The organism is Brevundimonas sp. FV2ps16, assembly GCF_058681075.1.
On the sequence record NZ_CM178728.1, the window covers coordinates 904,465 to 1,015,460 of the forward strand.

The following is a 110,996-nucleotide window of genomic DNA, read 5'->3' on the forward strand; positions in this document are numbered from 1 at the left end:
CAGGGCCAGGCCGGGCCGCAGGGTCCAGTCGCCGCCGACCGCATAGAAGCTTGTCCGCGACGGCAGGGCGAAGTCCGATCCGCCCGGCAGGAAGGCGCCGAGCGGCCCCAGACGCTCGTCCAGGGCGCCCAGGCTGAGCGACAGACCGCCGTCGGCGCCGCGCCAGGCCAGGGTGGCGCGGCTATAGGTCGAGGCCTCTTCCTCGACCCGGCGCAGGGGCATGCGGCGGTCGCCGCCGCCGCTCTCGGCCGCCAGGGTGAGGGCGCCGAACCGCACGGCGCCGCGCACGGCGTGATCGACCTGGGCCAGGGCGGCGAAGCCGTCGCCGGCCGCGCCGTCGAACGGCGAGGACGCGCCGCCGCGGCCCTGCCAGGTGGCGAAGCTCAGCCGGCCCATCTCCAGGCCCAGCATGGCCTCCTGCCGGGGCTCGTCGCCCAGCCAGGGGGCGTCGGTCAGGTCATAGCGCGGGGCGATGGGCTCGGGCGTCGCGATCGGCTGGGAGGCGGTCAGGTTCAGCCGGCCGCCGTTGGGCAGGGCCAACTGCGTGGTCGCCGTGCGGCTGGGTTCGAACGGGGCGGCCTGGTACGAGCGGCTGGGCGCCGTCGGATAGGCTGCACCCAGCTGGACCGCGAACATCCGGTCATAGCCGTCGAACAGGACGGTCCCCAGGGCGGTCTGGCGCGAGAAGGCGTCGCCGAAGGCGGGGCCGACGAAACTGCCCGGCTCGGTCTCGGCGACGATGGAGGCGCCGTTCGCCATCGGCACAGAGGTTGCGCCGGCCGGTCGGAAGGCGTTGGCCAGGTCCAGCAGGCCCCGACCATAGACGATGTCGGTCCCTGGGTCCCCGGCGTCGCGCGCCGTGTCGATCAGAATAGCCAGGGCCTGGCGCGCCGACAGATTGGGGAAGGCGTCCATCAGCAGGGCCAGGGCGCCCGAGACATGGGGCGCCGAGAAGGAGGTGCCGGAGATGTTCCAGCAACTCGTCCCATCGCAGCCGGTGATGATTTCCTCGCCCGGCGCCGAGATATAGGCGGCGGCCGTCACCCCTGCGCGGTTCGAGAAGCTCGACATAAGATTCTTATCGCCGTGCGAACCCACGGCGATGACGCCGCCGGCGAAGCGGGGATCCACCGCATATTGGGCCGGCCAGCCGGGGTTGGCCTCGCCGTCATTGCCCGACGAGGCGACGATGACGGCGCCGGAATCGACCGCGCGCAGCAGGGCCGCCTCGAAGGCGGAACCGAACCGTCCGTCGCCGCCCAGGGACATGTTTATGATCTTGACCCCGTTGGCCACGGCGAAGTCGAGAGCCCGAACCAGATCCGAGCTGTTGAAACAGACGTCGTCGTCCTCATCCTCGCACTCCGAAATGTCGGCGCGGATCGACAGTATGGTCGATTCATAGGCGACCCCGACCGAGCCCAGGCCGTTGAAATTCGAGGCGATCACGCCGGACACTAGAGTCCCGTGGCTGTCGTCGGCGACATAGGGGGTATTGCGGCCCACGACGACGTCGGTCGAGGCGCTGGAAATACGGCCGACCAGATCCGCTTGGCTGTTGCTGACGCCGGAATCGACCACGGCGACGGTGACGCCGCTCCCGGTGGCGCCGGCCTGCCAGCCGACCTCGGCCTTCATATTGGCCACGCCATAGTTCCGCAGATATTCGCTCGACGTCACCGAGGGCGGCGGCGGCGGGGGTGGCGGGGGAGGTGGAGGCGGCGGAGGCGGTGGAGGAGGCGGCACGACCGGCGTCACGGATCCGCCCCCGCCGCCGCCTCCCCCGCCGCCACAGGCCGCAAGGGGAAGGAACAACAGGCCTGCACCCAGCAGAATCGCCCTACGCCACCGAGAATTCGCCACCTTCAACCCTCCACGACACACAGCCCGCCGCAGTGTGTCACATCAGTAGCAGTTCAACTTCTTAAAGATTTGTCGAAGACCGCGAGCAGTTTGGCCCAGCCGTCCTTGGCGTCGGCCTCGGCGTAGCTGGCGCGATAGTCGGCGTGGAAGCCGTGGGGCGCGTCGGGATAGACGATGATCTGGCTGCCGGTCTGGCCCGCGCGGGCCAGGGCCTCGCGCATACGCTCGACGCTGACCAGGGGAATGCCCTGGTCCTGGCCGCCGTACAGGCCCAGCACCGGCGCCTTCAGGTCGTCGGCCAGATCGACCGGCCAGGGCTGGCCGGACGAGACCTGGACAGGGGTCGCGTCGGGGGCGGGCGCCAGTCGACCGTACCAGGCCACGCCGGCGCCGATGACGGCGAACCGCGCCGCCGCCTGCCACACCACCTTGCCGCCCCAGCAGAAGCCGGTGATCCCGACCTTGCCGTCGCGCGCCCACAGCTGCTGGCTGGCCCATTCCAGGGTGGCCGACAGATCGCCCATCACCTGTTCGTAGTTCGCCGCCCCGACGATCTGCATGATCCGGCCCATGTCGGACAGGGGCGCCGGATCCTCGACCCGGTTGAAGAAGGCGGGGGCGATCGCGGCATAGCCCTGTTTGGCCAGGCGACGGCAGATGTCCTTGATATAGGCGTGAACGCCGAAGATTTCGGACACCACCACCACGACCGGGAAAGGCCCCTCGCCCGCCGGCCGCGCCACATAGGCGGGCAGTTCGAACCCGTCGGGGGCCGGATAGGTCACCTCGGCCGTCTCCAGCCCGGCCGCGTCGGTGGTGATCGGCTGGGCCTCCTTGGCCAGGGCCGCGACCGCATAGCCGGAGAAGAGCAGGCCCCCCAGGGCGCCCACCGCCCGGCGGCTGAGCTTTAGATCTTCGGCGGTCTGGCCTTCGGGGCGGATCAGGGTGGTCATGGGACGGCTCCAGAAACGGGGGAGCCGCAGACCATCACGCCCTTGTTTCAGCGTCCAGTCACGAACGCGAGGACGTCAACACAGGGAAGAAGGGCGCTCAAGCAGCGAGACGCCGCGCGTCGAGCGGTAGCGCCCTTCTTCTCCAAGCATCAGTGCCGGAAGACCCGCACCCCGGTGAAGGCCATGGCGATGCCCTTCTCGTCCGCGGCGGCGATGACCTCGGCGTCGCGCATCGAGCCGCCAGGCTGGATCACCGCCGTGGCGCCGGCCGCGACCGCTTCCAGCAGGCCGTCGGCGAAGGGGAAGAAGGCTTCCGAGGCGCAGGCCGACCCCTCAGCCAGGGACTGGGTCAGACCCTTGGCTTCTCCGGCTTCCTTGGCGCGGATGGCGGCGATCCGGGCGCTGTCGCGGCGGTTCATCTGGCCGGCGCCGATGCCGGCGGTCTGGCCGTCCTTGGCGTAGACGATGGCGTTGGACTTGACGTGTTTGGCCACGGTGAAGGCGAACAGCATGTCCTGGATTTCGGTCGGGGTCGGCTGGCGCTTGGTGACGATCTTCAGGTCCGACGGCTTGATCAGCGACCGGTCGCGGCTCTGGACCAGGAAGCCGCCGGCGACCGAGCGGAACACTTCGCCCGGCCCGTGCGGGTCCGGCAGGCCGTCCGTGATCAGCAGACGCAGGTTCTTCTTGGCGGCGAAGACTTCCTTGGCTTCATCATCGGCGCCCGGCGCGATGACCACTTCGGTGAAGATGCCGGTGATGGCGCGGGCGTCGTCGCCGTTCAGCGGCCGGTTGACCGCGATCACGCCGCCAAAAGCGGAGACGGCGTCGCATTCCAGCGCGCGGGCGTAGGCTTCCGACAGGTCCTTGCCCACGGCCACGCCGCAGGGGTTGGCGTGTTTGACGATGACCACGGCGGGCTGTTCGAACTCGGCCACCAGCTCATAGGCGGCGTCGGCGTCGGCGATATTGTTGTAGCCCAGCTCCTTGCCCTGGACCTGGGTCGCATGGGCCACGCCGGGACGGGCCTCGCCGGTGCGGTAGAAGGCGCCGGTCTGATGCGGGTTTTCGCCGTAGCGCAGGGTCTGGGCCAGGGAACCGGCGATCGACTTGCGGGCCGGGGCGACGTCCTCGACCTGCTGGGCGAACCAGCCGGAGACGGCGGCGTCATAGGCGGCGGTGCGGGCGAAGGCGCGGGCGGCCAGCCGCTTGCGCAGGGCCAGGTCGGTCGAGCCTTCCGCCTTCAGCGCCTCAAGGATCAGGCCGATGCTCTCGCCGTCGACGGCGACGGCGACATAGCCGTGGTTCTTGGAGCCCGAGCGGATCATGGCCGGACCGCCGATGTCGATATTCTCGACCGCCGCCTCGAACGATCCGCCCGCAGCAACAGTGGATTCGAACGGATAGAGATCGATCCAGACGATATCGATGGCGCCGATGCCGTGGTCGGTCATGGCCTGGGCGTGGTCGGCCGCGTCACGCACGCCCAGCAGGCCGCCGTGGACGACGGGGTGCAGGGTCTTGACCCGGCCGTCCATCATCTCTGGGAAGCCGGTCAGATCGGCCACGTCCTTGACCGGCAGGCCCAGTTTGCCGATCGCCGCCTTTGTGCCCCCGGTCGAGACCAGTTCGACGCCCAGATCGTTCAGAGTGCGGGCGACGTCTTCCAGCCCGGCCTTGTCGGACAGGGAGATCAGGGCGCGTTGCGGCTTGACCCGGTCGGGGGCGGGCGGGAAGTCGGGAGCGGCGGGCATGAAGCGGCGTCCGTAAAGGCTGGGGGAGGATGGCGCGGCGTCTAGCACCGGGGCGCTTGTGCGTCACCCCGTATGCGGACGGATCAGAGCAGGCCGAACCAGCGAAGCGCGTTGAGGACCAGTCCGAGCGTGATCAGGGGACCGAAGACCCGAAAAGTGTGACGGGTGCATCGCTCGGGAAAGAAGGTGTCATAGGGACCGTCCGGCCGGGCGCCGTAGCGGACGGCGACGGCGGTCAGGGGACACTTCAGGCCGCAGCCGACGAAGATCACGACCTCAATGGCCACCAGGGCGAGGGCGACGTGAAGCCAGGCGCCGCTTTGGCCTGAGATCCCCGCATAGAGGACGGCGAAACAGGCCGCCGACATGACGATATAGATGGCCGTATGCAGACCGCGCACGATCCACAGGCGGCCGGCGTCGGTCACGTCGGATCGCCGCTCGCGCCCGCCGGGCTCAGCTTCCAGCGGATCCGGCTCTCGCTGTCGGTGCGGGCCGAGCCGCGCACCACGATCTGCAGCGAGCGGCGGGTCAGGCCGGCGTCGATATGGACGCTGGGCTCGATGGCCACATCGGGACCGTCGGTGCGGAACCACCAGCCCCGGCCAGAGGCGCCGCGCAGCAGGATCGAGCGGCGGTCGCGCGCCAGCGAGGCCTGGACCCCCGGCTCCAGATGGAAGCGGATGGCGTAGGGGGCCGCGATCTGGCGGATCATCTCCTTGCGGCCCGGCGTCGGGAACAGTTTTTCCTCGGCGCGCAGTTCGTCCATCCGCTGGTCCAGATAGAGGCGGCGCTGGTGGTTCAGGCCGAAGGCCTCGTTCCAGCCATCATGTTCCATGTCCAGCCAGACCGCGCCGTCGCCGTCGCGTTGATCGGTGGTGACATGGATCGGCGGGCCGACCAGGCGCGGGCCCAGCAGTTCGCCCTTCCAGCCGCCCAGGGGCTCGTTCAGCGACCGCTCGCCCAGGGTCAGGGTCGAATGGCCGGGCGTCAGCCGCAAGGCCTGACGATCCGTCGAAGCCGGGGTCCAGCCCGAGCCGGTGATCAGACGATCCTTGCCGCAGACGATCTCCAGCGCCATCGGCTGGGCGCAGGCCGACGCCCCCCAGGCGCCCGCCGCGGGCGCAGCGGCGTCGGCGAGGATGGTCAGCAGCGGACTGGCGATCCGGGTCAGGCCGGCGACGGCGCCGAAGGGCGGATGCTCGGGCTCAGCCTTGGTGCGGGCGGTGGCGGCCTCGTCATGGGCGCGGGCGGCGGCGACGCGGGCGACGGTGGACGGGCCTCCGCCCTGGAAGCTGGCCAGACGGCCGTCCGGCAGGGTCAGCAGGCGCAGACCCTCGGTCAGGCGGGCGATGGCGCCGGTCACGGCCTCGGGCGTCGGCTCGGACAACTGGGCCAGGGCGTCGTCGAGGGTCAGAAGGTCGAGCAGCAGCTCCAGCCCGGCTTCCGGACTGCGCGAGGCGTGGCCGCCGTCGGGCTGGACGGTGGTTTTCAGCGCGCCCGCCAAGCCGGCGAGGGCGCGACGGCGCAGGCCTTGGCCCGGCGCGCCGGCCAGGACGCAGCCGCCGATGGCCGCCGCCGTCAGCCGTTCGGCGCGGGAGGCCAGGCCGCCGGGCGGGCGCAGCAGCTGTCGGGTCTGGCGCGCCAGACTGTCGGCCAGCCTCAGCCGCTCGGCCTCGGTCGCCACCGCGCCCATCTTGCGGGCGGCGCAGGCCAGGTTGATCACCCGACGCGGCAGGATTTCGGGACCCCAGGCGAAAGGCGACCAGCGGGCGAAGGTGTCGGTCCAGGCCAGGGTCAGACGCAGGGCTTCGCGCGCGCCCCGCTCGCCCTGGGCCATCAGGGCCGGGAGCCAGCTGAAGGCGTGCAGTTCGACGGCGAAGGGCCGCGACGGGCTGGGGCGGTTCCAGGGATCGGCCGGGGGCTCGACCTCCATCGAGGCGCCCGCCAGGATGAAACGGCCGACCAGCAGATTCTTGCCCGGCGCCGGATCGTGCGGCCGGAAGTCGCGCGGCGTGGCCGCAAAGGCCGTGACCTTGCCCCCGCCCAGCACCGGGCTGAGCGTCAGGCCATAGCCCGGCAGGCCGTACAGTTCGATCCACAGCTGGCGGGTCAGGATCCGCCCGGCGATGGCCGGCCACAGGCCGGGGCCGGTCTCGGTCGCCCCTGAACGGACAGGCGTACGGACCGGGGCGCCGGCCAGGCCGGGGATCTGGCCGGAGGCGACGTCGGGCGTCGCGTCCTGGCTACGCGGACTGAAGGGACCGATCGGGCTCACGCGGCGGCCGGCACGGCCTTCAGGGCGGCGATATTGGTCGCATAATCACCCTTGAACACGAAGGAGCCGGCCACAAGGGCGTCGGCCCCGGCGGCGACGCAGGCCGCCGCATTAGCCGAGGTCACGCCGCCGTCTACCTGAAGATGGGCCGCCGATCCGGCGCGGTCCAGAATGGCGCGGGCGCCGGCGATCTTGCGCAACGAACTGTCGATGAATTTCTGTCCGCCGAAGCCGGGATTGACCGACATGATCAGCACCAGGTCCACCAGATCCACGACCTCTTCCAGGATCGACAGAGGCGTGGCCGGATTGAACACCACCCCGGCCTTAGCGCCCAGTTGGCGGATGCGGCCCAGGGTGCGGTGCAGGTGCGGCCCGCTTTCGGGATGGACGGTCAGCAGGTCGGCCCCGGCGTCGCGATAGGCCTCCAGCCACGGATCGACCGGCGCGACCATCAGGTGGACGTCGAACGGCAGGCTGGTGTGCGGCCGGATCGCCTTCACGATGTCCGGACCCAGGGTGATGTTCGGCACGAAATGGCCGTCCATGACATCGACATGGATCCAGTCGGCGCCCGCCGCTTCCAGCGCGCGGACCTCTTCACCCAGCCGCGCGAAATCGCTGGCGAGGATGGACGGGCAGATCAGGGGGGTAGAAGCCATGGCCCCTCGGATAGGACGGCTTGCCCGCTGGGGCAAGGCGCTGGACGTCAGGAAACCCGTTCCAGCTTGGCGGCGAAGAAGCCGTCGAGGCCGCCGTGTTCGGCCCACATGGAGGGCAGGATGCGCAGCCAGCCTTCGGGCGTCAGGGCTTCTGGCGGAGCGCCCAGGGCGGCGGGATCGGCCGCGACGGTGCGGAAGCCCGGGTTGCGGCGCAGGAAGGCGATCACCTGGGTCTCGCCCTCCTCGCGCTCCAAGGAACAGGTGCAATAGACCATCCGGCCGCCCGGCTTGACCCGTTCGGCGGCGACGTCGAGCAGCCGGTGCTGGACGTCGGCCAGTTTGGCGACCTCCGCGGGCTTGGTGGCGCGCAGGACTTCCGGATTGCGGCGGAAGGTGCCGGTGGCGGTGCAGGGCGCGTCCAGCAGGACGGCGTCGAAGCTGCGGTCGTCGTCCCAGTCCTCGGCCGGGACGGCGATCACCTCGGCGGTCAGGCCGGTGCGCTCCAGGTTCTGGCTCAGGCGTTTCAAGCGCGGGGCCGAGCGGTCGAGCGCGACCACCGAGGCGCCGGCGGCGGCCAGTTGCAGGGTCTTGCCGCCGGGGGCGGCGCACATGTCCAGGGCGGTCTCGCCGGGCTTGACGCCCAGCAGACGGCCGGGGACGGCGGCGGCGGCGTCCTGCACCCACCAGTCGCCGTCGTCGAAACCGGGCCAGGTCGCGACGTCGCCGCGGCGGCCGGTGCGGACGGTGCCGCCCTCAAGCGCCTCGCCCTCGACGGCGGCGGCCACGGCGGCGGGATCGACGCCAGGCTTCAGGCTGAGGTCGGTGGCCGGCTCTTCGCGCGCGGCCAGGGCCAGGCCGGTCAGGGCGGCCTCGCCATAGGTCGCCTTCCAGCGGGCGGCGATCCAGTCGGGCAGGTTGCTCTCGGCCGTGGTCAGGCCGGGGCCCTCGCGGCCCACGCCGCGCAGCACGGCGTTGACCAGGTTCTTGTACGGACGGGTCTTGGGATCGCGCTCGGCCAGTTTCACGGCGGTGGAGACGGCGGCGAAGGCGGGCGTCTCCAGCACCAGGGTCTGGGCCAGGGCGATGCGCATCAGGGTGCGGACGGCCTCGGGCGGCGACTTCTGCAAACGTCGGTTCAGGATCTGGTCGATCTCGCCCAGGCGACGCAGGGCCGCCATGGCCACGGCGCGGGCGAAGGCGCGGTCGACGGGCTCAAGCGCGCGGGCGGCAGGCTGGGACAGGGCCTCGTCCAGACCGTTGCGCTTCTCGAGCGCCGCGTTCAGCAGAATGCCGGCGACCACGCGGGCCTCGACGCCAATGTCGTCCTGCGACGGAGCTTGCGCCACCTCGACCGAAGCCGGGCGCGGCCGGCCCTTGGTGGCCATGCGGCGACCGCGCGCCTGTGAGCTGTGACCGCCGCCCCGACCTTCAGAACCGCGCCCGTCGGAACTCATACGGCCACCTGCGCGCCCAGCTCGACCACACGGCCGGGCGGGATATGGAAGAAGTCGGTCGGGTTGGCGGCGTTGCGCATCAGGAAGATGAACAGCCGGTCCTGCCACAGGGGCATGCCCTGGCGCGCCGACGGGATCAGCGAGCGACGGCCCAGGAAGAAGCTGGTCGACATGATGTCGAACTTCAGCCCCTGTTTGCGGCACAGGCCCAGGGCCCGGGGCACATTCGGCGTCTCCATGAAGCCATAGGTGATGGTCAGCTTCTTGAAGTCGTCGTTGATCGGTTCCATCCGCACCCGGTCGGCTTCCTTGACGCGCGGCCGCTCGGAGGTGCGCACGGTCAGGATGACGTTCTTCTCGTGCAACACCTTGTTATGCTTGAGATTGTGCATCAGGGCGACCGGCGCCACGTCAGGATCGCTGGTCAGGAAGATGGCCGTGCCGGGCGCACGGTGCGGCGGCCGGGCCTGAAGCATCTCGATCAGGTCGTTCAGCGGCAGACTGTCCTTGCGCGTCTTGGTCGTCAGGATCTGTGTGCCGCGCACCCAGGTCCACATGACCAGCACCAGACAGGCGCCAAGCACCAGCGGCATCCAGGCGCCGTCCGGGATCTTCAGCAGGTTGGAGGTCAGGAAGACGCTGTCGATGAAGGCGAACGGAATAAGGGTTCCCGCCACCGCCCACATCGGCCATTTCCAGCCCTTGGTGATGACCGAATAGCTCATCAGCGTATTGACCAGCATGGTCCCCGTCACCGCCACCCCATAGGCCGCGGTCAGGTTATGCGAGCTCTGGAACACGACCAGCAGCACCAGGACCCCGACCATCAGGAAGGTATTGACCGCCGGCACGAAGATCTGGCCGGCCTGGGTCTCGGAGGTGTTTCGAATGTCGATACGCGGCAGCAGGCCCAGCTGGACCGCCTGTTGCGTGACCGAGAAGGCGCCGGTGATCACGGCCTGCGAGGCGATGACGGTGGCGGCCGTGGCCAGGATCAGCATGGGCCAATAGGCGAACTCCGGCACCATGTTCCAGAACGGGTTCTCGGCGGAGCCGGGATTGTCGAGGATCAGGGCGCCCTGGCCCAGATAGTTCAGCGTCAGGCAGGGCAGGACGAAGGCCAGCCAGCCCATGCGGATCGGCGCCTTTCCGAAATGGCCCATGTCCGCATACAGGGCCTCGGCCCCCGTCACGGCCAGAAAGACGCTGCCCAGGATGACGAAACCGAGAAAGCCGTCGTTGATCAGCAGCATGACGCCATAATGAGGCGACAGGGCGCGCATGATGCTGATGTCGTCGAAGATATGGTAGAGGCCCAGCGCCCCCAGGCACAGGAACCAGACCGCGGTGATCGGGCCGAAATATTTGGCCAGGCTGGCCGTGCCGCGCGACTGAACCATGAACAGGGCGATCAGGATGCCCGCCGAGATCGGCACGATGAAGGGGTCCAGCCGACCGCTGAGGCCGGGCGCGTCCTGCAGGCCTTCGACGGCCGACAGAACCGAAATCGCGGGCGTAATAATGCCGTCGCCGTAGAAGAGGGCCGCGCCGCAGACGCCCAGGATGAAGATCCAGGCGCTGCGGCGACCGACCGCGAACTGGGCCAGGGCCATCAGCGACAGGGTGCCGCCCTCGCCCTTGTTGTCGGCGCGCATCAGGAAGAAGACATATTTGAAGGTCACGACGACCATCAGGGCCCAGAAGGCCAGGGAGACGACGCCGATCACGGCCAGGTCCCCGCCGACGCCGGACTGGGCGTGGGCGATGGCTTCACGCAGGGCGTAAAGCGGGCTGGTGCCGATGTCGCCGAACACCACGCCGATCGCGCCCAGGGTCAGGGCCCAGAAGCCGCCGTGCTTGGCGATCTGGCCCCCAGGGGCGTGGGACTCGGGTCCCTTGGCGTGGGGGGGCTGGTTCGGCGTATTCGACGCGGCGGGGAGAGCGCCCGCGTCGTGGGGAGTATCCCCGGCCATGCGTATCCTCCGGGTCTCCGACGACAGGTCGAGCCCTTCAAAGCGGCGAGCCTTTAGGCCCATTCCGCGCCCGCTTCAATCGTGAGGCGCGGGATTCGCTTCCACAGCGGGGGCGGGATTTGTGATTCGGCGTCGGAACGCCTATTTTACGTGCAGGAACACGAACATGTCAGACAGCCAGCGCTTCCCCGTCGCCGCCCACGCCTTGGCCTATATGGCCCACAAGGGCGCGTTTTCGCCTGCCCAGGCGGCGCCCAGCGGGGTGCTGGCCTCTTCGATCCCGACCAATCCCGTCGTCGTGCGTCGGGTTACGGCCCTGCTGGCCAAGGCCGGACTGATCGCCACCCGGCCCGGCGCCACCGGCGGATCCTGGCTGCTGCGACAGCCGCAGGACATTCGCCTGGACGAGGTGCTGAAGGCCGTCAACGGTTGCGCCCATATCGGCTCGCCCCCCGCCGGGGCCAAGGGCTGCCCTATCAGCGAACATATCCCGCGCCAGGTGGCCAAGGCCCTGACCGCCGCCGACGAGGCCGCGACCGAGGCCCTGTCCAAGATCACCATCGCCGACCTGCTGGCCGAAAATCCCGTTTCGCTGGCGGCCTTCACGCCGCACAAGTCCTGCCCCGTCGCGGCCTGACGGTCGGATGAGCCGGACGGTTCTCGTCACCGGCGCCTCGGCCGGCATAGGCGCGGCCCTGGCTCGCACCTATGCGGCGAAAGGCTGGAACCTGATCCTGACCGCGCGACGCGAGGGGCCGCTGCAGGCTCTGGCCGATGAACTGATCGCCGCCCATAGCGTGACCGCGACCGTGATCCCCGAGGATCTGTCCGATCCGGCGGCCCCTGAACGATTGATCGTCTCCGTCGCGGCGCGGGGCCTGACGGTTGACGGCCTGATCAACAATGCGGGCTTCAGCCGGGTGACCGGCTTTCTCGACACCGATCTGAGCGCACACCGGGCCATGATCCAGGTCATGTTGACGGCGCCGGTCGAACTGTCGCGCCTGGTCCTGCCCGGCATGGTCGAGCGGGGCTTTGGCCGGGTGTTGAACGTCGCCTCTCTGGCGGGGCAGATGCCGGCGACCGGCGGCGACACCCTGTATGGGCCGATCAAGAGCTTCCTGATCAAGGCGTCCCAGGGCCTGTATCTGGAGACCCTGGGGACCGGGGTCCATGTCACGGTGCTGAACCCCGGCTACACCCTGACCGAATTCCACGACGTCAATGGGTCTCGCGATCAGGTGTCGCGCGCCTATCCGGCCTGGATGTGGATGGACGCCGCCCGCGTCGCCCGCATCGGCTACGAGGCCTGCGAGGCGAACAGGGCCAGCGTGACTCCGGGGGTGATGAACAACATCATGGCCGGTCTGGCGCGCTTTCTGCCCGACGGGCTGGCGCTGCGGATGGTGGCGAACCACGCCAAACGGCTGGACCGGCTTTAAGACGCCGGATTGGGCGTCCGGGCGGTCTGCAGGGCCTCTGTCACCACACCCTCGGTCAACAGTTGCGGCAGGATGCGAGGCGCGCCGCCGGTCGCCGGATACAGTAGATACAGGGGCACGCCCGATCGGCCGTGACGTTCCAGTTCGCGGGTGATGGCGTCGTCGCGGCGGGTCCAGTCCCCGACCAGATAGACGGTGTTCGACTTCTGCAAGGCCTCGGCGACGCGCGGCGAGGACAGGGCGGCGCGCTCATTGATCTTGCAGGTGACGCACCAGTCGGCGGTGAAATTGACCAGGACCGGGCGGCCCTGGGCCTGGGCGGCGCGAACGGCCTCTGCCGACCAGGGCGCGGCGGCCAAGGGACCGGCTTCAGTAGCCGTCGATGGCGGCGCGTCTGCATGGCTGGCGGCGAGGCCGGCGAAGCACAGGGCGAAGAAGAAGGCGAGGAAGGCGGCCACGGTGCTGACGACAGCGGTCCCCCCTTCAGCCCGACGCGACTGGTTTATTCCCACCAGCCAGAGGCCGAAAGCCAGCATCAGGCCCGCGACGAAGAACTGCGCCAGGGACTCAGCCCCGGCCTGACGCGCAAAGACCCAGACCAGCCAAAGCGCCGCGCCGTACATGGGGAAGGCCAGCAGCCCCTTCAGCCGCTCCATCCAGGGGCCGGGGCGGGGGAAGCGGCGCAGCAGGCCGGGCGAAAGACTGATCGCCAGATAGGGCAGGCCCAGACCGACGCCCAGCATCAGGAAGACCAGCAGGGCGGCGGGCCAGGGCATCAGCAGGGCCGCGCCCAGGGCGGCGGCCATGAAGGGGGCTGTGCAGGGGGCGGCGACGACCACCGCCAGAACCCCGGTGAAGAAGGCGCCCGTTCCGCCCGGCAGGCGGGACAGGGGACCGGCGCCCGCGCCTTGAAGCCCGGCCCCTACGTGGAAGACGCCCGACAGGTTCAGCCCGACCGCCAGCATCAGCAGGGCCAGGCCGGCGATCACCGCCGGGGACTGTAACTGGAAGCCCCAGCCTATGGCCTCGCCGCCCGCGCGCAGGGCCATTAGGGCGACGGCCAGGACCAGGAAACTGGCCAGCACCCCGGCCATGAACAACAGGCCGTCGCGGCGGGCCGTCTTCGTCTCGTGGGCCGAAGCCGCCAGGGACGCCGCCTTCATCGCCAGAATGGGGAAGACGCAGGGCATCAGGTTCAGGATCAGACCGCCGATCAGCGCGAACAGGGCCGATTGCAGGATCAGCATCAGACCGGTCTTCGCCGGCGCGGGCGTCTCGACCTCTCCCGACAGGGTCCGGCCGTCCGTGGTTCCCGCCAGAGCCGGGCCAGGGCGGGCCGTGATCTCCCAGGCGCCCGCGTCGGTGGCCAGGACGCCGGAGATCGGACCGGTCAGACCCTTGGCCGTGAGGTCGCCGCTCGGCGTCAAGTTCAGGGTCAGGCCGTTCGGCCCGGTCTGACCCGACTGGGCGGCGGCGTGATCGATGACGCCGCCTTCGAACGGATAGAAGACGGCCTGGGTCGGTTCGCCCTCCGCCAGGGCCGCGTTCAGGGGGCCGCCCGTCGCCGAGATCATCAGGACGCCGTCGGCCAGGGTCGCGCGGGCCTCGATCCCGGCCGGACGCGGCGCGGCGGCCAGCACGGCCTCAAGAGCGGCGCCGTGATCGGGGTCGCGCGGCGGAGCGCCCTCGCGGATCGGCAGGTCCAGGCGCAGGCTCATCTGAACCGGCACGCACATCTGGTCGCTACAGACCAGGAACAGGACGTCGGCGGTCAGGGGCAGGGTGGTTCCGGGCCGGGCCGAGGCCGGAACCTCGATCGGCACGGGCAGATAGACTTCGCCGGAATAGCCGTAGTTGACCAGGTTCATCAGCCGTTGACGGCTGGGCAGGGGCCAGACGATTTCGCCGGCCTTCACCCCCGGCGGCAGGCGCCAGTCGATGGTGGTGGGCCCGCCGGAGTCGCCGGGATTGCGCCAATAGGTGTGCCAGCCGGGCGCGATCTTCTGGCGCACCGCGACGACGACGGTCGATCCCGGCGCGGCCCATTGCGACAGGGGAACCAGTTCGGCCTCGATATTGTCGGCCTGACGCGGGCCCGCCGGGACGGGCGCGGCCGTCTGGGCAGGTCGGCTGACCGGCTGGGCCGTTGCTGGGCCGGCGGCGCCCGAAAGGACCAGAAGACAGAGGGCGAACAGAGGGGCGATGGCGCGCATGGCCGTGTTTCTAGGCCCTGGAGACCGGCCTGTCAGCGCCTCTGTCGCCGCGCCCGCTCTAGCGGCGGGGGTGCGCGTCCACCACCACCTCGGTGCGACGACGCAGGGGCTCGGCCGATCCGCCGACCGTGGTCGCGCCCGCGTCGCCCGCCGCCGTCACCTCGAAGGCCGGGGCCGGCAGGCCCGCCGCTGTCAGGGCCTGGGCCACGGTTCGGGCGCGGCGTTGCGACAGGCTGAGATTGGCCTCGCTGCCGCCTGTGGCGTCCGCCAGGCCCAGCACCTGGACGCTGCGCACCTCGCAGGTCCGCAGCACGCCGGCCGCCGCCTCGATGGCCTGGCCGGCCGCATCGGTCAGCCGCGCCTCGTTTTCACGGAAATAGATGTCGAACCGCACCGGCATGCACGGCGAACTGCTGGTCACGATCGCATCCCGCCGCATCGGCGTCGCACAGGCCCCGAGCGCCAGCGCTCCGGCCACGGCCGCAATTGCAAAACTCTTCATGCCCGTCCCATTCCCCTCAAATGAAAGGGCGGCCCGTCCATGACGAACCGCCCCTCCGAAGCCCGATCAGTGCGACAGGAGCAAGCCCCGCCGCCCTTAGCCGATCAGTACCGGCGCTGGCCGTTGTCCCAGTAGCATTCGTCCTGGCGATTATCGTAGCAGTAGTAGGTGCGACCCTGGCTGTCGCGGTAACGCTGCTGGTTGTTGCGGTCCTGAGCCGAGCCGCGGATGGCGCCGGCTGCGCCGCCCAGGGCGCCGCCGATCAGGGCGCCGGTGGCCGCATTGCCGCCGCCGACATTATTGCCGATGACAGCGCCGGCGACAGCGCCGAGGCCGGCGCCGATGGCGCCCTGGCGGACCGTCTGGTTCGAATTGCCGTAAGGGTCGCTGGCGCAGGCCGAGGCCAGAAGGCCGGCCCCGGCGATCGCGATGATGGCCTTGTTCATGATGAAATCCTTTGTCTGGGTTCGCCCCGAAGGCGAGAACGCTGGAATACGGTTCAGGTTCCCGTGTCTATCGTCGTTCTGTAGAAAGCGTTAAGCTTCAATCCTGGGCCTGGCCCGGCAAAGTCAGTGGGGGGAATGATGCGATTTTCAAAGATGGTGCGCGCAATCGACGGCGCCGAAGGCCCGCTCTGGACGCGGCGCAAGAAGAAGAAGGCCTCGGCCGCCCCGTTGATCAATGTGCTGGTGACCCTGTTGGCCCTGGTCGGCGCCCTGACGCTTGTGCTGTCGATCAAGGAGCGGTCCGTCGAGGCGGCCGGTCGGATGGCGGACGGCTGGATCGCCACCGGTTGGGCCGGCGCCCAGAAACTGGCGGGCCGCACCCCCGAGGCGGAACCCGGGGCTGCGGCCGCCCGCGACGAACTGAAGCAATAGCCAAGCTTTAGGGAACGGGCGCGCGCGCCGGACGTTCGGGCGCCATGACCGATATCGTAAGTCCCGAACCCGAGGCCGACATCGGCCAATCGCAGGACGCGCCCCTGCGCGTCCTGACGTCCCATGCCCCGTTGAAACGGGTGGTCATGCTGGTCAATCCCTTGTCCGGCAGCGTGGGTCCGCGCGCCGCCGCCGAGGCGGAGGCTGTCCTGGCCGACTATGATCTGGAGACCCAGGTCGTGGTCCTGGAAGGCGGCAATTTCGATCAGGCCATCGCCGAGGCCTTTGCGGCCTCGGCGGACGTCATCTTCGTTCTGGCCGGCGACGGCACGGCGCGGTCGGTGGCGTCCAAGGCGAAGCCGGACGGCCCGATGATCGCCCCCCTGCCGGGCGGCACGATGAACATGCTGCCTAAGGCCCTGTACGGCACGGCCGACTGGAAGCTGGCCCTGCGCCGCGCCCTTGAAGAGGGCGAGCCCCAAGTCGTGTCGGGGGGCGAGGTGGAGGGCGAGTACTTCTACTGCGCCGCCATACTGGGGTCGCCGGCCCTGTGGGCGCCGGCGCGCGAGGCGATGCGAACCGGCAAGGTCAAACTGGCCTGGGCCTATGCGCGACGGGCGCTGAAGCGGGCCTTCACCGGCCGGTTGAGGTTCAGCCTGGACAGGGGCCCCCGGCGGCGGGCCGAGGCCTTGGTGCTGATCAGCCCGATGATCTCCAAGGCCATGGAAGAGCCGGACGGGCTGGAGGCGGCGGCGATGGACCCGTCCGACGCCAGCCAGGCCTTCCGCTTGGCGGCCAACGCCCTGTTCAGCGACTGGCGCCATGATCCGGCGGTGTCCACCCGGGCCGCCAAACGGATCGACGTCCGGGCCCGCTCGCGCATTCCAGCCGTGATAGACGGCGAACCCATCCTGCTGAAATCCGAGGCCACTGTGCGATTCATACCCAAGGCGTTCCGCGCCCTCGCCCCCCGACCGCCGGCGGCCGAGGACAGTCTGTAATGGGGCGGGTTCTTCAGTTTTCGGACGTTCATTTCGGGTGCGAGCACAAGGGCGCGGTGGCGGCGGCGCTGGAATACGCCCACGCCACCACCAATGACCTGGTGTTGATCACCGGCGACATCACCCAGAAAGGCTATCCGGCCGAGTTCAAGGCGGCCGGCGAATGGATGCGGGCCATGCCCGAACCGCGCTTCGTCATCGTCGGCAATCATGACGTCCCCTATTGGAGCCCCGTCGCTCGGCTGTTCCACCCCTGGCGGGCGTTCGAGACGGCGACCGGTTTTCCCGCCCACGACGGCCAGTTCTGCAATGACACGGTGATGGTGCGCGGCGTCGTCACGGCGCGCGGCTGGCAGGCGCGGCCCAACTGGTCGAAGGGGGTCATCGATCTGGATCAGACCCGGCGCGCGGCCGAGGCCCTGCGTCAGGCCCCGATCGGCGCCCTGCGGATCCTGGCCTGCCACCACCCGCTGATCGAGATGATCGGCGCGCCGATGACCGGGGAGGTCAAGCGCGGGGACGAGGCGGCACTGATCTTCGCCGAGGCCGGGGTGGACCTGATCATGACCGGGCACGTCCATGTGCCCTTCGCCCTGGCGATCGATCTGGCGGACCGCTGTTCCTACGCCGTCGGCTGCGGAACCTTGTCGCATCGCGAACGGGGCTCTCCGCCCGGGTTCAACCAAGTCGACTGGGACGACAAGACCATCACCGTCACCGCCCTGGCCTGGGACGGCCAGGCCTATAGTTCGCAACAGATCTGGCGGCTGCCGCGTCGTCAGGACACGCGCAAGGCCGCCACAGCCCCAAGCCCCAATGCGCCCGGCGCGCTTGAAAAGGCGGCTGTCTGAGATCGGCGCCCGCTGACGAACCCCAACAAAGAAAAAGGGCCGGAACTTGCGTTCCGGCCCTTTCGTCTTGTCGGTTGGACGCCCCTATAATCGGGGAGCGCCGCGCCCGCGCAGTCCGCCGGCCACAAGGGCGATGACGAACAGGATGATGGCGATCACGGCGATGAATTTGGCGATCTCGAACGAGAAGTTCGCGATGCCGCCGAAGCCGAGAACGGCTGCGATCAAGGCCACGACCAGGAAGATAATTGCCCAGCGAATCATGGGTTTAGCTCTCCTGCGTTGATGTTGCCGACGGCGGCCTTGCGACCGTTCGTCCCGTCGGCAGATCAACGATCACGGACGCGGGGCGTTCCGTGGCCTTCGCAGAATCCTCAGCGCCGACGGCGACGTTTCGCGTAGCCGCCCTGGTCCATCTTCCGCTCCGCCACCATACTGGCGACAATGGCGGCGAGGGCCGGATTGCGCAGCAGCAAGAAGGCCGCGCCCAGACCGCCCACGGCGCCGATGATCGGCCGTTCGCGCACGATGTGGATCAGCTTGCCGACCAGACCGTCCGGCGCATCCTCTTCGTCCTCGTCGTCATGACTGTCCCCCTTCAGGAAGACCAGGGCCACGATCAGGGCGACCAGGGCGAACAGGCCGAAGGTAATGGCCGCCGCGCCCAGGGGCGTGGTCATCAGGCTGATCGCGTTGAAGATGGCGATGCCGAGGAACACCACGGCGAGGAACACGCTCGCGGCGACCACGCTGGTCGCCACGATCCGTTTGACGATGCCCTTGAACATCAGCGACGGCGGCCGGCCAGAAGCAGGCCGAGCACGACGCCGACGCCCAGGGCGATTGCGGTCGACTGGACCGGACGCTCCTGGACGCGTTCGACGATATAGCGCTGGGCCTCGTCGAGGCGTTCGGCGGCGTCGTCATAGTACTCGCGGCCGCGCACCCGGGCGGTGTCATAGTAGCCGCGCGCCTGTTCGCGCACTTCCTCGCCCTTGGCGCGCAGCTTGGCCTCGGCCTCTTCGGCCTTTTCGCGCAGGCGTTGGGTTTCCTCGCGGGCGCCGGTCTTCAGATCCTCCTTGAGGGTCTTCAGGTCAGCCTTGATGTCTTCTCTAGCCTTGGTGGTGGCCATGGTGCGCGCTCCAGTTTCAAGCTTGGCATTAGAATAGGGGACCCTGTTTGCGAACGCCACACCGTGGGCGAAGTTCCAGTCGATCCATAAGGCCTTATGGGCGGGGTCGGCCTCGTCAGGGACGATCCGCCGCACTAGATTGCGCCCATGACCGACTTTCTGTTCGCCCCCCGCCCCCTCCCCAGCCTGCCGATCACCGGCGACGACCGGCGTTTCCCGGTTCGTCGTATCCTGTGCGTGGGCCAGAACTACGCCGCCCATGCGCGGGAGATGGGCTCAGACCCGGACAAGGAGTCGCCCTTCTTCTTCTCCAAGCCCGGCGACGCCCTGGTGTCGGACGGCGCCGATCCGGCCTATCCGTCCGCGACGGCCAATCTGCATTTCGAGGCCGAACTGGTCGCCGCCATCGGCGAGGACGGCGGGATCGTGGGCTGGGCGGTCGGGTGCGACCTGACCCGCCGCGACCTGCAGGCCGAGGCGAAGAAGGCGGGCCGTCCCTGGGACGCGGCCAAGGGGTTCGACCAGTCGGCCCCCTGCGGCGCCCTGACCCTGGGCGCCCTGCCGAACCCGGCGGGGACCATCGCCCTGACGGTCAATGGCGAGACGAGACAGTCCAGCACCCTGGATGACATGATCCTGAACCCCGACCGGATCGTCGAAGAGGCCGGGAAACTTTGGACGCTGGAAGCCGGCGACCTGATCTTCACCGGCACCCCGTCGGGCGTCGGCCCGTTGACGCGCGGGGACCGGGTCGTGGTGACGATCGACGGGCTGGAGCCGCTCAGCTTCGAGATGGTCTGATGATCCTGCACGGTTATTGGCGGTCAGGCGCCAGCTATCGGGTCCGCATCGCCCTGGGGCTGAAGGGCCTGACCTACGAAACGGCGGCGCATGACCTGCGTCTGGGGGAGCAGAAGGCGGCCGATTATCTGGCGCTGAACCCCCAGGGCATGGTGCCGGCGCTGCAGGACGGCGACCTGATCGTCACCCAGAGCCCCGCCATTCTGGAATGGCTGGAGGAGACTCATCCCGAGCCGGCGCTACTGCCGAAAGAGGCGACGAACCGCGCCCATGTGCGGGCCATGGCGGCGCTGATCGGCTGCGACATTCATCCGCTGAACAACCTGCGGGTTCTGAAGTCTCTGCGCGGGGACTTCGGCGCCGATCAGGCGACCGTCGACGCCTGGGCCGCGCGGTGGATCACGCCGGGCTTCACGGCCCTGGAGACCTTGGTGGCGCGCCACGGCGAAGGCTGGAGTTTCGGCGACGCGCCCGGCCTGGTCGATTGCTATCTGATCCCGCAGCTCTATTCGGCGCGGCGGTTCAACATGGATCTGGCCGCCTGGCCGAGGCTGCTGGCGGTCGAAACCCGCGCCCTGGCGCACCCCGCCTTCCAGGCCGCGGACCCCGACCGCCAGCCCGACGCCGACGCCTGATCCCGATACCAGCGGTGGATAAGTAAGGTTCGCGTAACCTCTCGCTCAGCCTCCCTTAAGTATTGGGGGGCAAGATGGGAATGTGACGCATTCCTCCGCCACCCCTTCGGCGCCCTCGCCCATTGATCGCCTGGCTCTCGCCGTGGTGACCGAGCCTCAGCGCCCGCTCAATTCCCTGATGAACAGCCAGACGGGCGCGCGCGAAGACGCGATGCGCTTCCTGCTGCAGACCGGATCCGACGCCGGCGTGCGGATGATCGCGACCCGTCCCGTCGGCGACGGCGAACGCCTGCTCGGCCAGGCCTGGCCCTTCCCCTCGCCCTTCCGTGTGACGGTTCGCACCGTGTCCCTGAATGAAGGCCTGGACCGGGTCGAAGCCCGGGCGCGCCGGTCGCTGGAACGACTGGGCCTGCCGCGCGGCGAGGCCTTGCTGGTCGACAACGCGGCCGATCTGGCCGGCGCCGAAGGCCGCGCCCTGTGGGATCGTCTTCAATCCTTGAAGGATCGCGGCCTGTTCCGCAGCATCGGCTTCTGCGCCACGATCGAGGACGGGCCCGCCCTGCTGGCGCGACGCCTCGAGGCCGATGTGGTTCAGGTCTCTTGCAATCTTCTGGATCAGCGCGCCGCTGCGGAAGGGGTTCTGGACGAGCTCAAATCCGTCGGCGCTCAGGTTCATCTGGCCTCCGTCTTCGCCGGGGGCCTGCTGTTCGCCGGCGGGGACGACCTGCCGCCGCATCTGGCCGACTACGCCCAGGTCCTGTCGCGCACGCGTCGGCGCCTGGCGGAACGGCGTTGCGACCCGATGCAGGCGGCCCTGGCCTACGCGTTTTCACTGAAGGCTGTGGATCGCGTGGTGGCCAGCGTCGCCTCGGCCGCCGAGCTGCGCGCTATTCTGGCCGCCGCCCATGCGCCCAGCCCCGATCTGAACTGGTCGGAACTGGCGCTCGAGGCGCCGGCGGCCTTCGCCGCCGACGCCCGCGCGCGCATCAGTAGCGCAGCCTGACCCCGACATAGGCCGACCGACCGGGCTCGCCGTAGCCCAGCACCTGCTGATACCGCTCGTCGGCCAGGTTCTCGACCCGGGCCGTCAGGGCGACCTGGTCCGTCAGCTGATAGGCCGCGTTCAGGTTGGCGGTGACGAAGCTGTCGCGCACGCCGCCGGAATCATCCTGGTCGCCCTCGGCGCGGACGGTCAGGGCGCCCGAAAGCCGATCCCCCGTCCAGCCCAGGGTCGCCGAACCGGCGTGTTCCGGCACGCGCAGCAGGCGGGCGCCCGTCGTGCGGTCCTCGGCGTCGGTCCAGGCATAGGCCAGGGTCAGATCGAAACCGGCGACGAGCCGGGCGCGGCCTTCCAGCTCGATCCCGTCCGACCGGGTCTTGGCCACATTGATGTAGCGACCGGCGGAATAGGTGATCTGATCGTCCACGTTCAGGCGATAAGCGGTCGCGCGACCGTCGAAACGGCCATCGGCCGAGGCCCAACCCAGAGCGATCTCGACGCTGTCAGCCGTTTCCGGCTTCAGTTCCGGCCAGGGCAGGGGCGCGTAGCAGTAGTCGCAGACGGCCTGGCTGACGGTCGGGGCCTTGAAACCCGTGCCATAGGCGCCGGACAGGATGAAGCCGCCGGCCAGATCATAGGCCGCCGAAATCCGACCGGTGGTCTTTGAGCCGAAATCATCAGTGTCGTCGAAACGCAGGCCGCCGGTCAGGTTCAGGGCGCCGATATCGTATTGGGCCACGCCGAAGACCGAGGTCGTCGCCAGGTCACGCGCCTCGCCCGAAGACAGGTCGGCCGAGGATTCATCGCGTTCAGCGCCGAAGGCGTAGGTCACGCCCCGTGCCGCGCCGTCCGCCTGCCAGCGATAGGCCTGCCGGTCGCCGCTGAAGGTGGAGCCGAAGCCGCCGCTGTAGGAGGTGCGTTCGATGTCGGAGGCCGAGACGCTGAACTGGTGCTTCAGGCCCAGGGCCGTCAGGCTGGCGCGGCCGAAGCCGGACCATTGTTCCGACTCCTGAGTGTCGTCGGTGTCGGCCAGGGCGTAGGTCGGGGCCGGGAAGCCGTCCAGATCGGCCTCGCTCTTGGACCAGCGGGCCGATCCGTCGAACTTGACCGTGTCGGAGACAACATAGCGCCCCTTCAGACCGACGGTGGTGTTGGTGAAGCCGTCGGCCTCGGGATTGCCGTCGGCCTCGTCGGCGGCGGAAATGCCGTCGGTGTCGAAGTGCGAAACATAGGCGCTGACGGCATAGGTCTCATTGGCGACGCCGGCGGCCAGGCGACCGCGCACGGTGTCGAAACTGCCGGCCTCGGCCTCGGCGCGCAGGCCGTCGATCTCCTTGGTGGTGAAGGCGATCACGCCGCCGATGGCGTCAGATCCCCACAGCGACGACTGCGGGCCCGACAGGACCTCAATCCGGGCGACGTCGCCCAGGTCGAAGCCGGAGAAATCATAGGCGCCATTGATCTCGGCCGGGTCGTTGACCGAGACGCCGTCGACCAGAACCAGGGTCTTGCCCGGCGTGGCGCCGCGCATGCGGACCTGGGCGACGCCTCCAAAGGCCCCTGAACGCGTCACGGACAGGCCGGGGACGTCCGACAGGATGTCGGCGGCGAAGACGGCGCCGCGCTGTTCGATGGTGTTGGAGTCGATGACGCGTGCGCCGGGCGTGTCGGCGACGATGGCGGGCAGGCGGGTGGCGGTGACGACGACGTCGTCGAGCCGGGGCGCGTCGTCGGCCGCAAGGGCGGGCGCGGCCCAGATAGAGGCGGACAGAGCCGCCGTAGACATAAGAATGGAGCGCTTCATTGAGCGAGAATCCCCGATGTCGGCTCCGCGAGTGCGCGCGAGGAACCGGTATGAGCGAGCCGATCCGCCGGGCCTGAAGGGTCCGGACGGCGCAAGATCGGGTCGCTACGACGAGAATCCCCGCGCCTCTGTCTGGTCCCGGACAGCGGACGAGCGACATTAGGCGGCCAGGTCTCCTGGCTTGCGGGTCATAAACCGCCGTCCTCGCCTTCCCAGTCACCCAGTGGCGCCGGGGTGAAGAACCCCGGACGGACGACGCTCTCGCCGCCTACAGTTGCGGGCACAGCCACGGCGTCTCACCGTGTTCCCTTAACCGCCTGACGGGCCTATCGCAGGGGCGACAAGCCTGTGCAAGGGCGGCTTAACGGGCTTGAGCGGTCGGCTGTGATCCGTCACCCTGACAGCACATGAACGCGCCCGCTTTCCCGCCCCCCGAACATTCGCCCGAAGTCGCCGCCTCGCTGGAAGGGGCGACGCCCTTCATGGCGCAGTATCTGACGGCCAAGGCCGGACAGCCGGACGCCATACTCTTCTTCCGCATGGGGGATTTCTACGAACTGTTCTTCAAGGACGCCGAGGTGGCGGCGGCGGCCCTGGGCATCACCCTGACCAAGCGGGGCAAGCACCAGGGCGAGGACATCCCCATGGCCGGTGTGCCGGTCCACGCCATGGAGGGCTATCTGGCCCGGCTGATCCGCCTGGGCCACAAGGTCGCCATCTGCGAACAGCTGGAAGATCCGGCCGAGGCCAAGAAGCGCGGCGGCAAGGCCGTGGTCCATCGCGGCGTGGTGCGGGTGGTGACGCCGGGAACCCTGACCGAGGACAGTCTGCTGGACGCGCGCGGCGCCAACCGGCTGGCGGCGGTCGCGGTGCGCAAGGGCCGGGCGGCCGTGGCGGTGGTGGAGCTGTCGTCTGGGGCCGTGGACAGCGTCGCCTGTGCGCTGGAGGATCTGGGCGCGGCGCTCGCCGCGTTTCGGCCGTCCGAGGTTCTGGTCACGGACCGGATGTATTCGGACCCGACGACGCGGGACGCCCTGGACGGGTCCGGCGGCGTGGTTCAGGCTCTGGCGAGCGCCATCGCCGAACCCCAGGCGGCGCGGGTCCGCGTCGAACGGCTGTACGGGGTTGCGGCCCTGGACGGTTTCGGCGCCTTCGAGGAGGCCGAGGTCTCGGCTCTGGGCCTGATCGCCGCCTATCTGGAGACGACCCAAGCGGGCAAGGTTCCAGCCCTGGCCCCGCCGCGCCGTCTGGGCGAGAGCGGCTTTCTGGCCATTGACCCCGCCACCCGGGCCAGTCTGGAGATCGACCGGACGCAGAGGGGTGAGCGCGAAGGCTCGCTGCTGGCCTGTATCGACCGCACCGTCACCTCGGGCGGGGCTCGGGCCCTGGCGGAACGGATCGCCCGGCCGCTGCGCGATCCGCTGGCGATCAACGAACAGCTCGACGCGGTCGAATGGCTGCTGGAGCGGCGCGCCCTGCGGCGCGATCTGCGCGACGGCCTGAAGGCTTCGGCCGATGTGGCGCGGGCGGTCGGGCGGCTGGCGCTGGGACGCGGGGGACCGCGCGACCTGGCGGCGGTGCGCGTGGGCCTGTCGATTGCGGAGGGGATCGCGGGCCTGTTCATCGGCCAGGTGGATCCGATCACGGGTCAGCCCCGCCGCATCGCCTTGGCCCTGGACCGGCTCACCCTGTCGCCCGAAGTGTCGCGGCTGAAGGCCGATCTGATCGACGGCCTGGTGGACGAGCCGTCGCATCTGGCGCGCGACGGCGGCTTTGTGCGCCCCGACTATCGCCCCGAACTGGACGCCGCCCGCACCCTGCGCGACGACAGCCGACGGGTGGTCGCCGATCTGGAGGCCCGCGCCGTCGCCGAATCCGGCGTGGGCTTCAAGGTCAAGCACAACGCCGTCCTGGGCTATTTCCTGGAGACCTCGGCCAAGGCGGCGGAAGGCTTGCTTAGGGCCGGGCCGGACAGCCCCTTCATCCACCGCCAGACCCTGGCCAGCCAGGTGCGGTTCACCACCGTCGAACTGTCGGAGCTGGACGCCAAGATCAGCCAGGCCGGCCATCGCGCCCTGGCCATCGAGGCCGAGATCTTCGAGACCTGGCGGCGCGAGGTCGCCCGTCTGGCCCAGCCGCTGCAGGCGGTCGCCGAAGCCCTGGCCGAACTGGACGCCCACGCGGCCCTGGCCGAATGGGCGCAAGAAGTCGGGGCGACCCGGCCGGTGGTGGACGACAGCCTGGTCTTTTCCGTCGAGGCCGGGCGGCATCCGGTGGTCGAGGCGGCGGTCAAGGCCGCAGGCGACCCCTATACGCCCAATAATGCACGGCTGGACGGGTCAGGGTCGGATTGCGCGCGCCTGGCCATCGTCACCGGGCCGAACATGGCGGGCAAGTCGACCTTCCTGCGCCAGAACGCGCTTCTGGTGATCCTGGCTCAGGCCGGGGCCTTCGTTCCGGCGCGGTCGATGCGGCTAGGCGCCGTCGATCGGCTGTTCAGCCGCGTCGGGGCCGGAGACGATCTGGCGCGCGGCCGCTCCACCTTCATGATGGAGATGGTCGAGACCGCCGCCATCCTGACCCAGGCCACGCCGCGCAGTTTCGTGGTCCTGGACGAGATCGGCCGGGGCACGGCGACCTATGACGGCCTGGCCATCGCCTGGGCCACGGCCGAGGCCCTGCACGACGTCAATCGCGCCCGCACCCTGTTCGCCACCCACTATCATGAGCTGGCCCAGCTGGAGACACGGCTGGACCACGTCTGCAACCTGTCCATGACGGCCAAGGAATGGAATGGGGATCTGGTCTTCCTGCACGAGGCGGCGCCGGGGGCGGCGGACCGGTCCTATGGGGTGCAGGTGGCCAAGCTGGCCGGAGTGCCGCTGGCGGTGGTGGCGCGGGCGAAGTCGGTGCTGGAGCGGCTAGAGGGCGAGAAGGCCGCCACTGCGCGGCTGGACGATCTGCCCCTGTTCGCAGTCGCCGAGCCGGAGCCGGCGCGCGGTCCCTCAAAGCTAGAGACGGCCTTGAAAGCGGTTGATCCCGACGCTTTGACGCCGCGCGACGCGCTGGAAATCCTCTACGGGCTGAGGAGCCTGATGAATTCCGCGTAAGGACTAATACTTATCGATTAGAAATCTTAACCCTGTTGGCGGAAGGTCGGTCCTAAGTTAGGTTACACCTGCGTGGATTCGACCATGAAACTCAGCGCGCTCTCCCTTTCGGCCAAGACGGCCTTGATGGTCATTGCCGCCCTCGGCGCCCTGACGCTTGTCCTGATAGCTGTGTCCGCAGTGCTGTTGACCCGCGACGCCGAAGCCCGCGCTGCTGAGCGGCAAGAAGCCAATATGCGCGTCGCCTGGGACGTCCTGGCCGATTATGGCGACGGCTTCTCGGCGCGGGACGGCAAACTCTATGTCGGATCGACGCCGATGAACGACTTCGTGGAGCCGGTGGATCGGATCAAGGCTCTGGTCGGCGGCACGGCCACCGTCTTCCTGAATGATCTGCGTGTCACCACCAATGTGGTCAAGGACGATGGATCGCGCGCCGTCGGCACCAAGCTGAAGCCGGGCCCCGTCTATGACGCCGTACTGAAATCCGGCAAACCCTATCGCGGCCAGACCGAAATCCTCGGCAAACCCTATTTCGTCGCCTACGACCCGATCAAGAACGCCGCCGGCCAGACCATTGGCGTGCTGTACGTCGGCATACCCAAGGTCGATTTCATGGCCTCGGTGAACCAGGTGATCATCGCCCTGTTCGTCTGCGGCCTGGTCGCCGCCCTGCTCGTGGTAGGGGCCTGCCTGGTTGTTTCGCGCCGGATGTTCTCGCCGCTGAAGGCCCTGTGCGAGCGCATGGAAGCCCTGCGTCAGGGCCGCACCGATTTCGACGCCCCCTGGGTCTCGCGCGGCGACGACATCGGCCAGATCTCCCGCGCGGTCATCGCCTTCCGCGACGCCGCCGTCCGCCAGAAAGAGGGCGAGGCCGAGACCGAGGCCATGCGCGAGACCGCCCGCGCCACCCGCGTCGCCGGCGAAGCCGAGCGTGAGCGCCTGGCCGAAGAGGACGCACTGGTGGTCGAGGCCCTGGGCGACGGGCTTGCGGCCCTAGCGCGCGGCGACCTGAACCACCGCATCACCGCCACCTTCGCCGAGCGCAGCCGCAAGCTGAAGGACGACTACAACGCCGCCGTCGACACCCTGGCGGGAACCATGGGCGACATCATCGAACTGGTCGGCGCCATGCGGGCGGGAACCACGGAGGTGTCAGGCGCCACCGACGACCTGTCGCGCCGTACCGAACGCCAGGCCGCCGCCCTGGAACAGACCGCCGCCGCCCTGGACCAGATCACAGTCACCGTTCGCAAGACGGCCGAGGGCGCCCAGTCCGCCGCCGAAATCACGGCCCAGGCCCGTGGCGGGGCCGGCGCGCGCGAACAGATCATCGCCGACACCACCGCCGCCATGGGCGAGATCGAGGCGACCTCGGGCCGGATCAGCGAAATCATCGGCGTGATCGACGAGATCGCCTTCCAGACCAATCTGCTGGCGCTGAACGCAGGCGTCGAGGCGGCCCGCGCGGGCGAGGCGGGTCGCGGATTCGCCGTGGTGGCGTCGGAAGTGCGCGCCCTGGCGCAACGTTCGGCCGACGCCGCGCGCGAGATCAAGGGCCTGATCGCGGCCTCCAGCGCCAGCGTCGGCGAAGGCGCCCGGCTGGTGTCCCAGACCGGCGGCGCCCTGACCGCCCTGATCAGCCAGGTGGCCGAGATCAACCAGCTGGCGAGCGAGATCGCCGCCTCGGCCAAGGAACAGGCCGTCGGCCTGGCCGAGATCAACGTCGCCGTGAACCAGATGGACCAGACCACCCAGCAGAACGCGGCCATGGTCGAACAGACCACCGCCGCCAACCAGGCGCTGAGCCAGGAGGCCGAGAAGCTGGCCGAACTGGTGTCGCGGTTCCGCATCGGCGAGGCCGCGCGCGGCGGTCATGCGCAGGACGACCAGACGTCCTGGGCCGCCTAGTCCCTATCCGCCCAGACCCAAGCAAAAGGCCCGCCCGGCGAACACCGGGCGGGCCTCTTTCATTCAGAAGCCTGGCATTTCAGACGCCTGGGAAGTCGCGCCTGATCAGGCCTGCATCATCCAGCCTTCGACATCCATGGCGGCCTGACGCACGGCTTCCGAACGGGTCGGGTGGGCGTGGCAGGTGCGGGCGATGTCTTCCGAGGCGCCGCCGAAGCTCATGGTGATGGCGGCCTCGTGGATCATTTCGCCGGCCTGCGGACCCATGATGTGGACGCCCAACACCTTGTCGGTGGCGGCGTCGGCCAGGACCTTGGCGAAGCCGTCGGTCTCATGGTTGATCTTGGCGCGGCTGTTGGCGGTGAAGGGGAATTTGCCCTTCTTGTAGGCGACGCCGGCGGCCTTCAGCTGTTCCTCGGTCTGACCGACCCAGGCCACTTCGGGGAAGGTGTAGACCACGCTGGGGACCAGGGCGTAGTCGACGTGGCCGTATTTGCCGGCGATGGTGTCGATCACGGCCACGGCGTCCTCTTCCGCCTTGTGCGCCAGCATCGGGCCGTGGGTCACGTCGCCGATCACCCAGACGCCATCCGCCACCTTGAAGTGGTCATGGTCGATGAAGCCGCGCTTGTCCGGGGTGACGCCGACGCTCTCCAGACCCAGGCCCTCGGTGTAGGGGCGGCGGCCGATGGCGACCAGGACGACGTCGCCCTTGAGGGTTTCAGCGGCGCCGCCGGCCGACGGCTCGACCGTCAGCTCGACCCCGTCCTTGACCGACTTGGCGGCCGTGACCTTGGCGCCCAGTTTGAAGACCATGCCCTGTTTGGTCAGGGTGCGCTGGAAGGCGGTGGCGACCTCGGTGTCCATCCCGGGGGTGATCCGGTCCAGGAATTCAACGACGGTGACCTCGGCGCCCAGTCGACGCCAAACCGAGCCCAGCTCCAGGCCGATGATGCCGGCGCCGACCACGATCAGCTTCTTGGGCACCGCCGGCAGGGACAGGGCGCCGGTGGAATCGATCACCTTGCCGTCCTCGAAGGCGACGCCGGGCAGGGGGGTGGGTTCAGAGCCGGTGGCGATGACGATGTTCTTGGCGTCGAGGGTCTGGACCGAACCGTCGGCGGCGGTGACTTCGACCTTGCCTTTAGCGACGATCTTGCCGCGGCCCTTGATCCAGTCGGCCTTGTTCTTCTTGAACAGGAACTCGATCCCCTTGGTCAGGGCGGTGACGCTGTCGTCCTTGGCCTTGTGCATCTGGTCCAGGTTCAGCTTGGGCTGGACCTCGATGCCGATCTTGGCGAATTCGCTGTTGGCGGCGTTCCACATTTCCGAGGCGTGGAGCAGGGCCTTGGACGGCATGCAGCCGACGTTCAGGCAGGTGCCCCCCAGGGTGGCGCGCATCTCGACACAGGCGACCTTCAGGCCCAGCTGGCCGGCGCGGATCGCGGCGTTATAGCCGCCGGGCCCTCCGCCGATGATGACGACGTCGTAGGGAACGGGGGCTTCGGCCATGATATCCTCTGGTCTTCTGGCGCGTGGGGGCAGGCGGGCGGACACTAGCGCCGACCCGGCAAGGGTCAACCACCGCGCATCATATGGGGCCTAGGAATCGACCTTTGCAGGGGGCGGCGGCGCTCAGGACGCGGTTTCTGTGGCCGTTTCGTCCGTGGAAGGCCGGTTTTCGACCCGTTCCGCGTCGGCGCCTGGCGCCGAAGGCAGGGTGACGGAGACTTCCGCGCCTTCGCCTGGGGTGCTGTCGATGGCCAGAACGCCTTCGGACTGCCGGGCGAAGGCGAAAGCCTGCGACAGGCCCAGGCCTGCGGCGTCCGCCCGGGTGGTGAAGAAGGGCTCCGCCGCGCGTCTTACGGTGTCGGCGTCCATGCCCGGGCCGGAATCGCGAACGCTCAGCCTCAGGCCGCCGTCCGCAAGGACCGCCAGACGAACCGCGACCGAGCCTGCACCGTTCGAGGCTTCGACCGCGTTTCGGGTCAGGGCCAGAACGGCGGCCTCGAAGGCCGCAGGGTCGATCCGGGCGAAGGCGGGCTGGGCCGGGGTCTCGATCATCAGGTCGATGGCCGGTCCCGCCAGCAGACGCAGCTTGGACTCCAGCCCCGCCAGGAAGACGCCGATGTCCAGCCGCTGCAAATTGGTCCGGTCCTCGTCCTGGGAGAAGGCGCTCAGGCGCCGGGTCAGGCGTTCGCCACGCTGACCGGCGGCCAGGGCGGCCTGGCCCAGGCGACGGACGCGCTCGGGCTCATCGACATGGCGCAGCATCAGGTCCAGAGCCGAAGTCATGACCCCCAGCAGGGCGTTGAAATCATGCGTTACGCCGCCCGCCAGACGGCCGACATTGGCCATGCGGCGCTCGGCCTCCAGTTCGGCGCGGACCAGGCGCTCGGCCCGTTCCGCCTGCGCCATCGTATCCAGCAAGGCCTGGTTGTGGGCGGCCAGGATCTCGCGTTCGCGCCGTGCGAAATCGGCCTGGGCCGCCTGGATCGCCGCAGCCACGGGATCTGCCCCGTCCGCCGCGTCTCTGTTATCCGGCGCCGCGTCGCCTTGCCCCCCGTTCCGGACCTCGCTCTGGACCTCGACTGGGTCCGCGACAGGCTCGACAATCGCGGCCTCCACCATGGCGGAGCCGGCCAGAAGGATGGCGTCCGGCCGGTCAGTCTCGTCAGTCAGCGGCAGCAGGGCCCAGCGGATGCCGGCGCCGTCGGCGTCGACCGTCTCGATGGGCGCCGGGCTCTCGTCCTCGACTGACAGGGCGGCGCGCAGGGCCTGTCGGCCCTCGGTGCGCCGGTCCAGCGGCAGGAACAGGTCGGCGAAGTCGGATCCCGTCACGCCTTCGCCGCGACCCAGCATGATCAGGGCCGTGCGATTGGCCTGGAGGATGCGGCCTTCGGTATCGACCACGACCAGGGCGCTGGACGCCGCGTCGAACACCCGGTCGGCCAGGCTGGCCCGGCCCGCCGGCGGCGGGGGCGGCGGCGCGGGTTCGATGGCCGGGGTGGTCAGGACGTCGGTCTCGACGATGGCCGCGATGGAGCCGGTGACCTGACCCCGGTCGTTCTCGATCGGCATGGCGGTGACCGAGACCAGCATCTTCTTGCGCGTCGCGGCATTCATCATCAGGTGCTGGAAGCCCCGCACCGTCTGGCCGCGAAGGGCGCGGGCGCTGGGCAGCAGATCGGCCGGGATCGGCTTGCCGTCCGGGAAAGTGATGCCCCAGGTCGCGGAGTGGAAGCGCAGGCCCAGAAGTTCGGCGTCGCGCCGGCCCAGCAACTGGTGGGCGGCGCGGTTGGCGAAGACGAACTTGCCGGTGCTGTCGGTCTCGACCATGGCCACGGGCACGGCGTTCATGGTCTCGAACAAGCGCTTGTCCGAGGACTCGGCGACCTTCTGGACCATATCGAGCTGGTCGGTGGCGCTCGCGTGACGAGCGCCGTGGGTCACGGCGAACCACAGGGCGACGGCGGCTATGGCGTAGCCGATTACGGCCATGACGCCGAAGATCAGCGTCCAGTTGACCTCGCCTTCGAGGAACATCGATCGATCCGTCTCAATTTGGGGCGCGGCCCGCCCGTCCTCGGCCCGGCTGTGCAAGGGCTGAACCAGCGATCCGACGAGGGGGGAGTGCGGGAACAGCCTGACGACATCGGCATGGGCGCCGTCAAGCGCCTGAGACGCGACTCGTTCGCCGCGCATGAAAAAAGGGCCGGACGTCGCCGTCCAGCCCTTTCGTAAGTGGTCTTTGGAGGACCTTAGAAGGCCATCCGGGCGACAATCTGGAACCAGGGACCGGCCGATTCCGTCTCCAGTTCGTACTCGTCGTAGTCGCGGTCGATCTGATCTTCGATGGTGTTGAACTTGTCGAACACCTCGTCCTTGGACGAGTCGAGCAGGTTGGAGCCGGTCAGGCGGAGCACCACGTTCGAGGCGACTTGCTTCTCGACGAAGATCTCCAGGTCGCCGCCGTAGCTGGTGACGACTTCTTCGCCGACGATCCGCTCCTTGGCGTCGCCTTGCTTGCGATAGGTGGCGCCGAAGGCCGCGCCCCAGGCCGGGATGTCCTGGGTGAAGCCCACGTTGAAGACATAGTCCGACTGCGAGTTGAAGCGGCGATCGCCCATGAAGTCTTCAACCGAGCTGTCCAGCCAGGAGTAGTTCAAGAAGACGCCAGTGTGCTCCATGCCGATGAAGTCCAGCGGCGTCGACAGGTCGAACTCGATGCCCCAGACCTGGCCGTCGCCGACGTTTTCGGCGGTAAGGACGTAGGAGACCAGCTCTTCCGCCGCTTCCTCCGGGGTCGCCCCGTCGTCGATGGCGTCGTCGTAGTCATCCTGAGCCTGTTCAGAATAGGCGCCGGTGTTAGTGATTTCGATCAGGTCGGTGATGTCGCGATAGAAGGCGTTGACGCCGATCACGCCGCGACGGCCCAAGCGACGCTCAAAGCCGAGGTCAGCGCCCCATGCCGTTTCCGGCTCGAGATCCGGATTGCCCACGAAATCGTTGTCGCCGTATTCGCCTGTCAGGACCGCCGGAGAAATGAAGTCGAAGCTGGGACGACGCACTGTGCGCGCCACCGAGGCGGTGATCCGGTCCGTGTCCGACAGCTTGAAGCGGACGCTCGCCGACGGCAGCAGGATGGCGTAGTCGTTGTCGTTCGTGCGCTCGTCCGCATCGACGGTTTCGTCGGTTATGGTGGAGTCGGTCGTCTCGTAGCGCAGACCGGCTTCCCACTTGGCCGGGCCGTTTTCTCCCGACAACATGACATAGGGGTCGATCCGGGTTTCCTCGATCTTCCCAACGCCGCCCGGAATGCCTTCGAAATCGCCGAAGCTCCAGTCGGTGGCGGCGTTGGTCGAACCGTTGGCGACGTTGAAGCGAACGCGTTCAGGCTCGGTAATCGAGGTGTCGCGGTCCTTCTGATTCCACTGAACCCCGAAGGCCAGTTCCAGATCTCCGGCTAGCGGACGCTTATGTTCGATCGCGCCGCTGATTTCCTTGTCTTCGATGTCGGTCTGGGTCGCATCGGCAGTGAAGCGGTCTTCGTCCGGATAAACGACGGAGTCGCGCCGGAACTCGGACTCATATTCGAACTCGTACTGCTCGTCCTTGATCGAGGCGTAGCCGAGCTTGAACTTGGTCTCGCCGCCCAGCATTTCGCGGACGTAGCGCAGGTTCAGCGACAGGTTGTCGGTTTGGATATCGACGTCGTTGTCGTTGATCGTGCTGATATTGGCGTCGGTCTCGACACCATCGACATATTCGATCGAATCCTCGTCTTGATAGCGATCCGTGCGGACGAAGGCGCCCGACAGATCCAGGCGGCCGCCGGCGAAATCGACGTCATACGAAGCGTTGAAGGAGTAGTCGGTGCCATCGCGGGTGTCGGTCTGGACTTCAGTGTTGTCGAGCGTGCCGTTCGGCTCGTCGAAACGCTGGCTGTATTTTTCCTTGGGGTTGCGACGGTCCTGGATATTGGCGCCTAGAAGCAGACGGCCCGGGCCGGCCTGGCCGCCCCAGACGGCGCCATAGGCGCCGCCCCATTGGCCGTATTCGCTGTCTTTCCAGTTCAGCGCGCCCAGACGCACATAGCCGCCATCCAGCGACAGGGCGTCGCGCAGGACGATGTTGATGGCGCCGGCGACAGCGTCGCCCGAGCGATTGGCCGAGGACGAACGAACGACCTCGACGCGCTCGATCAGTTCAGCGGGAATGCGATCAACGAAGAAGGAGCGATCCACGCCGGCGCCGGGCACCCGTTCGCCGTTGATCAGGATCTGCGTATAGGCCGAGTCCAGACCGCGCATCCGCACGCCGTCCGATTCCAGCACGTCGGAGAGGAAGGTCACCGACGGCACGCGCTTCAGGGCGTCGCCGGCGGTCAGCGGCTCGAAGCGCTGGAAATAGTCGAGGTCATAGGAAAGGGTGGGCACCACGTCGTCGGTGCGGTTGCGCATCGCCGGCTCGCCGGTGACGATGATTTCCTCAAGGGCGGTGGCGGGCGCCGCATTGGCCTCTTGGGCCTGAACCGCGCCGGCGAAGGCCAGCGAAGCGAGGGACGCGAGCGAGGCACCCGCGAGCAGTTGCAGTCTCATGATCTTGATCCCCTGACGTCGGGCTATGCCTTCGACGAATAAAGCGGCGCTTAGACATGAGCGGCGACGCGTCTGTGACGCTAAGGCGACGTCTAGTGCGAGATTTTGAGTCTCATCCGCGACAACTATGCTGTAGGCGGATTAATGTTCTCCAGATCGCCCAACCTGCGGCGTCATCGTCCTTGACCGACGGACGACGCCTGTGGTCTCGGGAACCGTCCCTGGAGAGGAGGATCCCCCATGAAGTCGTCCATCAAGCGCGCCGGCGCCCTGACCGCCACCGTCTGCCTTCTGGCCCTGACCGCCTGCGCCACGCACGAGGTCGATTTCCAGGGCGAGGGCGAAGGCTTCATCGGGCCGGGCGTCGAGGTTCGGGCGGTTCTGGAAACCCCTTCGGTCGGCACCGCCGGCCAGGACGCTGCGGATGATCCGGCCGTTTGGGCCTCGCCTGTGCCGGTCATGGTGATGGGCAAGACCACGCCGGGCTTCGTCGCCGGAACGGACAAGAAGTCCGGCCTCTATGTCTATGGCTTCGACGGCCAGATCCTGCAGTTCATGCCGGAAGGCCTGCTGAACAATGTCGATCTGACCGAGGGACTGAGCGTCGGAGGGCGGCCGCAAGTCGTCCTGGGCGCCAGCGACCGGACGCCGGGCAAGACCGGGATCTCCCTCTATCTGTTCGATCCGGCGGGAACCGGTGAGAACGGCGTACGGCCCTGGGGCGCCATCGCCACCGACGTGATCGAGCCCTATGGCTTCTGTTTCGCGCGGCGTGGCGCCGAAATCCATGCGGTCCTGGTGGGCCACGAGGGCGAGCTGCGTCAGTTCGTGCTGAGCGTGGACGCGGCCGGACAGCCGGTCTCGCGCGAGGTCCGCCGCGCCGAGATCGGCACGATTTCCGAGGGCTGCGCCGCCGACGAGGCGACTGACGCCCTCTATATCGCCGAGGAGAACGTCGGCCTGTGGCGCTATGGCCTCAATCCGGCCAGCGGCGCGGCGCGCACCCTGGTGCAGCCGATCGCCAAGGACATACTGGTCGCCGACGCCGAAGGGCTGACGACGCTGACGGACGGCGACAAACGCTATCTGATCGGCTCCAGTCAGGGCGACTCGACCTTCCCGGTCTGGCGCATCGACGGCGCCGCGCCCGAGTACAAGGGCCGGTTCAAGATCGTGGACGGCGTCGTGGACGGGGTCACCGGCACGGACGGCCTGGCGGCCGCCAGCGGCGCGGTCGGCCCCTTCCCCGAGGGCCTGGTGGTGATCCAGGACGACGTCAACGACGTCGGCACCCAGAACTTCAAATATGTGGACTGGCGCGACATCCGCCGGGCTTTGGGGCTGTAAATCGACTGAAGTGAAGGCCCGTCATCGCGCATGACGGGCCTTCACCTTTGGTCAACAGGGGTAGTTCATCGTCTGAATTCGATAGGGGGTCTGAATCCCTTCCTTGTAGACTGTGCCAGCGCAAGTCTGGCCCCACATGCCGACATATTCTGAATATGTAGCGTCGGAATAATATTCCCATTCACGCCAATGACTGGGCAAGGCGAGTGCGGGTCCCGCCGCGGCTGCAGCCATGAGAGAGACCGCAGCAACCAACAACCTTTTGCGAGCTTTCATTTCGGTGTCCTCCGGGAGACTTCCTCCCGCGAGGAGGTTACTCCTGGATGCGCAAAACACAACCTCGGCTGTGCGCGTGCGGAAGACGCCTACTGATCCTCGTCGAATTTGCGGGCGACGAGGTCCGTCAGGGCCTCGATCGCTTCCTCGGCGTCGGCGCCCTCGGCCGCCACGTCAATGCTGCAGCCGATGCCTGCGCCCAGCATCAGCAGCCCCATGATCGAGCGGGCGTCCACGGTCACGCCATCGCGCGTGACATGGATTTCGCTGTCGAAGCTGGAGGCCAGTTTGACGAACTTGGCCGAGGCGCGGGCGTGTAGGCCGCGCGTGTTGCAGATGTTCAGCGTCGCCTTGACCGTCATTTTTCGCCCGCGAGCACCCAGGACGCGACCGAGATATATTTCCGCCCCGCGTCCTGGGCGTGGGCGACGCAGGATTCCAGCGTCTCGCGCCCCCGCACGCTGGCCAGTTTGATCAGCATGGGCAGATTCAGGCCGGCGATGACCTCGGCATGGGTCTGTTCCATCACCGAGATCGCCAGGTTGGACGGGGTGCCGCCGAACATATCGGTCAGCAGGATCACGCCGTCGCCGTCATCGACGGCGGCGGCCGCATCGACGATGTCGCGTCGACGGCGCTCCATGTCGTCCTCGGGCCCGATGCAGATGGCCGCGACGCCGCGCTGCGGCCCGACCACATGCTCCATCGCCGATAGAAATTCAGAGGCCAGTCCCCCGTGGGTGACGATAACAAGGCCAATCATGAGAACTTCACTCGCATCCCACCCCAAACCATCCCCGGACTTCCCCGTGTCCGACAGGGAGGCCGGACGCGCCCGTTTGGGACCGCAAGGGGCGTGTCATAGACCCGTTATGCGCGGGTTCAAAGCGTCTGAAACGCGACTGTGACCATATCGACCGCCGAGGCGGGGCGAGGATCCAGCGCCAGAAGAGGCAGGTCGATCCCGCAGAAACGCCGGGACTGCGGCTCAGGCAGGCGTTCCACCGCCTCGGGCAGGCAGGCGACGGCCAAGACGATCCGGGCCGTCAGCCGTGTCCTGACGGACACGATTCCCACGCCCCGGGCCTCGATGCGCCCGGCGATCGCAGCCGGCGCCGTGGCGTAAAGCCCTCCGCCGGAGCCCCAGACCTGGGTATAGTCGTCACTGACGAGCCGCCATCCCCGCCCGATCAGCCGCAGGGCCAGGTCGCTTTTGCCGGCGCCGGACGGCCCCAGGATCATCACGCCCTTCCACGTCCCGCCGCGGCGGACGGCGACCGTGGTGGCGTGGATGGGCGGCTCCGGCATCATGGCCGGCGGCTCGGACCGAAGGCGGAAGGCAGGAGTATTTCGAACCGCGCGCCGATCACAGCGCCGCCGTCATCCGACCGGTTCGAGGCCGTCACCACTCCGCCATGCGCCTCGACGATCTGTTTGACGATCGACAGACCCAGGCCCGAGTTCGAACCAAAGGCCGTCCCCTTCGGCCGCGAGGTGTAGAAGCGCTCGAAGACGGTCTCCAGGTTCTCAGGCGGTATGCCTGGGCCCTGATCTTCAACCCGGACACGGATCGGCAAATCGCCGTCGACCTCCTCCAGCGCCACCCGGACCTCGCCATCGGCCGGACTGAAGGATCGGGCGTTGTCGATCAGATTGCGGAACACCTGGCCCAGCGGACCGTCGCGGCCCGCCACCTTCAAGGTCTGGGACGGCCGTTCGAACCGGACGGGGATCTCGCCCGGCCGCGCCGTCGTCTCATAGACACTGACGATGTCGGCCAACAGTCGGTTCAGATCGATGGGCCGAGGGCGGTCGCGCGACAGTTCCGCGTCCAGACGCGAGGCGTTGGAAATGTCGGTGATCAACCGGTCCAGGCGCCGCACGTCTTGCTGCAACAGACTGGTCAGCTTCTCCCTCTGGGCGTCGGTCTTGACCAGGGGCAGGGTTTCCAGCGCGGAGCGGATCGAGGTCAGGGGGTTCTTGATCTCGTGCGACACGTCGGCGGCGAACCGCTCGATGGCGTCCATGCGCGTAGACAGGGTGTCGGTCATGGATTCCAGCGACCGCGCCAGATCGCCGATCTCGTCCTTGCGCTCTTCCAGATCGGGCAGGGAGATGGCCCGCGCGCGCTGCAGCTTGACCTGGTCCGCCGCCGCGGACAGCCGCATGATCGGCCGCGCCACGAACAGGTGCAGCACCAGGGACGCCAGCAGATTGACGGCCAGAGCCACCAAAGCGAAGGGCACCAGGGCGCGCCTCTGGTCGTCCAGGATTTCGTCCACATTGCCCGCTTCCAAGGTCAGGACGCCCAGAACTTGGCGAACATGGCGGATGGGGATGGAGACGGACACGACCCGGTCACCGGACTCGTTGCGCCGGACGGTCGTCTGGGGCTCGCCAGCCAGGGCGCGTTCGACCTCGGCGGCGACCTCGGCCTCGACCTGTCGCCTGTGTTCTGCGTCACGGTCGGTCTTTTCGGCCTGGTCCGCAGGCAGGGGGAAGCCGGCCGGATGCGCCGGCGGCAGGGCCTGGCCGGGAATATTCTCGGTCACCTCATAGCTGTCGATGACCGGCAGGCCGTTGATGTCGTACAGCCGCACCCGCTGGCCGGTGGGCACGAAATTATCGCGCAGCCAGTTGGCGGCCTGCCCCACGTCGAGCTCCGGCGTCGGCACCCCGCGACTGATGCCCAGTTCGCCCAGCACATTGCCGAGCAACTCCGCCTGGACAGTCAGGGATTCCTGACGGGCCTGGATCAGGCCCTGGCGCCATTCGTTCAGCACCAGGGCCCCGCCGAACAGAATCAGCAGGCTGAGAAGATTGAGCGCCAGGATAAACCCGCCCAGCCGCGATCCGCCGAAGCGAAGCCTCGGCCGGCGGACAGGCTCCTCGTCGGGCTCGCGCCCGTCGGGATGATCAGCTTTCGCGGTAGCGGTAGCCGACGCCATACAGGGTCTCGATCGCGTCGAACTCATTGTCCACGGCGCGGAACTTCTTGCGCATCCGCTTGACGTGGCTGTCGATGGTGCGGTCGTCGACATAGACCTGATCGTCGTAGGCGGCGTCCATCAGATTGTCGCGGCTCTTCACGAAGCCGGGGCGCTGGGCCAGGGCCTGGAGCAGCAGGAATTCGGTGACGGTCAGCTTCACCGGCTTGCCGTCCCAGGTCGATTCGTGGCGGGCCGGGTCCATGCTCAGCTTGCCGCGCTTGATCGCCTTGCCCGACACCTCGGCTGAGGGTTCGGGTTCGATCCCGTCGGCGCCTGTGCGGCGCAGCAGGGCCTTGACCCGTTCAATCAGAAGCCGCTGGCTGAAGGGCTTGTGAATATAGTCGTCGGCGCCGAGGTTGAAGCCGAGGATCTCGTCGATCTCCTCGTCCTTCGAGGTCAGCATGATCACGGGAATCTGCGAGGTCTGACGCAGGCGGCGCAGCACTTCCATCCCGTCCATACGCGGCATCTTCACATCGAGGATAGCCAGGTCCGGCGGGGTGCTTTCCAGCGCCGCCAGGCCCGAGGCCCCGTCATGATAGGCCGTGATCTTGTGGCCATGACTTTCCAGCGCCAGCGAGACGGACGCCACGATATTCTCGTCGTCATCGACCAGGGTGATATTGGCCAAGGTGGTCTTCTCCTGAACTTCCCGTTCCCGCGAACGAGAACGCACGGCAAGCGTAACCGTTCGATCACGGTCACATTAGGGCCATGGCAGATGGGCCGCCAAGCAGCCGATTTCAACGATAGACGGATCGGTTTCCGTCGGCGCAAAGAAAATTCACCATGAAAACTCCGTTTTAAAGGCTTGGCCCCCACGGTCCACGGATGGCCGGTCCTATTCACTACGAAGTCTATATCCGCAGGACGGTTCCGGCCTCCTGGTCCCTACTGATCGCCACCGAGGACCGCAAACACGCGCTCGAGACCGCGGAAGACCAGTTGTCCAACCGGCTGGCCGCCGCCGCCCGCGTCACCAAGGAGACGCTGGACCCGGACACGGGGGAGTTCAACAGCCTCGCCATCCTGACGATCGGCGCGCCTGAGGAAAAGAAGAAGCCCAAGCCGACCGAGGCCGCTCGCCCGGCCTGCAGCGCCCCGGCCGAACTCTATACGCCCCATGCGCGCGCCTTGATCGCGCGGGTGCTGGAGGACTGGCTGAAGCGGCAAGGGGTGACGGCGTTCGAGCTTCTGCACCGGCCGGACCTGGCCGAGCGGCTCGACGCCTCGGGCGTGGAGCTTCAGCACGCCGTCCAGAAGGTCGCTGTGCCGGAAAGCCAGGCCAGCGGACAGGATCTGCACGCCGTCGTACGGCATTATCAGCGTCTCGCCGAGGAGTCGGTCGCCCGCCTGATCAAGGCCGGACGGGCAGGCCTGTTCCCCTCGTTGAAGAACCAGTCGATCGCCGACCTGGCGCACCGTCTGATCGCCACCCAGGATCGGACCTTCGTCATGGGCGGCGTGATCGCCCACGGCCTGGCCGATCGCAAGGGTGCGCGCGACCGGCTGGACTGTCTGATGGATATGGTCGAGGCCGCCCCGGCCGAGGGGCCCCCACGCGTCCTTGTTCTCGGCGCGGTGGAGCAGATCGTCTCCGAAATGTTAGCGGTGCGTTCCAATCTGGCGGAGATTCTCGGTCCTTCGCTGGATCATGGCGCCAGTCTGGCCGCCGTGGTGCGCATGGTCGCCCCGCGCGAGGTGGAACGGCTAGTAGGGCTGGATCCCCGCATGGCTCTGATGACCCCTGTGGTCGAGGGACCGGCGGCGCGTCTTGGTCAGGGTCTGGCGGACGGCTATTTCCCCAAACTGTCGACATCCCTCGCCCGAATGGTGACGCGCGAACTGTCTAGCCAGCGTCGCCTCAGGCCCAATGATGCGGTCGGAGAGATCGATATCCTGCGCACCCTCGCCATGGCCCTGACGGCGGCGGCGGGGCGTCTGCTGACCCTGGAGGAGGTGCAGAACGCCTTCGTGGACCGCTCAAAGAGCCTGGTCACCCCCGAATTCGTCGCCGCCTATGTCAGCCGGTGCAAGACGGTCCTGTCGGAGGCCGAGTATCTGACGCGACTGTGCGAAAACGTCACCGGCGGCGCCAACAAACGGGCGGCGGCGCGCTGGCTCAGCGCCTGCGTGACCTCGCTGAGGCTGGAAAACGAGATGCGCCAGACGACGGCCGGCGGGCCAAGCGTGTCGCAGAAACTGCTGGTGCTCGCTCGACTTCAACGGTCGGTGCGCGCCGTGCAGTTGGGAGAAATCGACGAAAGAGAAATATCGACTGCGATCGGCGTCCTGGGCGGAACGCTGGAGGCGGACGCCGGCCTGCTGACCCAGATCGGACGGGCCCAGGCTACGCCGGTGCAGAAGCTGACCGCCCTGATGAAGATGATCACCGGCGAGACTGCGCCGCTTGGACCGGCGGCGGACCGGGCGCGCAGCGAAGCCGTCAAGATGCTGCGGCTGCCTGAAATCCGCGACGCCACGGTCGGCGAAGCGGCGCTCCAGGCCATGATGCAGGCCGCCGGTCTGAAGATCTGACCTTCAGTCGAAGATGTCGAAGATGCTGTCCCGCTTCTTTTTCTTGTAGCGATAATCGTCGTCGTCCCGACGTCGATCATCGCGATAGCCGCGATCATCCCCGTACGGCCGTGCGCCGCCACCCCAGGGCTGAGCTTGGGGTTGAGGCGGCGGAGGATAGGCTTGAGGCGTCGCCTGTGGCGCGGGCGCGGAGGCCCTTCCGTCCTGGGCCGCCGACTCCATCAGCTTTTCCAGTTCGCCTCGATCAAGCCAGACGCCGCGGCAGGTCGGGCACATGTCGAACTGCACCCCGTCGCGATCCAGGGTCTGCATCGAGGAATTGTCGTTCGGGCACATCAGAAGCGGCATGAGGTCTCCACACGGATCAAGAACAGGTTCAAGAAACGGGCGCCGACGCGAGGGATCCGATGGGGCGGTCCGTTCGCATCGGCGCATCCGTACGGTGCGACATCGCATCGTCGCGATCCGGCGAGGCAGGGGAACACTCGCCGTTCGCGGCGACGCCAGAGGGGCCCGTTCCGCCCCTTCAAGCTAGGCGCCGCGAGGCCGCCCCGCCATGCGTCCTGGCGCCACAGGGGGCGGCTGCCCCAAGGCGCAATAGGCCATTTGGTCCGGGGCCTAGCCCCGCTTGGACGCCTTGCGGAAGGCCGGCTGGGCCATGGCGACATTGCGCGCCGAGACGGTCTTTTCCTCGGCCTTGGCGCCGACCTGGGCGTTGAACCCGTGACCGGCCTTGGCCTTCTTGGCGGCGAGCGCCTGTTTCAGCTTGTCGGCGGCGGTCGGTGTCGGTTGATCATTCATGCTGACACCCTAGCAGGTTTGAAGGCACGAAACGACCGCCGCGTCGCTTCAGGTGCGCATCAGGCGGCGGCACAGGTCGTCGAGCTGCTCCAGCGAGCCATAGCGGATCGTCAGCTCGCCCTTGCCGCTGCGGTCGTTCAGCTGGACGTTCAGGCCCAGGGCGTCGGCCAGGTCCTGTTGCAGGGCGGCGACGTCGGCCGCCCCCTCCCCCGCCGGCGCCGGCGTCGCCTTGACCGGCTTGGGGCCTTCCGCCGCGCGACGCGCCAGGGCCTCGACCTGACGCACATTCAGACCTTCGTTGAAGGCCTGGTCGGCCAGGGCGGCGGCATTGGGCGCGGTCACCAGGGCGCGGGCATGGCCGGCCGTCAGCTTGCCGTGCCGCACATACCACAGCACTTCTTCCGGCAACTGCAGCAGGCGCAGGGTGTTGGCGATATGGCTGCGGCTCTTGCCGACGATGCCGGCCACCTGGTCCTGGGTGCGGCCGAACCGCTCCATCAGCACGCGATAGGCGTCGGCCTCTTCCAGCGGATTCAGGTCCGCGCGCTGGACGTTTTCGATGATGGCGACTTCGAACACTTCGACGTCGTCCATTTCGCGGACGACGATCGGCACCTCGGTCAGCCGCGCAGCCTGGGCGGCGCGCCAGCGGCGTTCGCCGGCGATGATCTGCCAGACCCCGTCCTCGCCGGGCTGGGTCCGCACCAGGATCGGCTGCAGCACGCCCTTGTCGCGGATCGACGCCGTCAGTTCTTCAAGGTGTTCCTGGGTGAAGATCTTGCGCGGCTGGTCCGGGTTGGGCTTCAGGCTTTCGATCGGGGCCAGTTGGACGCCCGAGGGCATGGCGGCGCCGGCCGCCGTCGGCGCCTCGACATTCTCGCCCATCAGGGCCGACAAGCCGCGTCCCAGACCTCTTTGTCGTTCAGCCAAGATATTCTTCCGTTCTTCTAGATTTCAGACGCGCAACGCGCGTGTCACGCCGCCAGCTTCAGGCGCTGGCGCTCGCGCTTCACCACTTCCTTGGCCAGACGCAGATAGGCCTGGCTTCCGGCGCATTTCAGATCATAGATCAGGGCCGGCTTGCCGAAGGACGGCGCCTCGGCCACCCGCACATTGCGCGGGATGACGCTGTCATAGACCTTGTCGCCGAAATGGGCGCGCACGTCATTGGCCACCTGGCCCGACAAGGCGCTGCGGCGATCGAACATGGTCAGGACCAGGCCCTGGATTTCCAGCGCCGGATTAAGGCTCTGCTTCACCATGTCGATCGTGCGCATCAGCTGGCTCAGGCCTTCCAGAGCGAAGAACTCGCACTGAAGCGGCACCAGAACCGCATCCGCCGCCGCCATGGCGTTCAGGGTCAACAGGTTCAGAGAGGGCGGACAGTCGATCAGCACATAGTCATACGCGGTAGGGCCATGGTCATGCGCCCGCAACGCGTCCCTCAGACGATAGGATCGGCGATCCGCCTGGCTCAGTTCGATTTCGACGCCGGACATGTCGGCGTCCGCCGGCACGATCCAGAGGCCGGGAACCGTGGTCTGCACCGCGGCGTCATCGACCGAGCGCTGATCGACCACCACGTCATAGATGGTGACTCGCCGCGTTTCACGTGGAACGCCCAAGCCGGTGGACGCATTGCCCTGGGGGTCCATATCCACGATCAAGACGCGCTTGCCGATCGCGGCCAGGGCGGTGCCCAGGTTGATGGCCGTCGTGGTCTTGCCCACCCCGCCCTTTTGGTTGGACACGGCGAGAACGCGGGCAGGCAGTTTGCTAGTGCTGGGGGCGGGCACGTCGAACACTCCGGACTGTCACGATACGGCCGCGCGGGTCGCTTTGCGACGGGGCCAGTTCAGCTTCGAAATGCCAGGATTTCCGCGCCTCAATCAACTCGGATTCGGCCTTCTCCCCCTTCAGGAACAGACCTTGTGCACCCCTTTGGAAGTAGGGCTGTGCATAACCCAGCAGCCGCTCCATCGGGGCCACAGCCCGCGCCGTCACAATGTCACACGTGACGCTCTGTTCCTCGGCGCGGCCATTGATCACCGTCGCCGGCAGATCAAACAGATCGACCATTTCCTGCAGAAATCGGCAGCGCTTGCCCAGGCTGTCGATCAGCCAGACGTGCGCTCCCTCCCGCCCTTTCGCCAACAGCGCCAGGATCACGCCGGGAAAACCGGCGCCGGCCCCCAGGTCCGCCCAGGTCAGGGCGTCGGGCGCATGGGTCAACAGTTGGGCGCTGTCCCAGGCGTGACGGTTCCAGAAGTCCGGCAGGCTATCCGGCCCGACCAGATTCATTACCGTATTGGCCTCGGCCAGCCGAACGCGGAAGGCGTCCAGGTCCGCCATCTGCGCCGGAGACGCCCCCGTCCTGGCCTGAAACGCGGCCCGTTCGTTTTCCAACATCAGGCGGCGACCGAGGCTTTAGGGGCTTTTTTCACGTGGGCGAGCAAGGCCGTCAAAGCCCCCGGCGTCATCCCCTCGATCCGCCCCGCCTGGCCCAGGGTGCGCGGTTGAACGCGAGCCAGTTTCTCGCGCACCTCGTTCGACAAACTGCCGATCAGTCCATAGTCGAGATCGTTGGGAAGCAGCAGATACTCCTCCCGACGAAGAGCTTCCGCGTCGATAGACTGGCGGTCCAGATAGTTGGCGTAGCCCGCGTCGATCTCGATCTGCTCACGCACCTCTGCATCCCAATCCGCGATGTCAGGCCGCACACTGATGAAGTGATTCAGGGTCACATCCGGAAAAGCGAGGAGCTCCCGCATGGATCGCCGCCGTCCATCGGCGTTGACGGGAATCCCCAATCCATTGGCCTCTTTAGGCGTAAAGAGGGTTTCACGTGAAACAATACCGGCCACGGACAGTTTCTCTGCCTTGGCCGAAAACCGCTGCGCGCGCGCCTCGCCGACAATCCCGACGGCCATACCGAGCGGCGTCAGCCTCTGATCGGCATTGTCCGCACGCAGAGTGAGCCGATATTCGGCTCGGCTGGTGAACATGCGATAGGGTTCGGTCACGCCCCGCGTCACCAGGTCGTCGATCATCACCCCGATATAGGCCTGCTCCCGACCCAGGATCACCGGACCCTGCCCGGCCGCAGCTCGGGCAGCGTTCAGCCCCGCCATCAGACCCTGGGCCGCCGCCTCCTCATAGCCGGTGGTGCCGTTGATCTGACCGGCCAGATACAGCCCTGGCCGCTTCTTCACTTCCAGCGCCGGGCTCAGTTCACGTGGATCGACATAGTCGTATTCGATGGCATAGCCGTAGCGAAACACCTCCACCGCCTCCAGGCCGGGGATGGTCCGCAGGAAGGCCAGCTGGGTCGGCTCCGACACCGAGGTCGAGATGCCGTTCGGATAGACGGTCGGATCGTCCAGGCCCTCAGGCTCCAGGAAGATCTGGTGGCTGGTCTTGTCCGCAAACCGCACCACCTTGTCCTCGATGGACGGACAATAGCGCGGCCCTCGGCCGGACAGTTTGCCGCCATAGACAGCGCTCTCGCACAAGTTCTCGGCGATGATGCGGTGGGTTTCCTCGGTCGTATGGGTGACGCCGCACGCGATCTGTTTCACGTGGATGCGGTCGGTCATGAAGGAGAAGGCGGTCGGCGTCTCGTCCGCCTCCTGCATCTCCAGCCGGTCCCAGGCGATGGTCCGTCCGTCCAGCCGCGCCGGGGTCCCGGTCTTCAGCCGCCCCATCATCAGATCAGCCGCATGAAGATCGGCGGCCAGCCCCGTCGATGGGTCTTCGCCATGGCGCCCGGCCGGGATCCGTTCGTCACCGCGATGGATCACCCCGTTCAGGAAGGTGCCCGTGGTCAGCACCACAGCCCCGGCCCGCACCGTCTCCCCTGCCCCGGTCACCACGCCGACCACCCGGTCGCCGTCCAAGATCAGCCGCTCGGCCGTTCCCGCCATCAGGCTCAGGTTCCACGTGGCGGTGAGTTCGGCCTGCATGGCCTCACGGTACAGGCGTCGATCGATCTGGCTGCGCGGGCCACGAACCGCCGCGCCCTTGGACCGGTTCAACAACCGAAACTGGATGCCCGACACGTCGGCCAGGCGCCCCATGATCCCGTCCAGAGCGTCGATCTCCCGCACCAGATGCCCCTTGCCCAGACCCCCGATGGCGGGATTGCACGACATCTCGCCGATGGTCTCAAGCTTCTGGGTCAGCAACAGGGTGCGCGCGCCCGCTCGCGCCGACGCAGCAGCCGCTTCACAGCCGGCGTGGCCGCCGCCGATCACGACGACGTCGAAGGATTTATCCATGGGGGTGGTCATCCGCGCCACATAGGCCAAACGGGCGGATTTCGCCAGTCCCGGCGATTAGGCCGAAGTTCGTCGAACGTAGTCATACTTAGGGTGTTTCACGTGAAACACCGGTATTACTTTCCTATGCAGAAGGTGGAGAAGACCTCTCCCAGCACATCCTCCACCCCGATCTCGCCGGTCACACGTCCAAGCGCCCCAGCGGCCCGACGAAGATCGTCGCCCGCCATCTCCGGCGCCACGCGGAGCGCGACAAGGCCCGCCTCGACCGCGTCCAAAGCCTCGGTCAAACGCAGTCGATGCCGCTCACGCGTGATCGCCGGGAAGTCGGCGCCGGACAGGTCGGCAGCGAGGCGGCGCGCAATCCAGTCGTGCAGGCTCGCCAAGCCTTCGCCAGAGCGACTGCTGACGCGGAGACACTCCAGCCCGTGCGATTCGAAAACGGCTGCGCCTTCATCCGCCTTATTGGCGACGACAAGATCCCCCGCGCGGACATAGTCCGCCGCCACGCCGTCCGGATCCCCCGGCGCACGGACCCACAGGCGCAGCTCAGCCTCTTCCGCTCGCCGCCGGGCCCGTCGCACGCCCTCGGCCTCGACCGGATCGTCGCTGTCCCGCAATCCCGCCGTATCCGACAGGGTCACGGCATAGCCGCCGATCACCAGGTCCGCGTCCAGAACATCCCGCGTCGTGCCCGCGATCGGGGTGACGATGGCCGCCTCGCGCTCGATCAGGGCGTTGAACAGCGACGACTTGCCGGCGTTGGTCTCGCCGATCAGGACGATGCGATACCCGTCCCTCACCCGTTCGCCCCGACGACCGGCCGCGACGGCCCGCCGTAGATCATCCGCCAATCGCTCCAGCACCGGTCCGGCGGTCAGCGCCAGATTGTCCGGCACCTCCTCGTCCGGAAAATCGATCTCGGCCTCAACCAGGGCCAGGGCGTGCAACAGGTCGCGCCGGAAGCCGGCATAGGTGGCGCTGAGCTGACCATCCAATTGACCCAGGGCCTGTCGCGCCTGAGCCGCCGTCTCCGCGTCGATCAGATCGGCGACCGCCTCGGCCTGGGCCAGATCCATCCGTCCATTCTGGAAGGCGCGGCGGGTGAACTCGCCCGGCTCGGCCGGTCGCAGACCCAGGGCGATCAGGGCCTGGCTCGCCGCCTCGACCACCGCCCGCCCGCCGTGCAGGTGCAGTTCAGCCGCATCCTCGCCGGTATAGGAATTGGGCCCGACGAACCGCAGCACCAGGGCCTGATCGATATGGGCGCCTTGATGGGTCAGGTCTCGCACCGACGCCATCCGCGGCTTCAACCGCCCCGCGCCGATCGCATTCAGGGTCGGCTCGACCGCCGGCCCAGACAGCCTCAACACGGCGATAGCCCCCCGACCGGGCGGGGTGGCGAGAGCGAAAATGGTGTCAGTCATGATCTCATTTTCTCCTCCCCACGCTGCGGGGAGGAAGGGCGTTCACTTCACCGCCGCTTCCATCAGGCGCCGAAACTGATCCTGCGCCTGAAGTCCGAAACTGGTCCAGGTCTTCAGCAGTTCGTCGGGTTGCATGGCGGCGACATTGGCCTCCATCCGCTTCGTCATCTCGGCCACCATCGCCTCGTTCAGGGGCGTGACGTCGGGCAGGCCCAGAAAGGCCCGCGCCTCGGCCGGCGTGCAATCAATCTCGACTTGAACCTTCATGCCTGCGGTCTCCTGTTCCACGTGAAACCGTCAGACAACGGATCAGGTGTTCATCGACTGGAAGAAGTCCGAGTTGTTCTTCGACTGGCGCAGCTTGTCGAGCAGGAATTCGATCGCGTCCTGCGGACCCATGGGGTTCAGGATGCGACGCAGGACATAGGTCTTGGCCAGCTGATCCTTCGGTGTGATCAGGTCTTCCTTGCGGGTGCCGGACTTCAGCACGTCGATGGCGGGGAAGATGCGCTTGTCGGCGACCTTGCGGTCCAGCACGATTTCCGAGTTGCCGGTGCCCTTGAACTCTTCGAAGATCACCTCGTCCATCCGGCTGCCGGTGTCGATCAGGGCCGTGGCGATGATGGTCAGCGACCCGCCCTGCTCCACATTCCGCGCGGCGCCGAAGAAGCGTTTCGGCCGTTGCAGGGCGTTGGCGTCCACGCCCCCGGTCAGCACCTTGCCCGACGACGGCACGGTGGCGTTATAGGCGCGGCCCAGGCGGGTGATGGAGTCGAGCAGGATCACCACATCCTTCTTGTGCTCGACCAGACGCTTGGCCTTTTCGATCACCATTTCGGCGACCGCGACGTGGCGCGTGGCCGGCTCGTCGAAGGTCGAGGCCACGACCTCGCCCTTGACCGTCCTCTGCATGTCGGTGACTTCTTCCGGCCGTTCGTCGATCAGCAGGACGATCAGGATGACTTCCGGGTGGTTCTTCTCGATCGACTTGGCGATGTTCTGCAGCATCACCGTCTTGCCGACGCGCGGCGGCGCCACGATCAGGCAGCGCTGGCCCTTGCCCAGGGGGGCGACGATGTCGATGACCCGGCCGGAACGATCCTTCAGCGTCGGATCCTGGATTTCCATGTGCAGCCGCTCTTCGGGATAGAGCGGCGTCAGGTTGTCGAACAGGACCTTGGTCTTGACCATCTCGGGGTCTTCGAGATTGATCGTGTCGACCTTCAGCAGGGCGAAATAGCGCTCGCCTTCGCGCGGCGCCCGCACGGCGCCATGGACGGTGTCGCCCGACCGCAGGCCGAAACGGCGGATCTGCGACGGCGACACATAGACGTCGTCCGGTCCCGGCAGATAGTTGGCGTCCGAGCTACGCAGGAAGCCGAAGCCGTCGGGCAGGATTTCCAGCACCCCGTCGGCGATGATCTCGACTTCCTCGTCGGCCAGGGCCTTCAGGATGGCGAACAGCAGATCCTGTTTACGCAGGTTCGAGGCGTTCTCGACCTCCAGCTGTTCGGCGAAGGCGACCAGGTCGGCCGGCGTCTTCTCGTTCAGCTCGGCCAGGGTGATCCGGCCGTTCGGCACCACGGACTCGCCATCATCTTCTTCGTCGTCAGCCGTGGTGTCCACGCCGGAATCGGCGCCCGCCGCCTCGCCGGCTTCATGCTCGGCGCCGTGATGGGCCAGGGCTTCAGCCTCGGCGTTCTCGGTCTCGGGGGTGTCGTTGTCGGTGACGTCGGTCATAATACAGGCCCGCGAACGCGCGCACGGAACCGCACGGCGTCAAGTCTCTGGAAATGTCTGGCCGTGAGGCCGAAGGGGAGCACGACGGGCTCCCGCTGATCGAACCGGCGGGCGTCGCGAAAAGAGAGGGACCGCCGGAAGGACCGAACGGTTCATCGCCAGCGGAACCACAGGCGGCGGTTCAGGTCAAGCGGAGGCGTTGGCAAACTTCCCTCTCCCGCCGGGAGAGGGCTTGAGCGCCCGAGAGCGCAGCGATCGGTCTTGCGCGAAAGGGTGAGGGGCGCAGTGTTGAAGGGATGGAGGGACGGCTATGCGAGCTGGCCCACCGGCGGGCCCTCATCCGGCCCTTCGGGCCACCTTCTCCCCACGGGAGAAGGGCAGGGAACCTCTCACCCGAACGTCCACTCCGTCGTCACCGACAGCACCATGACGATGGCCAGGACGAACGGAACCTCGTTCGTCATACGCCAGAACTTGCCGGAATATTTCGACGTCCCTGCGGCGATCTTCTTGCGCTGCGCCGCCAGGAAACCGTGCCAACCGCTGAGCAGGAAGACGCCGATCAATTTGGCGAGCATCCACGGTTCGGCCAGAAACGCCGGCCCGCGCGCCGAGACATCGATATGGATCAGCCACAGGCCGAACCCCCAGGCCAGAATCATGGCTGGATTGACGATGATCCGCAGCAGCCGCGTCTGCCACAGCCTCAGAAGCGCCTGCATCTCGCCGCGCAGGGGCTCCGGCTTGGCATTCTGCTCGGCGTCATAGGCGTAGAGGCGCGGCAGGAACAACAGCCCCGCCATCCAGGCGATCACCGCCAGAATGTGCAGACCGCGCGCCAAATCATACAGGTTCATGCCGCATCCTTGCGCTGACGATAGGGGCAGGCCTTCCAGTCCGCCTTGCAGCCCGGCCCGAACGGCGCGACGCCGGTCCGGCCAAGGGCGCCGACGGCCGCATCGGCCAGGGCGTCGATGAACAGCGGCGCCGTCCCGACAGCCGGCGCCCTCAAATACAAACTGACCCCTTTTTCGTGGGCCAGTTCGCCGTATTCGATATCCAGCTCGACCAGGGTCTCGATATGTTCGGAGACGAAGGCGATGGGGGTGATCACGACCCCGACCCCGTCCCGGCCGGCTTGTTCGATGGCCTCGGGCGTCGACGGGCCCAGCCATTTCATCGGCCCGACGCGGCTCTGGTAGCAGAGGGCGTGGTCGATCGGTCCCCGGTCGCGTTCGATAGCGGCGACCACGGCGGCCACGGTCGTCTCGACCTGTTCCTGATAGGGGTCGCCCTTGCTGCTGACCAGTTTCTCGGGGATGCCGTGGGCCGAGAACAAGACCCGAACCGGTCCGTCGCCCGCCTCGTCCAGCTTCGTTCCGATGGCCTGGGCCTGGGCCTCGACCCAGCCGTCGGCGCGGGGGTAGCAGCAGACGGCGCGACTGACGCCGGACCCGGCATAGGTCTCATTCCAGACCTTCAGCGACGACTGGGTCGTGGTGGTCGAGAACTGCGGATAGAGGGGCAGCAGCACCACCTCGTCAGGCCCGAAGGCCGCCACATCCACAGCCGTCTCCTCGGTCAGCGGATGCCAGTAACGCATGGCGATAAAGACCCGAACCTCGTCCCCGGTCAGCCGCGCGTTCAGCACCGCCTCCAGGGCCTCAGCCTGACGGCGGGTGCCCGGCAGCAGGGGCGATCCTCCCCCCATCAGGGCGTAGTTGGCCTGGGCGCTGATCTCGCGCCGGCTGGAGATCAGCTTGGCCAGAGGCGTCCGCGCAAATCCCGGCAGGCCGATGATGGCCGGGTCATTGAACAGGTTGAACAGGAAAGGCTTCACCGAAGCCTGATCGTCGGGCCCGCCCAGATTGAACAGCACCACCGCGATACGGCTGCCTTGCGGGGTAGTTTGGGTCATTGGGCGCCGATCCTTTTGAGAACCCGCTCGACATGGTCGATGGGCACGTCGGGCAATATGCCATGGCCCAGGTTGAACACCCATGGCCCCTGGCCCCAGGCCTCCATCAGCTGATCCACCCGGCGATCCAGCAGTTCGCCCCCGGCGCGCAGCAACAGGGGGTCCAGGGCGCCCTGGATCGGCTTGATCTGCTGCACCCTTTTGCCGACCTCCAGCGGGCAGGCGGTGTCCAGGGCGACGGCGTCGACCTCAACCTCCTGCGCATACCGCTCTGCAAGCGCCGCAGAGCCCCGTGGGAAGCCGATCAGGGGCACGGTGACACCCAGCTCCCGCGTACGCCTCACAAGCGCCTGGTGGGGCTTCAGGACCAGTCTTTCGAACAGGTCGTCCGGCAGCCCCTCGGCCCAGCTCTCGAAGATCTTTAAAACCTGGGCGCCGGCGTCGGCCTGCATCTTCAGATACCGCGCCGTGGCCTCGACCAGAACCTCCAGGGTTTCATCCACCCGACGGGGGTCGGCATAGGCGTAGGTCCGGGCCTGGGCGCGCTCGCCCTTGCCGATCGTCCGCGCCTCTCCATCCAGCATATAGGTCGCCACCGTCCAGGGCGCGCCGGCGAAACCGATCAGCGTCCGCTCAGGCTCCAGGGCCTTGCGCACGATCGACAGGGTCTCGCCCACCGACGACAGATACTCGCCGGCGGCGGGGGCCAGTTCCGCCATTCGACCGGGAATAGGCATTTCGCCGAGACGCGGCCCCTCGCCGGTCTCGAACCAGACGTCCTGACCCAGGGCGCGCGGGATCAACAGGATATCCGCAAACACGATGGCCGCGTCGAAGCCGAACCGACGCATCGGCTGAAGCGTCGCCTCTGCCGCCATCTCGGGGTTCAGACAGAAGGCGATGAAGTCCGGCGCCTCGGCCCTGAGCCGGCGGTACTCGGGCAGATACCGCCCCGCCTGGCGCATGAACCAGACCGGCGGACGGTCCAACGTCTCTCCTCGGAGAGCCCGGATCATCACGGGGGTCTGAACAGCGTTCTGGGTCGGATCGGTCATGTCGGACGATTAAGGTCACAGCCCCCCGCTCTCAATCCCTAATCAGATTTAGAATTAAAAGATTCGAAGTGGCAGGTAGGGCGGTGGAACGGCGGGGACGAAAGCGGCGGCGGCGGCGGAACAAAAACGGATATCCACGAGGGCTCAAACCCGATCGGGGATGCGGAACAGGACTATCCAGCCAGTGGACAATCCCTAACGAAACCTTAACGCCAAAGGGTTTGCGGGGGGATGCGGCTGTGAACGGGGTAAACCGGCGTTAACCCTTCATTAGGATTTTCCACAGCGATGGCGAAACCGGTTTTCCGCCTTGGGATGAACCGGGGTCGGATCGTCGTCGCCATCCACCCTCATCCCCGCTCGCGGTCGGATCGATCAGGCGTTAAGGAGAACGGCGCCCCGACGGTCCCCCGCCGTCCCCAAGGCGCCCTGAGTCTGTCAACAGGGAGTCGACCCATCGCATGAGCCCCGCGCGACCTACCGGCGCCCGCCCCGGTCCAGCCCGTCTGGCGACCTATTTCCATGTGCACCTGGTGTCAGACTCGACCGGCGAGACCCTGAACGCCATGGCCAAGGCGGTGACGGCCCGGTTCGACGGGGTCATTCCGATCGAGCACATCTACGCCCTGGTGCGGTCGGAGAAGCAGATGGAGCGGGTGTTGCAGGAGGTGGAGGCCGCGCCCGGCGTGGTTCTGCACACCCTGGTGGATCGCGATCTGCGCGAACAGCTGGAAGAGGGCTGCCGTCGTCTGGACATGCCTCAGATCGGCGCCCTGGATCCCCTGGTCGGCGCCATGTCTCGTTATCTGGGCGCGGCCCTGTCGACCCGCGTGGGCGCCCAGCACGCCCTGGACCACGACTATTTCAACCGGATCGCCGCCCTGGACTTCGCCATGGCCTATGACGACGGCCAGGGCTCGCTGGAACAGCTGGAAGGCGCTGATGTCGTCCTGTGCGGCGTCAGCCGGACGTCCAAGACCCCGACCTGCATCTATCTGGCCCACCGCGGCATCCGCGCCGCCAATGTGCCCCTGGTGCCGGGGCAGGAGGACGGCGAGCGGCTGACCCAGCTGAAAAACCCGCTGGTCATCGGCCTGACCGTCTCGCCCGACCGTCTGGTCCAGATCCGGCGCAACCGGATCGACAATCTGAACGCCAGCCAGTCCTCCAACTATACCGACCAGGACGCCGTTCGCGACGAGACCATCAAGGCCAAACGCGCCTTCGCCCGCCGCGGCTGGCCCACCATCGACGTCACGCGCCGGTCGGTGGAGGAAACGGCGGCCGCCATCACCAACCTGCTCAGCGAGCATCGCAACCACAAGATCGGAACGAGCTGGTAGATGATTATTTCCGCTGCGCTATCGCCCTCCGGGCTGCTTGAGCGCGAACCCCTAATCCTCGCGTCCAAGAGCGCCGCTCGTCGCGCCATGCTGGAAAACGCCGGCGTCCCGTTTGAGGTCCGCGTCGCCGGCGTGGACGAGGACGCGATCAAGGCCGTCTCGACCGATCTGGACCCCGCCGCCCTGGCGGTGCGCCTGGCCGAGGCAAAGGCCCTGGCCGTGTCGCGCGATGACGAAACCGCCTGGGTGCTGGGCTCGGATCAGACCCTGGCCTTCGACGGCGGGCTGATTTCCAAGGCGAAGTCGCTCGAGGCCGCTCGGGACCGGCTGAAATCGATGCGCGGCCGCATCCACCACCTCCATTCGGGCGCCGCCCTGGCGGTGAAAGGCCAGATCGTCTGGTCCGGCGTGGATACGGTCGAGATGCGGATGCGCGAATTCTCCGACGCCTTCCTCGAGGCCTATCTGGCCGCCGAGGGCGAGGCCCTGCTGGCCTGCGTCGGCTCCTACCGGCTGGAGGGCATGGGGTCGCAACTGTTCGCGGCGATCGACGGCGACTATTTCACCGTCCTGGGTCTGCCCCTGTGGCCGGTCCTGGCCGAGCTGCGCCGCGCGGGGGTCCTACCCGCATGAGCCGTCATCGCATCACGGGCGCGGCCATGGTCGCGGGGATCGCCGGCAATCCGGTGGCCCATTCCCTCAGCCCCGTCATCCACAACGCCTGGCTGGCGGCCGGCGACATCGACGGCGCCTATGTGCCCTTCGCTCCCGCAGACGCGGCAGGATTTGAGGCCCTGGTGGCCGCTGGCCGCGCCGGTCTGATCCTGGGCCTCAACGTCACCGCCCCGTTCAAGGAGCAGGCCTTCGCCCTGGCGGATCAGGCCACCCCGGCGGCGCGCCTGACCGCGTCCGCCAATATCCTGACGTTCGACGCCGGCCGGGTCTCCGCCGACAGTTCGGACGGCGTGGGCCTGATGCTGGGTCTGAAGGAACAGGCGCCGGATCTGGACCTCGCCGGTCGCCCGGTCGTCATGCTGGGCGCCGGGGGCGCGGCGCGGGCGGGAGCCGGGGCCCTGGTCGAGGCCGGGGCTCAGGTGCGGATCGTCAATCGCTCGCCGGATCGGGCTGAGGCCCTGGCCGCCGATCTGGGCGCTTCGGTCCGGGTCATGCCTGCGTCCGAAGCCCTCGACGGCGCCGTCCTGGTGATCAACGCTCTCAGCGTCCAGCCGGATCTCGATTTCGACGCCGTCGCCTCCGGCACGGTGATGATGGACATGACCTACAAGCCCCTGGCCACGCCCTTCCTGACGGCCGCGCGGGCGCGCGGCCTGCCCACCGTGGACGGACTGGCCATGCTGATCGGCCAGGCGGCGCCCTCGTTCCAGGCCCTGTTCCGCCGCCCGCCGCCGCCGCTGGACCTGCGCGCCCTGTTGACGGCGCATCTGGGCGAAACGGCATGATCCTGTTGGGGCTCACCGGTTCCATCGGCATGGGCAAGTCGACGACGACGGCCATGTTCGCCGACCTGGGCGCCCTGGTCTGGAACGCCGACGACGCCGTGCATCAGCTCTATGCGCCGGGCGGCGCCGCCGTCGAACCGGTCGGCGCCGCCTTTCCCGGCGTGATCGTGGACGGGGCGGTGGACCGCACCCTACTGGCCCAGGTCCTGGGCCGCGACGAGACCGCCTTTCGCCGGCTCGAAGCCATCGTCCATCCCCTGGTCGCTCAGGGGCGGACGGCGGATCTGGAGGCAGCGCGAGCTGCGGGGACCAAACTGGCCGTGCTCGACATCCCCCTTCTGTTCGAAACCGGCGGCGACGCCCAGGTCGACGCCGTGGTCATGGTCACGGCCGACCCGGCGATCCAGGCCCAGCGCGTCCTTGCCCGCCCCGGCATGACCCGCGACCGGTTTGAAGCCATTTTGGCCCGCCAACTGCCCGACGCCGAAAAACGCGCCCGCGCCGACTTCGTCATCGACACCGGACGGGGTCTGGAGGCCGCGCGCGCCGAAGTGGCCGCCGTGGTCGAGACCGTGCTGGATCCGGCGTGGATATCTCCCCGTCACGGCAAAGCCGGTCTTTCGCAAAGCAACGAACGACTCCATTAAGAGCCATGGCCCGCGAGATTGTTCTGGATACCGAAACCACCGGCTTCGACCCCAAGACGGGCGACCGGCTGATCGAGGTCGGCTGTATCGAGATTCAGGATCTGCTGCCGACCGGCCGCACCTTCCACCGGTTCGTCAATCCTGAGCGCACCATCCCGCCGGACGCGATCCGGGTGCACGGCATCACCGACGAGAAGGTGAAGGACGCCCCGAAATTTCACCAGATCGCCGACGACCTGATCGAATTCATCGGCGACGCGCCGATGATCGCGCACAACGCCGCCTTCGACCGCAACTTCATCGACTATGAGTACAAGCTGTGCGGCCGGCCGATCACCGGCGAGGCGCGCTGGATCGACACGCTGAAACTGGCCCAAACCCGGTTTCCCGGCATGCCCAACTCGCTGGACGCCCTGTGCAAGCGGTTCAAGGTGTCGCTGGTCGAACGCACCCTGCACGGCGCCCTGATCGACGCCCGTCTGCTGGCCGAGGTCTATCTGGAGCTTCGCGGCGGCAAGGAACGGGTTCTGGACCTGTCGTCAGCCCCGGTCGCGGGCCGGGATGCGTCCGGCGTCATCCAGGCCGCCGCCTATGGCGCCCGCCCTCGCCCGCTGGCGCCGCGCTCGACGCCGGACGAACAGGCCGCCCATCTCGCCTTCCTGGCCGAGGTCCTCAAGGACCGGTCCCTGTGGGACGCCTATGGGGTCAAGGTCGAGGAAGAAGCGGCCTAGGGTTCAATTTTCTCCCTCCCCCTGCGGGGGAGGGGCGTCGCGCAGCGACGGGGTGGGGGCGGCTAGGCGGCAGCGCACGGATCCAAATCAGATCGATGAGGCCTTGCTCGGCCCGGCCCACCCGGCTTCGGCTACGCCTTCGCCCCCCTCCCCCGCAGGGGGAGGGAGACTTTTGTTCTTACGCCTGTCCCGTCTCGACCGGTTGCTGGGCGATCTGCTGCTGGCGCGCAATATAGATGGCGGCGAAGTCGATCGGGTCCAGCATGAAGGGCGGATAGAAGCCGCCGTCCGCCGTGGCGCGCGAGATGATTTCGCGGGCGAACGGGAACAGATAGCGCGGGCATTCGATCAGCAGCAGCGGCTCGATGTCCTTCTCCTGGACATTGGCCAGCTGGAACAGGCCGCCATAGACCAGCTCGACGTGGAAGACCGCCTGGCTCTCGTGGCTGGCCTTGATCGACAGCTTCAGATCCAGTTCGAACAGGCCGTCCGGACGGCCCTGGGCCGACATTTCGACGCCCAGGTCGATGGCCGGCTTGCCGTCGATACGCAGGGATTCCGGCGCGCGCGGGTTCTCGAACGAGAAGTCGCGGACATATTGCGCCAGGATGCGGAAGCCGGGACCGGCGGATTGACCCTGCTGCGGCTGGCCCTGCGTCGGGGCGTTGGTGTCGGCGGGCGGAGCGGCGTCGGTCATGGGCGTCTTCGATTACGGGAAAGGGCCGATTGGGCCGGGAATAAGGCGCCGCGACTACCACAGCGAGACGCTTGGCCGCAACGTCGCTCGCTCGCCAGGGGGGCGCATCGCCTTGCGTCCTCCTATATGAGACCCTAATCGTCTCCATGGCGCATCTTCGCTCGCGCGCCGAAAGTCAGGAAGTCCCCTTGCCGGTCCAGTTCCAGATCGTGATCTTCGCCGTCATCGCGGCGGTTGTCCTGTTCCAGCTCTATAATGTGCTGGGCAAAAGGGTCGGCCGTCAGCCGCAGGAGGACGCCAAGACCCTGCCAGCGGCGCAGACCGTCACGCCCGAGGCCTCCAAGACCCCGGCGCTGGACGCCGCGACCCTCGCCTCCATCGCCGGGCTGAAGGCGCGCGACCCGGCCTTCGACCCCAATCGTTTCATCGAGGGCGCGCGGCAGGCCTATGAGACCATCGTTCGCGGCTACGCCGCCGGCGACCGCACGGCCCTGACGCCCCTGCTGACCGCCAATGTCATGGCCTCGTTCGACGCCGGCATCGCGGCGCGCGAGACGCGCGGCGAGACTGAGACGGTCGAATTCCTCTTCCCGCCCCGCGCGGACCTGGAAGGCGCCACTGTCCAGGGCGACAAGGCCGTGGCCAAGGTCCGCTTCCTGGCCGAACTGCGCAGCCGCGTGACCAAGGCCTCGGGCGAAACCGCCGATTCCGTCACGGGCGAGCCCCTGGTCGAGGAACGCCGCACCGCCGAACACTGGACCTTCGAACGCACCCTCGGGGCCGCTGATCCCAACTGGGTCCTGGCCCGCGTCGAGCCGGCCAACGCCTGATGTCGGCGGCCAGGAAGGCGGCGCCCAGGCGGGTCTTGCGCTGGGCGCCGACGCTTGCGTCGGTCCTGGCGGCCGCCGCCTGTTCGACCGCTCCCATGACCCCGACGGCGCCGGCCACGCCGGGAACAGGACCCCAATCCGGGCCTACACCCTATATTCCCTCGCCGACGCCGGACGCGCCTCCCCCTCCCTCGCCATCCGACGCCGTCAGCCCGGCTGTCCTGCCCGGCTGGAATGACGAAGATCATCTCGCCGCCTTCCGCGCCTATGTCGAAGGCTGCAGCGCAGCGCGGGATATGGCCGGTCGAACGGTCTGCGCCCGCGCCCGCGCCCTGTCCGCAGGCCCCGCCTTCTCCCCCAGCGCCGCCCGCGCCTTTTTCGAGGCCAACTTCAGCGCCGTGCCTGCCCGCACCCCTGACGGGTCGCCGGGGCTGCTGACCTCCTATTTCGCACCCGAATATCCGGCCCGGCGCATCCCGGACGCCGAGTTTTCGGCCCCCGTCCTGCCTAAGCCCGCCGATCCGCGCAGCGCCGGCGACCGGGCGACCATCGAAGCCCAGGCTCGTCCCGACCAGGCCCTGGCGTGGATGCGGCCCGAAGATCTGTTCTTCCTCCAGATTCAGGGCTCCGGTTATCTGACCTTTGAGGACGGGACGCGCGCCCGCGCCGCCTACGCCGCCGACAACGGCCGGCCCTTCGTCGGCATCGCCCGGCCGATGGCCCGCCAGGGCCTGCTGCCGGAAAACGGTACGTCCGGCGACGCTATCCGGGGCTGGCTGGCCGATCACCGGGGGTATGAAGCCCAGGCGGTGATGGCCTTGAACCCCCGCTACATCTTCTTCCGCCTGGATCCGGACGATGACGGTCATCCGCCTGGCGCGGCCGGGGTGCCCCTGACCGAGCGCAGGGCCATCGCCGTCGATCCGTCCCACTGGCGCTATGGCGAACTGGTCTGGCTGGAGGCCGACGGAGGGAACCTGCGCGGCGCCACGGCCTCCTATCGCGGCCTGGCCATGGCGCTGGACACCGGCTCGGCCATTCGCGGGCCCGTCCGCGCCGACCTCTATATGGGCCGAGGCGACGCCGCGGGAGCCGAGGCCGGGACTGTGCGCCACCCTCTCCACATGTGGCGGCTGGTTCCCAAGGGGTGACCCAAGCAAAAAACCCTCTCCCGCCGGGAGAGGGCTACAGCACTAGACGGCGCAGCCGTCCAGCGCGTCTTGTCGTGAGGGTATAAACCAGCGATTTCAATCGCCTGCTTGGGGAATTCGTCTTGAACTCAGCGCCGGTCTGGGCGGGTGTAGGATGTCGCCTGGTCTTTGACATCGTCACGCCGCTTTTTAGCGTGGAATGAGTCTATTTCCACGGCCTGGACCCTGGCCGGTTCGCACCTCTAGGCCAGATCCTCGATCTCGGCCTCGGTCAGTTCGCCGGGCACGATGGTGACCGGCAGTTTGCGCCCGCCCAGCTGGGCGCCCTGTTTGATGATGGCCGAGACCAGCGGCCCCGGCCCACGCGAACCGCTTCCGGCCGCCAGGACCAGGATTTTGATGTCCGGATCGTCCCCGACCGCCTTCTTGATCGCGCCCTGGGCCTCGCCCTTCTCGATCAGGAAGATCGGCGCGGCGCCGGATCGCTCCGTCGCCTCCTCGCCCAGCCGATTCAGCAGGGCTTCGGCCTCCTCGCGCTGCTGACGCTCGATCTCCTCGCGCACGCCCGACCAGTGGGCGTCGCTGTTGGAGGGCATGACCCGCAGCATGACGACCCGCCCCCCGGTCGAGCGGGCGCGCCGACAGGCGAACCGCAGCGCGGCCTCGAACTCGGGACTGTCGTCCACGACGACCAGGAACTTTCTCGGCATACCGGCCTCCCCGCCTGTTCTTATCGGCCGAAGAGGCGGTGAGACGGGGCCGCCGTCAAGCCTGCACCGCCGCCGTGGCCAGATCGCGGATCGTCGCATTGGCGATGGTCAGCTTGGCGAAGGTCCAGCCCGAACCCGACTGTTCGATCTCGTCGACCGAGGCGCGCACGCCTTCGACCGTCGCCTGTTTCGATCCGATCCAGGCGTCGACGGCGCCCTCGGCCGCGTCCTCGCTGACGCCCACCGACGGGTCTGACGCCCGGGCCACGGCCCGCGTCAGGGTCGCCTGCTCGTTCATCAGGTCCTCGATCAGGCGACGCACCGCCAGCCGGTCGAAATGGTCCGCCGACGGGATGGATCCCGCCGCCGCCCGCAGCCGGTCGAAGTCGAAGGCCGCCCCGACCTGGTGATACAGTCGCGCCATGGCCGCCACGGGCCAGCCCGTCTCCTGGGCCAGATCGCCGATGTCGGAGGCGGCGACCAGCGGCCGCATGATGCCGATCCGCCGGGTCAGATCCTCCGGCGCGCCATGTTTGGCGAAGGCCTCGACCCGGCAGTCCAGACGCCCCTGTTCGAAGCGCGACAGCACGGGCGCCCCTTCGGCCTGAAGCGCGTCGGCCGTCGGCCGATAGCGATCGATCAGCGCCTGGACCGAGACCCCGGCCTTGGCGCGCCGGGCCAGCCAGAAGGTCTGGCGGCGCAGGACCACGGCGATCTCACGATACAGGTCGATCTGGGCCTCGGCCGAGATCGTCCGGTCCAGGGCCGAAACCGCGTCCCAGGCCTCGTCCAGCCGGAAGACGCGCCGTGCGGCTTCGAAGGCGATGATCAGGGCCGTGGTGTCGCACTCGGCCGAGCCGCGCAGCCGGTCCGGGAAGGTTGGGCCGCACATGTTGACGACTTCGTTGGCCATGACGGTGGCGATGATCTCGCGCCGCAGTCTGTGGCTCTTCATCTGCGGCTCGAACCGGGCCAGGGCCTGCGGGAAGTAGCGGACCAGGATCTGTTCGAAGAAGGGATCCTCGGGCGCCTGGGACGCGACGATCTCTTCCGACAGCTCCAGCTTGGCATAGGCGGTCAGCACGGCCAGCTCGGGCCGGGCCAGCGGGATTCCGGCGGCCATCATCTCCTTGACCCGAGCGTCGCCCGGCAGGCCCTCGACCTTGCGGTCCAGCTTGCCGCGCGCCGACAGGGCCAGCATGAACCGCTGCTGAGCGTCCAGCGCCCCTGCCCCTTCCGCTTGTTGCAGGGTCAGGGCCAGGGTCTGGTCATAGTTGTGCGCCAGCACCTTCAGACCGACTTCCTCGGTCATGGAGGCCAGCAGCGGCGTCCGTTCGTCAGGCTTCAGCACCCCGTTGGTCACGGCCGACCCGACCAGGATCTTGATGTTGACCTCGTGGTCCGAGGTGTCGACCCCGGCCGAGTTGTCGATGGCGTCGGTGTTGATCCGGCCGCCGTTCTGGGCGAAGGCGATCCGTCCGGCCTGGGTGAAGCCCAGATTGGCCCCTTCCCCCACCACCTTGACCCGCAGTTCGTCGGCATTGATCCGCAGGGCGTCCGTGCCCTTGTCGCCGACCTGGGCGTCGGTCTCGGCCGCCGATTTCACATAGGTGCCGATGCCGCCCAGATACAGCAGGTCCGCCGGCGCCTTCAGGATGGCGCGGATCAGGCTGGCCGGGTCCAGTTCGTCGTCGGTGATGTCCAGCGCCGCCTTGATCTGGGGCGTCAGCTGGATCGACTTGGCCGACCGCGAGAAGACGCCGCCGCCCTTTGAGATCAAGCCCTTGTCATAGTCCTGCCAGGACGAACGCGGCAGGTCGAACAGGCGTTTGCGCTCAGTCCAGCTGGCGGCGGGGAAGGGCGTGGGGTCGATGAAGATGTCGCGATGGTCGAAGGCGGCGATCAGCTTGGTCGCCTTGGACAGCAGGGCGCCATTGCCGAAGACGTCGCCCGACATGTCGCCGACGCCGACCATGGTGAAGGGCTCGGTCTGGATGTCCCAGACCTTGTCGCGCGGACCGATCTCGCGGAAGTGGCGCTTGACCGCCTCCCAGGCGCCCCGGGCGGTGATGCCCATGGCCTTGTGGTCGTAACCGATCGACCCGCCGGACGCGAAGGCGTCGCCCAGCCAGAAGCCGTAGGCCGCCGAAACCCCGTTGGCGATGTCCGAGAAGGTCGCCGTGCCCTTGTCGGCGGCGACGACCAGATAGGGATCGTCCTGCTCCCAGGCGACCACATGGGCCGGGCGCGTCACCGACCCGTCGGCGGCGATATTGTCGGTGATGTCCAGCAGGCCGGACAGGAAGGTGCGATAGGCGCGGATGGCCTCGCCCTGAATGGCCTCGCGATCCGTCGTCCGGGGCAGTTGCTTGGGATAGAAGCCGCCCTTGGAGCCGACCGGCACGATGACCGCGTTCTTGACCTGCTGCGCCTTGACCAGGCCCAGCACCTCGGTGCGGAAGTCGTCGCGCCGGTCCGACCAGCGCAGGCCGCCCCGCGCCACGGGGCCGAAGCGCAGGTGAACCCCCTCCACATGGGGCGCCCAGACGAAGATCTCGCGATAGGGCTTGGGCAGCGGCAGATCCTCAAGCTCGCGCGAGGCGATCTTGATCGAGATGTGCGGCTTGGGCAGGCCGTCCAGGTCCAGCTGGAAGTAGTTGGTCCGCTTGATCGCCCCGATCAGGGCGGCCATGCGGCGCAGCGCCTTGTCGTGATCCAGGCTCTTCACGTCCTGCAGCAGGGCGTTGATCTTGGCGTTCAGCGCTTTGACCGCACCCTCGCGGCTCTCCACCGCCCCGTCGACCGGATCGAATTTGGCCTTGAACAGCGACAGCAGGGCCCGGGACACGTCCGGGTACTCCCGAAGCGCCTCTTCCTGCACCGCTTGGGACGGGTCCAGGCCGGTCTGCTGGCGATAGCGGGCCAGGGCGCGGATCAGGGCGGCCTCGCGCCATTCGACGCCCAGTTCGACGACCAGACGGTTGAAGCCGTCGCTCTCGGTGCGGCCGTTCCAGACGGCGGCGAAGGCGCGCTCGAACGGGCCCTTCACATCGGCGAAGACCAGTTCCTCGCCGCGCGGATCCTCCATCAGGAACTCGTGGACGTGGATCTCGTCCGCGCCCAACGGCCGGATCGGATAGCCGTATTCCTCCAGGGTCTTCAGACCCATGTCGGCCATGATCGGCAGAACGTCGGACAGGGGAACCGCGGGACCGCGCCGATAGAGCTTGAACCGGAACTGCAGGCGGCTGTCCTCGGCGTTGCGGAAGGCGCGAACCACGACGGGTTCTCCGGCGCCGACCTGACCGGTCGCGTTCAGCCGGTCCATCTCGCCCAGATCGATCGCGGCCTCGTCGGCGTCATAGCGGTCGCGATAGGCGGCGCCGAAGGCGCGGGCCCAGCGGGTGCTCAGCGGCCCGACCTCGACATCGGTCACATCCGCACGGCGCAGGGCGCTTTCGAACCGCTCGACCCAGCCGCGACCCGCCTCGGCCACGTCGTGTTCCAGCTGGGCCGCATCGGGGGTCGGGTGATCGCCCGGCGTCACGCCGATGATGAAATGGACCCGCACCAGGGGCGCGTCGGACAGTTGCGGATACCAGGCCGAGATCCGGCCGCCCCAGGCGCGGGCGACGATCTGGCCGATCCGCTCGCGCACCGCCGCGTCGAACTTCTCGCGCGGGATGAAGCACAGGACTGAAACGAACCGGTCGAACGGATCCTGCCGCGAGAACAGGCGGATGCGCGGACGGTCGTAGAGGTGGAGGATGCCCAGGGCGATGGACAGCAGCTCGTCCTCGCCGATCTGGAACAGCTCGTCGCGCGGATAATTCTCGAGGATGTTGCGCAGCCGTTTCTCGTTGTGGCTGCCCGGCGCCTTGTCCGCGCGAGCCATCACATTGGCCACCTTGCGTCGGATCAGCGGGGTCTCGGTCGCCAGCTGGTCATAGGCGTCGGAGGTGAACAGGCCGACGAACCGGGTCTCGCCCGTCGCCTTGCCGTCCGGGCCGTAACGCTTGACCCCGACATAGTCCATGTAGGCGCGGCGGTGGACCCGCGACCGGGCGTTGGCCTTGGCGACAGTGACGGGTTCGCTCAGGTCCAGCTGACGGCGCATCTGGCGCGTCAGCACGGCCGGCTCGGAGGCGCGGCGCAGGACGGTGCGCTCGGGATCGGCCAGAATGCCCAGGCCGGCGCTCGACTGGCCCAGCGGGGCCTCGGCCTCATAGTCGCCCTTGGCGTTCAGCGGATAGTCGTAGTCGCGGGCGCCCAGGAAGACGAAATGATCGCTCTTCAGCCATTTCAGGAAGGCGATGTTCTCGGTCAGGACCGCCGGATCGACCTTCGGCGGCGTTTCCTGCAATCGCAGAAGGGCCTGGCGCATCAGGCCGGTCATGGCCTCATGGTCGGCGACGGCGGCGTGGACGTCGGCCAGGCATTCGGCCAGGCCCTCGCCCATGGCGTCGCGTCGTTCCTGCGGCGCGCCGTCGATCACCAGCATGATCACCGACAGGCGACGACCGTCCAGCTCCACCACGGGGTGGAACAGGGCGCGGACCGAAACCCCGGCCTCGGCCAGGGCGCCCATGACGCTGTCGACCAGGAAGGGGGCGTCCGTCTGGATGATACGGACCAGATCATAGTCCAGGGCCTGACCGTCCGCGCCCGACAGCGGGCCCACGGTGATCAGAGGCGCCGATCCGGCGGGGTAATCCTTCGCCGCACGCCAGGAGGCCGCCAGCAGGGCGGCCAGGTCCTCGCCGTCAAGCTCGGGCGTCTCGTCGGCGGCATAGTCTTCATGGGCCTGGGCCAGGAAGGATTGTTCGGCCTTGCCGGGGGAGGTCCCCAGGATCCGCGCAAAGGAAGCTTCCAGGGCGGCCGGAGAGATCGGCTGAACCGGGGCGGGGCGCGGATCGAGGGCGGTCATGGACAAAGGTCTCGGGCGACGCGGCCTCGGCCGCTGGGGCGGGCGCGCGACTGCGCGTCACATCGCTGACTAGGCCAGGTCTGGTCGCTCGTGAAGCCCCTGAAGACCGAAGAGTCTCCTGAACAGTGTTCAGGTTGGAAGACTTTTGCGTCGCAAAAACGAGAAGGCCGCCGAGCGGGGGAACTCGGCGGCCTGCGCGAACCGACGCGAGGGGAGGGGAGGGTGCGTCGGTCGCTTCGCCGCGGTTCGGAGGGGAATGTCCCGCGGCGTCGATAAGGGAAATGGGAAGCCTTTCGGCCGGTTCAAGGGACGCAAGCGCGGCTTTTGGCGCGACCCGGCGCCGCAGGGCTCAGGCCTCGTTTTCGGTCGTCTTGCTTGTAGGGGTCTTGGCCCCAGCCTTCGCCTTGCGTCGCCCCTCGTCGGCATAGGGCTCGCCGTCGCCCGACAATAGGATCGCCATCCAGCGCGAGCCCTGGAACTCGGCCAGGATCGCCATGGCCATCACGGCCAAAGGGGTCGACAGGAACATGCCCACCACGCCCCACAGCTTGCCCCAGAAGGCCAGGGACAGAAGGACCACGACCGGATCGATGTTCTGGTTGTCGCCCTGCATGCGCGGCTGAACCAGATTGCCGACGATGAAGAGAATGGTCTGAAGTCCGACCAGCAGGATCAGGGCGGGCCAATAGCTGGGGAACTGCACCAGGGCGAACAGGGGGGGCGCCAGTCCCGCCACGGCCCCGCCCAGCACGGGAATGAAGCCGACGATGAAGATGACGAAGGTCCAGAACTCGGCGTTCTGAAGGCCCACGGCCCGCATCAGGATCCAGGCCGCCAGGCAGATCATGGCCCCGGTGACGGTCTGGACCCAGATATAGCCCTCGACGCCGCCGCGCACCCGTTCGAACACGGCGACCGCTTCGTCGCGTTGGGCCTTTTGCGGGAACATGGCGACGATCTTGCGCCGGAAGCCGATCTGAGACGCGAGCAGAAAGCCCAGATAGACCATGACGAAGAAGGCGCCTGAGGCGATCCCCTGGGCCTGGATGGCGACCGAGGCGACATAGCCGCGAATATCGACGCCGTTGATCAGCTCCTGCGCCGTCGGCGGATTGTCCAGCCGCACCATGCCATAGACGTCGCGGATGATCTGATCGATGCGCGGCCCGATGTTCTGTGACACGCCGGAGGCTTCGCCGAAGAAGCCCGCTGCGCCGTTCACGATGATGGCGATGGAGGCGAAGAAGGCCAGAACAACCAGCACCAAGGCCGCGATGCCGGCCCAATGGTCGTTCAGCGGGGTCCGGGCGGCCACTGATCGCTTCACCCCGTCGATCATGATCAGCAGGAACATGGCCATGGCCAGAGGCGTCAGTATGTCTCGAAGCCAGTATATGGCCGCGCCCGCCGCGACGGTCGCGATCAAGGCGGCGGCGTTCCGTGAGACGGCCGACGCCTGCATGGTGATGGGACTTTTCATGACGATCCTTGTCGGCGGCTCACCGAGCGGCGTCAACACGTGCGAACAGCGGCGGTTCCGGCGCGCGAGGGTCTGCGCTAGACCTTGGTCATCCCTCTGGAGACCTATCGATGTCAGAAGTCCCTTCCGGCCTCTTTCTCGGCCAGTCTGACGCCGCTCAGCCGGAAACCCTTCTGTTTCACCGGGCAAACCGTCATGGGGTGATCGCGGGGGCGACCGGAACCGGCAAGACGGTGACCCTGCAGATCATGGCCCAGGGGTTCTCGGACGCCGGCACGCCGGTCTTCTGCGCCGATGTGAAGGGCGACCTGTCGGGGATTTCGCAGGTCGGCGCTCCGAACGAGAAGCTGCTCGCCCGCGCGGCCGACATGGGCCTGACCCTGACGCCGCGCGCCGCGCCGACGGTGTTCTGGGACCTGTACGGCCAGAAGGGTCATCCGATCCGTACGACCGTGTCTGAGATCGGTCCTGTTCTGATGGCCCGGATGCTGGACCTGAACGAGGTTCAGGAAGGCGTGATGACGGTGGTCTTCCATATCGCCGACAAGGAGGGCCTGCTGCTGCTGGACCTCGACGACCTGCGCAGCCTGCTGGCCTATGTGGGCGAGAACGCCGAGCGGATCGGCCGCGAGGTCGGCAATGTCGCCCCCGCCTCGATCGCCGCCATCCAGCGCGCCCTGCTTCAGCTCGAGCAACAGGGCGGATCGGCCTTCTTCGGCGAGCCGGCCCTGAAGCTGGAGGACATGATCCGCACCGGCCTGGACGGGCGGGGTCAGGTCAATATTCTGGATTCCACCCGGCTGATGAACAGTCCGCGCCTGTATGCGGCCTTCCTGCTGTGGCTGCTGTCCGAACTGTTCGAACAACTGCCGGAAGTGGGCGACCCGGAAAAGCCGCGCCTGGTCTTCTTCTTCGACGAGGCCCACCTGCTGTTCAACGACGCCCCCCGCGCCCTTCTGGAGAAGGTCGAACAGGTGGTGCGGCTGATCCGGTCCAAGGGGGTCGGCGTCTATTTCGTCACCCAGAACCCGGCCGATATCCCTGACAGCGTCCTGGCCCAGCTGGGTAACCGCATTCAGCACGCTTTGCGCGCCTATACGCCGTCGGAGCAAAAGGGATTGAAGGCCGCAGCCCAGAGCTTCCGGGCCAATCCCGACTTCGACACAGCCGAGGCCATCCAGGCCCTGGGCGTGGGCGAGGCCCTGGTGTCGGTTCTGGACGAGAAGGGCGCGCCCACCGTCGTCGCCCGCACCAAGATCCGGCCGCCGGCCTCGCGCCTGGGGCCGGCGACCGAGGCCGAACGCGCCGCCGTCATGGCCGCCAGCCCGGTGCGCGGCCTCTATGACCAAGTGCTGAACCGCGAGTCGGCCGAAGAGATCCTCGCGGCGCGCCATGCCGCTGCGGATCAGGCGGAAGCCCAGGCCAAGGCGGACGAGAGGGCGGCGAAGGACCGCGCCAAGGAGCAGCCCAAGGAACAGTCCAGGGAGAAGCCCAAGGCACAGCCCCGGCCAGCCCCGGCTCCCCGTCCCCGCGCCTCCAATCGGCAGACCCCGATGGAGGCCTTGACCAAGTCGGTGTTGCGCACGGCCGGATCGACCCTCACCCGCGAACTGCTGCGGGGCGTGCTGGGCGGGCTGCGACGGCGTTAGGGCTTTAAGGCTTGCAACCCGGCGGCCGCGTGCGCATCTCACGCCCATGTTCATCCAGACCGAACCCACGCCCAACCCGAACGTGCTGAAATTCCTGCCGGGCCGCGACGTCTCGCCGCTCAAGGTGCTGGATTATCGCACCATAGACGAGGCCGAAGCCTCGCCGCTGGCCGAGGCTCTGTTCGAACTTGAAGGCGTCGACGGCGTCTTCTTCGGCGCCGACTATGTGTCGGTGACCCGGAACGAACGCGGCCCGGACTGGTCGGAGATGAAGGCCCCGATCCTGGGCGTGATCATGGATCATTTCGTTTCCGGCCGCCCCCTGACCCGCGACGGCGCCGAAGCCGAGGGCCATGCGGAGGACGACAGCGAGATCGTCGCCGAGATCAAGGCCCTGCTGGACAGCCGCATTCGCCCGGCCGTGGCCCAGGACGGCGGGGACATTCTGTTCGATTCCTTCGACGAAGCGACCGGCGTGCTGAGCCTGCGGATGCGCGGCGCCTGCTCCGGCTGCCCTTCGTCTTCGGCCACCCTTAAGGCGGGCGTCGAACAGATGATGCGCCACTATGTGCCTGAAGTGACGCGGGTCGAGCAGACCGTCTGATCGCCTGAGGCGTTTTCGTTCTCGCCACACGTGCGTCGGTGCGTCATCTATGATGCGACATGCCGCGTTTCGTTCCTGATCCTGAAGTCCTTCGTCTGGGCGAGGCGCTCGCCGCCCTGCGCCGCGAGCGCGGCCTGTCCCAGGCCGAGGCTGGGTCGCGGCTGGACATGACCAGCCAGGGCTGGGGCCTCTATGAATCCGGCCGACGCCCGGGCCTGTTTCGTCCCGATGTGCAGCGGCGCCTGACCGGAGCTTTGGATTCGACGCCTGAGGCCCTGGCCTTGATCCTAGGCGGTGCTGCCTCTGAGCCCCCTACATCGACGACGGGTCTAGAGAGCCGGGGTCGCGATTTCGAAAGGGCGGCTGCGAGGTCGAAGCGACTGGAGGTTCGCGACGACGCCCTATCGCCCTGGGCTGAACCGGGCGTCGTTCTTGAATACCAGCCGGGCTCACCGCCGCGTCCGGGGCAGGGCTGCGTCATTGAGATGACGGGTGGGGCCGTTCGTGTCCGCCTGTTCGAAAGGTCCGACGCAAACTCGATCCATGTCCGGGGCGCCGGCGCACTGGATCGCTGGGAGGTCATCGACCGGCGGGACGTGGCGCGCCTGTCCGCCGTGATCGCCCGTCACGAGTCATGAAACGAAAAGGTTGTATGCCCGCTAAGGTTGTGCCACTCTCCCCCTATGGACAGGACGCCCCCCTCTCGCAAAACCGCCCGCGCGGTCGAACCTCTCGACGTCGAGGTCGGCGCCCGGATCGCCGCGCGACGTACGGCCTTGGGCTTATCCCAAACCGTCCTGGGCGAGCTGGTCGGCGTCAGCTGTCAGCAGGTACAGAAGTACGAAGGGGGCCAGAACCGGATTTCAGCGGCGCGGCTGCACCATCTGGCCTTGGCGTTGGGACTTCCGGTCGAGGCCTTCTTCCCGGAACGACCCGAAGACGCCCAAAACGCGGAACTGTCCCTGATCCGGCTGATCGCTGAAACGCCGGAGGGTCGGGCCATGGCCAGCGGTTTCTCCCGCATCGAGGATCAGGCGGTCCGACGCGCCCTGACACGACTGGTGGAGGTTCTCGCGAGAGCCGCCTAGAAGGCGGGGCATGAGACTTCTGGTGATCGATACGGCGCTCGGCGCCTGCACGGCTGCGGTGTTCGAGGACGACCGGCCCCTGGCTGTCCGGTTCGAGCCCATGACCAAGGGCCATCAGGAGCGGCTGGGGGGTCTGGTGCGCGACGTCATGGCCGAGGCCGGCGGGGCGTTTGAAGACCTGGACCGCGTCGGCGTCACGGTCGGACCCGGCTCCTTCACCGGCTTACGGGTAGGGCTGGCCTTCGCCCAGGGGCTGGGGGCGGCCGTGGATCGACCGGTGGTCGGGGTCTCGACGCTGGACGGGCTGGCGGCGTCGCTCGAACAGGCCGAAACGCCGGTCGCGGCCCTGATCGACGCCCGTCGGGGCCAAGTCTATGCCAAACTGTTCAGCCACGGTGTGGCTATCGGCCCGGACGAAGCCCTGCCGCTGGACGAGGCGGCGCGGCGAATAGCTGCTCAGGGCGGCGCAGGTCGCCTGGTCGGTAACGGCGCCGCCGTGCTGGTCGAGGCCTTTCCTGATCTGAGGTTCGCATCCCTGGACGCTCGTGCCGCTCCCGCACCCGAGGCTCTGGCCCGATTGGTTCGCGCGGCCGATCCGGAGACCCACCCGCCCCGGCCCCTGTATCTTCGCGCCCCGGACGCCACCCCGCCCAGCCGCCTGCCGGGCCAGCCGCGCCAGCCCGCCTCATGACCGCCGCCGATCCCGCGCTTCTGGCCCGACTTCACGCCCAGGCCTTCGCCGCGCCGTGGAGCGAGGCGGAGTTTGCGGATCTGCTGAACCAGGCGGGCGTCTTCGCCGTGATTGAACCGGACGGCTTCATCTTGATCCGCGTCGTGCTGGATGAGGCGGAGATCCTGACCTTGGCCGTCAGACCCGAGGCGCGGTGCGCGGGCCTGGGCGGGCGCTTGACGGGGCAGGGGGCGTTGACCGCAGCCGCAGCCGGCGCCGTACGACTGTTTCTGGAAGTGGCGGAAGACAATGCGGCGGCCCACGCCCTCTATGACCGTGCCGGCTTTCGCCAGATCGGTCGACGGAAGGCCTATTATGCGGCTCCAGACGGCCGCCGCACCGACGCTTTGGTGCTCGGCCTGGACCTCCGGAATAATCCCGACAAGGCGCCGCTTCCCTGAAGCGATCCAAACCCCTATTCTAGGTTTATGGACCGGATCGAAAAACTCTGCGCCGACCGCGGCATGCGTATGACCGAACAGCGTCGGGTGATCGCCCGGGTGCTGTCCAACGCCGAGGATCACCCCGATGTGGAGGAGCTGTATCGCCGCGCGTCGTCGATCGATCCGCACATCTCGATCGCCACCGTCTATCGCACCGTGCGCCTGTTTGAAGAGGCGGGCGTGGTCGAGAAGCATGATTTCGGGGACGGACGCAGCCGCTATGAAGAGGCGGGCGACGACCACCACGATCACCTGATCGACACCAAGACCGGCGAGGTCATCGAGTTCTTCGACGCCGAGATCGAGAAGCTGAAGACCGAGATCGCCGATCGGCTGGGCTTCGAGCTGATCGGTCACAAGCTGGAACTGTACGGCGTGCCGATCGAAGGCGCAGAACCGTCCAAGCGCGAAGGCCTGATCTTCAAGCGCCACGCCGCCCGTGTCGATCCGGCGGACGTGGACGCAGGCTGAACCGCCCTTGTCGTCGTCGGTGCGGGCGACCATAAGCCCGGCATGACCGAGACCCTGGTTCCGCAAGCCGAGGCGACGCTGGACACGCCGTCCAAGCGCCTGTTCATCAAGACCTACGGCTGCCAGATGAATGTCTATGACAGCGAGCGCATGGCCGATGTGCTGCGCCCGCTGGGCTACGCCGTGACGGACGACGTCAAGGCGGCGGACTTCGTCATCCTGAACACCTGCCACATTCGCGAGAAGGCGGCGGAGAAGATCTATTCCGAACTGGGCAAGATGCGCGAGCTTCGCGACATCAAGCGCGAGGCGGGCGGCGACATGACCATCGCTGTCGCCGGCTGCGTCGCCCAGGCCGAGGGCGAGGAGATCATGAAACGCCAGCCGGCGGTGGATATCGTCGTCGGCCCGCAAGCCTATCATCAACTGCCCGAGCTTCTGACCCGGACGGCGCGGGCGCGCGGCGAGCGGATCGGCGCCGACTTCGCCCCCGACGACAAGTTCGACGCCCTGCCGGCCGCCCGCTTTACCGAGGGCCCGACCGCCTTCCTGACGGTGCAGGAAGGCTGCGACAAGTTCTGCACCTTCTGCGTCGTGCCCTACACGCGCGGCGCCGAATGGTCGCGTCCCCTGGCCTCGGTGCTGGAAGAGGCCCGCGCCCTGGCCGGGCGCGGCGTGCGCGAAGTCACCCTGCTGGGCCAGAACGTCAACGCCTATGACGGCGAACGGCCGGACGGCCGCAAGTCCAGCCTGGTCGAACTGGCCTATGCCCTGGCCGAAGTCCCCGGACTGGACCGGATTCGCTATACGACCAGCCACCCCAACGACATGTCGGACGCCCTGATCGCGGCGCACGGCGATCTGGACGCCCTGATGCCCTATCTGCACCTGCCGGTTCAGGCAGGCTCGGACCGGATCCTGCGGCTGATGAATCGCAAACATGGCCGTGAGAAATATCTCGACCTGATCGCCCGCATTCGCGAGGCCCGGCCCGACATGGCTATGGCCGGCGACTTCATCGTCGGCTTCCCCGGCGAGACCGACAAGGAGTTCGAGGACACCCTGGATCTGGTGCGGCGTGTGAACTACGCGGGGGCCTTCGCCTTCATGTATTCGCCCCGGCCCGGCACCCCCGCCGCCGGCATGGGCAAACAGGTCGAGCCGGAGGTGGCCAAGGAACGGCTGCACCGTCTGATCGAACTGCTGACCGAACAGCAGACCGCCTTCAACCTCGCCCAGGCGGGGCGCACCTTGAATGTGCTGTTCGACAAGCCGGGCCGACACGGCCACCGTCGCCAAGCGATCGGTCGATCCCCATATCTTCAGTCGGTCCACGTCGACGATGCGGATCATCTGATCGGCCAGATCGTTCCGGTCGAGATCATCGCCGGCCAGCAGAACAGTCTGACCGGTCGGCTCGTCTCCGCAGAGGCGGCGAAGAAAGAAAAGGCGGCCTAGTGGCGAGAGACTCCGAGTTCGTTCCCCTGAATGACGCTGAACTGCGTGCGGTGATCGGACCCAACAGCCGTCACGTCGCCCTGATTGAGGACGCGTTCAAGGTGCTGGTCGAGGCGCCGGGCGGCGGGGTCTCCGTCAACGGCGGCACGCGCGACCGTGCGGACGCTCGTCAGGTGATCGAGGATCTGGCCAAGCGCGCCGCTATGGGCGCGGAGGTCACTGAGGCCGATGTGCGCGCCGCCCTGGGTCAGGCGCGTGGCGGCAAGGGCACGCCGGGCATGGCGGCGGCGGGCGTGTCGCTTCCGGGCGGCAAGCGCGGCGCCATTGTGCCCAAGACCAAGGCCCAGGCCGCCTATCTGGACATGCTGGGCCGCTGCGAACTGTCCTTCGGCGTCGGTCCGGCCGGCACGGGCAAGACCTTCCTGGCTGCGGCTTACGGCGCTTCCCTGCTTCGCCGAGGTCAGGTGGACCGGCTGGTCATCACCCGGCCTGCGGTCGAGGCGGGCGAGAAACTGGGCTTCCTGCCGGGCGACCTGAACGAGAAGGTGGACCCCTATCTGGCGCCCATCTGGGAGGCGCTGAACGACATCCTCGGCGCCGAGGACGTGCAGCGCCGCCGCGACAAGGGCGAGATCGAAGCCGCCCCTATCGCCTTCATGCGCGGCCGCACGCTCAGCCACGCCTTCGTCATCGTCGACGAGGCGCAGAACACCTCGCGGCTGCAGATGAAGATGGTCCTGACCCGCTTGGGCGAGGGCGCGCGGATGGTGGTGACCGGCGATCCCTCGCAGATCGACCTGCTGAACCCGCGTGATTCCGGCCTGGCCCACGCCCTGCGCATCCTCGACGGGGTCAAGGGCGTCGGCATTCTCAAGTTCGAGGCCTCGGATGTGGTGCGTCACGCCATGGTCGAGCGGATTGTGCGCGCCTATGACGCCGACGCCGCAAAAGGCCGCCCGGCCCCGGACCTCGAAGACCCCGCATGATCGAGATCGAAGTCGAGGCCGAGGCCTGGACCGCCGCATTGCCGGACGCCGAAGCCGTGGTGGAGACCGCTGCGAAGGCGGCCCTGGGCGCCGTCGAGGGCGACATCGTCGTCTTGCTGACCGACGACGCAGCGGTGCGCGACCTGAACGGGCGGTTCCGCGACAAGGACAAGCCGACCAATGTCCTGTCTTTCCCGGCGCCCGAGAGCGCTGCGCCGCATCTGGGCGACATCGTCCTGGCTTACGGCGTCTGCGCGACCGAGGCCCAGGCGCAGGGCAAGACTCTGGCCGATCATCTGAGCCATCTGGTCGTTCACGGGGTGCTGCACCTCCTGGGGCGCGACCACGAAGACGACGCTGAGGCCGAAGAGATGGAGGCCGAGGAGCGCGAGATTCTGGCCCAGATCGGCGTCGCCGACCCCTACGCCGCCGACCCCTCCGTAGATTGGCAGGACGCCTAGCCATGTTTCCCGACGCCGCGCTCGACCGTTTCGCCGCCCGCATTCGTGCGCTTCCAGACAAGCGACGCGCCCTGACCTGGCGGTTGATCCGCATCGGCCTGGCCCTGCTGGCAGGGGCGGGGACGGCCTTGGCCCATCCGCCGTTCGGGGTGCTGATCGGTCTGCTCGGCTATCCGCTGCTGATGATCCTGTCCGAGCGATCGGACACGGCACGCGGCGCCTTCTGGATGGGCTGGCTGGCGGGGTTCGCCTATTTCTTCATCGGCTGCTGGTGGGTGGCCGAGGCCTTCTTCGTCAATCCGGAACAGGCCTGGATGGCGCCCTTCGCCGCCAGCCTGCTGCCGGCGGGCATCGGCCTGTTCTGGGGGGCGGCCTGCGCCCTCTATCGCCGGTTCGCCCCCATAGGCGTCGTTCGGGTTCTGTTGTTCGCCGCCCTGTTCTGCGCTGCGGAATGGCTGCGCGGCCATGTGCTGACCGGCTTTCCGTGGAACCCGGCGGGGGCAACGTGGCGGGCGGGAGGCGGCATGTCGCAGTTCGCTTCGGTGGTCGGCGTCTATGGGCTGAGCCTGGTCACGGTCGCAGCGACCGCCGCCCTGGCACCCCTGGTCGGACCTGGTGCGGCGCGGAGCCGCCTGATCTCGGCGGGATTGGGCGTTCTGGCCCTGACCGCGGTCGGCGTCTTCGGCGCCGTGCGCCTGGCTCAGGCCGATCTGCAATTCACCGACACGGTGGTTCGTCTGGTTCAGGCCGATGTGAAACAGGAGACGAAATGGTCGCCCGAGGCCTACCGCTCCATCGTCGATCGCTATGTGGCCCTGACCGGACAGCCGGGGGCGAAGACGCCCGATGTGGTGGTCTGGCCCGAAGGCGCCCTGCCGGCGTCGGCCAACGACGTCTTTGCCTCCGCCGACGCGACGGCCATCGCGGGCGCTCTGCGTCCCGGCCAGACGCTGCTGATGGGCCTGGCGCGCGGCGAGGCGGATCCCTCGGCTCCTGACGGAGCTCGCTATTACAACAGCCTGTTCGCCCTGGCCGACGAGGGCGGGCCGGGCCTGCGCATCGCCGCCGTCTACGACAAGCATCGGCTGGTGCCGTTCGGCGAATATCTGCCGCTGGGGTCGATCATGACCGCCGTGGGTCTGCGCAGCCTGGTGCATATGCCCAGCGACTTTTCGGCAGGCCCAACCCCTGCCCCGATCCAGATTCCTGGCGCGCCGCCCGCTCAGATCCTGATCTGCTACGAAAGCCTCTATCCCGGCTTCACGCCGGGATCTGCGGGCCGCCCGGACTGGATCGTCAACGCCTCCAACGACGCCTGGTTCGGCGCCACCTCGGGGCCGCGCCAGCATCTGAACCTGGCCTCTTATCGCGCCATTGAGACCGGCCTGCCGATCGCCCGCGCGACGCCGACGGGGATTTCGGCCATGATCGACCCCTGGGGCCGGATCGTGGACGGAGAACGGCTGGACCCCGGCGTCATGGGGGTGATCGACGCGCCGCTGCCGCGCCCGACCGGCGTCACGCCCTACGGCCGATTGGGCGACTGGCTGTTTCTGGCCGGCCTTCTGGCGGCGGGGTTCGTCGGCTTGTGGCCGTTGATCGCACGATCTAGGGTTTCCCGAATCGAACGTTGATCTGGGACGGGCAAGGTATGGCGCGAGACAAGACCGAACAGCCGCACGCCGTTGATCGCCACGTCGGCCGCCGTGTCCAGGAAAAGCGCCTCGACCTGGGCCTGACCCAGAGCGCCCTGGCGCGCGCCGTCGGCGTCAGCTTCCAGCAGGTTCAGAAATACGAGAAGGGCACGAACCGCGTCTCGGCTTCGAAACTGTTCGAGATGGCCGAGTTCATGAAGGTCGAGATCCCGTTCTTCTTCCAGGGTTTCAGGGACCCTCAGCCCGGACTGGGGGAAGAGGAGACGCCCGGTTTCGATCATGAGCACAGGCCGACGAAGCATAGTGTCGAGATCGCCCGACTCGCGCCTCGTCTGCCGGTCCGGAACCAGAAGCTGATCCTGGAGATGATGCGCGAAATCCTGGGCGAGTCGGACGACAAGTCCAGCTGATCGCCTCACCCGACGGCGGTGACCTCTACAGACTGGCCGGCCACCACGGCCTCGTCCCCGATGCGTTTCCCCAACAGGGCGCGGGCCAGAGGCGAGACATGGCTGACCGAGCCCTTGGCCGGGTCCGCCTCGTCTTCGCCGACGATCCGCCATGTCTGGGCCCGTCCGTCCTCGCGCTCGATGGAGACCCAGCCGCCGAACCTCACCCCGCCGTCGTCCTGCGTCGGCTCCATCAGCTGGGCCGAGGCGCGGCGCGCGGACCAGTAGCGCAGATCCCGCGTCGCGCGCGCCATGGCGGTGCGGTCGCTTTCGATCGAACCCTGGACCTGGGCGGCGGTATAGGCGGCGCGGGCGGCGGCCAGTTCCGCCTCGATCAGGGCCAGGCCTTCAGGCGTGACCAGATTGGGATGGGGTGAGATCGGGCGGTCCGCCAGGTCGGCGGCGGTGGCTTCCAGATCTTCTTCTCGGGTGAATGCGACGCTCATAGGCGGAACATAGCGACCCGCGTCCCTATAGCCAGCGTCGCCGCAACCGGGCAAAGCGGGCCGATGAAACAATCTGTTCGCCAGATCCATGTGATCGGCGCCGGCCCCGCCGGCTTGATGGCGGCCGAACGTCTGGCCCAGGCCGGCCTCGCCGTCGTGGTTCACGACCGGATGCCGTCCGTGGCCCGCAAGTTCCTGATGGCCGGGCGCGGCGGGCTGAACCTGACCCATTCCGAGCCGCTGGATCGGTTTGTGACCCGCTATGGTCCCACGCAGACGCCGGTCTCGCGCTGGATCGACGCCTTTACCCCCGCCGACCTGACGGCCTGGGTCGAGGGTCTGGGGCAGCCGACCTTCGTGGGGTCCAGCGGGCGGGTGTTTCCGCGCACGATGAAGGCCTCGCCCCTGCTGCGGGCCTGGCTGACGCGGTTGGATGAGTTGGGCGTCGAGATCCGCACCCGGTCGCGTTGGACCGGCTGGCGCGACGGGGCCCTGGTGTTCGAGACGCCGGACGGCGAGCGGTTGGAACGACCGGATGCGGTGGTCCTGGCTCTGGGCGGCGCCAGCTGGCCGCGTCTGGGGTCCGATGGCGCCTGGAAGCCCTGGCTTGAGACCGCCGGGATCGCCGTCGCCCCCTTCCGTCCCGCCAATGTCGGCTTCGACCTGGACTGGTCGCCCCGATTCCGCGACCGGTTCGCCGGCCAACCGTTGAAGGGCGTCGCCGTGACCCATGGGGACAAGACCGTGCGCGGCGAGGCGATGGTCGCCCGGTATGGCATCGAGGGCGGCGCCGTCTACGCCCTGTCGGCCCGGTTGCGGACGACCCTCGAGACGGGCGGACGTGCGGATATCCATATTGATCTGCGGCCCGATGTCGCCATCGGCAAGCTGACGGATCGACTGTCGAAGCCGCGCGGCAAGGCCAGTCTGTCGAACCATCTGCGCAAGGCCGCCGGGCTTGAGCCGGTCGCCATCGCCCTGTTGCACGAGGCCGGAACTCTGCCGATCCAGCCCCGCGCCCTGGCCGAGCGGATCAAGGCGCTGACCCTGACATTGACGGGGGTTCAGGGGTTGGAACGCGCCATCTCCTCGGCCGGCGGGGTGGCCTTTGAGGGGGTCGATGAACGGTTGATGCTGACCGCCCGGCCGGGCGTCTTCGTCGCCGGCGAGATGCTGGATTGGGAGGCGCCGACCGGCGGCTATCTGCTTCAGGCCAGTTTCGCATCCGGCGTCGTCGCGGCGCGCGGCGTCATCGACTGGCTGTAACCCGCCTTGCGTTTTAGGAGGCGACGGCCTCTGCGGCGGCGGCGGGGATCTCCAGCGGAAGTTCCGGCGCGGCCGCCGCGGGGGAGACGCTCAAAGGCAGGTGCAGGATGAAGGCCGCGCCCTTGCCGGGCTCGCTTTCGACCTCGGCCCAGCCGCCGTGCAGCTCGACCAGAGCCTTGACCAGGGCGAGACCGACGCCGGGGCCGCCGCGCTCGCGCCGGACGAACCGGTCAAACACATGGGCCTGCAGGTGATAGGGGATGCCGCGCCCCGAATCCGAGACGGTCAGTCGGACTTCCGAAGTCCCCGTTTCCGCAGAAAGCGTCACCGCGCCGCCTTCTGACACCGATCGGGCGGCGTTCTCCAGCAGATGGTTCAAGGCCTGGCCGATGCGGTGGGCGTCGGCGCGGATCGGCTTCATACCGGGCTCGCACAGGAGTGTCAGAGCGGCGCCGCGACCTTCGACCTTGGGCCTTATGCGTTCTGCGGCCTGACCCAGCAGGTCGGAGACCCTGACGTCGCCCAGTGAAAGCTCCATCTCGCCCGCATCGATCTGGGCCATGTCCAGGACGTCGTCGATGGAGCGGGCCAGCTGACTGGCGGCCACGCGGATGGCCCCGGCGTGCTGACGGCTGCGCTCGGGCAGGTCGCCCATGGTCTCGAGCAGTTCGGAATAGCCGACGATGGTCGTCAGCGGCGTGCGCAGCTCATAGGAGACGCTGCCGACGAACTCGCGCTTCAGGGCCTGGCTTTCGGCCAGGGCCTGTTCGCGCTGGACCAGGGCCTGTTCCAGGCCGCGCCGGGCCGTCACGTCCGAGAAGGCGACCAGGGTGGCCCCGTCGGGCAGGGGGCGGGTCTGCCAGGCGGCGACGCGGCCGTCGACCGTCCGCCCTTCGCCAGAGATGGCGATGCGGCTCTCCGGATCCGGATCGGCGACCCGCGCCTTCAGACCCAGCCACAGGGCCGGATCGGGCAGGGTGGCCTTGCAGAGTTCGGCGATGGCGTCGAAATCGTTCGAGGCGGCGATCCGCTCGCCTGTCAGGTTCCAGAAGTCCTCGAACGCCTCATTGTGCAGGCGCAGCCGTCCGTCGGATCCGAAGACGGCCACGGCGTCGTTCAGCTTGTCCAGGGTGGCGGTCTGGACCTGGATCTGGGCGTTGAACCGGCTGCGCAGGTTCAGCTCGTCGGTGATGTCCGAGAAGATCAGCAATATGCCGCCTAGGGGGTGGGGCTGGCGCACCACGCGAAGGGTGCGGCCGTCCGGCAGGGACCAGCTGTCGTCCGGCGAAGCCTGGGCCGCCCCGTAGAAGTCCAGCTCGCGCGCCTTCCAGCCGGCGTAGTCCATGACCTCGGGCAGGCGGCGGCGCTGGCGCAGCCGGTCCAGAAGCTCGGCATGGGTGGGGCGCTCGTCCAGCCAAGCGGAATCCAGGTCGAACAGAGTCTGGAAGGCGGTGTTGTGGAAGGCCAGTCGCTTGGACGGCCCGAAGATGGCGACCGCGTCGGCCAGATGGTTCAGGGTCTCGTCATGGGCGTCGACGTGGCGGCGCAGGGTGTCGCGCGTCTCTTCCGCCTCGGTCACTTCGATGGCGAAGGCGATGACGGCGCCGCCGCCCGCGGGTTCTGCGATGATCCGCCAGGCCCGTCGATGGCCGCCGCCGGTGGTCCAGCGGAACCCCTCCTGTTTCAGGCCCAGCCGCCCGGCCTCTGCGACCAGGGCGTCGGCGCCCCGGTCGAAGGACAAGCCCATTTCCCGCGCCTGAACGACGGTCTCGGCGCCGATCTCGTGCAGCCAAATACGGTTGGCCCAGGCCAGCTTCCCCGCGCCGTCGACCACCCAGGTCGGGATCGGCGAGGCGTCGCCCAGCATGGCCAGACCGCTCTCGGTCGCATCGGCGCCGGTCAGCATGACCCGGGACGCCGGCGACAGCCGCAGCCAGGCCGCGCCGCCCGCGACCCGTCCCTCGATCCGCCAGGGTTCGACGTCGTTCAGGTCGATCAGACCCTCGAAGCCTTTTCCGGTCTCGACCAGGGCCTCGATCTGGCCGGCGTGGGTCTGTTTCAGCCGGGCGAGGACGACGGCGCCCATATCACCCGCAGCCCCGGCGTCCGGGCCGGACAGGCGGTCGATCAGTTCGCCCGGACCTATGGGGGGGCCGCTCGCCTCGCCGGTCGCCGTCAGGGCCAGGCTGACGTCGTCGAAGGCGCGAAGCATGCTGTCATGGCGACCCAGGTCGGTCAGGGCGGCGTCCCGCTGGAGCGTCGCGGCGGCCGTCGTGGCGTTCAGCCGTGCGCGCAGCCGAAGGGCCCAGGCGCTGACCGCCAGAGCCAGTCCGGCGGCGCCTGCTGTGGCGACATAGGCGATGTCGGCCTCGGCCATACTTGTCCCTGTGGTCACGGCGACCTGATTCGCCTTTACCATACCCCAAGCGCGCGAGAAAAAATCGCGGCCGTCTTCGCGTCAACCCGCCCTGTTGCGTTAAGCCACCCAGGCGGCGATAGCGGACGCATGACCGACGCGACCGCTGACCTTTTCGCCCCCTCTCTGGACGACTTCGCCCGACTGGCGCGCGAGGCGTTTGAGGCCCTGCCGGCGGAATTCCGCGCCGCAGCGGGCGAGGTGGTCTTCCGTATCGACGACTTCGCCGACGAGCAGACCCTGGCGGACCTTGAGATCGAGGATCCGTTCGAACTGACCGGCCTGTACCACGGCGTGGACATCGGCCGCCGCGACAGTCTGGGACCGGCGGCCGAGCCGTCGCGGGTCTTCCTCTATCGTCGTCCGATTCTGGACGAATGGTGCGAACGGGGCGATGTGGGCCTGGCCGAGCTGATCGCCCATGTCCTGGTCCACGAGATCGGCCACCACTTCGGCCTGTCCGACGACGACATCCACGCCATCGAGGACGCGGCCGACTGAGCGCGTCCTACTTCGCGGCCGGATAGGGGGTCGTCACCGCGCCGGAGATCATGCCGGGGATGGCTTCGCCCAGGCCCAGCAGGATGAACTGGATCGCCAGGGCGCACAGGATCAGGCCCAGGACGCGGACGATGATGGCCATGCCCACCTCGCCCAGCATACGGCTGAGCGATCCGGTCAGGGCGAAACAGACGAAGGAGACGGCGCAGGCGGCCGTGATCGCGGCCAGAGAACCGATGGTTCCGGCATAGCCCAGCTTGGCCGCCTCGCCCGCCTGGATGATGACGGCCGAAATGGCGCCGGGGCCGATCATCAGCGGTATGGCGAAGGGCACGACCAGGCGCTGGAACCGGCGACGGGCATAACCGCGCACGTCCTTGGAATCTGCGATGGCGTCCTTGTCGGCGAACATGGCCAGGAAGTCGCCACGGGCCATGTCCAGGCCGAGCAGCAGCAGCAATATGCCCCCCGCGATGCGGAAGGCCGCCAGGGAAATGCCGAAGAACTGCAGCAGGCCCAGGCCGGTGAACAGGAAGAAGGCCAGGAAGACGGCGGCGAAGGTGCAGATCAGGGCCGAGACCGAAATCCGCTGACGCAGGGTCGCCCCGGCGGTGGCGGCGGCGAAGATCGGCAGATTGCCGATCGGATCCAGTAGGGCGAACAGGGTCACGAACAGGTTGACACCCAGATCGACCGCGTTCATCGCCTCGCCTCGCTCTTGAAATTCAACACGCCGGCCGCGCCGACGCACCCCTTGCGTCCCCGCATAGCCGCTCAGCGCGAGTCCGTCGATGACCCAGACCCAAACCGTCGCCCCCAATCGCGGTCCCGACGAACGGATCATCTGCGCCCTGGACGTGCCGACGGTCGCAGAGGCGGCCGCCCTGGTCGCGCGGGTGCAGGACGCGGTGGGCTTCTACAAGATCGGGCTGCAGCTGTTTGCGGCGGGCGGCATGGACCTGGCGCGCGACCTGAAGGCCGAGGGTCGCAAGGTGTTTCTGGACTGGAAGCTGCACGACATCGGCGCCACGGTCGAGAAGGCGGCGGCCAATCTGGCGGACGCGGGCTGCGATCTGCTGACCGTTCATGCCCGGCCCCAGGTTATGGCGGCGGCGGCGCGGGGCGTGGCCGGCTCGGGCCTGAAGGTTCTGGGGGTGACGGTCCTGACCAGTCTGACGGCCGAGGATCTGGCCGCCGACGACCACAGTCTGTCGCCGGCCGAACTGGTGGAGCTGCGTGTGCGCCAGGCGCTGGAGGCCGGGATCGACGGCGTGGTCTCCAGCCCGCACGAGGCGGCGCGGGTGCGCGAGATCGCCGCCGCGGCCGGTCGCCCGGACTTCCTGATCGTGACGCCGGGGGTCAGGCCGGCGGGCTCCGCCCTGGATGACCAGGCCCGGGCGGCGACGCCCGAAGCCGCGCTTCAGGCCGGCGCCACCCATCTGGTGATCGGCCGCCCGATCACGGCGGCGACCGACCCCCGGGCCGCAGCCCTGGCCGTCGCCGAAAGCATCGCCCTGATCTAGCGATCAGCCGCGTTCGCCCGGCTCCTGGGCGTAATACTGGCGCGGCGGGGCCTGCGGCGCGACATAGTTGGGCGGGGGCAGGTCGCCGTAATAGTCCTGGACCGGCGGGGCAGTGTGGACCTCGGGCGGGGCCACATAGATCGGGGCCGGGGCGACCTCGACCGGCGGCGCCTGCACATAGACGGGCGGCTGTTCGATATAGACGGGGGGACCGGTCACGATCTCGGGCGGCGCGATATTCACCTGGGACGGGGCGACATAAATCCGCTGCGGCGCGACATAGACGGGCGGGCCCTGAACCTCGACCGGGGCTTGCTCATAATAGCGGTCTTGTTGATAGCCCCGATGTTCATAGGACTGTTCGTACCGCTCCTGATAACGGCCCTCATATCGGTCTTCGCGGTGGGTCGGGCGCGGGGCGGGGCGGCAGTCGCAATCAACCGGGCGCTGCGGCTGATAAGGACGCCAGCCGATATAGTCGCGTCCGAAACCATAGACGGGATAGCCGACGGGGGCGCTGACCGGGGCCGGGCCGACGAAGTTCACGGGCGGGCCGGGAATATGGCCTCCCGAATATCCGCCATCGGCGTAACCGCCGCCGCCGACATAGGTCACGCCGCCGCCGCGGCTGAAGCTGGACGAATGGGAATAGGCGCGGGCGTTGATCGCCGAATAGGCGGACGCGCCGGCGTAGGCCGAGGCGTTGGCCCCCGCATTCACGTTCACATTGACGTTGCTGTTGTAGCCCCCGCCGTGATGACCCCCGCCCGAATGGCCGCCCCCTCCGCCGCAGCTTCCACAGCCGCCGCCATGGCCGCCACCCGGCCCTCCGGCCAGTGCGGGCGCGGCGGAAAGCAGAAGGGCCGCCGACGCGGCGGCGATCATGGACTGTATCGTCACGGGACAGACTCCTTTGAGTTGTCCCTGTTCAGGCAAGTGCGGCGCCCGGCCAGCGTCGCCGTCGGCGGTCAGAAATCGACAGCCAGGCCCTTTTTCTCCCAGTCGCCGTAGCGGGTGGGTTCGGGGCCGGTCGGACCGCCGTATTCGCTGGCGCTTTGCGTGGTCTGCTCGGCCGCGCGACGATCAGCCGCTTCCAGCAAAGCGCGCCGCGCGACCTCGCTCAGCGGCTTCTCAGGCGTCGCATGGGGGATGTCGGCGTTGAAAACGGGCGCGTTCTCGTTATCGGCGGCTACGCCGTCCGTGTCTGGGCCCGTATCGGGGGTGGGATGTTCGGTCACAGGTCGGCTCCCTTGAGGGCGGCGTCTCGTGGCCTCAAATAGTCGATTGAAGCCGTGGCGCCAGAAAAACCGGTTGATCGCGGACGGAACGACGATGAACCATCTGAAGACCTTCATCCTGCTGGCCGCCCTGACCGCCCTGTTCGGGGGCCTCGGCTATCTGATCGGCGGGGCGACGGGCATGGCCATCGCCCTGGTGTTCGCCGGCGGCATGAACCTGTTCAGCTACTGGAACGCCGACAAGATCGTGCTGAAGATGTACCGCGCCCAGCCGGTCGACGAGCAGCATCCCAATGCTGTGGTGCGCTACTATGTCGCCGACGTGCGCCAGATGGCCCGCGACGCGGGCCTGCCCCAGCCGCAGGTCGCCATTATTCCCAACGACCAGCCGAACGCCTTCGCCACCGGCCGCAATCCCGAACGGGCGGCCGTCTGCGCCACCACCGGCCTGCTGGACATGCTGACGCGCGAGGAGGTGCGCGGGGTGATGGCGCACGAACTGGCCCATGTGAAGAACCGCGACACCCTGATCATGACGGTGACGGCCACCATCGCCGGCGCCATCGCGGCCCTGGCCAATTTCGCCCTCTTCTTCGGCGGCGGCGACGACCGCGAACGGCCGGGGGGGATCATCGGGACCCTGGCCTTGATGATCCTGGCCCCCATGGCGGCCGGCCTGGTGCAGATGGCCATCAGCCGGGGGCGGGAATACGAGGCCGACCGTGTCGGCGCCGAGATCGCCGGCGACCCCCAGGCCCTGGCCTCGGCCCTGCAGAAGATCGACGCCTACGCCAAGCGAATCCACAATCCCACGGCCGAGCGAAATCCCGCTTCGGGCCAGATGTTCATCATCAACCCCCTGGCCGGGCGCGGCGCCGACAACCTGTTCTCGACCCATCCGGCCACCGGCAACCGCGTGAAAGCGCTGTTGAACCTCGCCGTGAAGATGGGTGCGCGGCCTCGCGACTTTGTGGGACCCGCCGCCGTGTCGGCCGTACCGGCCACCCCTGCACGCGCCACGACCGGCGTGCCGACCACGCCGACAGAACCCCGCGGTCCCTGGGGCTGACTGCGGCGCCTTTCGATGGTTTTTGGTTTGCGCTCAGCGGCCGGATCAATTCAGATGTCGACCTGACCAAACTAGGGGGTTCTATGTCGCGTCTGCTTGCCTTCGTTTCCGCTGCCGCTCTTCTCGCCACGCCCGCCGCCGCCCAGTCGGTGGATCGGGTCGCCGTCAACGGCATCATCGACCAGGGGCTGAACCACAGCCAGGTGATGCAGACCGCCGCCTATCTGACCGACCGGATCGGCGGCCGGATGACCAACTCCCCGCAAATGCGCGAGGCCGAGCAATGGACCCAGCAGCAGTTCCGCGACTGGGGCCTGTCCAATGTCCGCGCCGAGGGGTTCGAGTTCGGTCGGGGCTGGTCCATCGTCCGCTCCAGCGCACGGATGACGGCGCCGCGCCCGCTGGACCTGCGCGCCATCCCGGTGGCCTGGACCCCGTCGACCAATGGGACCATTAGCGGCGGCGTGATCGTCGCCCCGATCACCAAGGTCGAGGATTTCGACAAGTGGCGCGGCAAGCTGTCGGGCAAGATCGTCATGCTGTCCCAGCCGGGAACGGGTTCCGAGCCGAGCGAGCCGGCCTTCCGCCGCTGGACCAGCGCTGAGCTGGCCGAGCGGAACACCTACTCCCAGCCGCAATATTCTCCGATCGCCATCCAGAAACAGCTCGAGACCGTCGACTTCGGCGCCAAGTTGGACGCCTTCCTGGCCGAACAGGGCGCCCTGGCCTGGGTGAAGATCTCACAGCGCGACGGCGGCCTGCTGCACGGCACTGGCTACACCTATCAGGTCGGGGCCACGCCGAAGCTGGCCGGTATGGAACTGGCGGCTGAAGACTATCGCCGCCTGGCGCGCCTGGCCCTGACCGATGCGCCGCCGACCCTGGAGCTGAACAGCGAGGTCCGGTTCCACGACGACGACGTCAACGCCTACAACATCCTGGCCGATATCCCCGGCACGGCGCGGGGGACCGAATATGTCATGGCCGGCGCCCACCTGGATTCCTGGGTCGCTTCGGACGGCGCAGTGGACAACGCGGCCGGCAGCGCGGTTGTCATGGAGGCGGCGCGTATCCTCAAAACCCTGGGCGTCCGGCCCAAGCGCACCATCCGCTTCGCCCTGTGGAGCGGCGAGGAACAGGGCATATTGGGCTCCCTGGCCTATGTGGATCAGCATCTGGCGACCCGCGCCCCTGCGACCGATCCGGCCTTGGCGGCCATGCCCAACAATCGCACCTGGCGCAACCGCTGGCCGGTCGAACCGCGCCCCGGCTATGGCGATCTGGTCGCCTATTTCAACATCGACAATGGCTCGGGCAAGATTCGCGGCATCAATGCCGAGGGCAATGTCGCCGCTGCGCCGATCTTCCAGGAATGGCTGGCGCCCTTCGCCAGCATGGGGGCCACGACCGTCTCCCTGCGCCCGTCCGGCGGCACCGATCATGTCTATATGCAGACCGTCGGCATCCCCGGCTATCAGTTCATCCAGGACCCGCTCGACTATTCCAGCCGCCTGCACCACACCAGCATCGACAGCTATGACCACCTCAAGCCTGAGGACATGCGTCAGGCGGCCATCATCCTGGCCAGCTTCCTGCTGAACGCCGCCAACCGCGACGAGCCCCTGCCGCGCATGCCGCTGCCGACCCAGCCGACGCCGACGGATCCGTTCGAATATCCGGCGAACTGACGGCAATCTCCCTCTCCCGGCGGGAGAGGGCTTGAGCGCCCGAGAGCGTAGCGATCGGTCTCGCGCGAAAGTGTGAGGGGAGGCGGTGCGGTCTGGCCCACCGTCCGACCCTCATCCGTCCGCTTCGCGGCCACCTTCTCCCAACGGGAGAAGGAAGAGGCTCAGATCACGCCCGCTCCACGCACATCGCCACGCCCATCCCGCCGCCGATGCACAGGGTGGCCAGGCCCTTCTTGGCCCCCGACCGCTTCATCTCGAACAGAAGCGTGGTCAGGATGCGGGCGCCCGAGGCGCCGATGGGGTGCCCGATGGCGATGGCGCCGCCGTTGACGTTGACCTTGGCCGGGTCGAGGCCCAGTTCCTTGACCACGCACAGGCTCTGGGCGGCGAAAGCTTCGTTGGATTCGACCAGGTCCAGGTCTGCAACGGTCCAGCCCGCCTTCTCCAGCGCCTTCTTCGAGGCCGGGATCGGTCCCGTGCCCATGATCGACGGATCGACCCCGGCGGTGGCGTAGGAGGCGATGCGGGCCAGGGGCTCAAGGCCCCGCGCCTTGGCCTCTTCGGCGCTCATCAGCACCAGGGCGGCGGCGCCGTCGTTCAGGCCCGAAGCGTTGGCGGCGGTGACGCTGCCCTCCTTGGCGAAGGCCGGCCGCAGCTTCTGCATCAGTTCGATGGTCGCGCCGTGGCGGATATATTCGTCCTTGTCGACGACGACGTCGCCCTTCTTGCCGGGGATGACGACCGGAACGATCTCGGCGTCGAACCGTCCCGCGGTCTGCGCCGCCTCGGCCTTGTGCTGGCTCGCCAGGGCGAACTCGTCCTGGGCCTCGCGTGTGATCGCCCATTTGTCGGCGATGTTCTCGGCGGTCTGGCCCATGTGATAGCCGTTGAAGGCGTCCCACAGCCCGTCCTTGACCATGGTGTCGACCAAAGCGACATCGCCCATCTTGTGCCCGGCCCGCAGCTGCTGGGCGTGGGGCGCCTGGCTCATGCTCTCCTGACCGCCGGCGACGACGATCTTCGCATCGCCCAGGGCGATCTGCTGGGCGGCGATGGCGACGGCCCGCAGGCCTGAGCCGCAGATCTGGTTCAGGCTCCAGGCCGGCGCCGCCTGTCGCACTCCGGCGCCGATCGCGGCCTGGCGCGCCGGGCCCTGGCCGGCGGCGGCCTGAAGCACGTGGCCCAGGATCACCTCGTCCACTTCATCCCCGGATACGCCAGCGCGTCCCAGCGCCGCCGTGATGGCGATCTCGCCCAGCTTCGAGGCCGGCAGCGCCGACAGGGCGCCGAGGAAGGACCCGACGGGCGTGCGGGCGGCGGAGACGATGACGACGTCGGTCATGGATTTCACTCTCTGCAGAATATTTCGTTGCCGTTTTGCCGCATCCCTGCGGCTTCGTCACCTGCGGACGAAAAACATCGGCGTGGATTCAGTCATTCGTCACCCTGATGGCCCATTCTGGCGGAACGATACGGACGATCCTGGATTTGATTGGCCATGCTGCGAACGCTGAAACGCCTTGTCACCCACGTCTGCACGCCGGACGAGCTGGACATGATCGAGCATTACCAGACGCGCGCCGAACGCCTGGCCGACCTCTGGGTCCATGTCGTCGGCCTGATGCTGGCGGCGGTCGGCGGCGTTATTCTGGCGGGGCTGGCCGGCGTCTACACCGGGATCGGCGGGGTGCTGGCCACGGCCATCTACGCCCTGTGCCTGGTCGGCATGCTGACCGCCTCCACCATTTACAACTGGACCAGGCCCTGCGCCGCGCGGCCCGTGCTGCGCCGGCTCGACGAGGCCGCCATCTTCCTGATGATCGCCGGCAGCTACACCCCCTTCACGACCCAGAGGTTCGAAGGCGGCTGGTCGGTCGGCTTCACCGCCCTGATCTGGACCCTGGCCTTCGTCGGCGCAGGGGTGAAGCTGTTCGCGCCGCGCATTTCCGACAAGTTCTGGAGCGGCGTCTATGTGGTGTTCGGCTGGCTGGCGGTCGCCGCCCTGAAGCCGATGGTGGAGACGGTTCACCCGATCGCCCTGGGCCTGCTGGTGCTGGGCGGCCTGATCTATACGGCCGGGGTCTTCGTCTTCATCAGCCCCAAGGTGCGTTTCCGCCGCGCCATCTGGCACGGTTTCGTCGTCACCGGCGCCACGGTCCACTGGACGGCGGTGCTGGTCGGCGTGGTTCTGGCGCCTGCGATGAGCCACTGAGGTTGTCAGGGGCCTGCGCTTTTACGCCTCTGGCGCTTCGCGTCGCAACGGAGGATAGTGACGCGTTGCAACATCGCGAGAACAAGCGTGGCTGACGAAAAGACAAAGGGCGGAAAGAACGGCGACGGCGCGCAGGTCGTCATCAAGAAGTACGCGAACCGAAGGCTCTATAACACCCGGACCAGCGCCTATGTGACGCTGGAGGACCTCGCCGCCATGGTGCGCGAGGGGACCGAGTTCGTCGTCTATGACGCCAAGACGAACGACGACCTGACCCGCCAGATCCTGACCCAGATCATCTTCGAGGAAGAAAGCCGGGGTGAAGCCCTGCTGCCGGTGCAGTTCCTGCGTCAGCTGATCGGTTTTTACGGCGGTCAGATGCAGGGCGTCTTGCCCTCCTATCTGGAGATGTCGCTGGCGAATTTCGGCCGGCAACAGGAACAGTTCGCCAGTCAGATAAGCCGCGCCTTCGGCACGGGATCGGGCGCGACCCTGATGGAGGAGGCGGCCAAGGCCAATATGGCCATGTTCGAGCGGACCATGCAGATGTTCCCCGCCTTCGGCTATTCCCGGACTGAGCCTACGCCTCAGGCCGCCGGCGCTGAAGCCAAGGAAGAAGCCCCCGCTGCGCCTGACGCCCTGGACGAGATGCGTCGCCAGATGGATGAGATGCGCGCCCAGATCGATCGTCTGGCGGGCGGATCGAAGACGAAATGACCGACCGGATTCAGCCGGTCGGCGGCCCCGAGCGGGTGGACCGGCGAGACGGCGAGCGGCGCGAGCGGGAACGCCGCGCCCAGCAGGCCGCCTCGCGCGCCCTGGTCCGAAGCGAGACCCCTGAGCCCGAGTTCAAGCCGGACGCCGGCCCGGCAAGACCTGCCGTCCATGCGGCCATCGACCCCGGCGCGGCGGCCTTCGTCGCCCAGCAGATGGGACAGCGCGGCCAGAAGCGGGGCCTGCGCGGCGGTCCGCCGGTGCTGGATGCGGCCCGCGCCGCCTATCTGGGGACCGAATATTCGGGCGAAGCCGAGCGTCGGCCGCCGACCGGCAAGGCCGCCAAGACCGACATCTGAGGCGGCGGCACGGGGCTTGCTGGGGCTGGGGCAGATCGCCTCTTTTCGGACCAGCCCATGCCCGCCGCCTTCAGCCTCGCCGCCAAGGTTTTCGACGTCGCCGTCGTGGCCCTGATCTTCACGGCCTTTTCCTAGGGGGCCTATCGACTTCTTGGGGCCTACCGCCCTTCGGGCGGCTTGAGGCCGTATGGGGCCTGCTGTCCGCCCTCGGCCGTCAGTTCCCGAGGTCGAAATCCTTGCGGGACGAGATGATGGTGACGATGAAGCCCGCCAGCACATCCAGCAGGATCATCACCACGATCAGGAAGAAGGTCGAGGTGGCGAAGCCGCGGATCAGCAGGAATTCGACCAGGACCACGATGAACAGGATCATCGACAGGGCGTGATTGACGATGGCGACCTTCTGGCTGGAGGTCGATTTGATCAGCTCGAAGAACAGCAGGATCAGGCCCAGGAACAGGATCAGGTCGCCTGAACCGACATTCCATTGTGCGCCCGAGGCCATGGGGATCGAGAACAGCGGGTCGCGCAATAGGGCGTCGGCCTGGGCCATGCCGACATTGCTCGAGTCGCCGAACAGCACGACGATATTGTACAGGATCACCGGGATCAGAAGCAGGGGTATGGCGATCAGCATGGCGGTCCTCCCCGGCGCAATGGCTGCGCTTGTTAAGCTTGATTAACCCTATTTGTCCCGTTTCGCCACGACGGAGGTGTGACGGCGGGCCTCAGGCGCGGGGGAAGCCGCCGGCGCGGCTGAGGGCGGACGGCGCGGGCCGGCCCAGGGTCTCGCCGATCCAGCGCGCTGTGGCGATCAGGGCGTCCAGATCATAGCCGGTCTCGAACCCGCCGCGCGTCAGGATATAGACCAGGTCCTCGGTGGCGATATTTCCCGTGGCGCCGGGCGCGAACGGGCAGCCGCCGATGCCGCCGACCGAGGCGTCCAGCACGTCGATCCCGGCCTCGACCCCCGCATAGGCGTTGGCCAGGCCCGTGTTTCGGGTGTCGTGGAAGTGCAGGCGCAGGGTGGCCTCGGGCGCGGCCTTGCGCGCGGCCTCGACCTTGCGCGTCACGGCCCAGGGATCGCCGGCGCCGATGGTGTCGGCCAGACCGATCTCGCCGACGCCCAGTTCGGCGATGGCGCCGACCATGTCCGCGACTTGGTCCACGGAAACCTCGCCGTCGAACGGACAACCCCAGACGCAGGAAATCATGGCCGACAGCGACGGCGCGCCGTCCGAGGCTTCTGCATTATGTCGGCGGGCGACGATCTCTCCCAGCATGGCCAGCTGGTCCTTCACCGACAGGCCCTGGTTCTTCAGGCCGAAGCCGTCGGTGGCGGCGACCGAGACATTGACCTCGTCCACGCCCGTCGCCAGGGCCCGGTCATAGCCCTTGCCGTTCAGGACCAGGCCGATGCGGCTGTGGCCGGGGGCGGGCGGCAGGGCCGCCATCACCTCCTCGGCGCCGGCCATCTGCGGCACATATTTGGGATGGACGAAGGAGACGGCCTCGATCCGCCGGGCGCCCGCCGCCTCCAGTCGCCGAACCAGATCGGCGCGAACGGCGGGGTCCAGCACCGTCTTTTCATTCTGAAGCCCGTCGCGGGGACCGACTTCAACGATCTGGATGATCCGGCTCACGGCGCCTCGCCCGCGCTCGCCTCGGCGTCGGTCGTCGGCCGGGGCGGCGGCGCATAGACGGTCAGGTTCATCTCGTCCCCGCCCGAATAGTTGTAGCCCCGCACCACCCCGACGGCCCGGCCCGACACGCCCAGTCGTCCGGCGGCGGCGCGGAACGCGTCGGCGTCGCGCCCTTCGACGATGGCGGGCCGGCCCTCGGCCAGGGCGCGGGCGGCGCCCTCGGCGTCGGTCAGCTCGGTGTCCCGTCCGGTCAGGAAGACGAAACTGGGCTCGTGGAAGGTGGTGATGGCCACCGGCCCGGGCGTGCGGCCCTGGCGTGGATGCAGGTCGGCGGCCTCCAGCGTCTTCTCCAGCTGGGGCGCGATGGCCAGGGGGCGCAGCTGACGGATGGTGCCGGCCAGGGCGCCATGGGCCACGATCCCGAAGGCGAGCGAGGCGACCAGGGCCGCGACCGTCGCCCGGTTCAGCAGCAGGAAGGCGCCCATGGCCGCCGCCGCCAGGGTGGTTCCCACGGTCAGGGCCGCCCAGGTCTGGGCCGTCGAGGTGCCATAGACCGTCAGTCCATAGACGGTGATGCCGATGATCAGCACGGCCGCGAACATCGCCAGCACGGCCCCGGTGATGCGCGAGACCTTGCCGATCGGCCGCGCCAGGGCGGCGGCGGCCAGCAGGGCCAGGCCGCCGAAGGTCGGCAGGGTGTAGTGCCACAGCTTGGTCGGGGCCAGTTCGAACATCAGCCAGCCGGGAACCAGCCAGCAGACCAGGAAGCGGATGGCCGGCTCGGCCCGGCGGCTCCAGCCCGTCGAGACCGCGGCCGGCAGCAGCAGGGTCGAGGGGAAGAAGAGCAGGGGCGCCAGCAACAGATACAGGCCGGGGAAGCCGGAATGGCTCTCGTGCGCCCCGGCCACCTTGGGCGCCAGATCCCCGCCGATCGCCTCGCGCCAGAAGCCGCCGTCGGTGGCGATGGTGATGGCGATGGCCCAGGGGCCGACCATCAGGGCGACCAGGGGCAGGCCCCAGCCCCAGCCGAGACGGGCCAGCCATTTCACGTCGCGATCCCAGATCGACAGGGCGATGACGGCCAGGGCCACGACCAGAAGCCCGATCGGCCCCTTGATCAGGATGGAAAGGCCGATCCCGATCCAGAACAGCAGCTTGTGCGGCCGGATCGGCCGTTCGCCGGCCTTGGCCGCCATATAGATCCGCGCCAGAGCCGCCATGGCCAGGGTGGTGGCGCCGCACAGCATGGCGTCGGTCTTGGCGATGCCCGCCTCGGTCGACAGCAGGAAGGTCGCCCCCATGATGGCCCCGCCGAAGAAGCCGACGCGCGCGCCCAGCATCGCCGACCCCGCCCAGGCCACCGCCCAGGCGGCCAGCATGGCCCCCAGCAGGGACGGAATCCGATAGGGGGCGATCTCGCGATCCTCGACGTCCGATGTCAGCGAGACGGCGACGGCCTGGAGCCAGTAGATGCCGACCGGCTTTTTCCAGCGCGGTTCGTCCTGGAAGCGGATGTCGACATAGTCGCCGCTCTCCAGCATCTGGACCGTCGCCTGGGCGAACCGGCTCTCGTCGCGGTCCAGCGGCGGCAACAGCAACAGGCCCGGCAGGCCGGCGACCAGCGTCAGCAGGGCGGCGAGCAGCTGCCCCCTCCAGCCGGCGATGCGGCGATCCAGATCGAAAGTCTTCATCCGGCGATCCTTACACGGCGACCGGCCCGTCGTCAGCCGTCTCCCCTAAGCGGGCGATCTCGTCTATGGAGCGGCGATGACCGCCCCGACAAGCCATGCCGCGCCCGAGATTTCCGTCGTCGTTCCCGTCCATGACGAGGCCGGCGCCGCCGTGCCCCTGGCCCGCGAGATCGCCCAGGCCTTCGCCGGCCGGTCGTATGAGATGATCTTCGTCGACGACGCCTCCAGGGACGCCACCCTGGCTGAGCTGAAGGCCGCCCAGGCCGAACTGCCGGCCCTGCGCGTCCTGTCTCACGGCGCCAACGCCGGCCAGAGCCGCGCCGTCCGCACCGGCGTTCTCGCCGCGCGAGGCTCTGTGATCGTGACCATGGACGGCGACGGCCAGAACCCGCCCGCCGACGCGCCGCGCCTGGTGGACGCCCTGCTGGCCGCACCTGCCGATGTCGGTCTGGTCGGCGGCCGCCGCGCCAAGCGCCAGGACTCACAGGCCAAACGCCAGGCCTCGCTCTGGGCCAACCGGATTCGCCGCAGGCTTCTGGGCGACGACGCCGACGACACCGGATGCGGCCTGAAGGTTTTCCGCCGCGAGGTCTTCCTGCGTCTTCCCTATTTCGATCACCTGCACCGTTATCTGCCGGCGCTGGTGATCCGCGAGGGGTTCCGGAACCTGTATCTCGACGTCGATCACCGCCACCGTGAGACGGGTCGCTCGAAATACACCAACTGGGGCCGGCTGAAGGTCGCCTTCGCCGACCTGCTGGGCGTCATGTGGTTGAAGACCCGGTCGCGTCGTCCAGGCGCGATCTCCGAGTTCTGATTTTCTAGACCTCGGGCTGAGGCGGCGCCGTGATCACTTCGACATTGTCGTTCAGCAGATAGGACAGCTCCGACAGGGCCGTGGCGCGCTCGGCGGGCGTAGCCGCCGCCTGAACGGCTTCCAGCTTCTTCGGCATATCCTCGGAAATCCCCCGTAGGATGCATTTCAGATCGCCGTCCGTGCCGCGTTCCTTCAGGACCAGATGACCCTGCAGGTCTAGGGCGGCCAGGGCCTCGGCCTGGGCCTTGAAGCCGACGAAGGCCTGGCTGGTGAAGAAGGCCGCGTCTTCGGTCGCTTTTGACGCCGCCCAGCCGTCCACCACGGCCTTCAAGGCGCCGGATCGAGCCACGATGTCGGCGAACAGGGGCTCGCCGGCGACCGAAACAGGCGCGCCGACCGCTGCGGGGGGCTGTTCGGCCGCCAGAGCCACTGCAGGATTGGACATCGACAGGGCGATTGTGAGAGCAAGGCCGCAGGACATGAAGTGACTTCCTGTTTCAGCGTCGGCTAGGACGTTGAACCGGCATACGCCCGACCCGTAAACGAGTGTTTATCTTCTTCTCTCCCGCCTTCTCTCCCCAGAGGACGACCGATGACCCGTGACGACGCCTGGACCGCCTTCGACGCCGCTGCTGAAACGGCCGGCAAGACCCGTATCGTGGATCAGTTCGCCGCCGATCCCGGCCGTCTGGCCCGCATGTCGGTCGAGGCGGCGGGCCTCTATCTGGACCTGTCGAAACAGAGCTGGACCCAGGCCGCCTTCGAGGCCTGCCTCGATCTGGCCCGCGCCAGCGATGTCGAGGGCCGTCGCGCCGCCCTGTTCGCCGGCGAGGCCGTCAACCTGACCGAGGGCCGGGCCGTGCTGCACCCGGCCCTGCGCGCCCCCGCCGGCGCCGACTTCAAGGCCCTGGGCGAGCCGGTCTCGGCCGAGGTGGACGCCGTGCGGGCCGATATGAAAACCTATGCCGACGCCGTACGCTCGGGCGCCGAGGCGGGGGCCACGGGCCGCAAGTTCGAGGCCATCGTCCATGTCGGCATCGGCGGGTCGGACCTGGGCCCGCGCGTGGTCTGGGACGCCCTGCGCCCGCTGGACCCGTCCATCGACCTGCGTTTCGTCGCCAATATCGACCCGCGCGACATGGCCGAGGCCCTGACCGGCCTGGATCCCGAAACCACCTTGGTCGTGGTCGTGTCCAAGACCTTCACCACCCAGGAAACCCTGGCCAACGCCGAGGCCGCCAAGGCCTGGCTGGCCGCCGCCCTGCCGGCCGAGGGCATGACCAAACACTTTATCGGGGTCACCGCCGCGCCTGAAAAGGCGGGCCAATTCGGCTGCGGCCGCACCTTCGCCTTCCGCGACTGGGTCGGCGGCCGCTATTCGCTGTGGTCGGCGGTCAGCCTGTCGTGCGGCATCGCCCTGGGCTGGGACGTGTTCGAAGCCATGCTGGCGGGCGCCGCCGCAATGGATGACCATTTCGTCTCGGCCCCGCTTGAGCAGAACGCCCCGATCCTGCTGGCCCTGGCCCAGGTGTTCAACGTCGACGGTCTGGACCGTCCGGCGCGGACGGTGGCGCCCTACGCCCACGCCCTGCGCCGCCTCCCGTCCTTCCTGCAACAGCTGGAGATGGAGTCGAACGGCAAGCGGGTGCATCGCGACGGAACCCCCGTCACGCGCCAGACCTGCCCGGTGGTGTTCGGCGAGCCGGGCACCAACGGCCAGCACGCCTTCTTCCAGCAGATCCACCAGGGCCCGCAGATCGTCCCGGCCGAGTTCGTGATCGTCGCCAAAACCCATGCCGACGCGCCGGAATCGCCGCTCTGGTCAAACGCCCTGGCCCAGGGGCAGGCCCTGATGCTGGGCAAGACGACCGAAGCCGCGAAGGCGGAAGGCCTGGCCCAGGGTCTGTCGGAGGAAGAGGCCGCCCGTCTGGCGACCCATCGCACCTTCACCGGCAACCGCCCCTCGACCGCCATCGTTATGGACCGTCTGACGCCCGAGACCCTCGGCGCCCTGCTGGCCCTCTATGAGCACAAGACCTTCGTCGAGGGCGTGATCTGGGACATCAACAGCTTCGACCAATGGGGCGTCGAACTGGGCAAGGTCCTGGCCAAGGCGATCCTGAAGGATGTCCACGCCGGCGGCCCGTCCGCCGATCTGGACCCCTCGACGGCGGGCCTGATGACGCGGTTGATGGGCTGAGGCTCACGCCGGCGCGGCGTCGATCGTCAAGACACGCCGGGGGATCGTCTCCCGGCCGGCGGCGAGCGGTGCAGAACCACCGGAAACTCCGGCCAGGCCTCCCAGCCCGGCGCCGTGCCCTTCATGACGGCGACATCGCCGGGATGAAGGGTGCGGACCCGGCGTCGCGTGCCGATGTAGCGCCCGTCCAGATCCTCGCCGATCTCTCCGGCGAAGGCCCATTCCGGCCCCGGCCCCTCATAGGCGACGATCAGGCGCACCGGGACCGCGTCCTGATGAAACCGCGGACAGGCGCGCCGGGTCACGGTCTCGCACCGCGCGCGCCAGGCCTCGCATCCGCTGATCGCCGCCACGATCTCCGCCAATCTTTCGATATCCTGGAGAAACCACTCGGGCGCCGCACCCGATAGGGCGATCCAGCGCCCGTCGCACTCGGCGGTGAAATCAGCCGGGGGCGGGGCGTCGGGCGGCATGGGGCTGGGCCGCGACCAGATCGCCATCCGCACCTGCGGCTCGAACAGGGTGGTGAAGACCGTGGGCGCAAGCCCTTGGACGACTGCGCCGACCGCCATGGAGAACCTTGCTGACCGGGTATGTTATACTATAACGTAACTCTCACAATCGCCCGGCTGTGGTCAAGCTCGGCGCAGCATCCGTGGAGCGCCTTCGTGTCCGAGTTCAAGAAACTGCCCGTCACCGTCCTGTCCGGCTTCCTCGGGGCCGGCAAGACGACCCTGCTCAACCACATCCTGTCGAACCGCGACGGTTTGCGGGTGGCGGTGATCGTCAACGACATGAGCGAGGTGAACATCGACGCCGCCCTGGTGCGCGACGGCGGCGGGGCGGACCTGTCGCGGACGGAGGAACGGCTGGTGGAGATGTCCAACGGCTGTATCTGCTGCACCCTGCGCGAGGATCTGCTGATCGAGGTCGGCACGCTGGCGCGCGAGGGGCGGTTCGATTGCCTGCTGATCGAATCCACCGGGATCTCCGAACCCATGCCGGTCGCCGCCACCTTCGACTTCCGCGACGAGGACGGCTTCAGCCTGTCGGACCTGGCCCGGATCGACACCATGGTCACGGTGGTCGACGCCTTCAACTTCCACCGCGACTATCCCTCCACCGACAGCCTGAAGACCCGCGGTGAACATCTGGGCGAGGACGACGAACGCACGGTGGCCAATCTGCTGATCGACCAGATCGAGTTCGCCGACGTCATCGTGCTGAACAAATGCGACCTGCTGGATGCTGTGCAACTCGGAACGCTGAGGGCGATGATGACCCAGTTCAATCCCCGCGCCCGGATCCTCGAGGCGGTGCGCGGCGTCGTGCCTCTGGACCAGGTCATCGGCACGGGCCTGTTCGATATGGAGCGGGCGGAACAGGCCGCCGGCTGGTCCCAGGCCCTGCGCGGCGAGGTGACGCCCGAGACCGAGGAATACGGTGTCTCCACCTTCGTCTACAGGGCGCGGCGACCCTTCCACCCCCGACGCTTCTACGACCTGCTCAACCGCGAATGGCCCGGCGTCTGGCGCTCCAAGGGCTTCTTCTGGCTGGCCAGCCGGATGGATTACGTCGGCTCCTGGAGCCAGGCCGGGGCGGTGACGGAGCATGAGTGGGGCGGGCTGTGGTGGGCCTCGGCCCCGCGCGAGCGCTGGCCGGACGACAATCTCGAATGGCTGAAGGCGATCGAGGCGGTCTGGCGTCAGCCGTACGGCGACCGCCGCCAGGAGATTGTCCTGATCGGCAAGGACATGAACCGCGATCTGCTGACCTCGATGTTCGACGCCGCCCTGCTGACCCGGTTCGAGATGGAGCGCGGCCCGAAGGGCTGGGCTAGGCTGGAGGATCCCTTCCCGCACTGGGGACCCCGCCAGGACGCGGCGTAACAAAAAAAGGGGCGCCCCGCAGGACGCCCCTTCTTCATCCGACCCGCCTTTTACCAGCGGCGGTCATAGCGGTAGTCGCGGCGATCATCCCGACGGTCATAGCGCTGGTCCCGGCGATAGTCGCGATAGTCGCGGCGCTGCTCCCAGCGCGGATCGCGGCTGTTGATGCCGTGCTCGCGTTCCCAGTGGCCCTGGTTCCGGTAGCACTGGCCGCCGCGATAATATTCGCAGCCCGACCCGCGATTGGACGCCACGGCGCCCAGGGCCGCGCCGGCCAGCGCCCCGCCGGCGATATAGCTGCCGTCGCCGTTGCCGTAGAGGGCGCCGGCCAGGCCGCCCACCGCGGCGCCGATCAAGGCGTTGCGGGCGGAGTTGTCTTCCCCGCGATCACGGTCGCGGTAGGACTGGGCCGAGGCCGGGGCGGCCATCAGGGTCATGGCCACGACCGGAGCGGCGACGACGGCGGTGATCTTCAGCATCTTGGACATGGTCGTCTCCTTTTATTTTCGGGCCGGGTTTCGCGCGTCCGGGTGTGGACGGGCTCCAGCGTTGAGACGGTTCTGCCAGTCCCCGCTTGAACAGGCCCGGAGCCGGCCGTTCATTTGGGGTTCACCTGTCGCGGAAGTTTCGCACGCCCGATGGGGCGGGTCGCCTTGACGCTGGCCTTGGCTCTGACTAACTCCCGCTCGCGTTAGCACTCTCGTCGGTCGGCTGCCAAAGCGGTGATCGAGGGGAGGCTGGCCCACCGTTTTCAAGTCGCCCCCGTCCGGGGGTACAAAAGGAGAGAACCGATGGCGTTTCGTCCGCTCGGCGACCGCGTGCTGGTCAAGCGCGTTGAAGAAGAATCCAAGACCAAGGGCGGGATCATCATCCCCGACACCGCCAAGGAAAAGCCGCAGGAAGGCGAAGTCGTCTCCGTCGGCCCCGGCGCCCGCGACGACAGCGGCAAGGTCAATGCTCTTGAACTGAAGGCCGGCGACCGCATCCTGTTCGGCAAGTGGTCGGGCACGGAAGTGAAGATCGACGGCGAAGACCTGATCATCATGAAAGAGTCGGACGTCCTAGGCGTCCTGTCCTGAACGTGACTCGTGATGCGTGACTCGTGAGCGGCGCGTGATCGCGCCCTTACGAACCGCATCAATCACGACTCACGATTCACCACTCACCTTTTTAAAGGAGCAGCCCGCATGGCCGCTAAAATCGTACACTTCAACACCGACGCGCGCGACAAGATGCTGCGCGGCGTCAACGTTCTCGCCAACGCCGTCAAGGTGACCCTGGGTCCCAAGGGCCGCAACGTCGTGATCCAGAAGTCCTTCGGCGCCCCGCGCTCGACCAAGGACGGCGTGTCGGTCGCCAAAGAGATCGAGCTGGAAGACGCCTTCGAGAACATGGGCGCCCAGATGATCCGCGAAGTCGCGTCGAAGACGAACGACAAGGCGGGCGACGGCACCACCACCGCGACCGTCCTGGCTCAGGCCATCGTGCAAGAGGGCCTGAAGGCCGTCGCCGCCGGCATGAACCCGATGGATCTGAAGCGCGGCATCGACAAGGCCGTCGGCCTGGTGCTGGAAGAGATCAAGGCCAAGTCCAAGCCGGTCTCGAACAACTCGGAAATCGCCCAGGTCGGCACCATCTCGGCCAACGGCGACTCGGAAATCGGTGAGCTGATCGCCCAGGCCATGGCCAAGGTCGGCAACGAAGGCGTGATCACCGTCGAAGAAGCCAAGACCGCCGACACCACCGTCGACGTCGTCGAAGGCATGCAGTTCGACCGCGGCTATCTGTCGCCCTACTTCATCACCAACGCCGACAAGATGGAGGCTGTTCTCGAAGAGCCCCTCATCCTGCTGTTCGAGAAGAAGCTGACCTCGCTGCAAGCCATGCTGCCGATCCTGGAAGCCGTGGTGCAGTCGGGCCGTCCGCTGCTGATCATCGCCGAGGACATCGAAGGCGAAGCCCTGGCCACCCTGGTGGTCAACAAGCTGCGCGGCGGCCTGCGCGTCGCCGCCGTCAAGGCGCCGGGCTTCGGTGATCGCCGCAAGGCCATGCTGGAAGACATCGCCATCCTGACGGGCGGCCAGGTCATCTCGGAAGACCTGGGCATCAAGCTCGAGACCGTCACCCTCGACATGCTCGGCAAGGCCAAGAAGGTCTCGATCACCAAGGATGACACCACCATCGTCGAAGGCGTCGGCGAGAAGGAAGCCATCGAAGCCCGCGTGGCCCAGATCAAGCGCCAGATCGAAGACACCACCTCCGACTACGACAAGGAAAAGCTGCAGGAACGTCTGGCCAAGCTGGCCGGCGGCGTCGCGGTTCTCCGCGTCGGCGGCTCGACCGAAGTCGAAGTGAAGGAAAAGAAGGACCGCGTCGACGACGCCCTGAACGCCACGCGCGCCGCGGCTGACGAAGGCATCGTTCCCGGCGGCGGCATCGCCCTGCTGAAGGCCTCCAAGATCCTGGCCGACGTCAAGGGCGACAACGCCGACCAGAACGCCGGCATCGCCATCATCCGTCGCGCCCTGCAGGCTCCGATCCGTCAGATCGCCGAAAACTCCGGCGTCGAAGGCTCGATCGTGGTCGGCAAGGTTCTGGAAAACGACGACGCCTCGTTCGGCTTCAACGCCCAGACCGAGGAATACGGCGACCTGGTCAAGATGGGCGTCATCGACCCCGCCAAGGTCGTCCGCACGGCCCTGCAAGACGCCGCTTCGGTGGCCGGCATCCTGATCACCACGGAAGCCGCCGTCGCCGACGCCCCCAAGAAGTCGGGCGGCTCTTCGTCCCCTGACATGGGCGGCATGGGCGGCATGGGCGGAATGGACTTCTAAGTCCAAGTCACTCCAGGCTGGAAATGCAGAAGGGCGGGACCGCAAGGTCCCGCCCTTTTTCTTTGGCCGCTCAGGCCGCGCCGGCCATCCCAATTCCGCAACCCGAATCCAGTCTTTTCAGACCTTTATCTTCCTGAGCCGCGCTTCAACCCACCACGCTCCAAAACCGTGCGACACTCTCCTCCACACGGTCTTTGAAAATCGAATCCTCACCCCGTCGCGCTCTCGGCAAATGGCGCTTTTGGCGCTTTGTCACCCTGTTTTCGTGACAGCGCCATTCGCCGCCGCCCAGCCGCCCAGCCGCCCAGTCCCTGACGTCAAAGGTTGCGCGCATCCGTCGTCGGACAGCCGGGGTTTGGACCCGGCCTTCAGATATGGATGGCGTGGCCCAGGGCCCGCAGGGAGGCCTCGTGGAAGGCCTCGCCCAGGGTCGGGTGGACGTGGATGGTCCCCGCCACATCCTCCAGCACCGCTCCCATCTCCAGCATTTGGGCGAAGCTGTTCGACAGCTCAGACACATGCTGGCCGACCGCCTGGACGCCCAGGATGCGGTGATCCGACTTGGAGGCGATGACCCGCACGAAGCCACCGTCCTCGCCCGCCTCGATGGCCAGGGCCCGGCCGATGGCGGCGAAGGGGAAGACGCTGGTGATCACGTCGTCGCGGCCCGCGACCTCGTTCGGACCCAGGCCCGCCGAAACAATCTCCGGCTCGGTGAAACAGACGGCGGCGATGGTGACCGGATCGAACAACCGGTCATGACCCGCGATGATCTCCGCGACCACTTCCCCTTGGGCCGAGCCCTTGTGGGCCAGCATGGGTTCGCCGGTCAGGTCGCCCACGGCCCAGACATTCTTCATGCTGGTGGCGCAGCGCTGGTCGATCTTCACGAACGGCCCGGCCATGGCCACGCCCATGTTCTCCAGCCCCCAGCCTTGCGTGCGCGGACGACGGCCGACCGTGACCAGCACCTTGTCGGCGTCCAGCTGCAGCGGTTCGCCGTCCCTGGTCGTGACGTTCAGCTTGCCGTTCCCGAACCCGCCGGCGCGCGCGCCCAGGTGCAGCTCCACCCCGTGCGTCTCCAGCCATTTGGCGACCGGATCGGTCAGGGCCTTGTCATAGAGCGGCAGGATCCGCTCGGCCATTTCGACGATGGCCACTTCCGCGCCCAGCTTCCGGAAGGCGATGCCGAGCTCCAGGCCGATATAGCCCCCGCCGACCACGACCAGCTTCTTCGGGACCTCCGACAGGCTCAGCGCCTCGGTCGAGGAGATGACGTCGCCGCCGAACTGCAGGAAGGGCAGTTCGACCGGCTCCGACCCCGTGGCCAGGATGACGTGTTCGGCCGTGATGCGGATCTCGCCGTCGTCAGTCTTGACGATACAGGTCTTGGCGTCCTCGAACTTCGCCCAGCCCTTGATGACCTTGACCTTGGCCTTCTTCAGCAGGGCCGCGACCCCGGCGTTCAGCTTACGGACGATCCCGTCCTTCCATTCGACCGTCTGCTTCAGGTCGATGGCCGGCTTGGCCGCCGTGATCCCCAGCGTCCCGCCCCCGGCCGCCTTGGCCACCGTCTCGAACTTGCCCGCCGCATGGATGATGGCCTTGGACGGAATACAGCCGACGTTCAGGCAGGTCCCGCCCAGGCCGTCGCCGCCGTCCACCAGCACAGCGTCCAGCCCCAGCTGGCCGCAGCGGATCCCCGCGACATAGCCGCCGGTGCCCGCGCCGATGATCAGGACTTTGGTCTTCAACTGTTGCATGTAGCCCGTAAGGGTTAGAGGACGTAGGGAGCGCGAACACCCGGCTCATCGGCCGGAAAATCCTTGGTGTTGCGGGTGATCAATAGGCGGCCCTCCACCTGCGCCGTCGCCCAGATCATGGCGTCGGGCAGTTTGATCCGATGGGCCTGCCTCAGAGCGACGGCGCGTTCCGCGATCCGATCATCGACAGCTGCAATCTGGTAGCCGCTGAGATAGCGGCGCGTAGGCTCCGCCTTGTCGCCCTGGGCTCCCGCCATCACTTCGATCCAGGTGACGATGCTGATGGCGCGGTCCTGGTACCGCTCGATTTCGGCATCCGCCTCAGGATAGGCGTTCAAATGATCGATCAGGATGTTGGTGTCAAAAAGCGCTGCTACCATTCGCTACGCAGCTTCTCTTGGTACTCCAGCCCGTCCATGGCGCGATCGCCCCATAGGCCGAATCCTTCCTTGATCCGGCTTTGCTTGTGACGCGCGACATAGTCGTCAATGGCGGCGCGGATCACGGCGGCGCGGGGCCGCTGCTCGCGCTTGGCCAAGTCGTCCAGTGCGGCGACCTGGGTCTCATTGGCGTCCACGAGAATACGCATCTCAAGCCTCCATGATATATGATGTGTATATCATGTTGGCGCGTTCACATCCACAAGGTCGCTGGCTGCTCCAGAAGTCCCTTGATCCGCTGGACGAACACCGCCGCATCATGCCCGTCGACGATCCGGTGATCGAAGCTGGACGACAGGTTCATCATCTTGCGCACCACCATCTGGCCGTCGCGGACCACGACCCGTTCGGCGATCTTGTTGGGGCCGACGATGGCGACCTCGGGGTGGTTGATGATCGGGGTGTGGACCACCCCGCCCAGCGTCCCCAGCGAGGTGATGGTGATGGTCGAGCCCGACAGTTCCTCGCGCTTGGCCGAACCATCCTTGGCCGCGCCCGAGACGCGGGCGATCTCCAGCGCCGTATCCCAGGCGTCGCGCGCCTCGGCGTGGCGGACCACCGGCACCATCAGCCCGTTCGGCGTCTGGGCGGCGATGCCCAGATGGACCGGGGCGTGCTGGGTCAGGACGCCCGCCTCGTCGTCATAATGGGCGTTGATCTGCGGCTGGTCGCGCAGGGCCACCACGATGGCGCGGGCGAGGAAGGGCAGCAGGTTCAGCTTGGGCTGATCCTTCGCCTTGGTCGCGTTCAGGTGGGCGCGCAGCTCCTCCAGCGCCGTGACGTCGATCTCCTCCACATAGGTGATGTGGGGAATGCGGCGCACGCTCTCGGCCATCTTCTCCGCGATCTTGCGGCGCAGGCCGATGATGCGAACCTCGGTGGCTCCCTCGGCGCGGGCGAAGGTCGAGCCGGCCGCCGGAGCGGACGCCGGCTGGGCGCCGCCGCGCGCGATGAAGCCGTCCAGGTCTTCGTGGGTGATCCGCCCGGCTGGGCCGGAGCCGGGCACGAAGGTCAGGTCCACGCCCAGGTCGCGCGCGCGGTTGCGCACGGCGGGCGAGGCGGACGGGCGTTCGCCGGGGGAGCGGCCGGTCAGGGCGGGGGCGACGGACTTGCCCCCCTCCCCCGCTGCGCGGGTACTCCCCCCAGGGGGGGGAGATTTAATCGTCTCCTCCCCGCGCGAAGCGGGGGGAGGTGGTTCGGAGCGAAGCGGAGAGACGGAGGGGCTCTTGGCGACATTGCCTGCGCCCGCCACATCGAACGCCACCAGCGGCCCGCCGACCGGAACCTGCTGCCCCGCCTCGCCGTACAGGGCGACGACGACGCCGGCGACCGGCGAGGTGATCTCCACCGTGGCCTTGTCGGTCATGATGTCGGCGATGATCTGGTCTTCTTCGACCGCATCCCCGACCTTGACGTGCCAGCCGACCAGCTCGGCCTCGGCCGTGCCTTCGCCGACGTCGGGCAGTTTGAAGACGTAGTTGCCGGTGGGTGCGGCGTCAGCCCCATCCGTCGCCTTCGGCGCCACCTCCCCTAAAGGGGGAGAATTGGATGCTGCGCGATCTCCCCCCCTTGGGGGGAGCACCGGCGAAGCCGGGGAGGGGGGCGTCGCTTCCTCCGCATTCCCCGCCCCTTCGACCTCGAACTCCACCAGCGGCCCGCGCACCGGCACCATGGCGCCGGGCTCGCCGTGCAGGGCGATGACCTTGCCGGACACAGGGGCGGTGATCTCGACGGTGGCCTTGTCGGTCATGACATCGGCGACGATCTGGTCCTCGGCGACCGTGTCGCCGACCTTGACGTGCCAGCCGACCAGCTCGGCCTCGGCGGTGCCTTCGCCCACGTCGGGCAGTTTGAAGACGAAACGACCCATATCAGCGTCCTCCGGTCATGACGCTCTTCAAGGCGTCTGCGACCCTTTGCGGTCCGGGGAAATATTCCCATTCGAAAGCATGGGGATAGGGCGTGTCCCAGCCGGTGACGCGGGCGATGGGCGCCTCCAGATGATAGAAGCAGCGCTCCTGAACCAGGGCCGACAGTTCGCCGCCGAAGCCCGAGGTCTTGGGCGCCTCGTGCACGATGACGCAGCGGCCAGTCTTCTTCACGCTGGCCTCGATGGTCTCGATGTCCAGCGGCACGAGCGAGCGCAGATCGATGACCTCGGCGTCCACGCCGGCGTGTTCAGCGCCGGCCAGGGCGACCCAGACCATGGTGCCATAGGCCAGGATGGTGACGTCGTTCCCCTCGCGCATGACCCGCGCCTTGCCGATGGGCTCGACATATTTGCCCGTCGGCACCTGGGCCAATCCTTGCGCCTTCCACGGCGAGACCGGTTTCTCGTGCCAGCCGTCGAACGGGCCGTTGTACAGGCGTTTCGGCTCGAAGAAGACGACCGGGTCGTCATCCTCGATGGCGGCGATCAACAGGCCCTTGGCGTCATAGGGGTTGGATGGGATGACGACCTTCAGCCCCGCGATATGGGTGAACAGGCTTTCCGGCGACTGGCTGTGGGTCTGGCCGCCGAAGATTCCGCCGCCATAGGGCGAACGCACCACGATGGGGCTGGTGAACTGGCCGCCCGAGCGATAGCGCATCTTGGCCGCTTCCGAGACGATCTGATCGTAGGCCGGATAGATGTAGTCGGCGAACTGGATCTCGACGACCGGCCGCAGACCATAGGCGCCCATGCCGATGGCGGCGGCGACGATGCCGCACTCGCTGATCGGGGCGTCGAAGCTGCGGGTCAGGCCGTGCTTCTGTTGCAGCTTGTCGGTGACGCGGAAGACGCCGCCGAAATAGCCGGCGTCCTCGCCGAACGACAGGACATTGGCGTCCTCGCCCATCTTGACGTCGATGGCCGAGTTCAGGGCCTGGATCATGTTCATCGGCTGTACGCCCGTGCCCGTCGCTTCCGAGGCGGGGGCGGCGTTCTGGTCGACCATGTCCGGCTCGACGCCGTCGTTGCGATCGGCGTCGGTGAAGGTGGTTTGCTCAGCCATGGTCAGACCCCCACCTCGCGGCGCTGTTCGATCAGCCGCCAGTCTTCGGTCGCATAGACCTCCTCGAACATCGTCTTCACGCTGGGGCGCGACTGGCCCAGGGTGCCGATGGCCTCGGATTCCTTGCCGGCGGCGCGGACCTGTTCGACGGCCTCGCGCAAGGCCGTGGCGTGGCGCTCGTCATCCCACTCGCCGATTACGGTCAGGTGCTGGCGCAGACGGTCCAGCGGATCGCCCAGCGGCCATTTCTCGTGCTCGTCGCCGGGGCGATAGCGGCTGGGATCGTCGGAGGTCGAGTGCGGGGCCCCGCGATAGGTGAACAGTTCGATCACCGTCGCCCCCTGGTTCGACCGGGCGCGCTCTTCGGCCCACTGGGTCGCCGCCCAGACCGCCAGGAAGTCGTTGCCGTCCACCCGCAGGGCCGGCAGGCCATAGCCGATGGCCTTGGAGGCGAATGTGGTTTCCAGCCCGCCTGCTATGCCCTGGAAGGAACTGATGGCCCACTGGTTGTTGACGATGTTCAGGATGACTGGCGCGCGATAGACGGATGCGAAGGTCAGGGCGTTGTGGAAATCGCCTTCCGCCGTGGCGCCGTCGCCGATCCAGCTGATGGCGATCTTGTCGTCGCCCTTGTAGGCGCTGGCCATGGCCCAGCCGACGGCCTGCGGAACCTGGGTGCCCAGATTGCCGCTGATGGTGAAGAAGCCATAGTCCTTGGCCGAATACATGATCGGCAGCTGGCGGCCTTTGATCGGGTCCGCCGCGTTCGAGTAGATCTGGTTCATCATCTCGACCAGCGGATAGCCGCGCGCGATCAGCAGCCCCTGCTGGCGATAGGTCGGGAAGCCCATGTCCTCGCGCGACAGCAGCATGCCCTGCGCCACCGCGATGGCCTCCTCGCCGGTGCACTTCATATAGAAGCTGGTCTTGCCCTGGCGGTGGGCCCGGTGCATCCGGTCGTCGAAGGCGCGGGTCAGGATCATGGCCTTCAGGCCGCGACGCAGGGTCTCGGGGTCCAGACGCGGATTCCACGGGCCGACCGCATTGCCTTCGTCGTCTAGCACGCGGATCAGCCGGAACGCGTGGTCGCGCATCTCATAGGGCGTCGTCGCCACGTCAGGCCGTTCGACGGCCCCGGCGGGGTCCATCGACAGATGACTGAAGTCCGGCGCATCGCCCGGCCGGCCCGACGGCTCCGGCACGCGAAGCGACAGCGGGCGGCTGTTCTTTTGGTTCAATTTGTCGTTCATGCGGGCGTCCATGTCCGTTCGGGGGTCCGTCCGTGTTTTCTCTGGACGTTTGATAACACGGCGCCTAAGCAGGTGCTCGCTCAATTTGACCTTGCGAAATCCCGATTTAGGGTATTTTATTTCGCCATACTGTTAATCGGAGAAACGCATTGGCGGACGAACTCGATCCCATCGACGCTCGGATCCTGGATATCCTGCAACAAGACGCCGGCTTGTCGGTGGCGGAGGTCGCGGACCGGGTCGGTCTGTCGGCCTCGCCCTGCTGGCGCCGGATCAAACGACTGGAAGATTCCGGTCTGATCACCAAGCGCGTAACCCTTTTGAACGCGCAACTGCTGGGCCTCGACTTCGAGGTCTACGCCATCGTCAAGCTGATGCTGCCGTCGGCCGAGAACCTCGACATCTTCGAGGCCGCCGTCGCCAAATGGCCGGAAGTGGTTCAGTGCGCCACCATTACGGGGCGCGAGGACTATGTCCTGCGGATCATCACGTCCGACATGCACGCCTTCGACAAATTCCTGCGTGAGAAGCTGCTGGCCCTGGGCATTGTCTCGGACTGCGAGAGCCATATCGTCACCCGTGGCGTGAAGAATGTGACCGCCCTGCCTCTTGGCATAGTGACCCCTCACGTCGGATAAGACTGTTCGGCGGACCTTTCCACTGAGGGCCGTGGTCCGCCGAGGGGATGCCGAACATGATCGAACTGGTGATCGACGCGCGCCGCAAGGACCTGGGCGGGTTCGAGGTCGGCCGCGTCCTGCCCTTCCATTCGCGCCGGATGGTCGGGCCCTTCATCTTCCTGGACCAGATGGGGCCGGCCGAGTTCGCGCCGGGCGCCACGGCCATCGACGTGCGGCCGCACCCGCACATCGGTCTGTCGACCCTCACCTATCTGTTCGAGGGCGAGATCATGCACCATGACAACCTCGGCTATAACCAGCCCATCCGCCCCGGCGAGGTGAACTGGATGACCGCCGGCAAGGGCATCGTCCATTCCGAACGCACCGACCCGCTGAAGAAGAGCCGCGGCGGGCCGATGCACGGGATGCAGGCCTGGATCGCCCTGCCCGACGAGGCCGAGGAGATCGATCCGTCCTTCCACCACCTGGATGAGAACGCCCAGCCCGCCTATGAGAACGGCGGCCTGTTCGCGCGTCTGGTGGCGGGCGAGGCCTACGGCGCCAAGGCCGGCGTGCCGGTGTCGTCGCCGCTGTTCTATGTCCACTGGGAGCTTCAGCCCGGCGTCCGCACCGCCCCCCCTCCGGGCAAGGGCGCCGGCGGCATGAGCGAACGCGCCCTGTTCGTGGCCAAGGGCTCCATCGAGGTCGGCGACCGCACCTTCCACGAAGGCCAGATGATCGTGCTGGAGCCGACGGCCGAGCCGACCATCAAGGCCCTGGTCCAGTCCAGCGTCATGGTCCTGGGCGGCGAGCCGGTGGGTGAACGGCTGATCTGGTGGAATTTCGTCGCCTCCAGCCAGGCTCGCATCGACCAGGCCAAGGCCGACTGGAAGGCGGGGCGGATGAAACTGCCCAGCGAGGATGACCTCGAGTTCATCCCCCTGCCGGACGAACCCGCCAAGGCTCAGGCCGCGCCGGCCCCGGTCGAACCTCCGCCCACAGATCCGGTTTGATTTCTCCCTCCCCTTCATGGGGAGGGGCGGCGGAGCGTAGCGTAGCCGGGGTGGGGCAGTCAGACCTCGCTCCGCCCTAACGCCCCCACCCGGATCGCTGCGCGATCATCCCTCCCCATAAAGGGGAGGGAGAACAAGCCCGCCATTTGCCCCCGCTGCCGCAACCCGCTAACGCGTCCCGCATGAACTGCGATTTCGACGCCCAGGTCACCGCCGCCCTGTTCGACTGCACCGGCGCTGTCTTCGCCCTCGGCGACGGCTCGGTCCGTTTCGAGGATGGCGCGAAGGTCCAGGCCCATGACGGGGCTGTGCTCTGCGCCGCCGTCCACCCGACCGGCGACGGCGTCGTCACCGGCGGCGACGACGGCCAGGTGGTCTGGAGCCGCCGCGGCGCCGAACCCGCCGTCCTGACCACGGCCAAGAACCAGTGGATCGACTCGATCGACGCCTCGCCCGCCTCGGGCCTGATCGCCTTCTCCTGGGGCCGCACCCTGTCGGTGATCGATCCGAAGGACGCCGGCTTCCGCCGCGATTTTCAGCACGAACGCACCGTCTCCGGTGTCGCCTTCGAGCCCAAGGGCCGGCGGATCGCCGCCTCGACCTACGGCGGCGCAGCCCTCTGGTACGCCCGGATCGAGAAGCAGCAGCCGGTCAAACTGGCCTGGGCCGGTTCGCACACCGCCGTCGCCTTTTCCCCCGACGGGGCCTTTGTGGTCACCACCATGCAGGACAGTCAGCTGCACGGCTGGCGGCTGAAGGACGCCAAGAACCTGCGCATGGGCGGCTATCCGTCCAAGGTCCGCTCGCTGGCCTTCCTCGCCAACGGCCAGCTTCTGGCCACCTCGGGCGCCCAAGGCGCAGTCCTGTGGCCCTTCGTCGGCTCGAACGGCCCCATGGGGCGCGAGGCGAGCGAGATCGGCTATGACGACTCTACCCTGGTCAATCTGGTCTCGGCCCGGACGGAACATGGCCTGTTGGCCGCCGGCCTGACCGACGGCCGCGTGTGGGTCGCCCATCCGGCCGCCCAGGGGCTGAACTTCGTCAAGGCCGAGAAGGGCCCGGCCATCGTCGCCCTGTCCCTCAGCCCGGCCGCGGACAAGGTCGCCTGGGCCGACGAGGACGGGGCCGCCGGCGTGGCGATCCTGTAATGGCGCGCGGGCGGAAAAAGGCCTGGTCCCGCGCGGCCCTGATCGCCCTGGCGGTCCTGGCCCTGCTGCCGATCGGCGGGGTGCTGATCGTCGCCGTCCTGCCGCCCGCCCCCACTATATTGATGCTGCGCCAGGCCGTGCGCGGCGAGGGTCTGGACTATCAGTGGCGCGGTCTGAACGATATCTCGCCCAATCTGGTCAACGCCGCCATCGCCGCCGAGGACGCCCGTTTCTGCAGCCACCACGGCTTCGACATTGAGGCGATCCAGAAGGCGCTGGATCACAACGCCGAGGGAGGCCGTATCCGCGGCGGCTCGACCATCAGCCAGCAGACGGCCAAGAACGTCTTCCTCTGGCCAGGCCGCGACTGGATCCGCAAGGGATTCGAGGCCGGCTATACCGTCCTGATCGAGGCCGTCTGGTCCAAGCGCCGGATCATGGAGGTCTATCTGAACGTGGTCGAATGGGCGCCGGGCGTCTATGGCGCCCAGGCCGCCGCCCAGCACTGGTTCGGCAAGGACGCCGCCGACCTGACCCCGCGCGAGGCGGCCCGCCTCGCCGCCATCCTGCCCGCCCCGCGTCGCTACAAGGCCGCCTCGCCCG

At 67.9% G+C, this 110,996-nt stretch carries 106 protein-coding genes and 1 riboswitch (2 of these 107 only partly in view); of the genes, 48 read left to right on the forward strand and 58 right to left on the reverse strand.

The features are described 5' to 3' along the window. The 8 genes from ACW170_RS04275 to ACW170_RS04310 form a co-directional block, all read right to left on the reverse strand. A protein-coding gene (locus ACW170_RS04275; protein ID WP_492088443.1) for a S8 family peptidase crosses the window boundary here: on the reverse strand, nucleotides 1-1,680 show its 5' portion. The gene continues 405 nt to the left of window position 1, outside the view; the window shows 1,680 of its 2,085 coding nt (coding positions 1-1,680); the start codon lies at nucleotides 1,678-1,680; its stop codon lies off the left edge, out of view. A 236-nt stretch (nucleotides 1,681-1,916) separates the two neighbouring features. Continuing rightward, a complete protein-coding gene (locus ACW170_RS04280; RefSeq protein ID WP_492088444.1) occupies nucleotides 1,917-2,816 on the reverse strand; it encodes a dienelactone hydrolase family protein in 900 nt (299 codons plus the stop codon). A 149-nt stretch (nucleotides 2,817-2,965) separates the two neighbouring features. After that, on the reverse strand, nucleotides 2,966-4,570 hold the full coding sequence (gene purH / locus ACW170_RS04285) for a bifunctional phosphoribosylaminoimidazolecarboxamide formyltransferase/IMP cyclohydrolase (protein ID WP_492088445.1): 1,605 nt from the start codon (nucleotides 4,568-4,570) through the stop codon (nucleotides 2,966-2,968). Nucleotides 4,571-4,653: 83 nt separating this feature from the next. Continuing rightward, nucleotides 4,654-4,998 carry a hypothetical protein gene (locus ACW170_RS04290; RefSeq protein WP_492088446.1) on the reverse strand — a complete coding sequence of 115 codons (345 nt, stop codon included), beginning with the start codon at nucleotides 4,996-4,998 and terminating at the stop codon, nucleotides 4,654-4,656. Continuing rightward, nucleotides 4,995-6,848, reverse strand: a complete 1,854-nt coding sequence (locus tag ACW170_RS04295) for a heparinase II/III family protein (protein ID WP_492088447.1) — start codon at nucleotides 6,846-6,848, stop codon at nucleotides 4,995-4,997. The genes ACW170_RS04290 and ACW170_RS04295 overlap by 4 nt, the downstream gene beginning before the upstream one ends. Beyond that, nucleotides 6,845-7,510, reverse strand: a complete 666-nt coding sequence (rpe, locus tag ACW170_RS04300) for a ribulose-phosphate 3-epimerase (protein WP_492088448.1) — start codon at nucleotides 7,508-7,510, stop codon at nucleotides 6,845-6,847. The genes ACW170_RS04295 and rpe overlap by 4 nt, the downstream gene beginning before the upstream one ends. A gap of 47 nt (nucleotides 7,511-7,557) precedes the next feature. After that, entirely contained in the window at nucleotides 7,558-8,895 is a 1,338-nt protein-coding gene (locus tag ACW170_RS04305; RefSeq protein ID WP_492088449.1) for an RsmB/NOP family class I SAM-dependent RNA methyltransferase, read from the reverse strand. Between the two features lie 65 nt (nucleotides 8,896-8,960). Next, nucleotides 8,961-10,937 (reverse strand): potassium transporter Kup, encoded by a 1,977-nt coding sequence (locus ACW170_RS04310; RefSeq protein WP_492088450.1) that lies wholly within the window; start codon nucleotides 10,935-10,937, stop codon nucleotides 8,961-8,963. 166 nt (nucleotides 10,938-11,103) lie between these two features. Between ACW170_RS04310 and ACW170_RS04315 the strand changes: the two genes are divergently transcribed. After that, the gene (locus ACW170_RS04315; RefSeq protein ID WP_492088451.1) at nucleotides 11,104-11,574 is read left to right on the forward strand and encodes an Rrf2 family transcriptional regulator; all 471 of its coding nucleotides are present in this window, start codon (nucleotides 11,104-11,106) and stop codon (nucleotides 11,572-11,574) included. A 7-nt stretch (nucleotides 11,575-11,581) separates the two neighbouring features. Continuing rightward, nucleotides 11,582-12,379, forward strand: a complete 798-nt coding sequence (locus ACW170_RS04320; protein ID WP_492088452.1) for an SDR family NAD(P)-dependent oxidoreductase — start codon at nucleotides 11,582-11,584, stop codon at nucleotides 12,377-12,379. Here ACW170_RS04320 and ACW170_RS04325 read toward each other — a convergent pair. The 3 genes from ACW170_RS04325 to ACW170_RS04335 all read right to left on the reverse strand — a co-directional run bounded on the left by ACW170_RS04325 (nucleotide 12,376) and on the right by ACW170_RS04335 (nucleotide 15,540). Then, nucleotides 12,376-14,592 (reverse strand): protein-disulfide reductase DsbD family protein, encoded by a 2,217-nt coding sequence (locus ACW170_RS04325; protein ID WP_492088453.1) that lies wholly within the window; start codon nucleotides 14,590-14,592, stop codon nucleotides 12,376-12,378. The two genes, ACW170_RS04320 and ACW170_RS04325, sit on opposite strands and share 4 nt — an antisense overlap. A gap of 58 nt (nucleotides 14,593-14,650) precedes the next feature. After that, on the reverse strand, nucleotides 14,651-15,094 hold the full coding sequence (locus ACW170_RS04330; protein WP_492088454.1) for an OmpA family protein: 444 nt from the start codon (nucleotides 15,092-15,094) through the stop codon (nucleotides 14,651-14,653). 104 nt (nucleotides 15,095-15,198) lie between these two features. After that, nucleotides 15,199-15,540, reverse strand: a complete 342-nt coding sequence (locus ACW170_RS04335; RefSeq protein ID WP_271164973.1) for a YMGG-like glycine zipper-containing protein — start codon at nucleotides 15,538-15,540, stop codon at nucleotides 15,199-15,201. Between the two features lie 153 nt (nucleotides 15,541-15,693). Here ACW170_RS04335 and ACW170_RS04340 point away from each other — a divergent pair, with 153 nt between their 5' ends. From ACW170_RS04340 to ACW170_RS04350, 3 genes are read left to right on the forward strand one after another with little or no spacing between them, the layout of a single operon-like run. Continuing rightward, nucleotides 15,694-15,972 (forward strand): hypothetical protein, encoded by a 279-nt coding sequence (locus ACW170_RS04340; RefSeq protein WP_492088455.1) that lies wholly within the window; start codon nucleotides 15,694-15,696, stop codon nucleotides 15,970-15,972. 44 nt (nucleotides 15,973-16,016) lie between these two features. Further along, nucleotides 16,017-16,973: a diacylglycerol/lipid kinase family protein gene (locus ACW170_RS04345; RefSeq protein WP_492088456.1), complete on the forward strand. Its 957-nt coding sequence runs from the start codon at nucleotides 16,017-16,019 to the stop codon at nucleotides 16,971-16,973. After that, entirely contained in the window at nucleotides 16,973-17,824 is an 852-nt protein-coding gene (locus tag ACW170_RS04350) for a metallophosphoesterase family protein (protein ID WP_492088457.1), read from the forward strand. Before ACW170_RS04345 ends, ACW170_RS04350 begins: the two co-directional genes overlap by 1 nt. An 84-nt stretch (nucleotides 17,825-17,908) precedes the next feature. Here the strand turns inward: ACW170_RS04350 and ACW170_RS04355 are convergent, their stop codons facing one another. The 3 genes from ACW170_RS04355 to ACW170_RS04365 form a co-directional block, all read right to left on the reverse strand. Further along, the gene (locus tag ACW170_RS04355; protein WP_008262305.1) at nucleotides 17,909-18,088 is read right to left on the reverse strand and encodes a DUF1328 domain-containing protein; all 180 of its coding nucleotides are present in this window, start codon (nucleotides 18,086-18,088) and stop codon (nucleotides 17,909-17,911) included. A 110-nt stretch (nucleotides 18,089-18,198) separates the two neighbouring features. Beyond that, nucleotides 18,199-18,612, reverse strand: coding sequence for a hypothetical protein (locus tag ACW170_RS04360; protein WP_492088458.1), 414 nt, complete (start codon nucleotides 18,610-18,612; stop codon nucleotides 18,199-18,201). After that, on the reverse strand, nucleotides 18,612-18,956 hold the full coding sequence (locus ACW170_RS04365; protein ID WP_267514971.1) for a glycine zipper domain-containing protein: 345 nt from the start codon (nucleotides 18,954-18,956) through the stop codon (nucleotides 18,612-18,614). The genes ACW170_RS04360 and ACW170_RS04365 overlap by 1 nt, the downstream gene beginning before the upstream one ends. 147 nt (nucleotides 18,957-19,103) lie before the next feature. On the opposite strand from ACW170_RS04365, the gene ACW170_RS04370 reads away from it, so the two are divergent. The 3 genes from ACW170_RS04370 (at nucleotide 19,104) to ACW170_RS04380 (ending at nucleotide 21,395) form a co-directional block, all read left to right on the forward strand. After that, nucleotides 19,104-19,757: a fumarylacetoacetate hydrolase family protein gene (locus tag ACW170_RS04370; protein WP_492088459.1), complete on the forward strand. Its 654-nt coding sequence runs from the start codon at nucleotides 19,104-19,106 to the stop codon at nucleotides 19,755-19,757. Then, nucleotides 19,757-20,392 carry a maleylacetoacetate isomerase gene (maiA, locus tag ACW170_RS04375; RefSeq protein ID WP_492088460.1) on the forward strand — a complete coding sequence of 212 codons (636 nt, stop codon included), beginning with the start codon at nucleotides 19,757-19,759 and terminating at the stop codon, nucleotides 20,390-20,392. Before ACW170_RS04370 ends, maiA begins: the two co-directional genes overlap by 1 nt. A gap of 82 nt (nucleotides 20,393-20,474) precedes the next feature. Further along, entirely contained in the window at nucleotides 20,475-21,395 is a 921-nt protein-coding gene (locus ACW170_RS04380) for an aldo/keto reductase (RefSeq protein ID WP_492088461.1), read from the forward strand. Here the strand turns inward: ACW170_RS04380 and ACW170_RS04385 are convergent. Then, nucleotides 21,379-23,196, reverse strand: a complete 1,818-nt coding sequence (locus ACW170_RS04385; protein ID WP_492088462.1) for a TonB-dependent receptor plug domain-containing protein — start codon at nucleotides 23,194-23,196, stop codon at nucleotides 21,379-21,381. The two genes, ACW170_RS04380 and ACW170_RS04385, sit on opposite strands and share 17 nt — an antisense overlap. Nucleotides 23,197-23,345: 149 nt before the next feature. Continuing rightward, a riboswitch (cobalamin riboswitch) is annotated at nucleotides 23,346-23,528 on the reverse strand. A 75-nt stretch (nucleotides 23,529-23,603) separates the two neighbouring features. Between ACW170_RS04385 and mutS the strand changes: the two genes are divergently transcribed. Both mutS and ACW170_RS04395 read left to right on the forward strand, forming a co-directional pair. Then, a complete protein-coding gene (mutS, locus tag ACW170_RS04390) occupies nucleotides 23,604-26,306 on the forward strand; it encodes a DNA mismatch repair protein MutS (protein ID WP_492088463.1) in 2,703 nt (900 codons plus the stop codon). An 84-nt stretch (nucleotides 26,307-26,390) separates the two neighbouring features. Next, a complete protein-coding gene (locus ACW170_RS04395) occupies nucleotides 26,391-28,217 on the forward strand; it encodes a methyl-accepting chemotaxis protein (RefSeq protein WP_492088464.1) in 1,827 nt (608 codons plus the stop codon). Between the two features lie 105 nt (nucleotides 28,218-28,322). Here the strand turns inward: ACW170_RS04395 and lpdA (ACW170_RS04400) are convergent, their stop codons facing one another. The 3 genes from lpdA (ACW170_RS04400) to ACW170_RS04410 form a co-directional block, all read right to left on the reverse strand. Beyond that, on the reverse strand, nucleotides 28,323-29,729 hold the full coding sequence (gene lpdA, locus ACW170_RS04400) for a dihydrolipoyl dehydrogenase (RefSeq protein WP_492088465.1): 1,407 nt from the start codon (nucleotides 29,727-29,729) through the stop codon (nucleotides 28,323-28,325). A gap of 123 nt (nucleotides 29,730-29,852) precedes the next feature. Then, the gene (locus tag ACW170_RS04405) at nucleotides 29,853-31,922 is read right to left on the reverse strand and encodes a PAS domain-containing sensor histidine kinase (RefSeq protein ID WP_492088466.1); all 2,070 of its coding nucleotides are present in this window, start codon (nucleotides 31,920-31,922) and stop codon (nucleotides 29,853-29,855) included. A 56-nt stretch (nucleotides 31,923-31,978) separates the two neighbouring features. Next, entirely contained in the window at nucleotides 31,979-34,318 is a 2,340-nt protein-coding gene (locus tag ACW170_RS04410; RefSeq protein WP_492088467.1) for a TonB-dependent receptor plug domain-containing protein, read from the reverse strand. A 240-nt stretch (nucleotides 34,319-34,558) separates the two neighbouring features. Between ACW170_RS04410 and ACW170_RS04415 the strand changes: the two genes are divergently transcribed. Next, entirely contained in the window at nucleotides 34,559-35,665 is a 1,107-nt protein-coding gene (locus ACW170_RS04415) for a phytase (RefSeq protein WP_492088468.1), read from the forward strand. A gap of 51 nt (nucleotides 35,666-35,716) precedes the next feature. Here the strand turns inward: ACW170_RS04415 and ACW170_RS04420 are convergent, their stop codons facing one another. From ACW170_RS04420 to chvI, 6 genes are all read right to left on the reverse strand, one after another. After that, complete coding sequence (locus ACW170_RS04420) at nucleotides 35,717-35,941, reverse strand: DUF6289 family protein (RefSeq protein ID WP_492088469.1); 225 nt, start codon at nucleotides 35,939-35,941, stop codon at nucleotides 35,717-35,719. 89 nt (nucleotides 35,942-36,030) lie between these two features. Next, on the reverse strand, nucleotides 36,031-36,303 hold the full coding sequence (locus tag ACW170_RS04425; RefSeq protein ID WP_271164989.1) for an HPr family phosphocarrier protein: 273 nt from the start codon (nucleotides 36,301-36,303) through the stop codon (nucleotides 36,031-36,033). Further along, nucleotides 36,300-36,704 (reverse strand): PTS sugar transporter subunit IIA, encoded by a 405-nt coding sequence (locus tag ACW170_RS04430; RefSeq protein ID WP_135193946.1) that lies wholly within the window; start codon nucleotides 36,702-36,704, stop codon nucleotides 36,300-36,302. The genes ACW170_RS04425 and ACW170_RS04430 overlap by 4 nt, the downstream gene beginning before the upstream one ends. Before the next feature lie 119 nt (nucleotides 36,705-36,823). Further along, nucleotides 36,824-37,252, reverse strand: a complete 429-nt coding sequence (locus tag ACW170_RS04435; RefSeq protein ID WP_492088470.1) for an HPr kinase/phosphorylase — start codon at nucleotides 37,250-37,252, stop codon at nucleotides 36,824-36,826. Next, nucleotides 37,249-38,889 (reverse strand): two-component sensor histidine kinase ChvG, encoded by a 1,641-nt coding sequence (gene chvG / locus ACW170_RS04440; RefSeq protein WP_492088471.1) that lies wholly within the window; start codon nucleotides 38,887-38,889, stop codon nucleotides 37,249-37,251. The genes ACW170_RS04435 and chvG overlap by 4 nt, the downstream gene beginning before the upstream one ends. Continuing rightward, nucleotides 38,858-39,562 (reverse strand): two-component response regulator ChvI, encoded by a 705-nt coding sequence (gene chvI / locus ACW170_RS04445; protein ID WP_271164992.1) that lies wholly within the window; start codon nucleotides 39,560-39,562, stop codon nucleotides 38,858-38,860. The genes chvG and chvI overlap by 32 nt, the downstream gene beginning before the upstream one ends. 200 nt (nucleotides 39,563-39,762) lie before the next feature. Here chvI and ACW170_RS04450 point away from each other — a divergent pair, with 200 nt between their 5' ends. After that, complete coding sequence (locus ACW170_RS04450) at nucleotides 39,763-41,469, forward strand: hypothetical protein (RefSeq protein WP_492088472.1); 1,707 nt, start codon at nucleotides 39,763-39,765, stop codon at nucleotides 41,467-41,469. A gap of 3 nt (nucleotides 41,470-41,472) precedes the next feature. Here the strand turns inward: ACW170_RS04450 and ACW170_RS04455 are convergent, their stop codons facing one another. The 12 genes from ACW170_RS04455 to hemE form a co-directional block, all read right to left on the reverse strand. After that, nucleotides 41,473-41,817, reverse strand: coding sequence for a TFIIB-type zinc ribbon-containing protein (locus ACW170_RS04455; protein WP_492088473.1), 345 nt, complete (start codon nucleotides 41,815-41,817; stop codon nucleotides 41,473-41,475). A 270-nt stretch (nucleotides 41,818-42,087) separates the two neighbouring features. Further along, the gene (locus tag ACW170_RS04460) at nucleotides 42,088-42,270 is read right to left on the reverse strand and encodes a hypothetical protein (protein ID WP_271164995.1); all 183 of its coding nucleotides are present in this window, start codon (nucleotides 42,268-42,270) and stop codon (nucleotides 42,088-42,090) included. Nucleotides 42,271-42,318: 48 nt separating this feature from the next. Further along, nucleotides 42,319-43,200, reverse strand: coding sequence for a ParB/RepB/Spo0J family partition protein (locus ACW170_RS04465; protein WP_492088474.1), 882 nt, complete (start codon nucleotides 43,198-43,200; stop codon nucleotides 42,319-42,321). Between the two features lie 44 nt (nucleotides 43,201-43,244). After that, the gene (locus tag ACW170_RS04470) at nucleotides 43,245-44,042 is read right to left on the reverse strand and encodes a ParA family protein (RefSeq protein ID WP_267516672.1); all 798 of its coding nucleotides are present in this window, start codon (nucleotides 44,040-44,042) and stop codon (nucleotides 43,245-43,247) included. A 4-nt stretch (nucleotides 44,043-44,046) separates the two neighbouring features. Beyond that, nucleotides 44,047-44,622 (reverse strand): 16S rRNA (guanine(527)-N(7))-methyltransferase RsmG, encoded by a 576-nt coding sequence (gene rsmG / locus ACW170_RS04475; RefSeq protein WP_492088475.1) that lies wholly within the window; start codon nucleotides 44,620-44,622, stop codon nucleotides 44,047-44,049. A 56-nt stretch (nucleotides 44,623-44,678) separates the two neighbouring features. Further along, a complete protein-coding gene (mnmG, locus tag ACW170_RS04480; protein ID WP_492088476.1) occupies nucleotides 44,679-46,547 on the reverse strand; it encodes a tRNA uridine-5-carboxymethylaminomethyl(34) synthesis enzyme MnmG in 1,869 nt (622 codons plus the stop codon). Between the two features lie 116 nt (nucleotides 46,548-46,663). After that, nucleotides 46,664-47,974 (reverse strand): tRNA uridine-5-carboxymethylaminomethyl(34) synthesis GTPase MnmE, encoded by a 1,311-nt coding sequence (gene mnmE, locus ACW170_RS04485; RefSeq protein WP_492088477.1) that lies wholly within the window; start codon nucleotides 47,972-47,974, stop codon nucleotides 46,664-46,666. A gap of 42 nt (nucleotides 47,975-48,016) precedes the next feature. Beyond that, the gene (locus tag ACW170_RS04490; RefSeq protein WP_267514993.1) at nucleotides 48,017-48,241 is read right to left on the reverse strand and encodes a DUF6489 family protein; all 225 of its coding nucleotides are present in this window, start codon (nucleotides 48,239-48,241) and stop codon (nucleotides 48,017-48,019) included. Nucleotides 48,242-48,283: 42 nt separating this feature from the next. Then, nucleotides 48,284-49,714, reverse strand: coding sequence for a transcription termination factor Rho (rho, locus tag ACW170_RS04495; protein WP_492088478.1), 1,431 nt, complete (start codon nucleotides 49,712-49,714; stop codon nucleotides 48,284-48,286). 389 nt (nucleotides 49,715-50,103) lie between these two features. Then, nucleotides 50,104-50,571, reverse strand: coding sequence for a CopD family protein (locus tag ACW170_RS04500; protein WP_492088479.1), 468 nt, complete (start codon nucleotides 50,569-50,571; stop codon nucleotides 50,104-50,106). Then, the gene (gene hemH, locus ACW170_RS04505; RefSeq protein ID WP_492088480.1) at nucleotides 50,568-51,632 is read right to left on the reverse strand and encodes a ferrochelatase; all 1,065 of its coding nucleotides are present in this window, start codon (nucleotides 51,630-51,632) and stop codon (nucleotides 50,568-50,570) included. Before hemH ends, ACW170_RS04500 begins: the two co-directional genes overlap by 4 nt. Next, nucleotides 51,629-52,687 (reverse strand): uroporphyrinogen decarboxylase, encoded by a 1,059-nt coding sequence (gene hemE, locus ACW170_RS04510; protein WP_492088481.1) that lies wholly within the window; start codon nucleotides 52,685-52,687, stop codon nucleotides 51,629-51,631. The genes hemH and hemE overlap by 4 nt, the downstream gene beginning before the upstream one ends. Nucleotides 52,688-53,148: 461 nt before the next feature. Here hemE and ACW170_RS04515 point away from each other — a divergent pair, with 461 nt between their 5' ends. The 5 genes from ACW170_RS04515 to dnaQ are packed head-to-tail and all read left to right on the forward strand — an operon-like array spanning nucleotide 53,149 to nucleotide 56,868. Beyond that, on the forward strand, nucleotides 53,149-54,030 hold the full coding sequence (locus ACW170_RS04515; RefSeq protein ID WP_492088482.1) for a pyruvate, water dikinase regulatory protein: 882 nt from the start codon (nucleotides 53,149-53,151) through the stop codon (nucleotides 54,028-54,030). Beyond that, nucleotides 54,031-54,663 carry a Maf family protein gene (locus tag ACW170_RS04520; RefSeq protein ID WP_492088483.1) on the forward strand — a complete coding sequence of 211 codons (633 nt, stop codon included), beginning with the start codon at nucleotides 54,031-54,033 and terminating at the stop codon, nucleotides 54,661-54,663. After that, nucleotides 54,660-55,490 carry a shikimate dehydrogenase family protein gene (locus tag ACW170_RS04525; protein ID WP_492088484.1) on the forward strand — a complete coding sequence of 277 codons (831 nt, stop codon included), beginning with the start codon at nucleotides 54,660-54,662 and terminating at the stop codon, nucleotides 55,488-55,490. Before ACW170_RS04520 ends, ACW170_RS04525 begins: the two co-directional genes overlap by 4 nt. Next, nucleotides 55,487-56,137, forward strand: a complete 651-nt coding sequence (coaE, locus tag ACW170_RS04530; protein ID WP_492088485.1) for a dephospho-CoA kinase — start codon at nucleotides 55,487-55,489, stop codon at nucleotides 56,135-56,137. The genes ACW170_RS04525 and coaE overlap by 4 nt, the downstream gene beginning before the upstream one ends. A 5-nt stretch (nucleotides 56,138-56,142) precedes the next feature. Beyond that, complete coding sequence (gene dnaQ, locus ACW170_RS04535; RefSeq protein WP_492088486.1) at nucleotides 56,143-56,868, forward strand: DNA polymerase III subunit epsilon; 726 nt, start codon at nucleotides 56,143-56,145, stop codon at nucleotides 56,866-56,868. A 178-nt stretch (nucleotides 56,869-57,046) separates the two neighbouring features. On the opposite strand, the gene secB is transcribed toward dnaQ, so the two are convergent. Beyond that, nucleotides 57,047-57,565, reverse strand: a complete 519-nt coding sequence (secB, locus tag ACW170_RS04540; protein ID WP_492088487.1) for a protein-export chaperone SecB — start codon at nucleotides 57,563-57,565, stop codon at nucleotides 57,047-57,049. 146 nt (nucleotides 57,566-57,711) lie between these two features. Between secB and timA the strand changes: the two genes are divergently transcribed. Together timA and ACW170_RS04550 are read left to right on the forward strand one after the other, a co-directional pair. After that, entirely contained in the window at nucleotides 57,712-58,395 is a 684-nt protein-coding gene (gene timA / locus ACW170_RS04545) for a TIM44-related membrane protein TimA (RefSeq protein WP_492088488.1), read from the forward strand. Then, nucleotides 58,395-59,546 (forward strand): MltA domain-containing protein, encoded by a 1,152-nt coding sequence (locus ACW170_RS04550; RefSeq protein ID WP_492088489.1) that lies wholly within the window; start codon nucleotides 58,395-58,397, stop codon nucleotides 59,544-59,546. The genes timA and ACW170_RS04550 overlap by 1 nt, the downstream gene beginning before the upstream one ends. A 242-nt stretch (nucleotides 59,547-59,788) precedes the next feature. On the opposite strand, the gene ACW170_RS04555 is transcribed toward ACW170_RS04550, so the two are convergent. From ACW170_RS04555 to ACW170_RS04565, 3 genes are all read right to left on the reverse strand, one after another. Beyond that, nucleotides 59,789-60,256, reverse strand: a complete 468-nt coding sequence (locus ACW170_RS04555; RefSeq protein WP_492088490.1) for a universal stress protein — start codon at nucleotides 60,254-60,256, stop codon at nucleotides 59,789-59,791. 55 nt (nucleotides 60,257-60,311) lie between these two features. Then, a complete protein-coding gene (locus tag ACW170_RS04560) occupies nucleotides 60,312-65,183 on the reverse strand; it encodes an NAD-glutamate dehydrogenase (protein ID WP_492088491.1) in 4,872 nt (1,623 codons plus the stop codon). A 349-nt stretch (nucleotides 65,184-65,532) separates the two neighbouring features. Further along, nucleotides 65,533-66,663 (reverse strand): AI-2E family transporter, encoded by a 1,131-nt coding sequence (locus tag ACW170_RS04565; protein WP_492088492.1) that lies wholly within the window; start codon nucleotides 66,661-66,663, stop codon nucleotides 65,533-65,535. A gap of 110 nt (nucleotides 66,664-66,773) precedes the next feature. Here ACW170_RS04565 and ACW170_RS04570 point away from each other — a divergent pair, with 110 nt between their 5' ends. Genes ACW170_RS04570 through ACW170_RS04625 form a run of 12 tightly spaced genes read left to right on the forward strand, consistent with a single transcriptional unit; the run spans nucleotide 66,774 to nucleotide 76,618 of the window. Further along, nucleotides 66,774-68,312: a helicase HerA-like domain-containing protein gene (locus ACW170_RS04570; protein WP_492088493.1), complete on the forward strand. Its 1,539-nt coding sequence runs from the start codon at nucleotides 66,774-66,776 to the stop codon at nucleotides 68,310-68,312. Between the two features lie 46 nt (nucleotides 68,313-68,358). Further along, complete coding sequence (locus tag ACW170_RS04575; protein ID WP_271165019.1) at nucleotides 68,359-68,916, forward strand: NifU family protein; 558 nt, start codon at nucleotides 68,359-68,361, stop codon at nucleotides 68,914-68,916. A gap of 59 nt (nucleotides 68,917-68,975) precedes the next feature. After that, nucleotides 68,976-69,554, forward strand: a complete 579-nt coding sequence (locus ACW170_RS04580; protein WP_492088494.1) for a helix-turn-helix domain-containing protein — start codon at nucleotides 68,976-68,978, stop codon at nucleotides 69,552-69,554. A 45-nt stretch (nucleotides 69,555-69,599) separates the two neighbouring features. Then, nucleotides 69,600-70,004, forward strand: coding sequence for a helix-turn-helix domain-containing protein (locus ACW170_RS04585; RefSeq protein WP_271165021.1), 405 nt, complete (start codon nucleotides 69,600-69,602; stop codon nucleotides 70,002-70,004). Nucleotides 70,005-70,014: 10 nt separating this feature from the next. Beyond that, nucleotides 70,015-70,695 carry a tRNA (adenosine(37)-N6)-threonylcarbamoyltransferase complex dimerization subunit type 1 TsaB gene (tsaB, locus tag ACW170_RS04590; protein ID WP_492088495.1) on the forward strand — a complete coding sequence of 227 codons (681 nt, stop codon included), beginning with the start codon at nucleotides 70,015-70,017 and terminating at the stop codon, nucleotides 70,693-70,695. After that, entirely contained in the window at nucleotides 70,692-71,135 is a 444-nt protein-coding gene (gene rimI / locus ACW170_RS04595) for a ribosomal protein S18-alanine N-acetyltransferase (protein WP_492088496.1), read from the forward strand. Before tsaB ends, rimI begins: the two co-directional genes overlap by 4 nt. 27 nt (nucleotides 71,136-71,162) lie before the next feature. Next, a complete protein-coding gene (locus tag ACW170_RS04600; RefSeq protein WP_492088497.1) occupies nucleotides 71,163-71,648 on the forward strand; it encodes a Fur family transcriptional regulator in 486 nt (161 codons plus the stop codon). A 42-nt stretch (nucleotides 71,649-71,690) separates the two neighbouring features. Next, nucleotides 71,691-73,106 (forward strand): tRNA (N6-isopentenyl adenosine(37)-C2)-methylthiotransferase MiaB, encoded by a 1,416-nt coding sequence (gene miaB / locus ACW170_RS04605; protein ID WP_492088498.1) that lies wholly within the window; start codon nucleotides 71,691-71,693, stop codon nucleotides 73,104-73,106. Next, the gene (locus ACW170_RS04610) at nucleotides 73,106-74,092 is read left to right on the forward strand and encodes a PhoH family protein (RefSeq protein ID WP_492088499.1); all 987 of its coding nucleotides are present in this window, start codon (nucleotides 73,106-73,108) and stop codon (nucleotides 74,090-74,092) included. The genes miaB and ACW170_RS04610 overlap by 1 nt, the downstream gene beginning before the upstream one ends. Then, nucleotides 74,089-74,553: an rRNA maturation RNase YbeY gene (ybeY, locus tag ACW170_RS04615; protein ID WP_492088500.1), complete on the forward strand. Its 465-nt coding sequence runs from the start codon at nucleotides 74,089-74,091 to the stop codon at nucleotides 74,551-74,553. The genes ACW170_RS04610 and ybeY overlap by 4 nt, the downstream gene beginning before the upstream one ends. Nucleotides 74,554-74,555: 2 nt before the next feature. Continuing rightward, entirely contained in the window at nucleotides 74,556-76,187 is a 1,632-nt protein-coding gene (gene lnt, locus ACW170_RS04620) for an apolipoprotein N-acyltransferase (RefSeq protein WP_492088501.1), read from the forward strand. A gap of 17 nt (nucleotides 76,188-76,204) precedes the next feature. Then, nucleotides 76,205-76,618 carry a helix-turn-helix domain-containing protein gene (locus ACW170_RS04625; protein WP_492088502.1) on the forward strand — a complete coding sequence of 138 codons (414 nt, stop codon included), beginning with the start codon at nucleotides 76,205-76,207 and terminating at the stop codon, nucleotides 76,616-76,618. Nucleotides 76,619-76,623: 5 nt separating this feature from the next. Here the strand turns inward: ACW170_RS04625 and greA are convergent, their stop codons facing one another. Continuing rightward, nucleotides 76,624-77,103 carry a transcription elongation factor GreA gene (gene greA, locus ACW170_RS04630; RefSeq protein WP_492088503.1) on the reverse strand — a complete coding sequence of 160 codons (480 nt, stop codon included), beginning with the start codon at nucleotides 77,101-77,103 and terminating at the stop codon, nucleotides 76,624-76,626. A gap of 63 nt (nucleotides 77,104-77,166) precedes the next feature. Between greA and ACW170_RS04635 the strand changes: the two genes are divergently transcribed. Then, the gene (locus ACW170_RS04635) at nucleotides 77,167-78,369 is read left to right on the forward strand and encodes a BaiN/RdsA family NAD(P)/FAD-dependent oxidoreductase (RefSeq protein WP_492088504.1); all 1,203 of its coding nucleotides are present in this window, start codon (nucleotides 77,167-77,169) and stop codon (nucleotides 78,367-78,369) included. Between the two features lie 13 nt (nucleotides 78,370-78,382). Here the strand turns inward: ACW170_RS04635 and ACW170_RS04640 are convergent, their stop codons facing one another. Then, entirely contained in the window at nucleotides 78,383-80,746 is a 2,364-nt protein-coding gene (locus ACW170_RS04640; RefSeq protein WP_492088505.1) for a sensor histidine kinase, read from the reverse strand. A 129-nt stretch (nucleotides 80,747-80,875) separates the two neighbouring features. Here ACW170_RS04640 and ACW170_RS04645 point away from each other — a divergent pair, with 129 nt between their 5' ends. Continuing rightward, a complete protein-coding gene (locus ACW170_RS04645) occupies nucleotides 80,876-81,286 on the forward strand; it encodes a metallopeptidase family protein (protein ID WP_267515031.1) in 411 nt (136 codons plus the stop codon). Nucleotides 81,287-81,293: 7 nt separating this feature from the next. On the opposite strand, the gene ACW170_RS04650 is transcribed toward ACW170_RS04645, so the two are convergent. Beyond that, nucleotides 81,294-81,989: a MarC family protein gene (locus tag ACW170_RS04650; RefSeq protein WP_492088506.1), complete on the reverse strand. Its 696-nt coding sequence runs from the start codon at nucleotides 81,987-81,989 to the stop codon at nucleotides 81,294-81,296. Between the two features lie 88 nt (nucleotides 81,990-82,077). Between ACW170_RS04650 and pyrF the strand changes: the two genes are divergently transcribed. Further along, nucleotides 82,078-82,809 (forward strand): orotidine-5'-phosphate decarboxylase, encoded by a 732-nt coding sequence (gene pyrF / locus ACW170_RS04655; RefSeq protein WP_492088507.1) that lies wholly within the window; start codon nucleotides 82,078-82,080, stop codon nucleotides 82,807-82,809. A 3-nt stretch (nucleotides 82,810-82,812) separates the two neighbouring features. Here the strand turns inward: pyrF and ACW170_RS04660 are convergent, their stop codons facing one another. Both ACW170_RS04660 and ACW170_RS04665 read right to left on the reverse strand, forming a co-directional pair. Continuing rightward, on the reverse strand, nucleotides 82,813-83,709 hold the full coding sequence (locus ACW170_RS04660) for a hypothetical protein (RefSeq protein WP_492088508.1): 897 nt from the start codon (nucleotides 83,707-83,709) through the stop codon (nucleotides 82,813-82,815). A gap of 68 nt (nucleotides 83,710-83,777) precedes the next feature. After that, nucleotides 83,778-84,047, reverse strand: a complete 270-nt coding sequence (locus ACW170_RS04665; protein WP_492088509.1) for a DUF1674 domain-containing protein — start codon at nucleotides 84,045-84,047, stop codon at nucleotides 83,778-83,780. A 94-nt stretch (nucleotides 84,048-84,141) separates the two neighbouring features. On the opposite strand from ACW170_RS04665, the gene htpX reads away from it, so the two are divergent. Next, entirely contained in the window at nucleotides 84,142-85,116 is a 975-nt protein-coding gene (gene htpX, locus ACW170_RS04670; RefSeq protein ID WP_492088510.1) for a zinc metalloprotease HtpX, read from the forward strand. 83 nt (nucleotides 85,117-85,199) lie between these two features. After that, entirely contained in the window at nucleotides 85,200-86,804 is a 1,605-nt protein-coding gene (locus ACW170_RS04675) for a M20/M25/M40 family metallo-hydrolase (protein ID WP_492088511.1), read from the forward strand. Nucleotides 86,805-86,970: 166 nt separating this feature from the next. Here the strand turns inward: ACW170_RS04675 and ACW170_RS04680 are convergent, their stop codons facing one another. Beyond that, nucleotides 86,971-88,146: an acetyl-CoA C-acetyltransferase gene (locus tag ACW170_RS04680; RefSeq protein WP_492088512.1), complete on the reverse strand. Its 1,176-nt coding sequence runs from the start codon at nucleotides 88,144-88,146 to the stop codon at nucleotides 86,971-86,973. A gap of 156 nt (nucleotides 88,147-88,302) precedes the next feature. Between ACW170_RS04680 and trhA the strand changes: the two genes are divergently transcribed. The 3 genes from trhA to ACW170_RS04695 all read left to right on the forward strand — a co-directional run bounded on the left by trhA (nucleotide 88,303) and on the right by ACW170_RS04695 (nucleotide 90,089). After that, a complete protein-coding gene (gene trhA / locus ACW170_RS04685; protein WP_492088513.1) occupies nucleotides 88,303-89,016 on the forward strand; it encodes a PAQR family membrane homeostasis protein TrhA in 714 nt (237 codons plus the stop codon). Nucleotides 89,017-89,103: 87 nt separating this feature from the next. Next, nucleotides 89,104-89,733, forward strand: coding sequence for a polyhydroxyalkanoate synthesis repressor PhaR (gene phaR / locus ACW170_RS04690; RefSeq protein WP_492088514.1), 630 nt, complete (start codon nucleotides 89,104-89,106; stop codon nucleotides 89,731-89,733). Then, the gene (locus ACW170_RS04695) at nucleotides 89,730-90,089 is read left to right on the forward strand and encodes a hypothetical protein (RefSeq protein ID WP_492088515.1); all 360 of its coding nucleotides are present in this window, start codon (nucleotides 89,730-89,732) and stop codon (nucleotides 90,087-90,089) included. The genes phaR and ACW170_RS04695 overlap by 4 nt, the downstream gene beginning before the upstream one ends. 214 nt (nucleotides 90,090-90,303) lie before the next feature. Here the strand turns inward: ACW170_RS04695 and ACW170_RS04700 are convergent, their stop codons facing one another. The 3 genes from ACW170_RS04700 to ACW170_RS04710 form a co-directional block, all read right to left on the reverse strand. After that, complete coding sequence (locus tag ACW170_RS04700) at nucleotides 90,304-90,726, reverse strand: hypothetical protein (protein WP_492088516.1); 423 nt, start codon at nucleotides 90,724-90,726, stop codon at nucleotides 90,304-90,306. A gap of 91 nt (nucleotides 90,727-90,817) precedes the next feature. Next, a complete protein-coding gene (locus ACW170_RS04705) occupies nucleotides 90,818-91,732 on the reverse strand; it encodes a hydroxymethylglutaryl-CoA lyase (RefSeq protein ID WP_492088517.1) in 915 nt (304 codons plus the stop codon). Next, nucleotides 91,729-93,423 (reverse strand): ArnT family glycosyltransferase, encoded by a 1,695-nt coding sequence (locus tag ACW170_RS04710; RefSeq protein WP_492088518.1) that lies wholly within the window; start codon nucleotides 93,421-93,423, stop codon nucleotides 91,729-91,731. The genes ACW170_RS04705 and ACW170_RS04710 overlap by 4 nt, the downstream gene beginning before the upstream one ends. A 76-nt stretch (nucleotides 93,424-93,499) precedes the next feature. On the opposite strand from ACW170_RS04710, the gene ACW170_RS04715 reads away from it, so the two are divergent. Next, nucleotides 93,500-94,240 (forward strand): glycosyltransferase family 2 protein, encoded by a 741-nt coding sequence (locus ACW170_RS04715; protein ID WP_492088519.1) that lies wholly within the window; start codon nucleotides 93,500-93,502, stop codon nucleotides 94,238-94,240. A 4-nt stretch (nucleotides 94,241-94,244) separates the two neighbouring features. Here ACW170_RS04715 and ACW170_RS04720 read toward each other — a convergent pair whose 3' ends face one another. Then, nucleotides 94,245-94,721 (reverse strand): hypothetical protein, encoded by a 477-nt coding sequence (locus tag ACW170_RS04720; protein WP_492088520.1) that lies wholly within the window; start codon nucleotides 94,719-94,721, stop codon nucleotides 94,245-94,247. A gap of 111 nt (nucleotides 94,722-94,832) precedes the next feature. Between ACW170_RS04720 and pgi the strand changes: the two genes are divergently transcribed. Further along, entirely contained in the window at nucleotides 94,833-96,440 is a 1,608-nt protein-coding gene (gene pgi, locus ACW170_RS04725; protein ID WP_492088521.1) for a glucose-6-phosphate isomerase, read from the forward strand. Between the two features lie 26 nt (nucleotides 96,441-96,466). Here the strand turns inward: pgi and ACW170_RS04730 are convergent, their stop codons facing one another. Continuing rightward, nucleotides 96,467-97,012 carry a DUF1826 domain-containing protein gene (locus ACW170_RS04730; protein WP_492088522.1) on the reverse strand — a complete coding sequence of 182 codons (546 nt, stop codon included), beginning with the start codon at nucleotides 97,010-97,012 and terminating at the stop codon, nucleotides 96,467-96,469. A gap of 96 nt (nucleotides 97,013-97,108) precedes the next feature. Between ACW170_RS04730 and zigA the strand changes: the two genes are divergently transcribed. Then, on the forward strand, nucleotides 97,109-98,329 hold the full coding sequence (gene zigA, locus ACW170_RS04735; protein WP_492088523.1) for a zinc metallochaperone GTPase ZigA: 1,221 nt from the start codon (nucleotides 97,109-97,111) through the stop codon (nucleotides 98,327-98,329). A gap of 50 nt (nucleotides 98,330-98,379) precedes the next feature. Here zigA and ACW170_RS04740 read toward each other — a convergent pair whose 3' ends face one another. Next, complete coding sequence (locus ACW170_RS04740; RefSeq protein WP_492088524.1) at nucleotides 98,380-98,817, reverse strand: hypothetical protein; 438 nt, start codon at nucleotides 98,815-98,817, stop codon at nucleotides 98,380-98,382. Nucleotides 98,818-99,120: 303 nt separating this feature from the next. On the opposite strand from ACW170_RS04740, the gene groES reads away from it, so the two are divergent. Then, entirely contained in the window at nucleotides 99,121-99,408 is a 288-nt protein-coding gene (gene groES / locus ACW170_RS04745) for a co-chaperone GroES (RefSeq protein ID WP_123288102.1), read from the forward strand. A 108-nt stretch (nucleotides 99,409-99,516) separates the two neighbouring features. Further along, complete coding sequence (gene groL / locus ACW170_RS04750) at nucleotides 99,517-101,163, forward strand: chaperonin GroEL (RefSeq protein WP_492088525.1); 1,647 nt, start codon at nucleotides 99,517-99,519, stop codon at nucleotides 101,161-101,163. Between the two features lie 368 nt (nucleotides 101,164-101,531). Here groL and lpdA (ACW170_RS04755) read toward each other — a convergent pair whose 3' ends face one another. Genes lpdA (ACW170_RS04755) through ACW170_RS04780 form a run of 6 tightly spaced genes read right to left on the reverse strand, consistent with a single transcriptional unit; the run spans nucleotide 101,532 to nucleotide 107,612 of the window. After that, nucleotides 101,532-102,926 (reverse strand): dihydrolipoyl dehydrogenase, encoded by a 1,395-nt coding sequence (lpdA, locus tag ACW170_RS04755; RefSeq protein ID WP_492088526.1) that lies wholly within the window; start codon nucleotides 102,924-102,926, stop codon nucleotides 101,532-101,534. Between the two features lie 14 nt (nucleotides 102,927-102,940). Next, a complete protein-coding gene (locus tag ACW170_RS04760) occupies nucleotides 102,941-103,306 on the reverse strand; it encodes a type II toxin-antitoxin system VapC family toxin (RefSeq protein ID WP_492088527.1) in 366 nt (121 codons plus the stop codon). Continuing rightward, nucleotides 103,300-103,515, reverse strand: a complete 216-nt coding sequence (locus ACW170_RS04765; RefSeq protein WP_492088528.1) for a ribbon-helix-helix protein, CopG family — start codon at nucleotides 103,513-103,515, stop codon at nucleotides 103,300-103,302. Before ACW170_RS04765 ends, ACW170_RS04760 begins: the two co-directional genes overlap by 7 nt. Before the next feature lie 44 nt (nucleotides 103,516-103,559). Then, nucleotides 103,560-105,236, reverse strand: a complete 1,677-nt coding sequence (locus ACW170_RS04770; RefSeq protein ID WP_492088529.1) for a dihydrolipoyl dehydrogenase family protein — start codon at nucleotides 105,234-105,236, stop codon at nucleotides 103,560-103,562. A 1-nt stretch (nucleotide 105,237) separates the two neighbouring features. Beyond that, nucleotides 105,238-106,362 (reverse strand): alpha-ketoacid dehydrogenase subunit beta, encoded by a 1,125-nt coding sequence (locus ACW170_RS04775; protein ID WP_492088530.1) that lies wholly within the window; start codon nucleotides 106,360-106,362, stop codon nucleotides 105,238-105,240. A gap of 2 nt (nucleotides 106,363-106,364) precedes the next feature. Beyond that, entirely contained in the window at nucleotides 106,365-107,612 is a 1,248-nt protein-coding gene (locus ACW170_RS04780; RefSeq protein ID WP_492088531.1) for a 3-methyl-2-oxobutanoate dehydrogenase (2-methylpropanoyl-transferring) subunit alpha, read from the reverse strand. Between the two features lie 149 nt (nucleotides 107,613-107,761). Between ACW170_RS04780 and ACW170_RS04785 the strand changes: the two genes are divergently transcribed. The 4 genes from ACW170_RS04785 to mtgA form a co-directional block, all read left to right on the forward strand. Next, on the forward strand, nucleotides 107,762-108,250 hold the full coding sequence (locus ACW170_RS04785) for an Lrp/AsnC family transcriptional regulator (protein ID WP_166621736.1): 489 nt from the start codon (nucleotides 107,762-107,764) through the stop codon (nucleotides 108,248-108,250). 56 nt (nucleotides 108,251-108,306) lie between these two features. Then, a complete protein-coding gene (locus tag ACW170_RS04790) occupies nucleotides 108,307-109,245 on the forward strand; it encodes a pirin family protein (protein ID WP_492088532.1) in 939 nt (312 codons plus the stop codon). A gap of 182 nt (nucleotides 109,246-109,427) precedes the next feature. Continuing rightward, on the forward strand, nucleotides 109,428-110,393 hold the full coding sequence (locus tag ACW170_RS04795) for a WD40 repeat domain-containing protein (RefSeq protein ID WP_492088533.1): 966 nt from the start codon (nucleotides 109,428-109,430) through the stop codon (nucleotides 110,391-110,393). Next, nucleotides 110,393-110,996 carry the 5' portion of a monofunctional biosynthetic peptidoglycan transglycosylase gene (mtgA, locus tag ACW170_RS04800; protein ID WP_492088534.1) on the forward strand. The gene runs 92 nt beyond the window's last position, so only the first 604 of its 696 coding nucleotides appear in the window; its start codon is at nucleotides 110,393-110,395; the stop codon falls past the right edge of the window. Before ACW170_RS04795 ends, mtgA begins: the two co-directional genes overlap by 1 nt.

What these genes read in the sequence shown, in the direction of transcription:
- ACW170_RS04280 (WP_492088444.1), bottom strand. Translation starts at nt 2,816, where the DNA reads ATGACCACCCTGATCCGCCCCGAAGGCCAGACCGCCGAAGATCTAAAG.
- purH (WP_492088445.1), bottom strand. Translation starts at nt 4,570, where the DNA reads ATGCCCGCCGCTCCCGACTTCCCGCCCGCCCCCGACCGGGTCAAGCCG.
- rpe (WP_492088448.1), bottom strand. Translation starts at nt 7,510, where the DNA reads ATGGCTTCTACCCCCCTGATCTGCCCGTCCATCCTCGCCAGCGATTTC.
- ACW170_RS04305 (WP_492088449.1), bottom strand. Translation starts at nt 8,895, where the DNA reads ATGGCCACCAAGGGCCGGCCGCGCCCGGCTTCGGTCGAGGTGGCGCAA.
- ACW170_RS04310 (WP_492088450.1), bottom strand. Translation starts at nt 10,937, where the DNA reads ATGGCCGGGGATACTCCCCACGACGCGGGCGCTCTCCCCGCCGCGTCG.
- ACW170_RS04315 (WP_492088451.1), top strand. Translation starts at nt 11,104, where the DNA reads ATGTCAGACAGCCAGCGCTTCCCCGTCGCCGCCCACGCCTTGGCCTAT.
- ACW170_RS04320 (WP_492088452.1), top strand. Translation starts at nt 11,582, where the DNA reads ATGAGCCGGACGGTTCTCGTCACCGGCGCCTCGGCCGGCATAGGCGCG.
- ACW170_RS04325 (WP_492088453.1), bottom strand. Translation starts at nt 14,592, where the DNA reads ATGCGCGCCATCGCCCCTCTGTTCGCCCTCTGTCTTCTGGTCCTTTCG.
- ACW170_RS04330 (WP_492088454.1), bottom strand. Translation starts at nt 15,094, where the DNA reads ATGAAGAGTTTTGCAATTGCGGCCGTGGCCGGAGCGCTGGCGCTCGGG.
- ACW170_RS04335 (WP_271164973.1), bottom strand. Translation starts at nt 15,540, where the DNA reads ATGAACAAGGCCATCATCGCGATCGCCGGGGCCGGCCTTCTGGCCTCG.
- ACW170_RS04340 (WP_492088455.1), top strand. Translation starts at nt 15,694, where the DNA reads ATGGTGCGCGCAATCGACGGCGCCGAAGGCCCGCTCTGGACGCGGCGC.
- ACW170_RS04345 (WP_492088456.1), top strand. Translation starts at nt 16,017, where the DNA reads ATGACCGATATCGTAAGTCCCGAACCCGAGGCCGACATCGGCCAATCG.
- ACW170_RS04350 (WP_492088457.1), top strand. Translation starts at nt 16,973, where the DNA reads ATGGGGCGGGTTCTTCAGTTTTCGGACGTTCATTTCGGGTGCGAGCAC.
- ACW170_RS04355 (WP_008262305.1), bottom strand. Translation starts at nt 18,088, where the DNA reads ATGATTCGCTGGGCAATTATCTTCCTGGTCGTGGCCTTGATCGCAGCC.
- ACW170_RS04360 (WP_492088458.1), bottom strand. Translation starts at nt 18,612, where the DNA reads ATGTTCAAGGGCATCGTCAAACGGATCGTGGCGACCAGCGTGGTCGCC.
- ACW170_RS04365 (WP_267514971.1), bottom strand. Translation starts at nt 18,956, where the DNA reads ATGGCCACCACCAAGGCTAGAGAAGACATCAAGGCTGACCTGAAGACC.
- ACW170_RS04370 (WP_492088459.1), top strand. Translation starts at nt 19,104, where the DNA reads ATGACCGACTTTCTGTTCGCCCCCCGCCCCCTCCCCAGCCTGCCGATC.
- maiA (WP_492088460.1), top strand. Translation starts at nt 19,757, where the DNA reads ATGATCCTGCACGGTTATTGGCGGTCAGGCGCCAGCTATCGGGTCCGC.
- ACW170_RS04385 (WP_492088462.1), bottom strand. Translation starts at nt 23,196, where the DNA reads ATGAAGCGCTCCATTCTTATGTCTACGGCGGCTCTGTCCGCCTCTATC.
- mutS (WP_492088463.1), top strand. Translation starts at nt 23,604, where the DNA reads ATGAACGCGCCCGCTTTCCCGCCCCCCGAACATTCGCCCGAAGTCGCC.
- ACW170_RS04395 (WP_492088464.1), top strand. Translation starts at nt 26,391, where the DNA reads ATGAAACTCAGCGCGCTCTCCCTTTCGGCCAAGACGGCCTTGATGGTC.
- lpdA (WP_492088465.1), bottom strand. Translation starts at nt 29,729, where the DNA reads ATGGCCGAAGCCCCCGTTCCCTACGACGTCGTCATCATCGGCGGAGGG.
- ACW170_RS04405 (WP_492088466.1), bottom strand. Translation starts at nt 31,922, where the DNA reads ATGCGCGGCGAACGAGTCGCGTCTCAGGCGCTTGACGGCGCCCATGCC.
- ACW170_RS04410 (WP_492088467.1), bottom strand. Translation starts at nt 34,318, where the DNA reads ATGAGACTGCAACTGCTCGCGGGTGCCTCGCTCGCGTCCCTCGCTTCG.
- ACW170_RS04415 (WP_492088468.1), top strand. Translation starts at nt 34,559, where the DNA reads ATGAAGTCGTCCATCAAGCGCGCCGGCGCCCTGACCGCCACCGTCTGC.
- ACW170_RS04420 (WP_492088469.1), bottom strand. Translation starts at nt 35,941, where the DNA reads ATGAAAGCTCGCAAAAGGTTGTTGGTTGCTGCGGTCTCTCTCATGGCT.
- ACW170_RS04425 (WP_271164989.1), bottom strand. Translation starts at nt 36,303, where the DNA reads ATGACGGTCAAGGCGACGCTGAACATCTGCAACACGCGCGGCCTACAC.
- ACW170_RS04430 (WP_135193946.1), bottom strand. Translation starts at nt 36,704, where the DNA reads ATGATTGGCCTTGTTATCGTCACCCACGGGGGACTGGCCTCTGAATTT.
- ACW170_RS04435 (WP_492088470.1), bottom strand. Translation starts at nt 37,252, where the DNA reads ATGATGCCGGAGCCGCCCATCCACGCCACCACGGTCGCCGTCCGCCGC.
- chvG (WP_492088471.1), bottom strand. Translation starts at nt 38,889, where the DNA reads ATGGCGTCGGCTACCGCTACCGCGAAAGCTGATCATCCCGACGGGCGC.
- ACW170_RS04450 (WP_492088472.1), top strand. Translation starts at nt 39,763, where the DNA reads ATGGCCGGTCCTATTCACTACGAAGTCTATATCCGCAGGACGGTTCCG.
- ACW170_RS04455 (WP_492088473.1), bottom strand. Translation starts at nt 41,817, where the DNA reads ATGCCGCTTCTGATGTGCCCGAACGACAATTCCTCGATGCAGACCCTG.
- ACW170_RS04460 (WP_271164995.1), bottom strand. Translation starts at nt 42,270, where the DNA reads ATGAATGATCAACCGACACCGACCGCCGCCGACAAGCTGAAACAGGCG.
- rsmG (WP_492088475.1), bottom strand. Translation starts at nt 44,622, where the DNA reads ATGGCGGACCTGGACGCCTTCCGCGTTCGGCTGGCCGAGGCCAATACG.
- mnmG (WP_492088476.1), bottom strand. Translation starts at nt 46,547, where the DNA reads ATGGATAAATCCTTCGACGTCGTCGTGATCGGCGGCGGCCACGCCGGC.
- mnmE (WP_492088477.1), bottom strand. Translation starts at nt 47,974, where the DNA reads ATGACTGACACCATTTTCGCTCTCGCCACCCCGCCCGGTCGGGGGGCT.
- ACW170_RS04490 (WP_267514993.1), bottom strand. Translation starts at nt 48,241, where the DNA reads ATGAAGGTTCAAGTCGAGATTGATTGCACGCCGGCCGAGGCGCGGGCC.
- rho (WP_492088478.1), bottom strand. Translation starts at nt 49,714, where the DNA reads ATGACCGACGTCACCGACAACGACACCCCCGAGACCGAGAACGCCGAG.
- ACW170_RS04500 (WP_492088479.1), bottom strand. Translation starts at nt 50,571, where the DNA reads ATGAACCTGTATGATTTGGCGCGCGGTCTGCACATTCTGGCGGTGATC.
- hemH (WP_492088480.1), bottom strand. Translation starts at nt 51,632, where the DNA reads ATGACCCAAACTACCCCGCAAGGCAGCCGTATCGCGGTGGTGCTGTTC.
- hemE (WP_492088481.1), bottom strand. Translation starts at nt 52,687, where the DNA reads ATGACCGATCCGACCCAGAACGCTGTTCAGACCCCCGTGATGATCCGG.
- ACW170_RS04515 (WP_492088482.1), top strand. Translation starts at nt 53,149, where the DNA reads ATGAGCCCCGCGCGACCTACCGGCGCCCGCCCCGGTCCAGCCCGTCTG.
- ACW170_RS04520 (WP_492088483.1), top strand. Translation starts at nt 54,031, where the DNA reads ATGATTATTTCCGCTGCGCTATCGCCCTCCGGGCTGCTTGAGCGCGAA.
- ACW170_RS04525 (WP_492088484.1), top strand. Translation starts at nt 54,660, where the DNA reads ATGAGCCGTCATCGCATCACGGGCGCGGCCATGGTCGCGGGGATCGCC.
- coaE (WP_492088485.1), top strand. Translation starts at nt 55,487, where the DNA reads ATGATCCTGTTGGGGCTCACCGGTTCCATCGGCATGGGCAAGTCGACG.
- dnaQ (WP_492088486.1), top strand. Translation starts at nt 56,143, where the DNA reads ATGGCCCGCGAGATTGTTCTGGATACCGAAACCACCGGCTTCGACCCC.
- secB (WP_492088487.1), bottom strand. Translation starts at nt 57,565, where the DNA reads ATGACCGACGCCGCTCCGCCCGCCGACACCAACGCCCCGACGCAGGGC.
- timA (WP_492088488.1), top strand. Translation starts at nt 57,712, where the DNA reads ATGGCGCATCTTCGCTCGCGCGCCGAAAGTCAGGAAGTCCCCTTGCCG.
- ACW170_RS04550 (WP_492088489.1), top strand. Translation starts at nt 58,395, where the DNA reads ATGTCGGCGGCCAGGAAGGCGGCGCCCAGGCGGGTCTTGCGCTGGGCG.
- ACW170_RS04555 (WP_492088490.1), bottom strand. Translation starts at nt 60,256, where the DNA reads ATGCCGAGAAAGTTCCTGGTCGTCGTGGACGACAGTCCCGAGTTCGAG.
- ACW170_RS04560 (WP_492088491.1), bottom strand. Translation starts at nt 65,183, where the DNA reads ATGACCGCCCTCGATCCGCGCCCCGCCCCGGTTCAGCCGATCTCTCCG.
- ACW170_RS04565 (WP_492088492.1), bottom strand. Translation starts at nt 66,663, where the DNA reads ATGAAAAGTCCCATCACCATGCAGGCGTCGGCCGTCTCACGGAACGCC.
- ACW170_RS04570 (WP_492088493.1), top strand. Translation starts at nt 66,774, where the DNA reads ATGTCAGAAGTCCCTTCCGGCCTCTTTCTCGGCCAGTCTGACGCCGCT.
- ACW170_RS04575 (WP_271165019.1), top strand. Translation starts at nt 68,359, where the DNA reads ATGTTCATCCAGACCGAACCCACGCCCAACCCGAACGTGCTGAAATTC.
- ACW170_RS04580 (WP_492088494.1), top strand. Translation starts at nt 68,976, where the DNA reads ATGCCGCGTTTCGTTCCTGATCCTGAAGTCCTTCGTCTGGGCGAGGCG.
- ACW170_RS04585 (WP_271165021.1), top strand. Translation starts at nt 69,600, where the DNA reads ATGGACAGGACGCCCCCCTCTCGCAAAACCGCCCGCGCGGTCGAACCT.
- tsaB (WP_492088495.1), top strand. Translation starts at nt 70,015, where the DNA reads ATGAGACTTCTGGTGATCGATACGGCGCTCGGCGCCTGCACGGCTGCG.
- rimI (WP_492088496.1), top strand. Translation starts at nt 70,692, where the DNA reads ATGACCGCCGCCGATCCCGCGCTTCTGGCCCGACTTCACGCCCAGGCC.
- ACW170_RS04600 (WP_492088497.1), top strand. Translation starts at nt 71,163, where the DNA reads ATGGACCGGATCGAAAAACTCTGCGCCGACCGCGGCATGCGTATGACC.
- miaB (WP_492088498.1), top strand. Translation starts at nt 71,691, where the DNA reads ATGACCGAGACCCTGGTTCCGCAAGCCGAGGCGACGCTGGACACGCCG.
- ybeY (WP_492088500.1), top strand. Translation starts at nt 74,089, where the DNA reads ATGATCGAGATCGAAGTCGAGGCCGAGGCCTGGACCGCCGCATTGCCG.
- lnt (WP_492088501.1), top strand. Translation starts at nt 74,556, where the DNA reads ATGTTTCCCGACGCCGCGCTCGACCGTTTCGCCGCCCGCATTCGTGCG.
- ACW170_RS04625 (WP_492088502.1), top strand. Translation starts at nt 76,205, where the DNA reads ATGGCGCGAGACAAGACCGAACAGCCGCACGCCGTTGATCGCCACGTC.
- greA (WP_492088503.1), bottom strand. Translation starts at nt 77,103, where the DNA reads ATGAGCGTCGCATTCACCCGAGAAGAAGATCTGGAAGCCACCGCCGCC.
- ACW170_RS04635 (WP_492088504.1), top strand. Translation starts at nt 77,167, where the DNA reads ATGAAACAATCTGTTCGCCAGATCCATGTGATCGGCGCCGGCCCCGCC.
- ACW170_RS04640 (WP_492088505.1), bottom strand. Translation starts at nt 80,746, where the DNA reads ATGGCCGAGGCCGACATCGCCTATGTCGCCACAGCAGGCGCCGCCGGA.
- ACW170_RS04645 (WP_267515031.1), top strand. Translation starts at nt 80,876, where the DNA reads ATGACCGACGCGACCGCTGACCTTTTCGCCCCCTCTCTGGACGACTTC.
- ACW170_RS04650 (WP_492088506.1), bottom strand. Translation starts at nt 81,989, where the DNA reads ATGAACGCGGTCGATCTGGGTGTCAACCTGTTCGTGACCCTGTTCGCC.
- pyrF (WP_492088507.1), top strand. Translation starts at nt 82,078, where the DNA reads ATGACCCAGACCCAAACCGTCGCCCCCAATCGCGGTCCCGACGAACGG.
- htpX (WP_492088510.1), top strand. Translation starts at nt 84,142, where the DNA reads ATGAACCATCTGAAGACCTTCATCCTGCTGGCCGCCCTGACCGCCCTG.
- ACW170_RS04675 (WP_492088511.1), top strand. Translation starts at nt 85,200, where the DNA reads ATGTCGCGTCTGCTTGCCTTCGTTTCCGCTGCCGCTCTTCTCGCCACG.
- ACW170_RS04680 (WP_492088512.1), bottom strand. Translation starts at nt 88,146, where the DNA reads ATGACCGACGTCGTCATCGTCTCCGCCGCCCGCACGCCCGTCGGGTCC.
- trhA (WP_492088513.1), top strand. Translation starts at nt 88,303, where the DNA reads ATGCTGCGAACGCTGAAACGCCTTGTCACCCACGTCTGCACGCCGGAC.
- ACW170_RS04695 (WP_492088515.1), top strand. Translation starts at nt 89,730, where the DNA reads ATGACCGACCGGATTCAGCCGGTCGGCGGCCCCGAGCGGGTGGACCGG.
- ACW170_RS04700 (WP_492088516.1), bottom strand. Translation starts at nt 90,726, where the DNA reads ATGCTGATCGCCATACCCCTGCTTCTGATCCCGGTGATCCTGTACAAT.
- ACW170_RS04710 (WP_492088518.1), bottom strand. Translation starts at nt 93,423, where the DNA reads ATGAAGACTTTCGATCTGGATCGCCGCATCGCCGGCTGGAGGGGGCAG.
- ACW170_RS04715 (WP_492088519.1), top strand. Translation starts at nt 93,500, where the DNA reads ATGACCGCCCCGACAAGCCATGCCGCGCCCGAGATTTCCGTCGTCGTT.
- ACW170_RS04720 (WP_492088520.1), bottom strand. Translation starts at nt 94,721, where the DNA reads ATGTCCTGCGGCCTTGCTCTCACAATCGCCCTGTCGATGTCCAATCCT.
- pgi (WP_492088521.1), top strand. Translation starts at nt 94,833, where the DNA reads ATGACCCGTGACGACGCCTGGACCGCCTTCGACGCCGCTGCTGAAACG.
- ACW170_RS04730 (WP_492088522.1), bottom strand. Translation starts at nt 97,012, where the DNA reads ATGGCGGTCGGCGCAGTCGTCCAAGGGCTTGCGCCCACGGTCTTCACC.
- ACW170_RS04740 (WP_492088524.1), bottom strand. Translation starts at nt 98,817, where the DNA reads ATGTCCAAGATGCTGAAGATCACCGCCGTCGTCGCCGCTCCGGTCGTG.
- groES (WP_123288102.1), top strand. Translation starts at nt 99,121, where the DNA reads ATGGCGTTTCGTCCGCTCGGCGACCGCGTGCTGGTCAAGCGCGTTGAA.
- groL (WP_492088525.1), top strand. Translation starts at nt 99,517, where the DNA reads ATGGCCGCTAAAATCGTACACTTCAACACCGACGCGCGCGACAAGATG.
- lpdA (WP_492088526.1), bottom strand. Translation starts at nt 102,926, where the DNA reads ATGCAACAGTTGAAGACCAAAGTCCTGATCATCGGCGCGGGCACCGGC.
- ACW170_RS04760 (WP_492088527.1), bottom strand. Translation starts at nt 103,306, where the DNA reads ATGGTAGCAGCGCTTTTTGACACCAACATCCTGATCGATCATTTGAAC.
- ACW170_RS04765 (WP_492088528.1), bottom strand. Translation starts at nt 103,515, where the DNA reads ATGCGTATTCTCGTGGACGCCAATGAGACCCAGGTCGCCGCACTGGAC.
- ACW170_RS04770 (WP_492088529.1), bottom strand. Translation starts at nt 105,236, where the DNA reads ATGGGTCGTTTCGTCTTCAAACTGCCCGACGTGGGCGAAGGCACCGCC.
- ACW170_RS04775 (WP_492088530.1), bottom strand. Translation starts at nt 106,362, where the DNA reads ATGGCTGAGCAAACCACCTTCACCGACGCCGATCGCAACGACGGCGTC.
- ACW170_RS04780 (WP_492088531.1), bottom strand. Translation starts at nt 107,612, where the DNA reads ATGAACGACAAATTGAACCAAAAGAACAGCCGCCCGCTGTCGCTTCGC.
- ACW170_RS04790 (WP_492088532.1), top strand. Translation starts at nt 108,307, where the DNA reads ATGATCGAACTGGTGATCGACGCGCGCCGCAAGGACCTGGGCGGGTTC.
- ACW170_RS04795 (WP_492088533.1), top strand. Translation starts at nt 109,428, where the DNA reads ATGAACTGCGATTTCGACGCCCAGGTCACCGCCGCCCTGTTCGACTGC.